The organism is Psychromonas sp. MME1, from assembly GCF_041080865.1.
GTDB lineage: Bacteria > Pseudomonadota > Gammaproteobacteria > Enterobacterales > Psychromonadaceae > Psychromonas.
On record NZ_CP160906.1, the window covers coordinates 749,728 to 865,070 of the forward strand.

89 protein-coding genes, 2 tRNA genes, 3 rRNA genes, 3 pseudogenes and 1 other annotated feature are annotated in these 115,343 nt (G+C 39.7%); of the genes and pseudogenes, 53 read left to right on the forward strand and 44 right to left on the reverse strand.

The features are described from left to right. Positions 1-32 precede the first annotated feature (32 nt). The 3 genes from purB to mnmA form a co-directional block, all read right to left on the reverse strand. Complete coding sequence (gene purB / locus AB2N10_RS03620; RefSeq protein WP_354625197.1) at positions 33-1,406, reverse strand: adenylosuccinate lyase; 1,374 nt, start codon at positions 1,404-1,406, stop codon at positions 33-35. 67 nt (positions 1,407-1,473) lie between these two features. Beyond that, positions 1,474-2,103: a high frequency lysogenization protein HflD gene (hflD, locus tag AB2N10_RS03625; RefSeq protein WP_354625198.1), complete on the reverse strand. Its 630-nt coding sequence runs from the start codon at positions 2,101-2,103 to the stop codon at positions 1,474-1,476. After that, a complete protein-coding gene (gene mnmA, locus AB2N10_RS03630; RefSeq protein ID WP_354625199.1) occupies positions 2,103-3,218 on the reverse strand; it encodes a tRNA 2-thiouridine(34) synthase MnmA in 1,116 nt (371 codons plus the stop codon). The genes hflD and mnmA overlap by 1 nt, the downstream gene beginning before the upstream one ends. Positions 3,219-3,713: 495 nt before the next feature. Between mnmA and AB2N10_RS03635 the strand changes: the two genes are divergently transcribed. Then, on the forward strand, positions 3,714-4,913 hold the full coding sequence (locus tag AB2N10_RS03635) for an acetate kinase (RefSeq protein ID WP_354625200.1): 1,200 nt from the start codon (positions 3,714-3,716) through the stop codon (positions 4,911-4,913). A gap of 47 nt (positions 4,914-4,960) precedes the next feature. On the opposite strand, the gene AB2N10_RS03640 is transcribed toward AB2N10_RS03635, so the two are convergent. Continuing rightward, complete coding sequence (locus tag AB2N10_RS03640) at positions 4,961-5,287, reverse strand: Imm51 family immunity protein (RefSeq protein WP_354625201.1); 327 nt, start codon at positions 5,285-5,287, stop codon at positions 4,961-4,963. A 108-nt stretch (positions 5,288-5,395) separates the two neighbouring features. Next, positions 5,396-5,968: a pseudouridine synthase gene (locus tag AB2N10_RS03645; RefSeq protein ID WP_369434648.1), complete on the reverse strand. Its 573-nt coding sequence runs from the start codon at positions 5,966-5,968 to the stop codon at positions 5,396-5,398. Between the two features lie 351 nt (positions 5,969-6,319). Here AB2N10_RS03645 and AB2N10_RS03650 point away from each other — a divergent pair, with 351 nt between their 5' ends. Further along, positions 6,320-8,548 carry an NADP-dependent isocitrate dehydrogenase gene (locus AB2N10_RS03650; RefSeq protein ID WP_369434332.1) on the forward strand — a complete coding sequence of 743 codons (2,229 nt, stop codon included), beginning with the start codon at positions 6,320-6,322 and terminating at the stop codon, positions 8,546-8,548. A 239-nt stretch (positions 8,549-8,787) separates the two neighbouring features. On the opposite strand, the gene nfsA is transcribed toward AB2N10_RS03650, so the two are convergent. Further along, positions 8,788-9,525 carry an oxygen-insensitive NADPH nitroreductase gene (gene nfsA, locus AB2N10_RS03655; RefSeq protein ID WP_354625203.1) on the reverse strand — a complete coding sequence of 246 codons (738 nt, stop codon included), beginning with the start codon at positions 9,523-9,525 and terminating at the stop codon, positions 8,788-8,790. A 420-nt stretch (positions 9,526-9,945) separates the two neighbouring features. Beyond that, positions 9,946-10,635 (reverse strand): DUF3334 family protein, encoded by a 690-nt coding sequence (locus AB2N10_RS03660; RefSeq protein WP_354625204.1) that lies wholly within the window; start codon positions 10,633-10,635, stop codon positions 9,946-9,948. A gap of 430 nt (positions 10,636-11,065) precedes the next feature. On the opposite strand from AB2N10_RS03660, the gene AB2N10_RS03665 reads away from it, so the two are divergent. From AB2N10_RS03665 to AB2N10_RS03700, 8 genes are all read left to right on the forward strand, one after another. Continuing rightward, a complete protein-coding gene (locus tag AB2N10_RS03665) occupies positions 11,066-11,377 on the forward strand; it encodes a cupin domain-containing protein (RefSeq protein ID WP_354625205.1) in 312 nt (103 codons plus the stop codon). A 554-nt stretch (positions 11,378-11,931) separates the two neighbouring features. Further along, positions 11,932-13,464: a transposase gene (locus tag AB2N10_RS03670; protein WP_369434333.1), complete on the forward strand. Its 1,533-nt coding sequence runs from the start codon at positions 11,932-11,934 to the stop codon at positions 13,462-13,464. 202 nt (positions 13,465-13,666) lie between these two features. Then, positions 13,667-13,945, forward strand: a complete 279-nt coding sequence (locus tag AB2N10_RS03675) for a hypothetical protein (RefSeq protein WP_369434334.1) — start codon at positions 13,667-13,669, stop codon at positions 13,943-13,945. A 1,509-nt stretch (positions 13,946-15,454) separates the two neighbouring features. Next, positions 15,455-16,450 carry a transposase gene (locus tag AB2N10_RS03680; RefSeq protein WP_369434335.1) on the forward strand — a complete coding sequence of 332 codons (996 nt, stop codon included), beginning with the start codon at positions 15,455-15,457 and terminating at the stop codon, positions 16,448-16,450. A gap of 428 nt (positions 16,451-16,878) precedes the next feature. Then, on the forward strand, positions 16,879-18,171 hold the full coding sequence (locus AB2N10_RS03685) for a rhodanese-like domain-containing protein (RefSeq protein ID WP_369434336.1): 1,293 nt from the start codon (positions 16,879-16,881) through the stop codon (positions 18,169-18,171). Positions 18,172-18,561: 390 nt separating this feature from the next. Continuing rightward, positions 18,562-19,785, forward strand: coding sequence for a sodium/glutamate symporter (gltS, locus tag AB2N10_RS03690; RefSeq protein ID WP_354625497.1), 1,224 nt, complete (start codon positions 18,562-18,564; stop codon positions 19,783-19,785). A gap of 62 nt (positions 19,786-19,847) precedes the next feature. After that, positions 19,848-20,117 carry an accessory factor UbiK family protein gene (locus tag AB2N10_RS03695; RefSeq protein ID WP_354625498.1) on the forward strand — a complete coding sequence of 90 codons (270 nt, stop codon included), beginning with the start codon at positions 19,848-19,850 and terminating at the stop codon, positions 20,115-20,117. Between the two features lie 13 nt (positions 20,118-20,130). Next, the gene (locus tag AB2N10_RS03700) at positions 20,131-20,523 is read left to right on the forward strand and encodes a DUF2750 domain-containing protein (protein WP_354625499.1); all 393 of its coding nucleotides are present in this window, start codon (positions 20,131-20,133) and stop codon (positions 20,521-20,523) included. A 56-nt stretch (positions 20,524-20,579) separates the two neighbouring features. On the opposite strand, the gene rraB is transcribed toward AB2N10_RS03700, so the two are convergent. From rraB to hemL, 4 genes are all read right to left on the reverse strand, one after another. Continuing rightward, positions 20,580-20,945 carry a ribonuclease E inhibitor RraB gene (gene rraB, locus AB2N10_RS03705; protein WP_354625500.1) on the reverse strand — a complete coding sequence of 122 codons (366 nt, stop codon included), beginning with the start codon at positions 20,943-20,945 and terminating at the stop codon, positions 20,580-20,582. A gap of 12 nt (positions 20,946-20,957) precedes the next feature. Then, positions 20,958-21,701, reverse strand: a complete 744-nt coding sequence (locus tag AB2N10_RS03710) for a 1-acylglycerol-3-phosphate O-acyltransferase (RefSeq protein WP_354625501.1) — start codon at positions 21,699-21,701, stop codon at positions 20,958-20,960. Between the two features lie 6 nt (positions 21,702-21,707). After that, positions 21,708-23,972: a DNA topoisomerase IV subunit A gene (parC, locus tag AB2N10_RS03715; RefSeq protein ID WP_354625502.1), complete on the reverse strand. Its 2,265-nt coding sequence runs from the start codon at positions 23,970-23,972 to the stop codon at positions 21,708-21,710. 164 nt (positions 23,973-24,136) lie between these two features. Then, positions 24,137-25,414 carry a glutamate-1-semialdehyde 2,1-aminomutase gene (gene hemL, locus AB2N10_RS03720; RefSeq protein WP_354625503.1) on the reverse strand — a complete coding sequence of 426 codons (1,278 nt, stop codon included), beginning with the start codon at positions 25,412-25,414 and terminating at the stop codon, positions 24,137-24,139. 203 nt (positions 25,415-25,617) lie between these two features. Here hemL and clcA point away from each other — a divergent pair, with 203 nt between their 5' ends. From clcA to erpA, 3 genes are all read left to right on the forward strand, one after another. Then, entirely contained in the window at positions 25,618-27,039 is a 1,422-nt protein-coding gene (gene clcA, locus AB2N10_RS03725) for a H(+)/Cl(-) exchange transporter ClcA (RefSeq protein ID WP_369434337.1), read from the forward strand. Between the two features lie 23 nt (positions 27,040-27,062). Next, positions 27,063-27,827 carry a DUF6776 family protein gene (locus tag AB2N10_RS03730; protein ID WP_354625505.1) on the forward strand — a complete coding sequence of 255 codons (765 nt, stop codon included), beginning with the start codon at positions 27,063-27,065 and terminating at the stop codon, positions 27,825-27,827. A gap of 138 nt (positions 27,828-27,965) precedes the next feature. Further along, positions 27,966-28,316, forward strand: a complete 351-nt coding sequence (erpA, locus tag AB2N10_RS03735; RefSeq protein ID WP_354625506.1) for an iron-sulfur cluster insertion protein ErpA — start codon at positions 27,966-27,968, stop codon at positions 28,314-28,316. 89 nt (positions 28,317-28,405) lie between these two features. On the opposite strand, the gene yjjG is transcribed toward erpA, so the two are convergent. The 3 genes from yjjG to AB2N10_RS03750 form a co-directional block, all read right to left on the reverse strand. Next, on the reverse strand, positions 28,406-29,080 hold the full coding sequence (gene yjjG, locus AB2N10_RS03740) for a pyrimidine 5'-nucleotidase (RefSeq protein ID WP_354625507.1): 675 nt from the start codon (positions 29,078-29,080) through the stop codon (positions 28,406-28,408). Positions 29,081-29,213: 133 nt separating this feature from the next. Further along, complete coding sequence (locus AB2N10_RS03745) at positions 29,214-29,540, reverse strand: glycine zipper 2TM domain-containing protein (RefSeq protein ID WP_369434338.1); 327 nt, start codon at positions 29,538-29,540, stop codon at positions 29,214-29,216. A gap of 39 nt (positions 29,541-29,579) precedes the next feature. After that, entirely contained in the window at positions 29,580-30,464 is an 885-nt protein-coding gene (locus AB2N10_RS03750; protein ID WP_354625509.1) for a DUF3014 domain-containing protein, read from the reverse strand. Positions 30,465-30,696: 232 nt separating this feature from the next. Here AB2N10_RS03750 and mrcB point away from each other — a divergent pair, with 232 nt between their 5' ends. Beyond that, entirely contained in the window at positions 30,697-32,982 is a 2,286-nt protein-coding gene (mrcB, locus tag AB2N10_RS03755; protein ID WP_354625510.1) for a penicillin-binding protein 1B, read from the forward strand. 13 nt (positions 32,983-32,995) lie between these two features. Further along, complete coding sequence (locus AB2N10_RS03760) at positions 32,996-33,451, forward strand: hypothetical protein (protein WP_354625511.1); 456 nt, start codon at positions 32,996-32,998, stop codon at positions 33,449-33,451. 169 nt (positions 33,452-33,620) lie between these two features. Here the strand turns inward: AB2N10_RS03760 and AB2N10_RS03765 are convergent, their stop codons facing one another. Further along, positions 33,621-33,860 (reverse strand): YdcH family protein, encoded by a 240-nt coding sequence (locus AB2N10_RS03765; RefSeq protein ID WP_354625512.1) that lies wholly within the window; start codon positions 33,858-33,860, stop codon positions 33,621-33,623. Between the two features lie 258 nt (positions 33,861-34,118). Between AB2N10_RS03765 and AB2N10_RS03770 the strand changes: the two genes are divergently transcribed. The 13 genes and pseudogenes from AB2N10_RS03770 (at position 34,119) to AB2N10_RS03830 (ending at position 54,392) form a co-directional block, all read left to right on the forward strand. Beyond that, a complete protein-coding gene (locus AB2N10_RS03770) occupies positions 34,119-34,376 on the forward strand; it encodes an exodeoxyribonuclease V subunit gamma (protein ID WP_369434339.1) in 258 nt (85 codons plus the stop codon). A gap of 25 nt (positions 34,377-34,401) precedes the next feature. After that, positions 34,402-37,584 carry an exodeoxyribonuclease V subunit gamma gene (recC, locus tag AB2N10_RS03775; protein WP_369434340.1) on the forward strand — a complete coding sequence of 1,061 codons (3,183 nt, stop codon included), beginning with the start codon at positions 34,402-34,404 and terminating at the stop codon, positions 37,582-37,584. After that, positions 37,581-41,192, forward strand: coding sequence for an exodeoxyribonuclease V subunit beta (gene recB / locus AB2N10_RS03780; RefSeq protein ID WP_369434341.1), 3,612 nt, complete (start codon positions 37,581-37,583; stop codon positions 41,190-41,192). Before recC ends, recB begins: the two co-directional genes overlap by 4 nt. Continuing rightward, positions 41,186-43,249 (forward strand): exodeoxyribonuclease V subunit alpha, encoded by a 2,064-nt coding sequence (recD, locus tag AB2N10_RS03785; protein WP_354625516.1) that lies wholly within the window; start codon positions 41,186-41,188, stop codon positions 43,247-43,249. The genes recB and recD overlap by 7 nt, the downstream gene beginning before the upstream one ends. Before the next feature lie 80 nt (positions 43,250-43,329). Continuing rightward, a complete protein-coding gene (locus AB2N10_RS03790) occupies positions 43,330-44,535 on the forward strand; it encodes a GGDEF domain-containing protein (RefSeq protein ID WP_369434342.1) in 1,206 nt (401 codons plus the stop codon). Between the two features lie 32 nt (positions 44,536-44,567). After that, on the forward strand, positions 44,568-45,038 hold the full coding sequence (gene ybaK / locus AB2N10_RS03795) for a Cys-tRNA(Pro) deacylase (RefSeq protein WP_354625519.1): 471 nt from the start codon (positions 44,568-44,570) through the stop codon (positions 45,036-45,038). A gap of 95 nt (positions 45,039-45,133) precedes the next feature. Continuing rightward, on the forward strand, positions 45,134-45,736 hold the full coding sequence (locus AB2N10_RS03800; protein ID WP_369434343.1) for a MarC family protein: 603 nt from the start codon (positions 45,134-45,136) through the stop codon (positions 45,734-45,736). A 391-nt stretch (positions 45,737-46,127) separates the two neighbouring features. After that, positions 46,128-47,435 carry a trigger factor gene (gene tig / locus AB2N10_RS03805; RefSeq protein WP_354625522.1) on the forward strand — a complete coding sequence of 436 codons (1,308 nt, stop codon included), beginning with the start codon at positions 46,128-46,130 and terminating at the stop codon, positions 47,433-47,435. A 109-nt stretch (positions 47,436-47,544) separates the two neighbouring features. Continuing rightward, positions 47,545-48,168: an ATP-dependent Clp endopeptidase proteolytic subunit ClpP gene (clpP, locus tag AB2N10_RS03810; protein WP_369434344.1), complete on the forward strand. Its 624-nt coding sequence runs from the start codon at positions 47,545-47,547 to the stop codon at positions 48,166-48,168. A gap of 15 nt (positions 48,169-48,183) precedes the next feature. Next, positions 48,184-49,477: pseudogene (clpX, locus tag AB2N10_RS03815) on the forward strand (ATP-dependent protease ATP-binding subunit ClpX). Positions 49,478-49,629: 152 nt separating this feature from the next. Beyond that, positions 49,630-51,987, forward strand: a complete 2,358-nt coding sequence (lon, locus tag AB2N10_RS03820; protein WP_369434345.1) for an endopeptidase La — start codon at positions 49,630-49,632, stop codon at positions 51,985-51,987. Between the two features lie 157 nt (positions 51,988-52,144). After that, the gene (locus AB2N10_RS03825; RefSeq protein ID WP_354625524.1) at positions 52,145-52,420 is read left to right on the forward strand and encodes an HU family DNA-binding protein; all 276 of its coding nucleotides are present in this window, start codon (positions 52,145-52,147) and stop codon (positions 52,418-52,420) included. Between the two features lie 79 nt (positions 52,421-52,499). Beyond that, on the forward strand, positions 52,500-54,392 hold the full coding sequence (locus tag AB2N10_RS03830) for a SurA N-terminal domain-containing protein (protein ID WP_354625525.1): 1,893 nt from the start codon (positions 52,500-52,502) through the stop codon (positions 54,390-54,392). A gap of 117 nt (positions 54,393-54,509) precedes the next feature. On the opposite strand, the gene AB2N10_RS03835 is transcribed toward AB2N10_RS03830, so the two are convergent. Next, positions 54,510-55,658, reverse strand: coding sequence for a methyltransferase (locus AB2N10_RS03835; RefSeq protein ID WP_354625526.1), 1,149 nt, complete (start codon positions 55,656-55,658; stop codon positions 54,510-54,512). A 240-nt stretch (positions 55,659-55,898) separates the two neighbouring features. On the opposite strand from AB2N10_RS03835, the gene dinB reads away from it, so the two are divergent. Then, entirely contained in the window at positions 55,899-56,972 is a 1,074-nt protein-coding gene (gene dinB / locus AB2N10_RS03840; RefSeq protein ID WP_354625527.1) for a DNA polymerase IV, read from the forward strand. A 52-nt stretch (positions 56,973-57,024) separates the two neighbouring features. Further along, positions 57,025-57,792: an SDR family oxidoreductase gene (locus AB2N10_RS03845; RefSeq protein ID WP_354625528.1), complete on the forward strand. Its 768-nt coding sequence runs from the start codon at positions 57,025-57,027 to the stop codon at positions 57,790-57,792. A 38-nt stretch (positions 57,793-57,830) separates the two neighbouring features. On the opposite strand, the gene AB2N10_RS03850 is transcribed toward AB2N10_RS03845, so the two are convergent. Then, positions 57,831-58,430, reverse strand: coding sequence for a MarC family protein (locus tag AB2N10_RS03850; RefSeq protein ID WP_354625529.1), 600 nt, complete (start codon positions 58,428-58,430; stop codon positions 57,831-57,833). Positions 58,431-58,455: 25 nt separating this feature from the next. Continuing rightward, positions 58,456-59,754, reverse strand: a complete 1,299-nt coding sequence (locus AB2N10_RS03855) for a YjiH family protein (protein ID WP_369434649.1) — start codon at positions 59,752-59,754, stop codon at positions 58,456-58,458. Positions 59,755-60,117: 363 nt separating this feature from the next. On the opposite strand from AB2N10_RS03855, the gene AB2N10_RS03860 reads away from it, so the two are divergent. Continuing rightward, the gene (locus AB2N10_RS03860; protein WP_354625530.1) at positions 60,118-61,005 is read left to right on the forward strand and encodes a hypothetical protein; all 888 of its coding nucleotides are present in this window, start codon (positions 60,118-60,120) and stop codon (positions 61,003-61,005) included. Between the two features lie 550 nt (positions 61,006-61,555). Further along, on the forward strand, positions 61,556-62,764 hold the full coding sequence (locus tag AB2N10_RS03865) for a DEAD/DEAH box helicase (RefSeq protein WP_354625531.1): 1,209 nt from the start codon (positions 61,556-61,558) through the stop codon (positions 62,762-62,764). 76 nt (positions 62,765-62,840) lie between these two features. On the opposite strand, the gene AB2N10_RS03870 is transcribed toward AB2N10_RS03865, so the two are convergent. From AB2N10_RS03870 to AB2N10_RS03885, 4 genes are all read right to left on the reverse strand, one after another. Then, positions 62,841-63,152: a hypothetical protein gene (locus tag AB2N10_RS03870; protein WP_354625532.1), complete on the reverse strand. Its 312-nt coding sequence runs from the start codon at positions 63,150-63,152 to the stop codon at positions 62,841-62,843. 84 nt (positions 63,153-63,236) lie between these two features. Next, positions 63,237-63,866 carry a bifunctional phosphoribosyl-AMP cyclohydrolase/phosphoribosyl-ATP diphosphatase HisIE gene (gene hisIE / locus AB2N10_RS03875; protein WP_354625827.1) on the reverse strand — a complete coding sequence of 210 codons (630 nt, stop codon included), beginning with the start codon at positions 63,864-63,866 and terminating at the stop codon, positions 63,237-63,239. Next, positions 63,866-64,636, reverse strand: coding sequence for an imidazole glycerol phosphate synthase subunit HisF (gene hisF, locus AB2N10_RS03880; RefSeq protein WP_354625533.1), 771 nt, complete (start codon positions 64,634-64,636; stop codon positions 63,866-63,868). Before hisF ends, hisIE begins: the two co-directional genes overlap by 1 nt. A gap of 330 nt (positions 64,637-64,966) precedes the next feature. Beyond that, the gene (locus tag AB2N10_RS03885; RefSeq protein ID WP_369434346.1) at positions 64,967-66,247 is read right to left on the reverse strand and encodes a hypothetical protein; all 1,281 of its coding nucleotides are present in this window, start codon (positions 66,245-66,247) and stop codon (positions 64,967-64,969) included. A gap of 965 nt (positions 66,248-67,212) precedes the next feature. On the opposite strand from AB2N10_RS03885, the gene AB2N10_RS03890 reads away from it, so the two are divergent. Beyond that, positions 67,213-67,998, forward strand: a complete 786-nt coding sequence (locus tag AB2N10_RS03890) for a transporter substrate-binding domain-containing protein (RefSeq protein ID WP_354625535.1) — start codon at positions 67,213-67,215, stop codon at positions 67,996-67,998. Positions 67,999-68,156: 158 nt separating this feature from the next. Here the strand turns inward: AB2N10_RS03890 and AB2N10_RS03895 are convergent, their stop codons facing one another. From AB2N10_RS03895 to AB2N10_RS03935, 9 genes are all read right to left on the reverse strand, one after another. Next, a complete protein-coding gene (locus AB2N10_RS03895; protein WP_354625536.1) occupies positions 68,157-68,345 on the reverse strand; it encodes a hypothetical protein in 189 nt (62 codons plus the stop codon). Between the two features lie 326 nt (positions 68,346-68,671). Next, positions 68,672-69,424: a 1-(5-phosphoribosyl)-5-[(5-phosphoribosylamino)methylideneamino]imidazole-4-carboxamide isomerase gene (gene hisA / locus AB2N10_RS03900; protein ID WP_354625537.1), complete on the reverse strand. Its 753-nt coding sequence runs from the start codon at positions 69,422-69,424 to the stop codon at positions 68,672-68,674. A 2-nt stretch (positions 69,425-69,426) separates the two neighbouring features. After that, positions 69,427-70,026 (reverse strand): imidazole glycerol phosphate synthase subunit HisH, encoded by a 600-nt coding sequence (hisH, locus tag AB2N10_RS03905; RefSeq protein WP_354625538.1) that lies wholly within the window; start codon positions 70,024-70,026, stop codon positions 69,427-69,429. Further along, entirely contained in the window at positions 70,023-71,093 is a 1,071-nt protein-coding gene (hisB, locus tag AB2N10_RS03910) for a bifunctional histidinol-phosphatase/imidazoleglycerol-phosphate dehydratase HisB (RefSeq protein WP_354625539.1), read from the reverse strand. Before hisB ends, hisH begins: the two co-directional genes overlap by 4 nt. A 12-nt stretch (positions 71,094-71,105) precedes the next feature. Next, positions 71,106-72,176 (reverse strand): histidinol-phosphate transaminase, encoded by a 1,071-nt coding sequence (hisC, locus tag AB2N10_RS03915; RefSeq protein ID WP_369434347.1) that lies wholly within the window; start codon positions 72,174-72,176, stop codon positions 71,106-71,108. A 63-nt stretch (positions 72,177-72,239) separates the two neighbouring features. Then, positions 72,240-73,541: a histidinol dehydrogenase gene (gene hisD, locus AB2N10_RS03920; protein ID WP_354625541.1), complete on the reverse strand. Its 1,302-nt coding sequence runs from the start codon at positions 73,539-73,541 to the stop codon at positions 72,240-72,242. 5 nt (positions 73,542-73,546) lie between these two features. Further along, positions 73,547-74,443 (reverse strand): ATP phosphoribosyltransferase, encoded by an 897-nt coding sequence (gene hisG, locus AB2N10_RS03925; RefSeq protein WP_354625542.1) that lies wholly within the window; start codon positions 74,441-74,443, stop codon positions 73,547-73,549. Positions 74,444-74,465: 22 nt separating this feature from the next. Further along, positions 74,466-74,588: a sequence feature (His leader region), on the reverse strand. Between the two features lie 139 nt (positions 74,589-74,727). Beyond that, positions 74,728-74,895 carry a DUF2986 domain-containing protein gene (locus AB2N10_RS03930; RefSeq protein ID WP_354625543.1) on the reverse strand — a complete coding sequence of 56 codons (168 nt, stop codon included), beginning with the start codon at positions 74,893-74,895 and terminating at the stop codon, positions 74,728-74,730. 95 nt (positions 74,896-74,990) lie between these two features. Next, positions 74,991-75,569: a thymidine kinase gene (locus AB2N10_RS03935; RefSeq protein WP_369434348.1), complete on the reverse strand. Its 579-nt coding sequence runs from the start codon at positions 75,567-75,569 to the stop codon at positions 74,991-74,993. A 223-nt stretch (positions 75,570-75,792) separates the two neighbouring features. Between AB2N10_RS03935 and AB2N10_RS03940 the strand changes: the two genes are divergently transcribed. Both AB2N10_RS03940 and AB2N10_RS03945 read left to right on the forward strand, forming a co-directional pair. Further along, the gene (locus AB2N10_RS03940) at positions 75,793-76,278 is read left to right on the forward strand and encodes a hypothetical protein (RefSeq protein ID WP_369434349.1); all 486 of its coding nucleotides are present in this window, start codon (positions 75,793-75,795) and stop codon (positions 76,276-76,278) included. A gap of 317 nt (positions 76,279-76,595) precedes the next feature. Continuing rightward, positions 76,596-77,321: pseudogene (locus tag AB2N10_RS03945) on the forward strand (GGDEF domain-containing protein). A gap of 71 nt (positions 77,322-77,392) precedes the next feature. On the opposite strand, the gene pyrC reads toward AB2N10_RS03945, so the two are convergent. The 3 genes and pseudogenes from pyrC to pdsR all read right to left on the reverse strand — a co-directional run bounded on the left by pyrC (position 77,393) and on the right by pdsR (position 81,376). After that, positions 77,393-78,421, reverse strand: a complete 1,029-nt coding sequence (pyrC, locus tag AB2N10_RS03950; protein ID WP_354625544.1) for a dihydroorotase — start codon at positions 78,419-78,421, stop codon at positions 77,393-77,395. A gap of 84 nt (positions 78,422-78,505) precedes the next feature. Further along, positions 78,506-80,674 (reverse strand): proteobacterial dedicated sortase system histidine kinase, encoded by a 2,169-nt coding sequence (gene pdsS / locus AB2N10_RS03955; RefSeq protein ID WP_369434350.1) that lies wholly within the window; start codon positions 80,672-80,674, stop codon positions 78,506-78,508. Continuing rightward, positions 80,671-81,376, reverse strand: a pseudogene (gene pdsR / locus AB2N10_RS03960) (proteobacterial dedicated sortase system response regulator). The gene pdsS and the pseudogene pdsR overlap by 4 nt, the downstream one beginning before the upstream one ends. A 216-nt stretch (positions 81,377-81,592) precedes the next feature. Between pdsR and AB2N10_RS03965 the strand changes: the two are divergent. Genes AB2N10_RS03965 through AB2N10_RS03980 form a run of 4 tightly spaced genes read left to right on the forward strand, consistent with a single transcriptional unit; the run spans position 81,593 to position 85,294 of the window. Next, positions 81,593-82,465 (forward strand): OmpA family protein, encoded by an 873-nt coding sequence (locus AB2N10_RS03965; protein WP_369434351.1) that lies wholly within the window; start codon positions 81,593-81,595, stop codon positions 82,463-82,465. 8 nt (positions 82,466-82,473) lie between these two features. Beyond that, entirely contained in the window at positions 82,474-83,550 is a 1,077-nt protein-coding gene (locus AB2N10_RS03970) for a VIT domain-containing protein (protein ID WP_369434352.1), read from the forward strand. Then, positions 83,547-84,653, forward strand: a complete 1,107-nt coding sequence (locus AB2N10_RS03975) for a VWA domain-containing protein (RefSeq protein ID WP_354625548.1) — start codon at positions 83,547-83,549, stop codon at positions 84,651-84,653. The genes AB2N10_RS03970 and AB2N10_RS03975 overlap by 4 nt, the downstream gene beginning before the upstream one ends. Beyond that, on the forward strand, positions 84,650-85,294 hold the full coding sequence (locus AB2N10_RS03980; protein ID WP_354625549.1) for a class GN sortase: 645 nt from the start codon (positions 84,650-84,652) through the stop codon (positions 85,292-85,294). The genes AB2N10_RS03975 and AB2N10_RS03980 overlap by 4 nt, the downstream gene beginning before the upstream one ends. 49 nt (positions 85,295-85,343) lie before the next feature. On the opposite strand, the gene nspC is transcribed toward AB2N10_RS03980, so the two are convergent. From nspC to AB2N10_RS04000, 4 genes are all read right to left on the reverse strand, one after another. Then, positions 85,344-86,471 carry a carboxynorspermidine decarboxylase gene (nspC, locus tag AB2N10_RS03985; protein WP_369434353.1) on the reverse strand — a complete coding sequence of 376 codons (1,128 nt, stop codon included), beginning with the start codon at positions 86,469-86,471 and terminating at the stop codon, positions 85,344-85,346. Positions 86,472-86,546: 75 nt separating this feature from the next. Next, the gene (locus AB2N10_RS03990) at positions 86,547-87,764 is read right to left on the reverse strand and encodes a carboxynorspermidine synthase (protein WP_369434354.1); all 1,218 of its coding nucleotides are present in this window, start codon (positions 87,762-87,764) and stop codon (positions 86,547-86,549) included. Between the two features lie 2 nt (positions 87,765-87,766). Beyond that, positions 87,767-89,257, reverse strand: a complete 1,491-nt coding sequence (locus tag AB2N10_RS03995) for an aspartate aminotransferase family protein (RefSeq protein ID WP_369434355.1) — start codon at positions 89,255-89,257, stop codon at positions 87,767-87,769. A 4-nt stretch (positions 89,258-89,261) separates the two neighbouring features. Further along, complete coding sequence (locus AB2N10_RS04000; RefSeq protein WP_354625554.1) at positions 89,262-90,668, reverse strand: diaminobutyrate--2-oxoglutarate transaminase family protein; 1,407 nt, start codon at positions 90,666-90,668, stop codon at positions 89,262-89,264. Positions 90,669-91,187: 519 nt separating this feature from the next. On the opposite strand from AB2N10_RS04000, the gene AB2N10_RS04005 reads away from it, so the two are divergent. Genes AB2N10_RS04005 through AB2N10_RS04020 form a run of 4 tightly spaced genes read left to right on the forward strand, consistent with a single transcriptional unit; the run spans position 91,188 to position 94,622 of the window. Beyond that, on the forward strand, positions 91,188-91,910 hold the full coding sequence (locus tag AB2N10_RS04005) for a response regulator transcription factor (RefSeq protein ID WP_354625555.1): 723 nt from the start codon (positions 91,188-91,190) through the stop codon (positions 91,908-91,910). Positions 91,911-91,922: 12 nt separating this feature from the next. Further along, complete coding sequence (locus tag AB2N10_RS04010; protein ID WP_354625556.1) at positions 91,923-93,365, forward strand: ATP-binding protein; 1,443 nt, start codon at positions 91,923-91,925, stop codon at positions 93,363-93,365. Between the two features lie 25 nt (positions 93,366-93,390). Next, positions 93,391-93,639 (forward strand): hypothetical protein, encoded by a 249-nt coding sequence (locus AB2N10_RS04015; protein ID WP_369434356.1) that lies wholly within the window; start codon positions 93,391-93,393, stop codon positions 93,637-93,639. Further along, positions 93,597-94,622 (forward strand): ABC transporter substrate-binding protein, encoded by a 1,026-nt coding sequence (locus tag AB2N10_RS04020; RefSeq protein ID WP_369434650.1) that lies wholly within the window; start codon positions 93,597-93,599, stop codon positions 94,620-94,622. The genes AB2N10_RS04015 and AB2N10_RS04020 overlap by 43 nt, the downstream gene beginning before the upstream one ends. Before the next feature lie 298 nt (positions 94,623-94,920). Here AB2N10_RS04020 and ptsG read toward each other — a convergent pair whose 3' ends face one another. The 6 genes from ptsG to AB2N10_RS04050 all read right to left on the reverse strand — a co-directional run bounded on the left by ptsG (position 94,921) and on the right by AB2N10_RS04050 (position 102,808). Next, entirely contained in the window at positions 94,921-96,327 is a 1,407-nt protein-coding gene (ptsG, locus tag AB2N10_RS04025; RefSeq protein ID WP_354625558.1) for a PTS glucose transporter subunit IIBC, read from the reverse strand. 430 nt (positions 96,328-96,757) lie between these two features. Next, on the reverse strand, positions 96,758-98,146 hold the full coding sequence (gene dbpA / locus AB2N10_RS04030) for an ATP-dependent RNA helicase DbpA (protein WP_354625559.1): 1,389 nt from the start codon (positions 98,144-98,146) through the stop codon (positions 96,758-96,760). An 84-nt stretch (positions 98,147-98,230) separates the two neighbouring features. Next, a complete protein-coding gene (locus AB2N10_RS04035) occupies positions 98,231-99,472 on the reverse strand; it encodes a trypsin-like serine protease (protein ID WP_369434357.1) in 1,242 nt (413 codons plus the stop codon). 69 nt (positions 99,473-99,541) lie between these two features. Next, a complete protein-coding gene (gene ylqF, locus AB2N10_RS04040; protein ID WP_369434358.1) occupies positions 99,542-100,480 on the reverse strand; it encodes a ribosome biogenesis GTPase YlqF in 939 nt (312 codons plus the stop codon). A gap of 409 nt (positions 100,481-100,889) precedes the next feature. Beyond that, positions 100,890-102,593 (reverse strand): FAD-dependent oxidoreductase, encoded by a 1,704-nt coding sequence (locus AB2N10_RS04045; RefSeq protein WP_369434359.1) that lies wholly within the window; start codon positions 102,591-102,593, stop codon positions 100,890-100,892. A gap of 29 nt (positions 102,594-102,622) precedes the next feature. Next, entirely contained in the window at positions 102,623-102,808 is a 186-nt protein-coding gene (locus tag AB2N10_RS04050) for a DUF2892 domain-containing protein (protein WP_354625562.1), read from the reverse strand. Between the two features lie 242 nt (positions 102,809-103,050). Between AB2N10_RS04050 and AB2N10_RS04055 the strand changes: the two genes are divergently transcribed. From AB2N10_RS04055 to rrf, 10 genes are all read left to right on the forward strand, one after another. Further along, complete coding sequence (locus AB2N10_RS04055; RefSeq protein ID WP_369434360.1) at positions 103,051-103,266, forward strand: ArsR/SmtB family transcription factor; 216 nt, start codon at positions 103,051-103,053, stop codon at positions 103,264-103,266. Between the two features lie 8 nt (positions 103,267-103,274). Further along, a complete protein-coding gene (locus AB2N10_RS04060) occupies positions 103,275-103,697 on the forward strand; it encodes a YeeE/YedE thiosulfate transporter family protein (RefSeq protein ID WP_354625564.1) in 423 nt (140 codons plus the stop codon). Further along, the gene (locus tag AB2N10_RS04065; RefSeq protein ID WP_354625565.1) at positions 103,697-104,194 is read left to right on the forward strand and encodes a YeeE/YedE family protein; all 498 of its coding nucleotides are present in this window, start codon (positions 103,697-103,699) and stop codon (positions 104,192-104,194) included. Before AB2N10_RS04060 ends, AB2N10_RS04065 begins: the two co-directional genes overlap by 1 nt. 24 nt (positions 104,195-104,218) lie before the next feature. Further along, the gene (locus AB2N10_RS04070; RefSeq protein WP_369434361.1) at positions 104,219-107,539 is read left to right on the forward strand and encodes an efflux RND transporter permease subunit; all 3,321 of its coding nucleotides are present in this window, start codon (positions 104,219-104,221) and stop codon (positions 107,537-107,539) included. Then, entirely contained in the window at positions 107,536-108,600 is a 1,065-nt protein-coding gene (locus AB2N10_RS04075) for an efflux RND transporter periplasmic adaptor subunit (RefSeq protein WP_369434362.1), read from the forward strand. The genes AB2N10_RS04070 and AB2N10_RS04075 overlap by 4 nt, the downstream gene beginning before the upstream one ends. Before the next feature lie 564 nt (positions 108,601-109,164). Then, positions 109,165-110,709: ribosomal RNA gene (locus tag AB2N10_RS04080) — 16S ribosomal RNA — on the forward strand. A gap of 78 nt (positions 110,710-110,787) precedes the next feature. Continuing rightward, positions 110,788-110,862: transfer RNA gene (locus AB2N10_RS04085), tRNA-Ile, on the forward strand. A 54-nt stretch (positions 110,863-110,916) separates the two neighbouring features. After that, positions 110,917-110,985 (forward strand) — tRNA-Ala (locus AB2N10_RS04090). 496 nt (positions 110,986-111,481) lie between these two features. Beyond that, positions 111,482-114,369 (forward strand): 23S ribosomal RNA (locus AB2N10_RS04095). Between the two features lie 111 nt (positions 114,370-114,480). Then, a 5S ribosomal RNA gene (rrf, locus tag AB2N10_RS04100) occupies positions 114,481-114,596 on the forward strand. Together the 16S, 23S and 5S rRNA genes with 2 tRNA genes alongside form the textbook arrangement of a ribosomal RNA operon. Positions 114,597-115,343 lie beyond the last annotated feature (747 nt).

Sequence of the window (115,343 nt, forward strand, 5' to 3'; positions counted from 1 at the left end):
AGGCTGCCTTCAGTTGCACTGGTTTGCTCGGTTTAACCGACTAATTTTTCTACGAGTTCAGTCGCTTGACCAATGTAATTAGCTGGTGTCATCGCCTTAAGCTCCGCTTTCACCGCATCACTTAATTCAAGTGTATCAATGAATGCTGCCATACCAGGGCCATCAACACGTTTTCCGCGTGTTAGCTCTTTTAGTTTTTCGTAGGGTTTTTCAATACCGTAACGACGCATTACCGTCTGAATAGGCTCAGCGAGTACTTCCCAATTGGCATCCAAATCTTTAAGCATATTGGCTTCATTGGCTTCAAGTTTGCTGATCCCTTTTAGGCTTGCTTCATAAGCGATAACAGAATAACCGATAGCAACCCCTAAATTACGTAAAACCGTTGAGTCAGTTAAATCACGTTGCCAACGAGAAACAGGCAATTTTGCTGCGAGGTGATCAAAAATGGCATTCGCTAAACCTAAGTTACCTTCAGAGTTTTCAAAATCAATGGGGTTTACTTTATGTGGCATCGTTGATGAGCCAATTTCACCTGCAATGGTTTTTTGCTTAAAGTGGCCAAGACAGATGTATCCCCAGATATCACGGTCAAAGTCTAATAAAATAGTATTAAAACGGGCAATCGCATCAAACAACTCAGCAATGTAATCATGCGGTTCAATTTGTGTTGTGTAAGGGTTGAATGTTACGCCTAAGCTTGTCACAAATTGCTCAGAGAAAGCTTGCCAGTCAAGTTCAGGATAAGCGCTAAGATGTGCATTATAATTACCCACAGCGCCATTGGCTTTACCGAGCACTTCCGTTGCTTCGATTTGCTTAACTTGACGTTGTAGACGAGCGACCACGTTAGCCATCTCTTTACCTAGAGTGGTCGGTGAAGCGGGTTGACCATGTGTACGAGACATCATTGGCATCGCTTTATATTCAATAGCCTTCTCTTTAATCGCATTAACGATGCGTTGACAGTAAGGAAGAATAACCTCTTTTTTAGCCGTACCTAGCATTAATGCATGAGATAGGTTATTAATGTCTTCAGAAGTACATGCAAAATGGATGAATTCAGAAACGGCTTCTAATTCAGCAACACCGCTTACTTTTTCTTTTAAAAAATACTCAACAGCCTTAACATCGTGATTAGTTGTTGCTTCAATATCTTTAACGCGTTGAGCATCGGCTTCACAGAAACTTTCAACAATTGCATCAAGGTGTGCGTTTGCAGCATCTGAGAAAGCCGGAACTTCTGCGATACCATCTGTTTGTGCTAGTTTTTGTAACCAACGCACTTCAACTTGTACGCGGAATTTAATTAAACCAAATTCACTGAAAATATCGCGTAAAATTGCAGTTTTGCTACCGTAACGGCCATCCACTGGTGATACGGCAGTTAGTCCTGAAAGTTCCATTTGTTGCTCCTAAATTTTAGAGTAGGTTGTTTTAAAACTATGGGTGTTTAATCTTATTGAATATGCATTAAACACGGTGTAAATTTTGTTTGGTTTGATGAATCATGGCTTTACGAGAGAGTATCAGGTGTCTGCGTTTCCCACCAATTTGTCGCCATAATACCGTCGCGCGCACCCCTGCGAGCAAAAGAGCCCGAATTTTATGCTGTGTTACTTGTTGTTGCAAGCAACTTGGGTTGCCATTAACTTGAATTTTCGGGCCAAGGTTACTGATTAAGTCACGATAAATAGAGTCCAAATTGCTTAATACGCTACTGTCATCAATTTCAAAGTGGTTAAGTTGACGCTTAACTTGGTTAATACGTTCACTGAGTAAATTAAGAGTATTGCTGTTCGTTATTAATTTTTTTTCCAGTGCAATCATGCCCACAAGGTATTTAGTAACCTGCATATTGCGGCTGTTACTGGCATTATCTAGCTGTTCCAGCATGCATTTAAAGCCGACTTCTAATGATGAATAACCACCAAAAATATCTAATGGTGATTCCCCCTCGGTACGCATGATGGAGTGTAATGATGCATTAAATGCAACGGCGTCAGGGCATACACCTTTTGTGGCAATTTTATCCACTAAATAAGCCGCTTGGCACATCGCTGCAAAGGCGAGACTGCGAGATTCTAAATTATGAAATGGCATTATTTGACTTCTCTATTTTGTAAATGTTGTTCAATAATTGCGCCACCTAGGCACACATCACCTTGATAAAATACGGCCGATTGACCCGGGGTGACAGCTGCTTGTTGTTCATCAAAAATAACTTCGAGTGTATCGTCATCAATAGGCGTAACGGTACAAGCTATATCCTGTTGGCGATAACGGGTTTTCACCGTACAGGTAAATGGTTCTTTTTTAACGGTGCGATCTACCCAGTCACACTGTTTAGCAATTAGCCCATAGGAAAATAGCGCAGGATGGTGAGCACCTTGAGCCACTAATAGTTGATTTTTTTGCATATCTTTACCGACTACATACCAAGGATCTTCGCTGGAATTTTGTAAACCGCCGATACCAAGGCCTTTTCGTTGCCCAAGGGTATGATACATTAAACCCTGATGTTGGCCGATAACCTCGCCACTTGGGGTGACGATATCTCCCGGCTGTGCGGGTAAATATTCTTGTAAAAATTCAGTAAATTTACGCTCACCAATAAAACAGATACCGGTGCTATCTTTCTTATTGGCGGTGATTAAATCTTGCTCTTCAGCAATTCGGCGTACTTCTGGTTTCTCTAATTCACCAACGGGAAAAAGCGTTTTTGCTATCTGTTTTTCGCCCACGGCGTAAAGGAAATAGCTTTGATCTTTATTATTGTCTAGACCACGTAGTAGCTGTACATGACCATTTTCCTCACGGCGACGTACATAATGCCCAGTTGCAATATAATCGGCCCCTAAGTCTTCTGCGGCAAATTCTAAAAATGCTTTAAATTTAATCTCTTTATTACACATGATATCAGGGTTGGGAGTACGCCCCGCTTTATATTCAGCAAGAAAATGTTCAAAGACGTTATCCCAATATTCAGCAGCAAAGTTGATGGTGTGTAAAGTGATGCCTAATTTATCACAGACCGCTTGTGCATCTTGAAGGTCTTGGGCAGCCGCACAATACTCGTTGGTATCATCCTCTTCCCAGTTTTTCATAAATAGCCCTTCAACTTGGTATCCCTGTTGCTGTAATAAATACGCAGATACGGATGAATCAACACCGCCGGACATTCCGACGATCACTTTTATTTGGCTATTGTCTGTCATAAATTATTCTCCTACTGATTTGCGCTGGATTTTAACAGATATTGAGTAAAAATGCAGGGGGATATTGCAGCTAATATTCTTCGTTATAGGTTTAAGTAAAGCAGACACCTTGGTTGTGTCATTGCTATCTACTATTGATAACGGTTGATGAGTTATTTTCATTCGTTATCAATAATTTACGCCTTGAGCGCCCCTCCTGTGGTGTGATATATCCCATTGTTATTAAAAGAAAAAATGTGTTTGGTGGTGGAATGTAAATATAAAAAAAGTCAATTTGTTAATAAATTTACTAAATAGTTAAAACTATATTTTGTTATCTTCTTCTAATCCATGTATTCTTGCGCGCTTTTTAAGCGTAGTTGTTAACTCTGTTCATAGTAATCGATTAAGGTTGCTATTTGTTTTTAACTCAATTTTAAAATTAATATTTTGTTGGAAAGTGACCGCACTTTCTTAACTTTACCTTCTGTTTTAGTTATATATAGGATACACAAAATGCACAGTAAGCTGATCTTTGTACTTAATTGTGGTAGTTCTTCGTTAAAATTTGCGATTATCGATGCCGCAAGTGGCGATGAAAAATTATCGGGTCTGGCTGAATGCCTGCATTTAGATAATGCTAGCATTAAGTGGAAACTTGATGGCAACAAAGGCACCGCTGAACTTGGTGCGGGTGCTGCTCATGAAGAAGCATTAATTTACATTGTAGAGCACATTTTAACGCAAAAACCTGAGTTAAAAGAAAATCTTTTTGCAATCGGTCATCGCGTAGTACACGGTGGTGAAAAATTCACTAAATCAGCTCTCATTTGTGATCAAGTGATGAAAGGTATTGAAGAGTGTATTACGTTAGCACCATTACATAATCCTGCTCACCTTGTTGGTATTCGTGCAGCGCAACATGCTTTCCCTAGTTTGCCGAATGTGGCTGTATTCGATACGGCTTTCCATCAAACTATGCCGCAAGAGGCTTTCCTTTATGCCTTACCGTACTCTCTATATAAAGAGAATGGTATTCGTCGTTATGGTATGCACGGTACAAGTCATTACTATATCAGCTTGCAAGCAGCGGAAATATTAAATAAACCAGTTGAAGAGTTAAACATTATTAACTGTCATCTAGGTAATGGCGGTTCTGTTTGTGCGATAAAAAATGGTATTTCAGTTGATACCTCAATGGGTATGACGCCATTAGAAGGTTTAGTAATGGGGACGCGTTGTGGAGACCTTGATCCTGCGATTATTTTCCATTTATATGATCAATTAGGTTATAGTATGGCTGAGATTAACACCATGCTAACCAATAAATCAGGTTTATTAGGCATTACAGAAGTGACGAGTGATTGCCGTTATGTTGAAGATAACTACCAAACAGATGAAGCAGCGAAACGCGCAATGGATTTTTACTGTTACCGTTTAGCAAAATATATCGGTAGCTACGCAGCTGCTTTAGATGGTCGCCTAGATGCGGTTGTGTTTACGGGCGGCATTGGTGAAAATTCAGCGCCAATTCGTGATATTACATTATCTCGCTTAGGTCTATTAGGCTTTAAAGTGGATCAAGAGGCTAACCTTAAAAATCGTTTCGGTAATGAGGGTATTATCACCGAAGAAGGTAGTACGGTGGCTATGGTTATTGCAACAAACGAAGAGTGGGTAATTGCTCGCGATACGCTAGAATTAGCTAGCGCTTAATTTGTTCATAAGATAAGGAGGCTTTTGCCTCCTTATTTGTTAATCATTTAATAGATAGCATAACGTTTAATATTCGCCGTTAACTCGGCTTTATTTTCGTAAAATGACGCGACCATTTCTGCTATTTTTCTTAATACTTCTTTATCTTCACTGTGAATACAAAAGCTCAAGGTTTCTTTACCAAAGGTAATTTTACTGAGTAACTCAGGGCTCTTTTCCGTGAGCATATTAGTTAATACTAAGCCCCAATCTTCACCATCCCCTAAAAAATCATTTTCTTCAAATGTTGTCCATTTTAAGTCACTTAATGTAATGGTATGGTCTTTTTTCATGCTTGAAATTAAAAAAGGTTGATAAGCATTTGGCTGTTTCATTCTGTTTCTCTAAGGTGATTGACGTATAGTCATCCTACAGAAACCGTACAATTAAATTGCTGCTTAGTTCATACTTTGTATATAGAAATCAGTGCTACACGTTATATTTTACACGACTTTATATTGTCCATTAGCAATACCATCAATCGTCCAATGACCGATACGGTAGCGAATTAACCGTAACGTTGGAAAACCAATGTTAGCCGTCATGCGTCGAACCTGACGATTACGTCCTTCATTAATGGTAATACTTAGCCAAGTGGTGGGAATATTGGCTCGCTCTCGTATGGGGGGGATTCTATCCCAAATCAAAGGTGCAGCCATCAACGCAACTTGAGCTGGCAGTGTTAAACCATCTTTGAGCTCTACGCCATCGCGTAACTTCTGTAGGTCAGATTCCTCTGGCGCGCCTTCTACTTGTACCCAATAGGTTTTACTGGTTTTAGCATCGGGTTGAGTTATTTTTGCCTGTAGTTTGCCATCATTAGTCAGTAGTAATAAACCTTCACTGTCTCTATCGAGTCTTCCCGCAGCATAAACATCTTTAATATCAATGAAATCGGCTAAGGTTTTGCGGCTATTAGTGGTGCTACCTTGATCGGTAAATTGACTCAACACGTCAAAGGGTTTATTAAATAAGATTATTTTACGTGGTGCCGTGTTGACCTTCGTCGCTACCATATTTTTATTGGTTTTTTGTACCGGACGATTGAGCTTTTTTTTATGTGTAAAAGCCGTTTTTTTATGCGTAACCATCAACGTGATACCTTCGAAATTAAATAAGCGGTCGGAATTGTAGCAGAATTTTATCGCTAGGTTGCCGTTTCATGGTATCGAAAAAAGGTTTTTCACGTGGTTCAACAACAATATTGTGGAAATGCGGTTAATAAATGCCGCTAAGCGAGTTGTTAAATTGGATTATTGCAGAGTTTTAGTTATGATATGAGCTCATTTTTTGAATGGTAACATATTCATAACAATTTGAACGTGAACGTTTAGTTAAAAGTCTTAACTCTTGTTAAAGGAAATAATATGACAGATAAAACTGCAAAAATCATCTATACACAAACGGATGAAGCTCCAGCACTAGCAACTCACTCTTTATTACCCATTGTTAATGCTTTCACTAAAGCAGCTGGAATCGTGGTGGAAACACGTGATATTTCCGTTGCAGCACGTATTATTTCTCATTTTTCTGATTACCTTTCCGCAGAACAACAACTACCAGACAACTTAGCTGAGTTAGGTGATCTAGCGAAAACGCCAGAGGCAAATATTATTAAATTGCCTAATGTAAGTGCCTCTATTCCACAACTACAAGCGGCGATTAAAGAGTTACAAGCGCACGGTTATGCGTTACCTGACTATCCTGAAAATCCACAAACGGATGCTGAAATTGATATTAAAGGGCGTTATGCCAAGGTGTTAGGGAGTGCGGTAAATCCGGTTCTACGTGAGGGTAACTCAGATCGTCGAGTTGCCGATGCCGTTAAACAGTATGCCAAAGATAACCCTCATCGTATGGGCGCATGGTCAAAGGATTCAAAGTCGCACGTTGCTCACATGCAGCAGGGGGATTTTTACGGTAGCGAGCAATCGGTGATCTTAAACCAAGATGACGATGTTAAAATTGAATTCACTAGCGCATCGGGTGCGGTGACCGTATTAAAAGCGTCAACACCCGTATTAAAGGATGAAGTAATCGATTCATCGGTGATGAGTTGTGCAGCACTGCGTGCTTTTTATGAAGCACAAATGCAGGATGCAAAGGCCAATAACGTCATGTTATCACTGCACCTTAAAGCGACCATGATGAAAGTATCTGATCCTATTATGTTTGGTCATGCTGTTACCGTCTACTTTAAAGAAGTATTTGAAAAATATGCGCAATTATTTGCACAACTCGGTGTTGATGCGAGCAACGGACTTGGCGATGTTTACGCAAAAATAAAACAGCTCCCAGCAGCACAACAAGCGCAAATTGAACAGGATATTGCCGCTGTTTATGGTAAACGTCCAGGCTTGGCAATGGTTGACTCCGATAAAGGGATCACTAATTTACATGTACCAAGCGATGTAATTATTGATGCTTCTATGCCAGCGATGGTGCGCGCTTCTGGGCAAATGTGGAATGCACAGGGCAAATTAGAAGATACTAAAGCGCTGATCCCTGATCGCTGTTATGCAGGTATCTACCAAGAAACCATCGCATTTTGTCGTGAACACGGCGCCTTTGACCCAGCAACCATGGGCAACGTTTCTAACGTTGGATTGATGGCACAAAAAGCAGAAGAGTATGGTTCACACGATAAAACCTTCCAAATTAAAGAGTCGGGTGTTGTTAAAGTGAGCGATTCTGCGGGAAATATATTGATGGAGCATAATGTCGCTAGCGGTGATATTTGGCGTATGTGCCAAGCGAAGGATATTCCTATTCGTGACTGGGTACGTCTTGCTGTTAGTCGCTCTCGTGCAACGGGACAACCAGCTATTTTCTGGTTAGATGAAAATCGTGCCCATGACGCGAATTTGATCACTAAAGTTAAAACCTATCTGCAAGACCATGATACCAATGGCCTTGATATTCAAATTATGTCGCCTAATGATGCCATTAAATATACGCTTAAGCGCGTTAAAGCAGGTGACAATACTATCTCTGTAACGGGTAATGTATTACGTGATTATCTCACCGATCTTTTCCCAATATTAGAGTTAGGCACAAGTGCTAAAATGTTGTCTATCGTCCCGTTACTTGCTGGTGGTGGTCTATTTGAAACGGGTGCCGGTGGTAGTGCACCTAAGCATGTGCAACAGTTTGTTGAAGAAGGGCATTTGCGTTGGGACTCGCTAGGTGAATTCTTAGCCTTAGCCGTTTCTATTGAAGATATTGCACAAAAAACAGCAAACAGCAAAGCGGTTGTGCTTGCTAATGCGCTTAATGCGGCCAATGCTAAATTCCTCAAAGAGGATAAATCACCGTCACGCAAAGTGAAAGAACTGGACAACCGTGGTAGCCATTTCTACCTAGCTATGTATTGGGCTGAAGCGCTTGCGACACAAAATAATGATGCTCAGTTACAGGAAAAATTTACTCCACTTGCAAAAGCATTGATTGATAATGAAGCCGCGATTGTACAAGAGTTAAATGATGCACAGGGTTCGCGCATTGATTTGGGTGGGTATTTCCACACTGATCAGGCCAAAGTAGCCGCAGCGATGCGCCCAAGTAAAACATTAAATGCCGCACTAGCTGCCATTTAATAAATTTAATGATAAGAAAAAGGGCGCTTAATGCGCCCTTTTTTTGTTTTGTGCTGCATCCTTCCTCGCAATGGTATTATACCAATTCCATTAATTATGTGATCTAAATTTGGCGTAGGAAAAATGATTAAATTCAAGGCATAAGTTGAGGTAAATGGTTGCTCCCTTTACAAAACTTATAACGCAGAAGTTCGTTATTTTAACCAGCAAAATAGATCAGTTATTTAGTGGAATTGGTATTATTTAATGATAAAACCTTGTTGCTTAAGGAAGGGCAACATGTGTGGACGAGCTTCTTTTTGTAACATCGTTGCGATTTGCGCTGTCCAGTTCGTTGTTTTTTGCCCTGCACTGCGGGTTTGATAATATCTTTGTATCTGTTGATCATAAACAGCGAGTTCTGCCACATCGTTTGGGGCATCATAGCTTTCTTGTTTGAGAACAATCGATAACGGTAAACGAGGTTTTATTTCGTGATTTTGATCAGGATAACCTAAACATAACCCAAATACGGGATAGACCAGCTCAGGTAAGGCCAATAAATTTGTCACCTGCTCTATTTCATTACGTATTCCACCAATGTAGCAACTTCCCAACCCCAATGACTCAGCTGCAATGACCAGATTCTGTGCAAATAAAGCCGTATCAACGGAAGCCGTTAAAAATTGTTCCGTATAACCACTTTGCATCGTTTCACCGTGCATTTCACAGGCGAGTTGATGGCGATGCATATCGGCACAAAATACCAAAAAAACGGGCGCATTCGCAACATAAGGTTGGTTTCCTGCAAGCTCAGCGAGCTTATTGCGTTTCTCACCGGGCGCGATTTGAATAACCGTACAGGCTTGGATAAAGCTCGAAGTGGCGGCTGCTTGCCCCGCCTGAACCAGCGTTTCGACTGTTTTTTGTGGCACATTTTTTTCACTAAAGCGGCGAATTGAGCGGTGTGATTGTAGCAGTGAAATGATATCGTTCATGGTTTCTCCAAGTGATGAGTAAATTTTTCTAGAACATTAAAGGAGCCACTATCTCTCTCCCCAATGATAGCACCTCAATAAAAAGCAGCTATTATACCTTTGCACATAATATTGGTATGAATACCATTAACGCCGTTAAACCACTGTATTTATCACTTGAAGAGAAGGCGCTATGTAGGGGAGGAATAAATTAATATAACCAGAGGTTAAGCATTGTAACTAATGGTTTTTATTTTCAAAAATAAACGTTGATATGTTGTTGATTTAATAAGGAGAGAAACTACGCTTGAGCGATGATCCGCTAAAAATCACTCTACCCAGTGAGATTTTAGCGGCTATATAATTGGCCTATATTAATAAAGGTAAACATAGGCGCTACAACAGCTAGGCTATTTATTACAGTCGTGCAATGTGCAGAAGTTAAATACCTAACTCATCAAACAAATCTTGTTCACTTTTACTGATTTGCGGCTTTTCTTCATTAAATAGGGGGATTTCTTTTTTATTATTTCTCTCTTCTTCTAAAATTGAATCGGCGTCATAGGCTTCTTTCTCCTTAAAGGTGGAGAGTCTGATAAACTCAGTTTTATCCATCGCCAATTCAAGGTAGAAAATATTATTTCGAGCTGTGGTAAAAGTCACTCGTCTGGCCTGTGGACGATCAAGATTAGTATCGATAGAGAGTTGTACCTGTTTGTTAATGGTTAACATTTTCGGTTGATTTTGGGTGATCGATGTGTGCAGTTGATGACCAATAACAGAGGTAAAATCGCCGACGATTTGATTCATTAACTCCCCCATTACATCGCCAACTTCATCGGAAGTATGCGATTGTGCTAATTCATTTTCAGGAATCCCCATATGTCGCATATAGTTTTGGTATATTTCAATTGCAGCGTTGGCGGTAAAATTAATGATAACCAACCCAGAAAAGCCACCGTCAAATAGCACAAAACAGCCCAAATCAGGTTTTAAACAGGTTTTATTAATCTTTTGTACCATTGCGGAATAATTAATAGATTTATCGGTTGCCGTTGTTAGCACCGCTTTTACAGAATCACAAAGAACCAACAAAATATCATCGGTTGTTATTATTTTAGTTTTACTCATGACATTTCCTGTTAAAAATTAAATATCGAAGCAATAAATTGCTAAAGTGAAAGGCAAATTGCATCTTAAATGGAGGCACACTCTCACAAAAAAACGCACTTTAATACATTTTTCAATGAAATATTGAAGAATAATTAAATATTGTTAACTACATAGATATCTTATTAAAAAACAATTACTCATTCGACGTAATAGTGAACCCATAAATGGTTATATTTGCAGCGAATAATAGCACTGCACACAATATGGTAATAGGGGGTAGTCTCATGACAATTTCAGGTAAAATTTTTAAGTAATAGTTAGCGAACCGTTTGATAAAGTGATGATTAATAGATATTGTGATGATTATTTAAAATAAGATAAGTAGCGCGGTATATTGCGCTATCTCATTTATAAAGCGCTTATCTGCTATTCATAATTTGGAAATGTCGTGGAAATAATTAGAAGTAAAGAGTTCAAATCTGAACGCGCTTGGGGCGCAAAAGAGGTCGCAAATATGAATGGTATTACGACGCGTTTACATTGGACTAATCAGCCTTATAAATGGCATGTAAATGATGGTGAAGAAGTATTTGTTGTTTTAGATGGCGTTGTCGAAATGCTGTTTAAAGAAAATGGAATTGAGCGTTCATCAGTGCTAAAAACAGGTGATATATTTTACGCATCTACAGGAACAGAGCATGTTGCACACCCGCATGGAGAAGCCCGCATCTTAGTTGTAGAATCGCAAGGAAGCGTATAATAGAGGTATTACTTTTATAAAGTAAAAAATATGAGATAGGGGGCATCTCATTGCGTTTAAAAATGAGATATGTGGCGCTGGGTTTTACGTCACCGTGCAGGTTATATTTGTTAACATTCTAATTTGCTATATAAATTAGTGGGTTAGGGCATGATTTCAAAAAGGTGATAGGTGGCGTTTAGTTTTACGTCACCGTGCAGGTTATATTTGTTAACATGTTAATTTGCTATATAAATTAGTGGGTTAGGGCATGATTTCAAAAAGGTGATAGGTGGCAGTGTCATTCCTATCTCAAATCAAAGTTTTTACAAATAGTTAGCGAACTGATTGATTACATGATGATTAATAGATATTGTGATGATTATTTAAAATAAGATAAGTGGCGCGGTGCATTACATCATGATGCCACTTATAAAGCTGTTGAGGCTGTAGAATTTCTCCAAAAAGACCGTTTTTACGTTGTTTTTCATTTAATGAAAATTGTATAAAAAATGTACTTGCATGCGCTGATCGGCTGTGATCTAATAGTTATTATTCGCTCAGAGTGAAACGTCATGGCTAATTACAAACCAGACCTATCTTGTCAAAGTAAATTCATCCCGATTGACTTTGCACAGCAAATTCTCCCCGGTACATTTGAGTACGCACTTTCCCATATCGTTGATAAGCACCTTGATTTAAGCACCTTTGATGATTGGTACAATAATGACAATGGCGGTGCAGCTGCTTATCCACCTTCTGTTATGCTAAAAATCATCTTGTTCGGTTACTCTCGTGGCCTTGTTAGTAGTCGCCGTATCGCAGACGCGTGTGAGCGTAATATCACCTTCATGAGTTTATCGGGTGATGTACAGCCACATTACACGTCAATCGCCAACTTTATCTCCAAAATGAAAGATAAAATTGAGCCGCTTTTTACCCAAGTCTTAATGATATGCGATAAAGAAGGGTTGATAGGTCGTCACATGTTTGCGATTGATGGTTGCAAGATAAGCAGCAATACGAGTAAAGAGTGGAGTGGTACATTTGCAGAGCTTGAACGCAAACAACGCAAGTTGCAACGTGCTAGCCAACGCATTATTGCAAGACATCAGGCACAAGACGGTCTTAATGAAGATGAACGCCAACATGACCTAAAACAGAAACAAAAATTAGATGAAAGTGCCAATAAAATTAGTGCGTTCCTTGCGAGTAATAAAGAGAAAATAGGTAGTCGAAATAAACCAGTAAAAAGCAATATCACCGACCCAGATAGCGCCAAGATGACCACCAGTAAAGGGACGATTCAAGGTTATAACGGTATTGCTATCAATGATGATAAACACCAAATCATAGTGCAAGCGCAGGCATGGGGCTCGGTAGGTGAGCAGCAGACATTGAAGCCCGCGGTTAAGCAGTTGCAAGAACAACTTACGAAGCTAGGTACACCTGATACCTTCAAAGATGCCAAGTTCAGTGCTGACAGTGGTTTCCACAGTGAAGTGAACCTTGAGTTCATGGCCACGACAGGGTTAGATACTTATATAGCAGATACCGCATTTAGAAGCCGCAATCCTTTATTCCAAACCAGTCAAACCTATCAAACAGAACAAGAAAAACGGCGATTAAAACGCAGTAAAGGCAGAGCGCGACTATTTACTAGTCACGATTTTTACTTTGATGAAACGGTCTCAAGTTGCCGCTGCCCAGCAGGTAATGAAATGTGGTTAAGTGTTAAAAATGTTGAAACGGCAGGTCGGCAATACGTTCGTTTCTCAGGTTATTTAAAGGATTGCCGGGCCTGCGTACTACAAAAGCAATGCATGCGCAACGCGCCGACTAAACAAGGCAGACAAGTCCAGTTTGAAATCAATAAAAGCACCAAACCTATATCTTATAGCGATAAAATGCGGGTGAAAATAGACAGTAGCCCCGGACGGCGACAATACAGTAAACGGTTAGGTGCAATAGAGCCGGTATTTGGCAATATTACGGTCAATAAAGGGATGAATAAATTCACGCTGCGCGGGCAAGAGAAAGTGAATGCGCAATGGCAGATGTACTGTTTAGTGCATAATATTGAGAAGTTAAAAAACAGCCTGCATTAACCCAAGGGCGATGCCTTAACATCGAATACCCCCGCCTAATTAAGCCAATTCAGCGATATATCACTCAATTTAATCAGTCAGTTATTAAAAACAGAATATTTAATTGAATATCAAGAAATTATGAATTATTGTGTTTTTTATTTAAAATAATCAGGCTGAAAATGAGAAATTCTACAGCCTCGTTATGTAAAAAGGAGGGTGTGTGTCATTTAAACAAAAAGTACACCAATTGTTTGATGAAATGTCAGATGAGGTTCATGAATTTATAAAGTCTTCTGAGTCAGGTTTTAGTGAAGGCTGGGTTCCTGCTACTTTTATTAAAGATCAACTGGATCTAAAGAAGTCAGCATACCCTCAGGGCAATGATATTGATAACAAAACTGGGTGGTTGTTTGCAACAATTGCACGCCACTTACAAGATAAAGATAAGCTATTATATAAAAAGGTTGGAAGCCGGTCTTTTTATAAGACTGGTAGCTAAATTAGTGCATTTAGGCCGATAGGGGTAATAGGTGGAGGGGTTGAAATCCCTATGGCGGTTGTTGGCTCTGTAGTCTTTCTGTTGTTTTTGTTGCGTTACGTAAGTATTAGATTGATTCCTTCGGATCAAGACAGCACTAAGGAGGTGTCTATGGTTAAAACATTAAAAGCTCGTTCTCGTATTTTTTTAAGCTCAGTGGTTGAAAGTTTATGGGCTACAGGAGTCGGGCCCGTTGCAGGACACCTATCGACCTAAGTGCATTAATTACATAACAAAAAGTTGCACGCGGACTCCGGTAAGCTGTCACCTTTTTTGTTCCAAAAAATTCGCCAACTTACCTGCGCCGGTGAACTTGGCGTTAAATTTCGCTCCGCATTGTGAAATGTAGAAATTGTAAATGGGTTGGTTTGGTGTTTTACACGATCCAATCCTGAGCGAGTTTGCTAATTGGGTTTCTGAATCGTAGTTGGAAGTGGGGCAATATTTAGGTTGAGTTTGTGCTAAACGGGTTTGCTTAATTCACCTTGTTTTCCAATTTTATGATTTAAGTTTTGTTGTTGGTAGTTGGGCTACTTCGTTGATTTAAAACTATTTTAAATCAACGTTTTTTGTTTCAAGTTACAACAAAATCAAGCATTAAGTGTCTTGTAGGCGAATAGCAAACAAGTCGCTAAAAATTAACAAGGCAATTAAATCGGACGCATAACGGCTGTCGCGATTTTTGCTAAAAACAAAAGCAGCAAAAATAGCGCCAACCTACGCGCCGTTTATTGCAGCGTTAAATTTCGCTCTGCATTGTGAAATGTAGAAATTATAAATTGATTGGTTTGGTGTTTTACACGATCCAATCCTGAGCGAGTTTGCTAATTGGGTTTCTGAATAGTCGTTGGAAGTGGGGCAATATTTAGGTTGAGTTTGTGCTAAACGGGTTTGCTTAATTCACCTTATTTTCCAATTTTATGATTTACGTTTTGTTGTTGGTAGTTGGGCTACTTCGTTGATTTAAAATTGTTTTAAACCAACGTTTTTTGTTTCAAGTTACAACAAAATCAAGCATTAAGTGTCTTGTAGGCTAAGAGCAAACAAGTCGCTAAAAATTAACAAGGCAATTAAATCGGACGCATAACGGCTGTCGCGATTTTTGCTAAAAACAAAAAGCAGCAAAAACAGCGCCAACCTACGCGCCGTTTATTGCGGCGTTAAATTTCGCTCCGCATTGTGAAATGTAGAAATTGTAAATTGGTTGGTTTGGTGTTTTACACGATCCAATCCTGAGCGAGTTTGCTAATTGGCTTTTTGAATCGTAGTTGGAAGTGGGGCAATATTTAGGTTGAGTTTGTGCTAAACGGGTTTGCTTAATTCACCTTGTTTTCTAATTTTATGATTTAAGTTTTGTTGTTTGCAGTTGGGCTACTTTGGATAGTGTAGGACACCCACACCTTTTTGACTAAATTGAATATTGCACCTACTATATAAACAGTGTTTTTGTTTACAGTTGTGGAGTTTGGTATGACACAATCACGTGCTTCGTTAATTTCTCTTGTGGACACGCCTTATTATCATTGCATTTCTCGATGTGTTCGCCGTGCATTTTTGTGTGGCGAAGATAATTACAGCGGTAAAAACTATTCACATCGCCGGCAATGGATGGTCGATCGCATTCGGCAATTAAGTGATATCTTTGCCATTGATGTTTGCGCTTATTCGATTATGTCTAATCACTATCACCTTGTTTTACATGCTAATGAAGCCGAGATTAGCGCCTGCAGCGATGAAGAAGTTTGCCGACGTTGGTATCAACTTTATTCTGGCTCAGAAATAGTTTCTCGATGGCGTAAAGGGGAGCTGACTTGCGCAGGTCAAATAGAGGTGGCGCTTGAGATAATCAGCAAATGGCGTCATCGCCTGCTTGATATCTCTTGGTTCATGCGTGCGTTAAATGAATTTATTGCCCGCAAAGCGAACGCCGAAGATAACTGTAAAGGACGCTTTTGGGAAGGGCGCTTTAAGTCGCAAGCATTGCTTGATGAAAAAGCACTATTAACTTGTATGGCTTATGTTGATTTAAACCCCGTGCGGGCAAAAATGTCAGAGAGTGTGGAAACATCGGAATTTACGTCCATATTTGAGCGTATCCACAGTAAATGTAGTCACGATGAAGCGTTGCATTGCCATGATAACAGTAAACCCTTATTTGGTTTTGTAGCGGCAGAATGTGATGCGCCCCACGAAGGTATTCCCTATGCCTTGCTCGATTATTTAGAGCTTGTTGATTGGACTGGACGAGCGATTCGAGAGGATAAGCGCGGCGTGATTTCGAGCCAACTGCCAAGCTTATTAAGTACCCTTGGCTTAGAGAGTGATACCTGGTTGTCCTTAGCGGTGAGTTTTGGTAAAGATTACCATGGTGCAGTGGGCTCACTCGAAGAGCTTGCCTTGTTTGCCGAACACACTGGTCGCTGTTGGGTATCTGGGCAAAACAAACTAAGTTGTATGCTGCATTAACTCCCCCATCATTTATTTTTTATTAACTATTAACGCTTCGTTAAGGGTGTTTTATGCGTTGATTTTAATAAAATTTGATTAAACAGATTGAATTGAGTATCAAGTGCTGGAATTTAACTATTTCATTACAGCAAAGTGCGGATTAAGATTATTTTTAAAAAGAATGGCTATTAGATTTTTTATAAATGAAAAGTTATGGATGTCCTCGTTTGTGTCGTCGTTCAAAAGATATGGATGTCCTCGTTTGAGTCGGCTCGTTTGAGTCGTGAGCCAGTGCACACCTCCTAGCAAAACAAGCTAAATCTAATGTAAATATAACTAATGAAGTCTAAGCTAATATAGCAATAGAAATTATTGTTAAAAATCGCTATTGCTTTGCCAGTCGAATAAACAGCTACTTTAAAATATTTACAATCAGGAGTGCCATAATGTTTACAAAAATAATCATACTCATTGCCTTGCTGCCTATGTCATTGTCATTGATGGCAACAGAAGTTGTAGGAAAAATTCAATCTATATCTGTACAGGCAAAAGTTATTCAATTGATCAACCCTAAAAGCAAAGCGGTCACCGTCATTAAATTTAACGACCAAACAAAACTTGAGAGTGCAGAATCTTTTGAGGAGTTGACCGTTAATACAAAAATAAAAGCAACAGTTGATAGCGATATGTACGCTAATTACATTAAACGAATATTGGTTAAACTTCCCGAGCAACAAATTATTGGTACTGAGCAACTGGCTGAGATGATTGAAGCGGGTGAAAAAGTATTTATCGGCGATGCCCGGCCAGTAGAGCAATATAATATTGGACACCTGCCTAATGCTGTTGCAACACCTGCCAATGAATTGGCTGACCATATAACTTGGTTACCCGAGGATAAAAACACCCTATTAGTTTTTTATTGTGGTGGTGTGACTTGTCCGTTAAGTCCCCAAGCGTTAAAAATTGCACAAAAAAATGGCTATTCGAATGTTAAAGCCTATGTAGAAGGGTTTCCGGCTTGGAAAGAAGAAGTTTACCCGGCTTACGTTAATCCCACATGGCTAGCAAAAAATATTGATATTAACCATGTCATTATTGATGTTAGAGCTAAGCCTAGTTCGCATATCAAAGGTGCGGTGCACCTTCCGACCGAGCAGCTAGTTGCAATGCATCAAAAATGGAACAAACAGAAGTTACCCACCAAAAAACGGACTATTTTTGCCTTACGCGATAGGAAAGCCCCCATCACCATAGTGGCTGACAGCGGTCAAAATGAAGAGGCAATCGAAGCATATGAAATATTAACCTTTTGGAATTTCAAGAATGTGGCGATATTAAAGGGAGGAATGAGTGACTGGTATAAACAAAAGCGGCCGATTGCCAATACCCCCATTGGCACAGAACTTCACTATGTTAAGAAACTGGTCAAAGGTGCAATTGATGAAACTGAGTTTGTTGCTGCTGTAAAATTTAATGACGCGACCATTATAGATGTTAGATTTACTGAGGAGTTTGCACGTGAGCACATCAAAAATGCCATTAATATACCGCTTGAAACGCTTGATAAAAATTTAGCCATGATTCCAAAAACTGGCTTAGTTATTGTCCATTGTGGGGCTGGCGCTAGAGCATCCATAGCCTATACCGCATTGATTAGTAAAGGTTATAAGAATATAAAATTCTTAAATGATTCTTTTGAAGAGATAGCCAATGAGAACGGGATTATATTAGTTTAAGAAATGTTGCTCGCTAATGAATAGCGCCGTTAGAGCGCTATTCATTTTATATAAAGCGTCATTATCACCAGTATGATAATGCCATTACTGTTTGTATTTATTCGATTATGTCTAATTATTATCACCTAGTTTCGTATTACTGGAGCAAACCTTTTTGACGAAATAGAATATGTCACGTTCAGAGGGCGTGAAAATCTGTATCAGGGTGATTTATCAAATATCTGGCTATTACGATAGAATGCAACGCTGTTATCTATTATTTCGCCAATTTTGCATTTTGTTGGCTAACGGGTATAGTTACATTGAATTGTATAATGCTATTCACTCTTCTTTTTAAATCAGTTTATCTTTTGCTTACTGATTTCTCGTTTATAAATCAAAGGAGTCAAAATGCAATCTGTCATCGAGGTGGGGGCGTTAGAATCATTTATTATAGCCATTTCAGTACTATTTATTGGTCGGTTTGTTAATGTTTCTATTCCCCAACTTGCCCGTTTTAATCTTCCCGAGCCTATTTTAGGCGGTTTAGTGATTGCGTCAGTGATCACGCTATTACATCAGCAAGGCATCACCGTTAATTTTGAGTTGCCACTGCAATCTGTGCTGATGCTGCTGTTTTTTAGTAGTGTTGGCCTAGCGGCTAACTTTAAATTGCTGCTGCAGGGGGGCGCTAAAGTTGCCTTCTTTTTACTGGTCGCAACGCTCTATATCATTATTCAAAATGGTGTTGGAGTTGCTATGGCCAATGTATTAGGGTTAGATCCTTTACTTGGTTTAATTGCGGGATCAATTACGCTTTCCGGTGGCCATGGTACGGGCGCCGCTTGGGCACAAACCTTCAGTGAAGACTATGGCGTGCAAACACTGGAATTTGCGATGGCAGCCGCCACCTTTGGTTTAGTGATGGGGGGATTAATCGGCGGCCCTGTTGCTCAAAAATTAATTGATGGAAAAAAACTGCAATCAACCTTTGGTAAAGGAACCCACCATCATGACACTCATCCTGAGTTAGTGACTTATAATGATTTAGAAGAAGATCAAGTTAGCTCTAAAAAAATAAAGGAAACATTGTTTATTTTATTATTTTGCGTAGCAGGCGCGAAATATGGGAAAGAGTTTGTTGATAGTTTTGATATTAGTTATTTGAAAATCCCTGATTTTGTTTATGCTCTGTTTATTGGGGTTGTGATTACCAATATTACCGATACGACTAAAATATATAAGATTAATGCAGAGACGGTGGATATTCTTGGTACGGTCTCGCTATCACTATTTTTATCGATGGCGTTGATGAGTTTGCGTCTTTGGGAAATATTTGAACTCGCCTTACCATTGTTATTCATATTGGTGGTGCAAACGGTAGTTATTGTTCTTTTTGCCTATTTTGTGACCTTTAACTTTATGGGCAAAAGTTACGATGCTGCTGTGATGTCTGGCGGGCATTGTGGTTTTGGGATGGGGGCTACACCCACCGCTGTGATGAATATGGGCAGCATTGTTTCACGTAATGGTCCCTCTCCACAGGCCTTTGTCGTTGTGCCCATTATTGGCGCTTTTTTTATTGATATAACGAACTTAATTGTCATTCAAGGTTACTTAACCTTTATCGGCTGATTTTTGTGTTTACTTGGTAACAGGTATACAATAGCGCAAAATAGTTAAGGAGTTTGGTAATCATGTTTAACCCCAAAAAATTAGAAGAGATCGCTAAGCAAGTCAGTGACTCAATGCCTGCTGGCGTAAAAAGCTTTGGTGAAGAGATTGATCGTAAAGTTAAACAGGTACTACAGGCGCAGTTGGGTAAACTCGATATGGTTAGCCGCGATGAGTTTGAAGTGCAAACGCATGTATTATTACGTACCCGTGAAAAATTAGCGGAGCTAGAAAATAAATTAGCAGCATTTGAAGCAAAAATTGCAAATTCTGAAGCCAATAAAGACGAGTGAGAAAGTAAACATAATGAAAGAAGAATATTTAAAAAGAGCGGAAATGTTTGTTGAACAAGTGACGCAACAGGAAGTGTTGTTTGGTTTGTTTGATGAAAATGAAGGGTGGGCAAATTGCCATGCGCATGATAACCGTGATGCATCTGCAGTTTATCTCTTCTGGTCTGAACCTTCTCTCGCTGAAAAATTGCAAAATGAAGAGTGGGCCAATTACAAAATTCAGCCTATTACGCTCACCGTGTTTTTAGAATCTTGGTTGGATGGCATGCAAAAACAGCAAGTATTTGCAGGCGTTAACTGGGATGAAAATCTTTATGGATTGGAAATTGAAGCGATGGTGCTTAAAAATTCAATCATTGAAAAATTAAATGAAGCAGAAATCGCACCAGAAAAGACGCTACATTAATGGTTATCTCGCTGTCATGCCCAATCTTTGATAGATTGGGCATGACAGTAAGCTAATTACTCTTCTGGGTAAGTTCCCCAACCATCATAATCAATATTAAAAGATTGCGCTAAAATAAGTAATTTTTCGACATCCTCCATAATCGCTTCTTCATCGAGATTCATCTCTACAATCACATCAAAACTTAAGATAATAGAGCCATCTTCAAGTTCTAACTCTTCTGGGTCAGTGACTTCATAACCTTTCTTAAAGCAGACAATAGCAGCTTTTTCTAACACGTCGAAATCACTACAGGAGAGATGGTGCTCAATCATATAAACAGCATCAGGATTGCTGCCATCCTCAAGAATAGCTTCAACAATCTCTTCTGTTTCAACTCGAAACTCTTCGAGTAACTCTTTTAAATCTGGCGTGTTATCCATTATTCATTCCTATTAATCACAACAGTTACGGTTGTTATCTGGGCGTTTTACTTCATTATTTAGTTGTTCATATTTCTCTAACATAATGGCGTGGCAGTCGTTCATTAGACGACGAATTTCACGCGTTTTATATTGTGATATATCAATTGGCTCTAGCATCTCAACGATCACTTCGCCATTATCCCAGCGATTTAGGTTAACTTGATTATGGGTATCAGAAATCACGGTTGGTACGATATTAACCCCCGCTTGTAATGCCGTATGAAATGCCCCCATTTTAAAGGGCATTAAACCGCGTCCACGACTGCGAGTCCCTTCTGGGAATATCCATACGGATAAGTTTTTTTCACGCATACGCGCAGCAACTTGGTTAATGGTATTTCGTGATTTATCTTTATTATCACGGTCAATAAGAATGTTACCCGTTAACCAGTAAATAATGCCGAAAAAGGGGACCCATACAAGGCTTTTTTTACCAATGGTCACTGAGTTGGGTAGGACTGCTGCGGTTGTTGTCACCATGTCGTAGTTATTCTGATGATTAGCCAAATAAACCACAGAGCCATTATCTTTAGCATTTTTGGGCATGCGTAGAATTACTTTTAATCCCACTAAACGTGACATTTTGCTAAAAAGTTGAGCGAAGTGATAGGTATTTTTCGGATTGCGAGGGCTGAGCAAGCAATAAAAAATAGCGTATACACTCATCAATAATACGGCGCTAATAATTAATATAAAACGAATAATAAATAACATGGTTGTTTAGTTCTCTTCTTCAAATATAACGTCTATTTTGTCTACCCGTTGTAAACCGCGGGGAAGTTTATTACCACGTCTACCTCGTTCCCCCTGGTAATGTGCTAAGTCGCTTGGCTTTAGGGTTAACTTGCGTTTTCCTGCGTGTAGGGTCACTGAGCTTGATTGTGGAATAATCTTGATCATAGTAACAAACTCTTCGCGTTTAGTCGCTTTTGCATTGCTGATATTAATCATTTTATTGCCTTTACCTTTGCTAAGGGTTGGCAAGCTAGTGACGGGGAATATCAACATGCGTCCTTCATTGCTAATATTTAAGCAAAGATCGGTTTCACTATCACTGAGCTTTTCTGGTGCTAGCAAGAGCGCATTTTCGGTCAAATTGATCATCGCTTTACCATTTTTATTACGGCTATTAATATCGCTAAATTTGACGATAAATCCGTAACCGTGGTCGCTGCTCATGATATAACGATCGTCATCATCACCAAGGATGGTGGCAACAAAGGGGACATTACTATTTTGATTAAAACGGCCCGTTAGTGGTTCACCCTGGGAACGTGCCGATGCTAAGGAGTGCGCATCTAATGAGTAGGCGCGACCACTGGCATCTATAAACACGCAACTTTGATTGCTCTTTCCTTGCGCGCTGGTTAAATATTCATCTCCCGATTTATAACTTAGCGCCTGTGCGTCGATATCATGCCCTTTAGCTGCACGAACCCAACCTTGGCTTGATAATACCACGGTGATCGGCTCACTCGGCATGAGCTCTTTTTCTGTTAAGGCTTTCGCTTCGATACGTTCCACGATAGGTGAACGTCGATCGTCGCCATATTTTTTCGCATCGGCGATAAGCTCTTTTTTAACTAAAGTTTTTAAGCGGCGATCAGAACTGAGTAGCTGTTCTAATTTATTACGCTCTGCTGATAATTCATCCATTTCGCCGCGAATTTGAATCTCTTCAAGTTTGGCAAGTTGGCGCAGTTTTATCTCTAAAATGGCATGCGCCTGTATTTCTGATAGCGCAAAGCGCGACATTAATTCCGCTTTGGCATCATCATAGGTACGGATAATTTCGATCACTTCATCAATGTTGAGGTAGGCGATTAATAAACCTTCGAGAATATGTAGACGCGCTAGAATTTTATCGAGTCGAAACTGTAGGCGACGGCGCACCGTGATAAAGCGGTATTCTAACCACTCTGTTAGTATTGTTAGCAACCCTTTTACTTGTGGGCGCATGTCTAAACCAAGCATATTAAGGTTAACTTTATGGTTAACTTCGAGCTCAGTAGAGGCAAAAAGATGATGCATTAATGCTTCAATATCAATTCGATTAGAGCGAGGAATGATCACTAAACGCGTTGGGTTTTCGTGATCCGATTCATCGCGTAGGTCGGCTACCATCGGCAATTTTTTATCTTGCATCTGTTTGGCAATATCTTTAAGTATTTTGCCACCAGAAACGCGGTGCGGTAAGGCTGTGATAATAATTTCGCCGTTCTCAACTAGATATACTGCGCGACTCTTAAAGCTGCCACGCCCGCTTTCATATATTTTTTTTATTTCATTACGCGGTGTGATTATTTCCGCTTCAGTTGGGTAATCAGGTCCTTGAATAAACCCGATAATCTCGTTGAGATCCGCTTTGGGATTATCGATCAAATGGATACAGGCATCGGCCACTTCTCGCGCATTGTGTGGAGGAATATCGGTCGCCATGCCGACGGCAATACCGGTTATGCCGTTGAGTAAAATATGCGGTAATCTTGCGGGTAGTAATTTGGGCTCCTTCATGGTGCCATCGAAATTGGGTTTCCAATCCGTTGTACCTTGACCTATTTCAGAAAGTAGCACTTCTGAAAAGGGCGATAGACGCGATTCCGTATAACGCATTGCAGCAAAGGATTTGGGGTCGTCTGGTGCCCCCCAGTTACCTTGCCCGTCAATTAACGGGTAGCGGTAGGAGAATGGCTGTGCCATTAACACCATTGCTTCATAACAGGCGCTATCACCGTGAGGGTGGTATTTACCTAATACATCACCGACGGTACGGGCTGACTTTTTATATTTTGCCAATGCCGATAAACCCAACTCGGACATTGCATAAATAATGCGTCGTTGTACGGGTTTTAAACCATCGCTAATATGGGGAAGGGCGCGATCCATGATCACGTACATGGCGTAGTTTAGATAGGCTTCTTCAGTAAATTTAGCTAGTGGCGCTTGTTCAATACCTTCCAAGCTTAAATCTAGTACGTCGCTCATGTTATTTGACCCTGCTATTCTGATTTTACAAAAGAGATGAGTATAACGTAATTAGCTGTTACTAAAAATAATTGCTGATAATTTAGCGCCGATTTGTGAGGAAATATGCAAGAAAAAATGCACAACGATTGAGCTGTGCATTTTTTAACTGAAATGTGCAGAAATTATAACTGAGCAAAGACCTTTTTAGCTGCGATCAGTGTATTTTCAATATCTTGGTCGGTATGTGCTAAAGATAAAAATCCAGCTTCAAATGCCGATGGGGCTAAATAAATCCCTTCAGCTAACATAAGATGGAAAAACTGCTTAAATTTTTCTACATCGCAATGACATGCCTGTGAAAAGTTCGTTATCTCTTTTTCGGCAGTAAAGAAAATACCAAACATACCGCCGACATAGTTAACCGCTAGAGGGACATTTTCTTCAGCAGCAACACGCGCAATACCTAACGCTAATGTTTTTGTTTTTTCTGCTAGTTGTGCATATTCGGAGTTTTCTAACGCGGTTAGTGCCGCAAGCCCTGCATGCATGGCGATTGGGTTACCAGATAACGTCCCTGCTTGATATACGGGCCCAGTTGGGGCGATGTGCTGCATCACTTTTTTACATCCGCCAAATGCGCCAACGGGCATGCCACCACCAATTACTTTACCAAGCGTTGTTAAATCTGGTTTTATCCCATAATAGGCCTGCGCTCCACCTAGTGCGACGCGAAATCCGGTCATCACTTCATCGAAAATAAGTAAACTTTCATGGTCATCACAAATTTGTCGTAACCCTTGTAGGAATCCCTCAATGGGCGGAATACAGTTCATATTACCAGCCACAGGCTCAACAATAATACAGGCAATTTGCCCTTTATATTCATCAAATAAACGTTGTACCGAGTCAAGGTCATTGAAGGTAGCCGTTAGTGTATGTTGTGCGAAGTCGGCTGGTATACCCGGTGAACTTGGTTGACCTAAGGTCAATGCGCCTGAGCCTGCTTTAACTAACAAGGAGTCTGCATGGCCATGGTAACAACCTTCAAACTTTAAAATTTTATCACGTCCAGTATAACCTCGGGCTAGGCGTATCGCGCTCATCGTAGCTTCAGTACCAGAACTAACCATACGTAATTGCTGCATTGAAGGCATGAGGCTTTGCACTTTTTCTGCCATGATGATTTCTATTTCAGTAGGTGCACCAAAGCTAAGACCATTTTCAGCTGCTGTTACTACTGCATTTTTTATAGCAGGGTGGTTATGCCCTAAAATCATCGGTCCCCATGAACCGACATAATCGATATAGGCTTTTTTATCTACATCGTAAATATATGCGGCGTCGGCTTTTTCTATAAATAGTGGACCGCCACCGACACCATTAAATGCACGAACAGGAGAGTTAACACCACCGGGAATGATATTTTGTGCGCGTTGAAAAAGTTGTTCAGAAGCTGTCATGAAAATCCTATGTAATTACTGAAAATAATGAACGTTAATATAGCAGAGTCTGCGCGATGATATAAATTGCTTATTGATAATTATCTATTATATGTAGAGATTACGTTACATTAAGTTATATATTTTATATAATTACGATTTTTTTTATCTGTGATTGATTCGTTTGCTACCTTAAATTCGTTCTCAACTAGTTGTTTTATCCTATGAATATGAAGAGTTTCACAACCGTGCGCTATTATTTAAGCATTTTTATTGAACGTTTTTTCACGCGAAAAAGTAGTGCGTTGTTGATTTGGCTATCCGTGATTATTGGGACGTTAGCAGGTGTGATCACCGCTATGTTTGAGCATGGCATTGTTTGGGTAAGTGAGCAGCGTTTAACGTTGATTCATCATTACAGTGATACAGATATCCCACTATGGGTGATTGCTATTCCTATCTCATCGCTAATGGCTGGCGTTGCTTTTTACCTGACCCATAAATTTGCCCCTGAAGCCGGTGGTAGTGGTATCCCTGAAATAGAAGGGGCGATGGAAGATATGCGCCCCGTTCGCTGGAAACGTGTGCTTCCTGTTAAGTTTTTTGGTGGATTGTTAACCCTAGGCAGTGGCATGGTACTAGGTAGGGAAGGACCCTCTGTACAAATTGGTGCTAATGTCGGACGTATGATTTCAGATCTATTTAAGGTCAATAAAGTTGATGGTCAAGCCTTGCTCGCCGCAGGTGCTGCAGCGGGGTTAGCAGCAGCATTTAATGCCCCTCTTGCGGGTATTATGTTTGTTATTGAAGAGATGCGTTCACAATTTAACTACAGTTTAACATCGACTAAAAGTGTCTTTATGAGCGCAGTAATGGCGACCATCGTAATGCGTTCATTGTCTAGTCAGCATGCTGTCGTTGATATTACCCATTATGGTCACCCTGATTTAATGTCGCTACCTCTGTATTTAGTATTAGGCTTTTGTTTCGGAGCGATAGGCGTACTATTTAATAAAATGGTAATAAATACAATGGACATGTATTTAGCTATCCATAATAATCAACGCTGGCGATTTGTTGCCATTGGTTTATTTCTTGGCGCTGTTTTTGGTGCTCTATCGATTATTGAACCTGAGTTTGCCTCAAGCGGCATGGCGTTGATCCCTGAAATTGAAGGTGGGCATTATTTTGCTGGTGCATTAATGGTTATCTTTGCTGTGCGTATCATTACCACCTTGCTCTGTTTTAGTTCCGGTGCACCCGGTGGCGTTTTTGCGCCAATATTAGCCATCGGAACGCTATTTGGTATGCTATTTGGCCTAGGTTGCCATGAGTTATTTCCGGAGACGGTAACGCACGCAGGTACATTTGCCATTGCCGGTATGGGGGGCTTATTTGCCGCAACCGTTCGCGCCCCTATTACGGGTATTTTATTGGTCATTGAAATGACCAGTAATTACTCGATGATTTTACCCCTAATCGTCACGTGCTTGGGGGCGACTATGGTTGCTCAATCGCTAGGTGGGCGACCAATTTATACACAATTATTGGAACGTACAATGAAGCTTTCTATGCGTAATAAACGACAGGAAACTATCCGTAAAGCGATGTTCCGCACTTTAAATAAAGATAAAGAAAACCTATAAATCGAACAGCACAAGGGTAGTTAATGCAGCGTTTAAGAAAACATGCCATAAAATGGATCACCGTCTCTTTAATTTGTCTATTATTGGGCTTTTTGTTGGGTAAGTTTAAACAGGATATTTTACTCGATTCATTGCAATTGCAGGAAATGGAGTTAGACCAGCTCAAAGATGAAAAAATGGTGTTATCTAAGCAGGCTGCTGCTTATCAGGCACAATTGATGATTGATGAGAAGATCATTGCGCACTTGACGCATGAAAATAAAAAACTGCATGAGAATATGGATGTAGCTGCGAATAAACTGTACTTTTATGAACGAGTGATCGCGCCTGAATTAGAAGAAAAGGGAATCAAAGTATTTTCTTTCACGGTGACAAAAAATGAAGATGCTGATCATGAATGGGAGTATGAACTAGTTTTGATGCAAGCAGAAAAAGATCGTCATTTAATAACGGGAACGTTTGATTTGCTTTTTTCTGTCTTTGATGAAGGCGAAATTACAAATATGGCGTTAAGTGAGCTCAATACGTTTGCCGATAGTGAGCAATTATCATTTAAGTTTAAGTATTTCCAGACTTTAAAAGGTAGCTTTGAATTACCTAAAAATATCACGGTTGATGAAGTGACGTTACAAGTTGATGTCAATAAGAGTCGTCGCTATAAAAGGCAAACACTAGAGCAAAATTATGAGTGGAATAGTTTGACTCATCAGGATGATGGAGACTTGCCGGAGTATGGTCTTGAAGATTTGACTCGTCTTGCTATAACAGGGGAAATGGAGAGTATTTAACCTATTAGTCAATTTATAGAGTTAAGCTGGACCAATATCGCGGTATTACTTGATTTAATTTGTCGGGTATTTGATAATGCGCTAGAAATTCATACTTAGTTAGTTTCTGGTGAATAGTTTATATTTTTAGGGGTTCTAATGACATCCGAAGTCGAAATAGCGTTGCCGATATATTTTAGTGATAATGCGGCAAAAAAAGTAAAAGTGCTTATTGAAGAAGAGCAAAATCCAGCTTTAAAATTACGGGTGTACGTCACTGGTGGTGGCTGTTCAGGATTTCAGTATGGCTTTACCTTTGATGAAAAAGTTAATGAAGGTGATACCTTAATAGAAAATAGTGGCGTTACATTAGTGGTTGATTCCATGAGTTTGCAATACTTAGTTGGTGGCACCGTTGATTTTGTCGATGGTTTAGAAGGATCTCGTTTTTTAGTTAACAACCCTAATGCGACGGCAACCTGTGGCTGTGGCTCCTCATTTTCCGTCTAGGTAAATCGCGCATTTAACTTTCATTACAGTATAAAGAGACTTTTATACTGTAATGAAATCAAAGCGTTATGATGTGTTAGGCATGTTTTCTATTGATGTAGTAACCTTTGCAACTCATTTAACGAGTTAACTTGATAATGAGGCACAATATCAATGGGGGCATGATGCCCTTTAATATTCAACCAACAGGTATCAATACCTGCATTTAATCCACCTAAAATATCGGAGTGGGGATTATCACCTACCATTAAAACATGATGTTTTTCAGGTTCTCCTATTGCGGCAAGTGTGTGTGAAAAAATCCCTACATGCGGTTTGGCAACACCCACTTCTTCAGAGATTGTTAACGTTGAAAAATACTCTGCAAAACCGGTTCGCTGCAGGCGAATTGCTTGCAGATCGGTGAAACCATTGGTAATGATGCCCATTTTTACTTTTCCAAGTAAAGAGTCGAGCAGCTCTTTTGCACCTTCTAAAGGGGTGCAAATATCTGCCATCGCGCGTAAAAACTCTTTGTTTAAGTAGGTGGTGGTAACTGCTAACTTTTCCGCCCAATCTTTAAAACGGGTATGTTTTAGTTGTTCTGCTGTGATTTTACCATCTTGATAATCAACCCATAATGGTTTGTTGGTCTTTTCGTAGCGATCATAATCTTGCTCTGTGAAATCAACGCCATGACGGGAAAACATAAGCTGTAAGCCCTTTAATGCATCAAAATGAAATAATGTCTCATCGGCATCAAATAATATCCATTGATATTTCATTATTCAGGCACTACGCGTGTTTTGTTACCCTGTGAATTAATTTGTACACGTTGACCCACTTGAAAAATCATATTGGGATCGGCTTCTTGCACCACCGCAATGGTATTACCACTATCAAGGGTTATTGTAATATTTACGCCATTGCGTTTTGTGATTGCCTGTGTGGCTTCGTTACCAGCAACTCCACCAGCCACCGCACCGCCAACAGCTGCAATACTCGATCCCGTTCACCGCCGATGGTTGAACCAATAAGTCCACCCACAACAGCTCCCGCTAAGGTGCCCACCGTACTGCCTTCCCCTTCAATATTAACGGGCTCTACTTTTTTAATTACACCATAACTTACATTTTGTACCTTTTGAGCGTCACCAACGGCGTAAGTATCGCCATAGGGATTCGGGGCACAACCAAAGGAAAGTGCGATAAATATCATGCTTAAACTAAGGGGTAAATTTTTCATAATGACCTTCATTTTATTTACGTTAACTAATCTATTAAATTACTTATTTGCTAATGCCGATTGAACTTGTCGTAATTTTTCTTTTAATTTACGACTGTTTTCAGGCCCCATTCGTATCATTAATTTTTGTGCCGCGGGCAAGTTTTCTAATTTTTCATCTGCAAATTTATACATCACAGAAGGATAAATCAAGGCGATCGGTTCTTCAATAATGGGGGCTGCGAGTAAAATATCAATGGCATCGGATAGGGCGTTTTTGAATGTTTGCTGCGGGTGACCAACTTCACCATAAACTTGTTCAAGCAATGGACTTAATAAATGGTATTGTGTGACAACAGCATCAGTATCAAGGTGACTCATCAAGGTGATATAACTATCGTAACGGCGATAACTTTGCGGGTTTAGATATAGCTTTCCGTCGTCTTCAATAACTGTAAATTTATCACTAGGTTTGTTAACCGGGCTGAACTTATGCAGCAATTCACCTTGTGATAAGTTGCTAATAAACACAACGATATTGTTAATAATATCTTGTTTAGCAAAGAGCTTACTTTGTTCTGTCGTTGCTAATAATTGTTCAATAATATTGAGAGTAAAGGGATCTGATTCCTCAATTGTGGGTAATGGAGGTTGCTCTACATCTTCTATATCGGGGGCTATTTGATTAGTTAGATCATCGGATTGTTCATCACTGGGTTTTATCGGCTCCTCGACAGGAGCGACTGTATCGGTTTCAATAACAATGGGCTGAGTGGGCGTTATATTTTCTATAGGCGTAGTCGGGGTACTCGGGCTGTTTTTATCAAAAAAATACATTCCAGCAGCAATAAGGACGAGGACGAGGATAATCGCTTGGATAATGGTTAAAACAATTATAGCTGTGCTTTTTTTGTTTTTATATAAAGAGTCAGAATTTTCTCGCATGATATTTCCTGTATTACTTATTAATTTTAGTTATCAATTAGTTAATCATATACCTGTTAACAACGAAAAGAAATTGCTCAGTGCTCGCTTTGCAAGGGATCCACTGGTAGCCTTAACTGCCATCGAGATGGTTTCAGTGATCTACTTTACTAAACAATATATTTTAACACTAGCCTATTTGTTATAGTGCATCGTTCTATTGACTAATATGTTGCAATGCTTTGGATAAAAAATGAAAAAAGATAAAAATAATCTGTCAGCAAAGTTATCCATGCGCCGTATCCTTGTATTGGCTTTGTTAGCCCTTACTTCTGCCATTATTTGCCACTTTGTTATCGATCTAGATCGCACTATTAGCGCCACTTTTAATGGTAAAAAATGGGCAGTTCCTGCAACGGTATATGCACGTCCATTGGAGTTGTATGAGGGGGCAAAGGTTTCCAAAGCGGATCTGAAATCTGAGTTGGAGATGCTTGGGTATGAATTTGTTAAACAGGTGAAAACAGTTGGGCAGGCCAAAATAGAGCGCCACAAAATCACTATTTATATACCCGAATTTCAGTTTGTTGATGAATTGTCGCCCGCTCGAAAAATAGTCTTAGCATTTAATAATGGACTTATTTCATCTTTACAGAGTAGTGATGATGCCGTCATTGTACGTTTAAATCCACTTTTGATTGGCGGAATTTACCCCTCTCATAATGAAGATCGTCTGTTAGTTAAGTTGGATGAAATGCCATTACCGTTACAAACTATGTTAGTGGCTGTCGAAGATAGTGATTTTTATGATCACATGGGTATTTCATTGCGTGGCATAGCAAGGGCAATGCTGGTCAATATTAAGGAAAGAGGGATATCACAGGGAGCTTCCACTTTAACTCAGCAACTAGTTAAAAATTATTATTTAAGTTCAGAGCGTAGCTTCTCTCGTAAATTGCAGGAAGCTGTGATGGCTTTACTTTTGGAGATGCATTTTGCTAAAGAGGATATTTTAGAAGCTTATATTAATGAAATATATCTTGGCCAAGATGGTCCGCGTGCCATTCATGGTTTTGGCTTAGCAAGTCAATATTATTTTAAGAGATCACTTGCAAACCTCTCTCTTGATCAACAAGCATTATTGGTCGCAATAGTAAAAGGTCCTAGCTTTTACAATCCTTGGCGTCATCCTGAACGCGCACTCGAACGGCGAAATTTGGTATTAGATATTGCCGTTCGAGAAAATAAGTTATCAGCAAGTTTAGCTGAATATGCTAAAAAACAGCCGCTTGGTATGGGCGTCAAGGTTAATGCCGACCATAAACGTTATCCGGCTTATTTAGATTTAGTTCGTCGTCAATTGCAACGAGATTATAAGTTAGAAGAGCTTAACTCAACGGGCTTGACTATTTTTACCCATTTTGATCCTTTAATACAAAACAGTGCGGAAACCAGTTTAAGCGCTGCTATTGCTAAATATAATGGCAATGATAGTAGCGACCAGTTACAAGGTGCGGTAGTTGTGACGCATCCAAACACAGGTGCAGTCGTCGCTATTGTTGGCGGTAAAGATGCCCGTTATGCAGGATTTAATCGTGCCATAGATGCCCGTCGACAGGTGGGATCTTTACTTAAACCTGCTGTATATTTAACTGCCCTTGAACAACCGCAAAACTATAATTTAGCAACATTAATAAGTGATCAAGCATATACGCAGACCTTAGATAATGGGGAGTTATGGTCACCACAAAATTATGATAAAAACAGTCATGGTGACGTCATGTTTTATCGGGCATTATCGCTTTCCTATAATCAAGCCACGGCACGCTTAGGTAATATAGTTGGTATTGATAAAATAGTAGAGACGATAGCGCGACTTGGTAGTGAGCAACGGTTGCCTGCTGTACCATCACTAACCTTAGGATCGGTTGCAATGACCCCGATGGATATGGCTCAAATTTATCAAACCATTGCCAGTGAGGGATTTTATACCTCTTTGATAGCTATTCAAGCAGTGATGGAACCTTCTGGTAAGGTGATCAAAAGCTACCCATTAGAGATACAGAAGCGCTTTAGTGATGTCGCCATTTATCAACTGCGTTATGCTTTACAAGCGGTTACGCAGGAGGGTACGGCTAAAGCATTGCAACATTTATTGCCGCAATTTCCAGTAGCGGGTAAAACGGGAACAAGTAATGACCTGCGAGATAGTTGGTTTGCTGGTTTTTCTGGTGATATGGTTGCTGTTGTTTGGATTGGACGAGATGACAATGCAAATACGGGATTAACGGGGGCAACGGGGGCCTTATCTGTTTGGGCTAATATTTTTGCACAGCGTTCGCAACTTGCTATTCAAAATATTCCTCCGCAAAATATCAGCATGGCTTGGGTGGACAGTCTGACAGGGGAAGCCGTAGAGGATGATTGTCCTAACGCAATGACAATGCCATTTGTCAAAGATTATTTACCAAAAGAAGTGCGTCGTTGTCGTGATAGTGCTGATAAAATACTGGATTGGTTTCGTCAATTAGTCGAGTGATCGGGGGATTATTTTGAAATTTTTTAAGTTTTTTCTGTTTGTTATTAGCGCTCTTTTAGCTGCTTGTTCAAGCAAACCCGTTCTTGAACCGCAAACTTCGGCTCCCATTGAGGTGGTTGAGCCTAGTTTAGAGGGGCAAAGAGAGTCTAATAAAAATAAGCTAGAGCCAAAAGAGCCGCCACCCGTCGTTGATAAAGCAGTCGCTGCACCTGCGGCGGTCATTGCCTTATTAAAGAGAGCCGATAAACAGCTGATGGCAGGTGAACTTGCTGCAACAGAAGCAACTATTCAGCGCGCTATCCGTATTGCCCCCCGATTCCCTGAAAGCTATTATCGTTTGGCATTACTACGTTATCAGCAAAAAAAATACAAGCAAGCGCGTGCTCTGTCCGAAAAGTGTCTTAGTTTGGGAGCACAGGGAGAACTATATAAACAGGCGAACGAATTAATAGAGCGCATTGCTGGATAGTCTATTAACTGACGGATTAGCGGTTGTTAATTCAAATCGAAATTCTGTTACTTTTTTTACTTAAATGAGTGGTAAATATCCAATTTTTTCTTGGGTTGTACTTGTTTGTCGTTAAGAGTGAAGTAGGTGAATTTTTCCTACTCCATTTATGACAGAGTGCTATCAAGCTTTAGCCATTTAGCATTTTTTGATATAAAAAGTCTTTTAAAATAGATCGTTCATGTTTTAACTGCAACATATTATCGTCACTAACAGGAGAGTTTCTGAGTTCAAGTTTTCTTATTTGGCCATCTAAGAGGTGGTATTGTTTTGCTTTTTCTGAAAAGCTTTGATCATTTTCAGTTAATGTTCGAATGGTCTCTTCATACTCTGGAAAATCGCTTAGTAGCGCGTGGTTTTCACCTAACATAGTTACTATCCTTATGTAATCAATTTCAGATTAAAACGTGGTTGTATTATTTAACTTACAAAAAATTTCATTCAATAAAGTATGTTATTAAGGAAATTTGTATAAATTATAAGCAGGTTGCATTAATTGTCATAATTCACCGTACTATTTTTTATAAAAACGCCCATGACACCTCGTTTTTGTTACTGATTTTACTATTTAGATTGCTATCCTCTATGAGTATACTAATACCACACACTAACCATAAGGTAGCTGCTTGTGTTTCAAGTTTATCATTCTAATCGATTGGATTTATTAAAGGATCTGCTCGTTGCGTTGATGCAGCAGGCACCATTGCAAGACCCCTTGGGCAATGAAACAATTTTGGTGCAAAGCCCTGGAATGGCGCAGTGGTTACAGCTGCAAATTGCGCAAAAAATGGGGATTGCCGCTAATTTCGATTTTCCACTGCCAGCAAGTTTTATCTGGCAGCAGTTTAAAGCCGTGTTGCCCGAAGTTCCAGAACAGTCCCTTTAATAAAATGTCTATGACTTGGCAAATTATGCAGCTATTGCCAGATTGTTTAGATGATCCCGATTTTTCGCCTTTACTGCATTACCTTGAAGACGACACACAGCTACGCAAACGCTTTCAACTGAGCCAGAAAATAGCCGACATTTTTGACCAATATTTAGTCTATCGTCCACAGTGGATAGAAGCATGGGAAAACGCATCTGAGCAACAGTTTAGTGGTTGGTCTGTGGAAAGTGATAACGCTGTGCCACGGTGGGTGGGAGAACAACTTTGGCAGGCTAAATTGTGGAAAAAGTTAGCGCAACGTATTGAGCAGGCTTTTATTCATCAAGGTAAGGCTTATCATCGCGCCGGGCTTTATAAAGATTTTTTAACTCAGTTAGAAGAGCAAAAATCATTGCCCCATCTGCCTAAACGGATTTTTGTGTTTGGTATTTCTGCACTGCCTGATTCCTATTTGCAAGCATTACTGGGACTGGCAAAACATTGTGATGTGCATTTTTTATTAACTAATCCCTGTCGTTACTATTGGGCTGATATTGTAGATCCTAAATTATTAGGTAAACGCTTCGCGCAAAGTCGTCCGAAATTAACCGTTGCACAGGGCAATCTAAAAAGCTTGCCTGATTCTAGTTGGCAAAAGGATAGCAGCCACTTGCAGTGGGCGATGAGTGGTGATCCAGAAAATGAAGTGGGTAACCCTTTGCTTGCATCGATGGGCAAAATGGGACGTGATTTTTTATATCAACTCTACTCCCTAGAGCAGCAGGAGATCGATGCTTTTGTCGATATTGAAAGAGATTCTCTACTGCATTGCATTCAAGCTGATATTTTGGCGTTACAGGACAGTAGTCGCGCTTTAGATAGCGATGTGTCACAACGACAAGTTGTCCGCAGTGATGATCAATCTCTGACCATTCATATTGCCCACAGCATGATGCGCGAAGTGGAAATTTTACATGATAATTTATTGGCGATGTTTAGCGCTGACAAGCAGCTAACGGGTAAAGATATTATTGTTATGATGCCAAATATTGACCTCTATGCACCCTATATCCAAGCTGTTTTCGCCAGTGTAGAACACAATCGTTATATCCCTTTTACTATTTCCGATGTCAGTGCGCAGCAAGAAAACCCTATTTTAGTTAGCTTTTTACAGTTATTAAATCTTAATCAAAGTCGTTATACACGTGAGGATATTTTTGCATTATTAGAAGTGCCGACTATTTTACAACGTTTTAAAATAACGCAAGATGAATTTATCTTGTTACAAAAGTGGGTCAATGACAGTGGTATCCGCTGGGGACTGGATGAAAAAAGTGCCAGCCAATGGCAATTGCCAGAGTTACCACAAAATAGTTGGATGTTTGGTTTAAAACGTATGTTGCTTGGCTATGCGATGAGTGATGATATGTTTGCTGAAATATCTCCCTTTGATGAAATTCAGGGGTTACAGGGCGATCTGCTAGGCCGTTTTATCGACTTTATCGATGCATTGATGGCGTTACAAACGGGCTTGTTGCAATCTCACGATGTTGGCCAGTGGCAAACTTTTGTATATCAATTAATTGAGACTTTTTATCTTGAAGATGAAGAGAACAGTGAGCTGTTGTCACTTATCCGTGAGCAGATGGATAATCTATTAATTCACACACAACAGGCCGATTTTTCGCAGCCATTATCATTATTTGTATTAATTGATTACCTGCAGAACAATCTTGCGGCTCAGTCTAATAGCAAGCGCTTTTTAACTGGACAGGTTAACTTTTGCACCTTGATGCCGATGCGTTCTATTCCCTTTAAAGTAGTTTGCTTATTGGGCATGAATGACGGTCAATATCCACGTAATATCGTCCCAATGGGATTTGATTTGATGGCAGGTCATCGTTATAGGGGGGATCGTTCCCGTCGTGAAGAAGATCGCTACCTATTTTTAGAAGCGTTACTGTCTGCGCGAGATAAGCTCTATATCAGTTATATTGGTCGTGATATTAATGATAATAGTGAACAGATGCCATCGGTCTTGCTTTCTGAATTATGCAATTATTGTCAGCAAAGTTATCTGTTAGCCGAAAATGTTAATGATAGTTGTGTCGTTGCAGAGCAAGCATTACGTGCTTTCATCGAGCACCGTTATCCCATGCAGAGTTATAGTGACCGTTATTATCAAGATGGATTAACCACCTATAACCAGAATTGGTGGCAAGCAGCTTCACTGGCACAAACACTTGCAATAGAAACAACCGATAGTGATTTGTCGTCGACCTTATTACCGCTGGATGAACCGCTAATCGATATTCAATTAAGTCAGTTACAGCAGTTTTTTAGACACCCTTGTAAGGCATTTTATAATCAGCGTCTCGATGTCTATTTTGAAATTGACGAGAGCGAACAGGATAATGATGAGCCATTTGAATTAAATCACTTGCAGCAATATCAACTTAAAAAATTACAGTTTAATTGTGCCTTAGAGGGGCGCTCTTTAGAGGAGCTATTTGTTGAAATTAAAGCAACGGGGGAGTTACCTATTGCTGAATTTGCTCCCTTGGTTTTCAACAAAGATTTGCAGAGTATGGTCGACCTTGCTGACCTCATCGCTAGTTATTTTATCGGTGAAATTGAGACCATCAACGTCGACATTCGTTTTGCACAGAAACGTTTGTTGGGTGAACTAAATGACCATTGTGAGAATGGCTTAGTACGGGTTAAAACTGGCAATGTTAAAGGTAAAGATATTTTAGCACTGTGGATTGATCACCTCTGTTACTGTATCGCCCATAGTCAAAATCTTAACTCTAGTCTATTTGGGCAAGAGAGTGGTATCTATTTTGAGGAGGTTACTTCTGATTATGCTTATCAAAAATTAAACGATCTGATCGCGATATATGAAACAGGTTTACAGCAACCATTACCCTTCTTTGTACAAAGTGCCTTTGCTTGGAGTTGTGTCGTACATTCATTACAACCTGATTGTTTTATTCTCGATGATGTTAGCTTTGCAACTAAGGAAGCCGCACAGCAGGCAGCACGGGAAATTTTCGCGAATACTCGTGGTTTTGCCGAGGGTGATGATCCCTATATCCAACGTTGCTTTGATAATTTAGAGGATCATTGGTTGGAGTTTGAAAGAGTAGCGATGCTGCTATTTAAGCCTATTATGGTTAACATCAGCACCATTGAATATGATCAATGGCAGGAGCAAGTACAATGAGTGAATTGACGATTACCCCATTAAATGCGCTTACTTTTCCGCTGTATGGACAACGTTTGATTGAAGCTTCTGCAGGGACTGGGAAAACCTATACCATCGCCAGTTTATTTATCCGCTTATTGCTCGGGCATGGCCAAGAGAACAGTCATCAAAGCCCTTTGACTGTTGATAAAATATTAGTGGTGACCTTTACCGATGCTGCAACGGCTGAGTTACGTTCGCGTATTAGAGAGCGTATTGTCGAGGTGCGTTTAGCGTTTTTACAGGGCAGTAGTGACGATCCATTCATTCAAACATTGATTGCAGAGAGTGAAGAGTTGCAGGTGGCGATCCGTCTCTTACGTTTTGCTGAATTACAGATGGATGAAGCGGCTATTTACACTATTCATGGTTTCTGCCAACGCATGTTGATGCAAAATGCCTTTGAATCGGGATCTCTTTTTGAGCAAAATCTATTAGAAGACGATAGCGCGCTATTGACGCAAGCCTGTAATGACTTTTGGCGTAGCCATTTTTATGATCTATCAACGCCGTTAAGTATGCTTATTTACAGCTATTGGAAAAATCCTTCAGAATTAAAAGCACAATTAATGCCTTTTTTAGCACGTCAAGATGTGCAGTTTATACCGCATATTAGCAATTTTGATTTTAGAAGGAAGTATCTTGAAGGGCTGACTGCAATTGCAATGCTAAAAAATGCTTGGCTAGAAAATGTAGAGGATCTATTTGATATTATTGACCATTCCGATGTCTCCAAGCGTAGCTATACCAAGAAAAATTTACCCGCATGGATAAATGAAGTGAGCGATTGGGCAGAGCAATCGAGTGAAACGTTAACCTTACCTAAAAACTTACATCGATTTTCCCAGAAAACCCTTGATGAAAAAACGCCCAAAGGAGCTGTGCCTAAACACGCCGTCTTTACGCAAATAGAAGCGTTGCTTGAGGTTGACCTCTCCTTACAAAATACCTTACTGATCAAAGCGACATATTGGGTGCGAGACCATCTGCAAAAAAGTAAACGTGCGCAAAGTTTACTTGGCTTTGATGATCTACTAACACGCTTAGATGAGGCGTTACAACGATCCGCTAATGGACATCTGGCAAAACATATTAAGACGACCTATCCGGTAGCCTTGATTGATGAATTCCAAGATACCGACCCCGTACAGTACCGTATTTTCCAAACGATTTATCAACCAGAGAGTGATCAAGAGACGGCCGATAAAAGTGCGGGATTATTTATGATCGGCGATCCTAAGCAGGCGATTTACAGTTTTCGTGGTGCCGATATTTTCACCTACATGCAGGCAAGAAAAAATGTGACTGCGCACTATAGCCTCGATTATAACTATCGCTCCACAGCGGAGATGATTCATGCGGTCAATGCGTTTTTTGAATTTTCACCTTCGCCATTTATTTATAATGATGATATTCCCTTTGTCGCGGTTAAAGCGCCGAACAAAGCACGGACAACATTACATATTAATAATGACGATGATTTTGCGCAAACAGCGATCCAGTTTTTGCATCTTGTTGGTGGCGAAAATACGCAAGGTTTTAAAGACTCTATAACGATTGCCTGTGTTAATGAAATAAAAAAAATCCTGCTGTTAGCACAACGTGGTGAAGCCTACTTAGAGGATGCCAATGGGCAAAAAAGACCATTACGTGCCAATGACATCGCGATTTTAGTGCGTACGGGGAAAGAAGCCGCACAGATCCGCAAAGCCTTGATTGATGAAAATATTAACAGTGTCTATTTGTCGCTCAAAGAGAGTGTTTATGCAACGCCCTTAGCGGCGGATCTATTACGTATTTTACAGGCCTGTTTACAACCCGAAAATGAACGTCTTTTACGCAGTGCTATTGCTTGTAAATTATTCGCGCTTAACCTTGTGCAAATTCATCAATTGCAACGTAATAGTCAATTATGGGAAGAGAAGATCACACAGTTTATCGCCTATCGAGATAGTTGGAACAAAGTCGGGGTATTGGCGATGTTGCACAAACTTTTTCATGAGCAGGGGATCACTGCCCATTTACTTTCTACTGCTGGTGGCGAGAGAGAGTTGACGGATCTTCTACACCTTGCTGAATTATTACAAAAAAACAGTGTTGAATATGATGGTCATTTTGCTTTACTACGCTGGTATGGCCAACAGATTAATCGGGCTAATGGGGCGCAAAGTGAGCAAAAGCAACGCCTTGAAAGTGAAAAGGACCTACTGCAAGTAAGCACCTTGCATAAATCTAAAGGATTGGAATACAACATTGTGTTTATGCCTTATGTGGGGTTACAGCCAAGCAGTGGTGAATGTCTTTACCATGATCCCGAACAGCACGGGCAACTCTTTTATGATCTCAATAGCAGTCATGCGCACATGGTATTAACGGATAAAGAGCAATTAGCAGAGCAGCTGAGGTTATTGTACGTGGGATTAACGCGCAGTGTTTATCGCTGCTATCTCGGCATTGCCAATTATAAAAAGGGCAACGCTAAAAATAGCCCACTGACAAAAAGTGCTTTGGGTTATATCTGTCTGCAGGGGGCGAAGGATCTCTTAGCGGGGGATACCGATAAGTTACAAGCACTACTCGATGATTTAACGCGAACTTCCGATCATATTGCGACTCGTCCAGCGCCGAGTGCAGAAGAGGTGAGTTATCAACAACAACAGCCATCGACTCATTTACAGCAGCCGCCTATTTTTAAAGGTAACATCGAAAGAAATTTTTACATTAGTAGTTATTCGGCATTATCACGCCAACACAGCACGGTTGCGCAGGATGTGCAGAGTGCAACTGGGGAGTCTGTTGCGGTGATGGACCCCATCAAAAGCCCGTTTACCTTTCCGAGGGGGGCAAAACACGGTAGTTTTTTACATTATCTATTTGAGTTAATAAATTTTCAGGAAAGCGATAGTAGCCATTTGCATGCTGTTATTGATGAACAATTACAACTACATCTGTATAATCACGCTGAATTATGGACGCCTATTCTAACCACTTGGTTTGAACAAATTCTGCACCAGGAGTTACTCCCTGTACAGGGGCTGACATTGAGTCAGTTAAGTGCGCCGCAAATCAAAGTTGAGATGCAGTTTTTCATAAACATGCAATTATTGCATGCGCGAGATGTGAATAAAATTATCCAACATTTTGATCCACTTTCAGCTCGTGCCGGTGATTTACAATTTGCTAGCGTGCAAGGCTTTATTAAAGGTTTTATAGATCTAACCTTTGAGTTTCAAGGGAAATATTATCTGCTCGATTATAAATCTAATCACCTTGGTGATACTTTGCAGTGCTATAGCCAAGAGGCTATGGAGCTGGCTATGATAGAGCACCGTTATGATTTCCAGTATCAATTATATACTTTGGCATTACATCGTCTGCTGAGGTCGCGCTTACCAAATTATGATTACGAAACACATATTGGTGGTGTTTTTTATACCTTTATTCGTGGTATGCAGGGCGATAATCACTATGGCGTCTATTTCAATAAACCCAGTTTTGCCTTGATTGATGGGCTAGATAAATTATTTTCGGGGCAGACATTGCCAGCTCTAATAGAGCCAACCTTGTCATCGGAGTCACTATGTTAAGCGTACTAAAACAATGGAAAGAACTAGGGTTGTTACGTGCTATTGATTACCACTTTGGCAAATTCATTCATGATATAGGTGGAGATAACCTCACCACCTTATGTGCCACTTTATGTAGTGACCATTTAGGGCTCGGTCATATCTGTTTGCCACTAGATATGGTTGTGCAACGGGTAAATGAAAAGTGTTTAAGTAGTGATATCAACCTACAACAATTTTGTCAGGATCATAATATTGAATCTCTGCTGCATAACGACCAAGAAATGCACGCATTGTTGATGGAATCCCCCTGTATTGGTGATGCGGCTCCCTTGCAGTTACAATTTAATGCCTTGTATTTAGCCCGTTATGCTCAATTTGAACAGTTAATTGTAGATAAATTTTTGTATCAACCAAAAATTGTTTTACACGGCGATATAAAAACGTATTTAGACGCTTTGTTTAACATTAATTACGCTTATCTTTGGCAAGCATGGTGTGCAGATAAGAGCCAATCAATCGCTCGGTTATGTGAAACTTATTTAGATATATTGCCGGACAATATTTTAGATTGGACAAAGATAGAAGCCGTTTTTACAGAAGCGAAGGGCTGTGATGATTTACAGGCACTGGATAAACTCATTGCTGATACTGATCGCTGTGATTGGCAAAAGGTGAGTGCAGCGTTAGCATTAACCTCCGCCCGTTGCGTTATCTCTGGCGGCCCCGGGACGGGCAAAACGACGACGGTGACGAAGTTATTGGCGTTGTTATTACAAGTACAACCGCAAATGGTCATAAAAATGGTTGCACCAACGGGAAAAGCTTCGGCGCGATTAACTGAGTCGATTTGCCATGCTGTCGATGACCTTGATATTGATGAAAAGATCAAAGCATTGATTCCTCGTGAAGCAACCACTATCCATCGCCTATTAGGTGTGCAAGCTAATAGCAACCATTTTCGCCATAACAGTAGTAAAAAATTGCATCTAGATTTATTGCTGGTGGATGAAGCTTCGATGGTTGATTTACCTCTGATGGCTAAGCTATTAATGGCACTTCCCGACCATGCGCGTTTAATTTTATTAGGCGATAAAGATCAATTAGCTTCGGTTGAAGCGGGGGCTGTTTTAGGTGATATTTGTTCTTTTATCGAGTCAGGCTATAGCAATGAAAAAGCGCAGCAACTTGCGCAGTTAACGGGGTTTAGCACATTACAAACGCAAACTCAAAGCGTTGCTAATATGGCAGATAATCTCTGTTTATTACGTAAAAGTTATCGCTTTGATCAATTTTCTGGCATAGGATATTTAGCCAAAGCGATAAATTCAGGGCGTGTAACTAACAAACAGATATCATCGCTCTGTCATGAATATGCAGATCTTAGCTATTTCCCCAATAATGAATTAAGTTTTGCACAATTAGATGAATTTATTGTGGCGGGTTATCGCCCTTATTTATCCCAATTAGTCGCGATAGGGGAGGCAAATCGAGAGACCGCCAAGACGTTGTTGCACGCTTTTAATCAATTTAAAATTTTGTGTGCCACGCGACAAGGAGAATGGGCTGTTGAAGGTCTTAATAAACGTTGTGAACGGGTATTAATGAAAGCAGGTCTAATAACCTTACCCGTTAATGCAGGTAGCAGTAGTCGAACTGCTTGGTATCATGGACGTCCAATTATGATCACACAAAACAATTATCATTTAGGTCTATTTAATGGTGATATCGGCCTATGTTTAATGGACGATAAACAGCAGTTACGTGTCTATTTTCAGATGAGTGATGGCACGGTTGCTGATTTTCAAACCAGTCGCTTACCGAGTTTAGAAACTGTTTTTGCGATGACGGTACATAAAAGTCAAGGGTCAGAATTTGCACATACACTGTTGGTGTTGCCAGAGACTCATCTTCCTGTTGTTACGCGAGAGCTTATCTATACAGGGGTAACGCGCGCTAAAAAAAGGCTCACACTATTTGCTGATTTAGCATTGCTGGCGAATGCGGTTAAAGATAAAACTCAGCGTTCAAGTCGACTCGTGTCGCGCTTACAAATGTTTGAAAATGATAATTATTAACAATATAAATATGATTTGGGACTACAATATAATAAATAGTAGCTAGCACTGTTATCCTTTTCAGCCCCTATGGAGCGCTAATGAATTTAGATGTTCAAACGCTTTTTATTGCTAACCTTTCTACCTCATTCATTGTCGCTATTTTAATGATAGTGATTTGGAGAACGCAGGAGTATTGTTCTAGCTTAGGTTGGATCTCGTTAAGTTTTATCTGTTTGATTAGTAGTGATTTACTTATTTCATTTGACGACTATTTCCCTTCATTTATTTCAGCCGTTATTGCCAATACTATTTATCTCCTCTGGATAATTTTTTTATGGCAGGGCGTACGTGACTTTCAAGGGTTAGCATTCCCCCTTAAATCAGTTGTACTCTCTCTCGCCGTTTTCATTATTCTATTTAGTTATTATCGCTACATAAAATTTGATGCGAACATGCAAATTGTAGTATTTTCTGGATTTGTTCTTGTCTATTCCATATTGACAATGGCCGTATTATTAAAACCCATTCATAGTAAGTGGCCTGCAACCGAGTATAAATTTACCCTTTGTATTGTGCTGTCGTTTGCAGTAGTGACCCTGTTGCGTATATCGAATGCAGTTATTGATAAAATTAGCCATGAATGGATTAATCGCGATGTGATACAGCAAATATCCATATTAAGTTATGGTCTATATAGTGTCGCCTTTGCGTTAGGTTTTTTGTGGATATTGCAACGACATTTAGCTAAGCAAATAAAAATGCGTGAAGAGGCCTTAAAGGCTGCTTATCTGTTAACCGATAAATTGCGAGAAGAAGCGGAAAGAGCCGCATTACATGATCCCTTAACCTTAGCGGGTAATCGCCGTAAGTTTATTATAAATGCGGATATGGAGCGGGAACGTCATCTTCGTCATCAACATCCATTGTGCCTAGCGTTTATCGATATCGATCGTTTTAAAAAAATAAATGACAAATATGGGCATGATTTAGGTGATAAATTTTTAAAGTCATTGGTTGTCCATTTTAATGATATTCTTCGTAATATGGATATGGTCTATCGTTGGGGGGGGGAAGAATTTATTATTTTATTACCTGAAACCAGCTTGGATAGGGCGCTGGTTGTATGCGAACGTATTCGTGAGGACGTAGAAAAAAATATGGTCGTTGAGCAACATCGCATTACTATTAGTCTTGGCGTCACTCAATTAAGAGCTGCTGAAAGTATTCAAACTATGGTGCAACGTGCTGATGGTTTATTATATAAGGCGAAACAGAGCGGTAGAAATCGCATTATCGGTGAGTAATTATATCCCCTATTTTAATTTTTGAGACCCATATGACTCCTGCAATAGATTATCTTAAAAAGCAACAAATCGACTTTCAAGTACATCAATATGAACACGATAAGAATGGTGAAAGTTATGGATTAGAAGCCGTACAAAAACTACATTTAGATGCGCGGCAAGTCTTCAAAACTTTAGTGGTCTGCTTAGATAATCATCAATTGGTCGTTGCTATCATTCCGGTGGCAAAAAAATTAAGTATGAAATTAATAGCGAAACATTTTATGGTTAAAAAAGCGATGATGGCAGATAAAAACGATGTACTTCGATCGACGGGATATGTATTAGGTGGTGTTAGCCCTTTTGCGCAAAAAAAAAGGATCGTAACGGTGTTAGATGATAGTGCCTTAAATTTTCCTTCAATTTATGTTAGCGCCGGTAAACGAGGCGTTGAAATCGAATTGGCCGCATCGAAACTGCAACAGTTATTAAACGCAAAGTGTGAAGGTATTACCTTGCCATAACAGCAAATCTAAATAAATTGTTTTTATTTTTTCGGTGCCTATTTTTATATGTTAGCATCGCCCCCATCTTGATTGCACTTATTATAGGATTTTTCATGGATCAATTTTTCACTTTATATCTAAAACTCTTTTTTATGATGACTCCCTTCTTTGTGATGTCTGTGTTTTTGACAATGAGTAAAAATCTTAACAAAATTGAAAAGAAAAATGTTGTTTTTAAATCGTCGGTTGCCGTTATCATTACCGGATTAATATTTTTATTATTTGGTAAATATATTTTTAGTATGTTTGGTATTACACTAGAGGCCTTTAAGATTGGTGCCGGTACCGTATTGTTTTTAAGTGCTTTGGATATGATCCGTGGCAATGATGGTGATGATGTGGCGTCTAATAACACCAAAAGAGGCAGCGACTTTGCGATTGTCCCCTTGGCGATACCGAGCACTATCGGCCCCGGGATGATCGGGGTATTGATGGTTATTGGTGCCGAATTACAAGGCATTTACGATATTCTTGTCGTTGTCGTGGCATTGCTTGCCGCTGTCTTTTCTCTTGCGGGGGTTTTGCTCGTATCCAATAGATTACAAGATTTAATGGGTAAGCAAGGTTTAGAAATTTTACCTAAAATAACGGGATTATTTGTTTCCGCGATCGGCGCGCAAATCGTTTTTTCTGGTATAAAAGGTTTTTTGTTTTAACTGAATAACGGCATCATTAAATTAAAAATGCGTTTAACAATGCATAAATTTAGCCTTCTAGCCCATTCCTATATTTGCTTAGTAGTCACCACAAAAGGGTAATAAATAGTGTTTATAAGGGCTAAAATGTCAACTAAATATATAAAATGAAAGGTGGGAACAGTGAAACTGTGCCCAAGAATACACATTTGCCTTGGTGTAAAACTCGACTAACCCGTAAACAGTGTTTATAATAGCGCGTCTTAAAATTCATCAATCAAATAAACTTTAAGTAGTCAAACAGCGAGCCATCTGAAATAATTCATCATTGCTCTTGAAATTTCTTTATTAATCCCAATTAATAAAGTCTTAAGATAACTTAAAAATTAACGTAAAAGATAAAGGAAATAAAATGCAAGTTTCTGTTGAGTCAACACAAGGTCTAGAGCGCACGCTAACTATTACTGTTGCTGCTGACGTATTTGAAAAAGAATATGATGGCCGAATCCGTCATTTATCAAAAACACAACGTGTTGATGGTTTCCGTCCAGGTAAAGTTCCTGCATCTGTTATTGCTAAACGTTTTGGCCCGGCAATTGAGCATGAAGTTGCTGGTGACGTGATGCAACGTAATTTCTTTGAAGCGGTAGTTGCGGAAAAATTAAATCCAGCTGGTGCCCCTAAAGTTGCGCCAAAAGCACGTAAAAAAGGTGAAGAATTTGTATTTACTGCAACTTTTGAGGTTTACCCTGAAGTTGAGTTAAAAGCATTAGAAGAGTTATCTATCGAAAAAGTGACTGCAGAAGTAACTGACGCTGATCTTGATAAAATGATTGAAACTTTACGTAAACAACATGCAACTTGGAGTGTTGTTGAACGTGAAGCCGCTGATAATGATCAAGTAAGTATTGATTTCGAAGGTTCAATTGATGGCGAACTTTTCGAAGGTGGTAAAGCTGAAGGTTTCCAAATTGTACTTGGTAGTAAACGCATGATCCCTGGTTTTGAAGATGGAATCGTTGGTAAAAAAACGGGTGAAGAGTTTATTATCGATGTTAACTTCCCAGAAGAATACCATGCAGAAAACCTTAAAGGTAAAGCAGCACAATTTTCTATTAAATTAAATAAAGTTGAAGAGCAGGTGTTACCTGAAATTACAGCTGAATTTGTGCAAAAATTTGGTGTTGAAAATGGTGAAATTGATAGCCTGAAAAGCGATGTTAAAAAGAACATGGTTCGTGAATTAGAGCAATCTCTTAAAAATGAAGTAAAAAATGCGGTATTAGAAGCGCTTGTTGAAGCGAATGAGATTGAAGTACCTAAAGCATTAGTTGAAGGTGAAGTGAACGTACTACGCAAGCAAGCTATGGAGCGTTACGGTCAGCAAATGGATCCTAAAAACATGCCTGAGTTACCTGCTGAACTGTTTACTGCGCAAGCAGAAAAACGTGTTAAAGTAGGCCTATTACTAGGTGAACTTATCAAGGTTAATGATTTAAAAGTTGATCAAGATAAAGTAACAGTGTTAATTGAATCTGCTGCATCAGCTTACGAAAACCCAGCTGAAGTTGTTGAATACTATAAAAACAATAAAGAGATGATGCAAAATATTGAAAATGTTGCATTGGAAGAGCAAGCTGTTGATTTTGTAGTAGAAAAAGCTAAAGTAACAGAAGTGAACAAATCGTTCGACGAAGTTATGAATAAAACAGTTGCTTAATAGCCTGCTGTCTATTTTATGTAGTGTTTGATTTCAATGGCTCGTGTGATCTCACTCGGGCCATTTTCGTCTTTAGTGTATCAATATTAAAAATTTATTAGGATAGAAAATGTCAAATCCATTTGCTGTAAACACGAATCCAATTAGTAACGCGCTTATTCCAATGGTTGTGGAACAAACGGCAAAAGGCGAGCGTTCTTACGACATTTACTCACGATTATTAAAAGAACGAGTGATTTTTTTAACTGGCCAAGTAGAAGATTACATGGCTAACCTTATCACTGCACAGCTTCTTTTTTTAGAATCAGAAAGCCCTGAAAAAGATATTTATATCTATATTAATTCACCGGGCGGTTCAATCAGTGCTGGGATGGCCATTTATGATACAATGCAATTTATTAAACCTGAAGTAAGTACTGTTTGTATGGGCATGGCAGCTAGCATGGGCGCATTTTTACTAGCAAGTGGTGCACCTGGTAAACGTCACTGTTTACCGAATGCAAAAGTGATGATTCATCAACCATTAGGTGGCTTTCAGGGGCAAGCTTCTGATTTCGAAATACATGCGAAAGAGATCCTTGCAACTAAACAGCGCATGAACGAATTGTTAGCGTTCCACACAGGGAAAGATATTGACATCATAGCGCGAGATACCGATAGAGATAACTTTATGCGTGCCAATGAAGCCGTTGAGTATGGTATTGTTGATTCTGTTTTGTCTAAGCGTGCATAGTAAGGAGAACTAAAAATGTCAGATAAGTACGGCAGTAAGGGCGATAGTAATAGCCTACTTTATTGTTCTTTTTGCGGAAAAAGCCAACATGAAGTAAAAAAATTAATTGCAGGTCCTTCGGTCTATATTTGTAATGAGTGTGTCGATCTGTGTGATGATATTATCAAAGAAGAAATTGCCGACATCAGCAATACAGCTCAAGCTAATATCAGCGATAAAAAATTACCGACGCCACATGAAATTCGCGCCAATTTAGATGATTATGTGATTGGTCAAGATACCGCTAAAAAAGTATTATCTGTGGCGGTTTATAATCACTATAAACGACTTAAACATGGTGATGTGACGAACGGTGTTGAATTAAGTAAAAGTAATATTCTTTTAATTGGTCCAACGGGAAGTGGCAAAACATTACTAGCGGAAACGATGGCGCGTTTGTTAGATGTGCCATTTACGATGGCTGATGCAACCACCCTAACGGAAGCAGGTTATGTTGGGGAAGATGTTGAAAACATTATTCAAAAGCTTTTGCAAAAATGTGATTACGATCCAGTTAAAGCACAACGCGGTATTATTTATATCGATGAAATTGATAAAATAACGCGCAAATCAGAAAACCCTTCAATTACACGTGATGTATCAGGTGAGGGGGTACAGCAAGCTTTATTAAAATTAATTGAAGGTACCGTTGCTTCTATTCCGCCACAGGGGGGACGTAAACATCCTAACCAAGAATTTATTCAGGTTGATACATCAAAAATATTATTTATTTGTGGTGGTGCGTTCAGGCCTAGACAAAATTATTGAACAACGTGTAGATACTGGCGCTGGCATTGGTTTTGGTGCAACAGTAAAAGATAAAAACAGTCAGGCTACATTGAGTGATACTTTCCGAAAAGTTGAACCACAGGATTTAACGAAATATGGTTTAATTCCTGAGTTTATTGGCCGCTTACCTGTTGTTGCTACCTTAACTGAGTTAGATGAGAGTGCGCTTGTTGAAATATTAACCGCGCCTAAAAATGCGATTACTAAACAGTACGCCGCACTATTTGAGCTGGAAAATGTTGAGCTTGAATTTAGAGAGGACGCTTTAATTGCAATGGCTAAAAAAGCGATGAAGCGGAAAACTGGGGCACGTGGATTGCGTTCAATCGTTGAATCGGTACTACTCGACACAATGTATGACTTACCATCCCTTGATAATGTCAGTAAAGTGGTTGTTGATGAAAATGTTATTAAAGGCGAATCTCAGCCGATAATGATCTATAGTGATGATCAAATTCAACGTATTTCGTCTGATAAATAAGCAGTCAAACGCATAATCATCATTAAAGGGAGCAAATTGCTCCCTTTTTTCATTTACTATCTTGAAATTTTTCATACAATCCCCAGTATTAGCTATAACGCTATTTAAACTGACCTGCCATATAAAAAACAAAAGCAGGCATTGGGGATATTATGAAAACAGAATCAGAACTGCAATTAACCCTGCCAGTCCTACCATTACGAGACGTAGTGGTTTATCCACATATGGTCATTCCACTTTTTGTTGGTAGAAAAAAATCGATTAGTTGTTTAGAAGCTGCGATGGAGCAGGGAAAAAAGGTCTTACTCGTTGCACAAACGGAAGCTTCATTAGACGATCCTCAAATAGGAGATCTACATAGTGTTGGTACGGTTGCCAATATACTGCAGTTATTAAAATTACCTGATGGTACTGTAAAGGTATTAGTTGAAGGCGTACAACGTGCTCAATTAACTAAAAATATTGAAAATAATGAATACTTTTTTGCCGAAGTAAGTTTGTTAGAAAGTGAACCTGTGGATGAAAAAGAGGAAGAAGCTTTATTACGAACTGTACTTGGTCAGTTTGAATCCTATATTAAATTAAATAAAAAAATACCACCGGAAGTATTAGCATCGGTTAATGGAATAGATGAAGCTGAGCGCTTAGCTGATACCATTGCAGCTCATATGCCATTAAATCTTGAAGATAAACAGACCGCTTTAGAGATCACCTCTATTACCGAACGTTTTGAATTTTTAATGGCGATGATGGAAAATGAGGAAGACATCCTTAAAGTAGAGCAACGCATCCGTACCCGTGTTAAAAAACAGATGGAGCGTAGTCAGCGAGATTATTACCTAAACGAGCAGATGAAAGCTATCCAAAAGGAGTTAGGTGAATCTGAAGATGGTCAAAATGATTATGATCAACTCGCGGAAAAAATAGAAAAAGCGGGCATGTCTAGCGAAGCCTATGAAAAAGCCGTTTCTGAACTTAAAAAATTGAAGATGATGTCACCGATGTCTTCAGAGGCGAGTGTCATTCGTACCTACATCGAAAGCCTTGTTAATGTGCCGTGGAAAAAACGTACCGCCGTTAAAAAGGATATTGCTAAAGCGCAGGAAATACTTGATGCTGACCATTATGGGTTAGATAAAGTTAAAGAGCGTATTTTAGAGTATTTAGCGGTACAAACACGTATTAATAAATTAAAAGGGCCTATCTTATGTTTAGTTGGTCCTCCTGGTGTTGGTAAAACTTCATTAGGTCAGTCTATTGCTCGTTCTACGGGACGTAAGTATATCAGGATGGCTTTGGGTGGGGTTCGAGATGAAGCGGAAATACGCGGTCATCGTCGTACTTATATTGGCTCTTTACCGGGTAAAATCATTCAAAAAATGAGTAAAGTGGGGGTTAGAAACCCACTATTCTTATTGGATGAAATTGATAAAATGGCTTCCGATATGCGTGGTGATCCTGCCTCGGCACTATTAGAAGTTCTCGATCCGGAGCAAAATAATAGTTTTAATGACCATTATCTTGAAGTGGATTACGATTTATCCGATGTTATGTTCGTTGCCACTTCAAATTCAATGAATATTCCAGGTCCATTATTGGACCGTATGGAAGTCATTCGTTTATCTGGCTATACCGAAGATGAAAAATTGAATATTGCCAAGCAGCATTTAATTAGCAAACAGGTTAAACGCAACGGCTTAAATGAGAAGGAAATAAATATCGATGATAGCGCCATAATTGGCATTGTCCGTTATTATACGCGAGAGGCTGGGGTTCGTGGTTTAGAGCGTGAAATTTCAAAAATTTGCCGTAAAGTTGTTAAACAAATATTGTTAGATAAAAAACTTAAAAAGGTCGATGTGACCATTGATAATTTAAAAGATTTCTTAGGTGTTTATCGCCATGATTTCGGCAAAGCTGAATCAGACAATCAAGTTGGGCAAGTAACCGGCCTTGCTTGGACTGAGGTCGGCGGAGAATTATTATCTATCGAGGCAACGTCTGTTCCTGGGAAAGGTAAATTAACTTATACTGGATCCCTAGGTGATGTCATGAAGGAGTCTATTCAGGCTGCAATGACGGTTGTTCGTGCTAAGGCGGAACAATGGCGCATCAATTCTGATTTTCATGAAAAACGTGATATTCATGTGCATGTACCTGAAGGGGCAACGCCAAAAGATGGTCCAAGTGCAGGCGCTGCGATGTGCACGGTATTAATATCTAGTTTAACGGGGATTCCTGTTCGTGCTGATGTGGCAATGACGGGAGAAATAACATTACGTGGTGAAGTTTTACCTATTGGCGGGTTAAAAGAGAAGTTATTAGCTGCACGTAGAGGGGGCATTAAAACGGTATTAATTCCCTTTGAAAATACCCGTGACCTTGAAGATATTCCTGATAATATTAAAAACCAATTGGAAATTATACCTGTTCGTTGGATTGATGAAGTATTAGAGGTTGCCTTGCAGGATAGTTTAAAAGGTTTTTCCGTGGAAAATATTGAAAAATAGCTCATAAGCTACATAAAATGGGGGCTTCAGTACAAATTTTTATAAATTTACTTGCACCGATTTAAATAGCAACGTAGCCTAACGTCTTGGATGTTTAAGCGTGTTTATCACTCATTTCTGGATAAACAACAAAATTATAATAATGGGGATATAAAAAATGAACAAAGGACAACTAATTGATAATATCGCTGAAAGTGCAGATATATCTAAAGCAGCTGCTGGTCGTGCACTTGACGCCTTTATTGAAAGTGTAACAACTGCATTAGTTGAAGGTGATAATGTTTCACTGATCGGTTTTGGTGCTTTTTCTGTTAAAGAAAGAGCTGCTCGTACTGGCCGTAATCCACAAACTGGTGGCGATATTCAAATTGCAGCAGCTAAAGTACCAGCATTCAAAGCGGGTAAATCATTAAAAGATGCGATCAACGTTTAATTTGTTGTTTGTTGAATAATGAATGAAGCGCGTCATTTGATGCGCTTTTTTGTTTGAAATTTCTCAGAGAAGAATTGTTATGTTAGATAAATTGCGCGAAGGTTCACAGGGGATTGCGGCTAAAGTTATTTTAAGCGTTATCATCTTGTCTTTTGCTTTAGCAGGTATAAGTGGATATTTAGGCGGCAGCAGTGCTACGACTGCCGTTATTGTTAATGATCAAGAAATTAGCCAAGCAAGTGTGGAAAAAGCTTATCAAAATGAACGTCAGCGTTTGCAGCAACAATATGGTGAACAATTCGATATTCTTGCCGCCAATCCTAATTTTGCTCAGCAACTTAAAGCTCAAGCAACTCAAACGTTAATTTCTGAAGCGTTAATAGCGCAGGCTATTAAGGAAATGGGCTTACGTGTCGGTGATGAGCAAATTAAAAATGCCATTCGTGAAATGGCTGAATTTCAAGTTGATGGTAAATTTGATAATGAACAATACTTATCTGTGTTGCGTCGTGTCAATTATACCCCGGCACAATTTAGTGAAAGTATGAAACAAGATTTAACTCGTCGTCAATTATTACAAATGTTGGTTGATAGTGAATTTGTTCTACCTACAGAAGTTTCGTTGGTGCAACAACTACAATCTCAGCAACGTATTGCTAATGTGTTGACCGTTAAGTCTGATGAATTTGTCAAAGATAATATAATCAATGCAGATAAAATAGACGCTTATTACCAAAATAATCGACAACTTTTTCAATATCCAGAACAAGTCAGTGTTGATTACGTGCTGTTAGATGGTGACCAATTAACCTCTCAGGTAAGCGTTAATCAAGCGGATATAGAAAATTACTATGATAATCATCAATCCGATTATAAACGTAGCGAACGTCGTAAAGTGGCACATATTTTAGTGCAAGGCGATAACGATCAAGCAAAACAAAAAGCACAAGCCATATTAATGGATATTAATAATGGCAGTGATTTTGCCTTACTTGCGCGTGAAAAGTCAGAGGATACTTTATCAGCTAAAAATAATGGTGAATTAGACTGGTTCGAAGGTGGGGTGATGGATCCCGCTTTTGACAAAGCGGCTTTTGCATTGACAGTTGATGCGCCTGTATCGGGACTTGTTAAATCTCAATATGGTTACCACATCATTAAATTGTTAGATATTCAACCAGGTAAAACTTTACCCTTGAATGAAGTGCAGGCGCAAGTTAAAAAGGCGCTATTAAAAGATAAAGCGAATGAGCTTTATTTTGAAATGCACCAGCAACTTAGCGAAGTTTCATTTGAATCACCTGATGATTTAACTGATTCAGCTAACGCCATTAATGGTGAAGTCGTTCATACTGAACTATTTAGTGCTGAAGAAGCTCCTCAAGCTCTCGTAAATAAAGCGGTTTTGCAAAAAATATTTGATGCTGATTTCCGTGCTGAAGGGGTGAACTCTGAAGTAATCGAGTTAGGTGATAATAAATCAATAGTTGTACGAATTAACAATTATAAGCCCGCTTCTACAAAACCGTTAACTGAAGTGACTGATGTTATTACGACACAACTTAAAGCTGAGCAAGCAAGTGCAGATGCAATGGCGTTTACTAAGTCGATTGTCGTGAAATTAAATGCCAATGAATCTATTGCAGAGCAATTGAGTGATAAAAATCTTAACTTTGTCAATGATGTTAATTTTACTCGTTATAGTCGTGATTATGATTATCAAGTGATCGAAAAATTATTTAAGATGCCTAAGCCAGTAGATGAAAATGTAATGCGTGATTGGGTTAAAACGACTTCAGGTGATTATATCGTTGTTGAATTACTCTCTGTCATTGAACAGCCCACGGATAATAGCCCAATGGCTGCGCAAATTAATGAAATATTGCAACGTTCGACTTCTGATTCAATTTATCAAGCATTTATTGCTGAATTAATGGAGCAGGCGGAGATTAAATACGCTGTAGCTAATTGATAAGATACCCATTAACGAGGAGAGCTTGTTAATGGGTTTTATAATGGTAATAAAAACGCACATATTAATGTGCGTTTTTTTTTGCTAAATTATTTTAAATGCAGTGCTTCCATGGAATTAAGCCATTTTAACGGCACGTAGAATAACAAACTTCTTATTTTCAGTAACTAACTCACAGTTACCAAAAATACGTTCTAACTTATCTTGATAATCTAAATGGCGATTGCCGACAATAACCAATTCTCCACCTTCTACTAAGCAAAAACGTGCATCGTTAAACATACTCCAAGCAATATGGTCTGTAATTGCCTGTTGTTGATGAAAAGGTGGGTTGCATAGGATAAGGTCGTAACTATTTGCTTTAAAACCTACCAAACCGTTATTTACGACAAAACGCGCTTTCTCAGTTTGTTCTTCAGGTAGATTTTTAAGCATATTGATACGAGCTGAATCGATAGCCATGTAAGATTCATCAATAAAGGTTACCTGTGCATTTGGATAAGCCATTGATGCAGCCATACCAATAATGCCATTACCACAGCCTAAATCAACCACTTTGCTAAAGTCACCGCTAGGGAGGTTATCCATTAAGAAGCGGCCACCTATATCGAGATGATTGCGTGAAAAAACATTGGCATGATTATGTATTTTCCACTGCAGTTTTTCGATTTCCCACGTTATCGCTATCTCTTTTTCTGCTATTTGTTGCGACTCGACCAAGCTAAAAATTAAGCGCGATTTCTTTTTAGCTAAAGAGGTTTTGGTTGTACCTATATACTGGTCAAATAAGGCTAATGTAGAATTATGGATCATATTAACTTTCCCTGCGGCTATCACGAGCGTATCAGGGGTTATCACTTCGCGTAGTTGCTGTAGAAGATATTCAAGGTAAGCTAAGGTTTTGGGAACTTTAATTAAAACAATTTTTACATTATTTGGAATTTTTTGCAGACTATCTTGAATCAAAATATTATTTTCAGGACAGTTATTACGTAACATATTTAGTTTAATTGAACTCAAAGATAAATAGGAATCAGAAATAACGGTGCGTTGAAATTCTTGAAAGTAACAACTCAATGCGCCAAAACCGTCATTAATTAATAATAATTGATCCTCTTCACGGATCTGTTTTGCTAACTCATTTTCATTAAAGTAATTAATGAGGTATTCATCGGCTGAATCCCAAGCTTGTAGTGTTTCTTGTTTATGGCGAGGATGGCGATGTAATACTAGCGTTTGAACCGCAATATTGAGTGTTTCATTCATAGAGTTATGCCTAAGGTGAATGGGTAAGTTATAGCCGACTAGTTTAGCTTGCTTGGGCTATTAAGGTAAGCTATTTCACATTAAAGAGGAAAATAGCGAGCATCGCTATGTTAATTGACGTAACCGTTTTTCATATAAGCGGATAATATCGTTAGCGAATAGGTTAGCAGAAAAGCTTGCATTTTAATAAAAACAGATGAAAATAAGCTGTATGTATAAACAGCTTGATGTGGATGGCATTTGGTAATTAAACAACGCAAAATAATACATATTGATATGGACGCATTTTATGCTTCAGTTGAGATACGTGATAACCCACAATTATCTGATAAACCCGTTGCAGTTGGTGGCAAGTCAGAACGACGTGGCGTTTTATCTACCTGCAATTATATTGCTCGGCAATTTGGTATCCATTCGGCTATGTCGAGCCATCTGGCCTTAAAAAAATGCCCAAACTTAATTATCCTACCGGGTCGTATGGAGGTTTATAAATCGGTTAGTGTTAAGCTGCATGAAATATTTGCACGTTATACCAATATCATCGAACCGTTATCCCTTGATGAAGCTTATTTAGATGTTAGCTATTGTACGCTTTTCAATGGCTCTGCGACGCTTATTGCACAGGATATTCGTTCATGCATTGCTAATGAACTAAATCTAACGGCTTCGGCTGGGGTCGCACCGCTTAAATTCCTTGCTAAAATTGCATCTGATTTATATAAACCAAATGGCCAATACGTTATTCCTCCGAGCAATGTGATTGCTTTTATTGAAGAGATGCCCTTAAGTAAAATCCCCGGGGTAGGCAAAGTGACCTTTGATAAATTAAAAGCTCAGGGATTTGAGCTTGGAAAAGACGTCCGCGCTAGTGATCAATATACCTTGGTCAGTCTGTTTGGCAAGCTGGGCTATTCTCTATGGGATAAATGCCAAGGGATTGATGACCGAGCTGTGCAAACATCACGCATTCGTCGATCTGTTGGTGTAGAAAGAACGTTTGCGCATGACATGACGGATATAGCGAAATTACGTGCTTTTATGCATGAGCATTTGCTACCCGAACTGCAACAACGGGCTGTTAAACATCTTGAAAAACGTGTGATAAGTAAACTTGGCGTGAAAGTTAAATTTAACGATTTTCAGCAAACCACCAAAGAATTGAAATATGACGATTTTAATGCTTCACTCTTTGACACCTTACTTGATCAAGCTATGTTACGTGGGCAAGGGAAGGCGGTACGTTTATTAGGAGTGCATATTGGTTTAGGTGATAATATTGATTGCACAGATCAGTTCCAGTTTACACTTATTTAAATTGTTGTTAATTTTTGATCATTCTTTAATTTAATTCAGGGAATCTTAAAAAATGAAAGATTATGTTTTGATAACTGGTGCGAGTGCGGGCTTAGGTGAGGCGTTTTGTGAACAACTTGCACAGCAAGGTTTTTCGCTGCTATTAGTGGCAAGGCGGGAGCAAAGGTTAATAGAACGACAGCAACAGCTATTACGTAAATACAGCGCGATTGATGTCCATATCTTCCCCTGTGATTTAAGCGATAGTGGTGCTCCTAGTGCCATTTATGACTATTTAGATAGAGAATCACTCAATTTAATTGGTTTAATAAATAATGCCGGTTTTGGGCAACGTGGGCGTTTTTGCCAAACAGAGCTGAGTCTACATTTACAGATAATGCAAGTGAATATGAATGCATTAGTGAGTTTAACCTATTTAGCGATTCCTTTATTAAAACTGCAGCCACAAAGTTTTATTATTAATGTAGCGTCTACGGCTGCCTTTCAGGCAGGTCCAAATGTGGCAATCTATTATGCAAGTAAAGCTTTTGTGTTGTCCTTTACTGAGGCGCTTCACGAGGAGTTGAAAGAAAGTCATATTATGGTCAGTGCATTATGCCCTGGCGCAACAAGAACCGAATTTGCAACAGTCGCTGATTTGTCGGAATCGTTACTGTTCAGATTAAGATCAATGAGTAAAGAGCCCGTAGTTAGCTACTCCCTGGTAAATCGGCACAAAGCAGTGGTCATACCGGGATGGCTAAATAAATTGGGTGCATTATTGGCACAGATACTGCCACGTGGATGGGCGCGAAAAGTTGCTTTTAAATTACAAAAATAATTAACAATATTTGAAATTTAAGGGGGTGTTGCCATTTTTTATTTTAGCGAAAAGTTGATAATACCATCATAGATAAACTGAATAGCGAGCGCGGCTAAAATAACCCCTAGGAAACGTTTTAAAATTTCATCGCCCGTTTTACCTATGATTTTCTTTAAATTTCTTGATAACAACATGAGTACTAAAGTTAATGATAATATAGAAATAATTGCCGCAGTAACGGCAATCACGCCGCTACTTTGAGTACTGTGTGAAAACAGTAAAATAGAAAGGGTTAAGGTTCCTGGTCCTGCAAGCAGTGGAATTGACATTGGAAAAACTGAGATATCCACAGATTTATTAGAGGCACTAAACTCCATCTCCTGAGTTATCATTTTAAATGCGGTATAAAAGAGTAAAAGGCCTCCTGATATCCGTAATGAATTGATGTTAATACCTAATTGCGAGAATAACGTTTCACCATAATTACCAAACAAAACCAATGATGTCGCACTAATTATAACCGCTTTAACCGCCATGACAGTGCGGTGTTTTTTATCACTGTTAGTGGTCAATGAATTAAAAATAAGTGCTGCGCCAATGGGATCTATAATAACGAACAGTGCCGTCAATGCATGTAAATAGATCGTTAAGTCCATAGTTTTTTATTACTCGTTAAAATGTTTAAAATATTAAATGTGCAATACCTGCAATAACAGGTAATGTCACTAGCGTTCTTAAAATAAAGATAATAAATAGTTCAACCATATTCACCGGTATTTTACTGCCTAATAACAAAGCCCCAACTTCACTCATATAGATAAGCTGAGTAACAGACATTGCCGCTATAACAAAACGAGTCATATCAGATTCTATTGTTGAAGCGAGAATTGAGGGGATAAACATATCTGCAAATCCGACAACAATGGTTTGTGATGCGGCGGCTGCTTCTGGAATTTGTAATAATTCGAGTAACGGAATAAATGGATAGCCTAAATATTCAAAAATAGGGGTGTGTTCGGCAATAATAAGTGCAATAGTGCCAATAGCCATCACAACAGGTAAGATACCAAAAAGCATATCGGTGGCATTCTTTAATCCATCTTTAAGTGTTTCCATAAAAGTTGCAGCATTGTCTGCTTTATGTAAAGCGAGCGCAAACCCCCAAGTGAAAACATTGTGACCGTGTGGTGTTAGTTCCTCTTCACCATTGCGTTCACTTTGGTCGATAAACAAATCTTTTTTCCAACAAAGCGGAGGCAATTTAGGGACTATATAGGCGGCAACAACGCCTGCCCCACAAACACAAAGGTAGAAGGGAATGAACAGGTGTTCTAGTTTTACCTGAGCAATAACGACTAAAGAAAAGGTTATTGATACCGCTGAAAAGGTGGTGCCAATAACAGCTGCTTCTCTTTGCGTATAGTAACGAGCTTCATATTGTTTAGCTGTTAATAAAATACCAACGCTACCATCTCCTAACCAAGAGGCGATACAATCGATGGCACTTCGTCCGGGTAGATTAAAAATTGGGCGCATTACCTTGGTTAGTAGCGTTCCGAATAACTCTAATAGGCCAAAATTGAGTAATAATGGTAATAACATACCTGCTAAAATAAACACACAAAATAAGACGGGAAGTAGATCATTTAAGACAAGTGAACCTGTATCATTAGAATATACTATTTCAGGGCCCACCCCATAAAAAGTGAGTATAGTGAAAATAGCACCGATAATGCGGATTATTAACCACATCGGAGAAACAGAAAATAATCCATTTAAAAAGCGATTATTTTTAATGACAGAGAAAGTATAGGCGCGCTGTAATGTAGTTATTGTCGCTGTAATGATGACAATCGCCAAAATGAGTGCGGTCAAATAATCGGAGAGTAAATTTTGTAGTGACTTCGCACCAATTGCGATCGGGATTGTTATTGCCCCTTGGTAATTAATTGGTGTCATGAACAGTAGCAAACCAATCATTGACGGTATTATAAAAGTTAAAAGGGTACGTAATGTGTGTTTTTTATTTATCGCCTGATTAGGTCTTATTTCGTTTTTCACATTTCACCTTAATAAATCAATCATAGTGGTTACTGTATTTAAGAAGCGCGCAAGGGTACTTGCTTTGTTGCATGAAGTAAATCAGATCGTGCTGGAAAATAAATAATTCTAGTCTATATTGTGCAATTAAATGGATATATCAAGGTTAGTTTATTTGACAGTATATAAATGTGATCTAGGATTAAATAGATAATCGATAATAGGATGTCGGTTTTGTTGCTACTTTTTGTTTAAAAAAGAATGGATTCTATTTTATAACAATATTAACTGTAGAGCGTTGTGATGTATCCAAAATCAAAAGCAGATATGAATAACCACTCTCTCGATACTTTATCGAATTTTCCCACCATAATAGGGCTTATTGCCATTACTTTTGCCATTTTTATTAGCTTTGTAATGTGGCAAAAACACCAACTTCTACAAGTGAATAATACATTACAAGAGTATCAAATTAATCTAGTGAATAGGGCCTTTGAAGATTTCCCAACGGCTGCTGGTTATAGTGAAGAGATTGAGCAGATAGGTATAGAAATTGAAGATGACACCAAGTTAATCGATAATAGTAATTCAGCACTTCTACTTACAACAAATAGCGATAGCAATGAAGGTGCTTATCTTGAAAATAATATCGTTGAGATAGGGGCAGCTATCCAATCTGCTTATTCCCATGATGATTCGTTGTTTGATGTTGATAGGTTTGCCAACAAAAATATCGATGTAACAGACGTTACTTATATTTCTTCTCGCGGTGTTATTGGAAATCAAACGGTAACGGGTATTGATATAACGCAATTAGAGTATTTAGGTGAGGTAACGTATCACGATATGGCCTATCTTTTTCTTGATAATGCAGAATTAGTCGCAAGTGGCTTTAGCCGTGTTGATTGGAATGATAATAATGCGGTGTTACTTACCATAAAAAGTCCTGCTGATTTACGCTCCGTATCAATTGCTTCGTTATATTTTAGAGTGAAACCCTTGAGAGATGAAATGGCATCCGTTAATTTAGTGATTAATGGTGAGGATAATATTATTGAATTATCTGGTAATGACGATTGGATTTATATTCGTGCTGATGTTGATTTTCAAGGTGATGTTAAGTTGGAATTGAGACCCGTTGGTATTTCGGATAATAATAAATTAGATTTTGCGGGGATGACATTGTTATAGCTCACTTATTACCCTTCTTTATAATCATTTATAAGATGAAAGGCTAAATGCCTCTTGGTGATATTCACTGTAAAGAGGCATTTAGCAGGTAAGACTATAGACGAACAATGTAGTTGAGTAAGGTGTAGTTATATCTATTCTCGTTTATTAATGATTTACAAACCGTTGGATAAGCATAGCTTAAAAACATCATGTCACTATTCATAATAACCTCCTTAACGATGCCAAGTCAGTTAGCATCAAATAGCATCATGAAATTAACATGCCAATTATGAATCCCTTATAAAACAATCAATTACATTTAATTGTTTTGTGTTGCTAGCTTATTTGCACCAAAAAAATGCTTGATAGCCCTAAATATGTGCAAAAAACGTGATCTTTGTCGTTGTTTTGTGTTAATGTCGGCCTGTTTTATATACAGAAAATTTGTAATTATCTTAATTATGAATAACGTAAGCAGAGTGTAAAGTGTCTTTTAAGCACTTCTCATATTCTTCCTGCTAGAATAGATTCTAACTAATACTTATCCTATCAATAACAGAGATTATTAATGCCATTTAGCCAACTTGGATTAAGCGAACCAATTTTAAAAGCGCTAGCAGAATTACAATATGAGCAGCCTACACCGATTCAATATAAGGCAATTCCTGTTATTTTGTCAGGGAAAAATGTGCTTGCTGCTGCGCAAACGGGAACGGGTAAAACAGCGAGTTTTGTATTACCAATATTAGAAAATATGATAGATGCGCCAGCCGTGCGCCCAAAACGTGTTCGTACTTTGATTTTGACGCCCACGAGAGAACTGGCTATTCAAGTTGAGGCAAATATTGTGCAATACGCTAAATACCTCAATATCACTTCTATGGCGATGTATGGTGGCATTGATGTTGAGCCGCAAAAGGAACGTTTAATTGCAGGTGTGGATATTCTCGTGGCAACACCTGGGCGTTTGCTCGATATGTATACGCGCCGTGCTATTCATTTTGATGAAACGGAAACGCTCGTGATCGATGAAGCCGATAGAATGCTTGATATGGGGTTTATTGCTGATATTAATAAAATCGTAGAACGTTTACCTGAACAAAGACAAAATTTATTATTTTCAGCGACGTTATCTAAACAGGTGCGCTCTCTTGCTCGAACAGCGATTGAAAAAGCGGTTGAAATATCCATTACAGCAAAAAATATTGCTACTGAGCAGGTTGAGCAAAGTTTAATTGCCGTTGATAAAGATGCAAAATCAGCACTGCTAAGTCATTTGATTGTTGACAATAGTTGGCAACAGGCACTGATTTTTATTGAAACCAAACGCGGGGCTGCAAAATTAGTCAGCCAACTTGAAAAGCGTGGAATTGCAGCGGAATCTTTTCATAGTGGGCGTAGTCAGGCTGTTCGTGAGCAGTTATTGGCCGATTTTAAACGCGGGGCGGTTAAGTTTTTAGTAGCGACAGGGATTGCCGCTCGCGGTATTGATATCGAAGATCTTAGCCTTGTTATCAACTATGATTTACCCGATGAAGCGGATGATTATGTACACCGTATTGGTCGAACTGGTCGTGCTGGTGCATTAGGGGAAGCTATCTCTTTTGTTTCTCGTGATGATTTTAGAAACCTCTGTGCTATTGAGAATCGTTTGGGTAAATTTATTGAAAGAAAAGAAGTGGTTGGTTTTGAGCCAAGATTAGAGATACCCGCTTCCGATGTGAGTTACGCACCGAAAAAGGCGCGCCCATCAAGACGTCGCACTGTACAAAAATAGAGGTTGGTTGTAATGTTTAGTAGCGTAATTCTCCTAAACATTACTTTGCAGCTTGAAGCATCATGGAGATATATTTTTAATCAGAAAAGCCATCATGTAAAAAATGGTATTTCTTTTGGTTGAAATCTGTTTCATCACAGTCTAAAAAATCGAGCGCATAACCGTAACTTTCTTCTTTAAAAACAGAAAGTTTCGCTAATTCATATTCATTCATAATGATAGCCATTGCCTCTTGCACGCACTCACTCTCGCCAGGGCCTATTTCAACTTCTGGTGGATCAAAATGGTTGATCATCCACTCTTGAAGCTGTTGTGCACTCATTTTACCGTTCATCGTCTCTTTTAATTGGGTAATTAACTGTGCTTTACTAATTGATAGTTCGCTCATATTCGGGAAACCTGTTATTGCTAATCAATAAAAAAGGTGAACGATTAAGTTCACCTTATGCTTTTAGTCAAATAAATAATGGGATTATTTATTATGGCGTTGCTGCAATTTTGCGGCGATATCAGCTAATGTTAGCCCTTCGTTCTGTAATAAAACCGTTAGGTGGTAGAGTAGATCTGCACTTTCACAGGTTAATTCATCCATATCTTTAGCCATTGCTGCCAATGCAACTTCAACACCTTCTTCGCCGACTTTCTGGGCAATTCGTTTGGTGCCTCGCGCATATAAACTTGCTGTGTAACTACTGTCTGCATCCGCCCCTTTACGTTGTGCAATCACCTGTTCTAGGTCAGCAATAAATGTCAGCGCAGGTTGAGTTTCACCTTTAAAACAACTTTCTGTACCGAGGTGGCAGGTTGGACCAATGGGATCAACCATTGCTAATAGGGTATCGTTATCGCAATCAGTGCTGATTTCCACAACATTTAAAAAGTGGCCAGATTCTTCACCTTTGCACCATAAACGTTGTTTAGTGCGGCTGAAAAAGGTCATTTTGCCACTAGCAAGTGTTGCAGTTAATGCCTCTTGATTAACATAACCAAGCATAAGTACTTTACCGGAAGTGCGATTTTGCACTATGACTGGCATAAGGTTATCTACTTTTGACCAATCAAGTGCGTTTAATTCTGCTTCTTTCATTAATGCTTTGCTCATCATCTAATCTCTACATTTTCTGTTTTAAGGTAAGATTTTAGCTCACCAATATTAATTATCTGTTTATGGAATACACTGGCTGCCAAGGCGCCATCGACATCTGCTTCTTTGAATACTTCTGCAAAATGAACCATTTCGCCTGCGCCCCCTGAAGCGATTAAAGGTACATTGCATATAGCGCGAGCTTGGCTAAGTTGTTTGATATCATAACCACAGCGAACACCGTCTTGATTCATCACGTTGAGTACTATTTCACCTGCCCCGCGTGATTGCACTTCTTTGATCCAATCAAAGGTATTCCATTTTGTGGTTACCGTGGCATCTTCGTTACCTGTAAATTGTTTTACTTGGTGTTGCCCCGTTGTTTCATCGTAATATGAATCAATACCAATGACGATGCATTGCGTGCCAAATTTTTCAGATAAACGATTAATTAAACTGGGGTCTGCGAGAGCTGGGCTGTTGATGGATACTTTATCAGCACCAAACTCTAGAATGCGTCGTGCATCTTCTTCTGTTTTGATTCCACCTGCGACACAGAATGGAATATCAATGACTTCTGCAACACGACTTACCCAACTTTTATCGACCACTCGAACGTCAGAGCTTGCTGTAATATCGTAAAAAACTAACTCATCGGCACCTTCTTCGGCGTAGCGTTTTGCTAATGGTACGATATCACCTACAATTTCATGGTTACGAAATTGGACACCTTTGACGACTTGACCATCTTTAACATCAAGACACGGAATTATGCGTTTTGCTAACATATTGACCTCTTTGGCACTAATCTAATATATATCAAAGTGTTATCCAATATTTTGTTTTTCTGTTTAATGTAAATAGCAATCCTGTTTGCATACAAAATAATTAGTTGTTGGCAATATTATTGCTAAAGTATTTGTTAAGTATCTGCTAAGTATATAATTTTTCATCTTCGCTTTGTAGGTTTTTAAGTTACATTTAATGACTTATTTCTTTTTGCCTATACATGTAACGTTAAGCAGTGAAAAAGGGGGACTGCGTATAGTAGGGGGGAAAGTAAATGATAAAAACAGAGCTTTGCTATGTTTTTATCATTAATTGAATCTCTTATTTGGTTAATTATTCTCTGGTTTATATACCCGAATCCAATCAACCAGCATTGTATTTTTGTCTGGGTCAGCTAAATCAGCGTCTGAAGGACTATTATTTTCAACTAACCAAGTTTGTGACTCTATGTTAATAATAATATCCATTGCCTTAGTAAAACCAAGACCTCCTTGAAAATTAAGGGGGTCAATAGCAGAGATATTATTGGTATCACTTGCCGTTTGTAATGCATTTTGTGAAAATGCGAGATTGCTCCCATGTATTTTTACAGCTTGGTATCCATTATCAAATGCCACACCACCGCTTGCATCTAAATATGGTTGTGTATAGCTCCATGTGCCATCCTTTCCTTTCGTCGCAAAGGCGTTATGGTAGACAACACGAACTAATTCGCCGTCGATGTAATATTCAAAGTGTTTTGGTGAAACCCAGTTTACGCCAACTTGTATAAAGTTACGATTACCATTATTCCACGTGTAGTCACCCCAACTGGTTACGCCATTGCGTCCCCACCAACTGTTATGATCTCGTGGTTGATAATCTTGGAAAGGAGAGCGAACAAATGAATGGTGGCTTAAATGTATGAACTGTTCAAAATAGTTAACACCACCATAAGCCTCAATAATATCAATTTCTTGAGTATCATCTGGGCTTAATAACCAAACATCGGAAGCTAATGAAATATTTGCAAGGCTAATGCTTGTTTCTACAAACACAGGGTACAAAACACGGCTATTAGAAGTAATGCAACCGGCATTAATGCCGGGCACATTCATCTTACTGGTACTTGGATTACGTGATGCTCGAATTTCTAATTCATTGCCGTTAACTGCAACGTGATCATATTGCCAGTATGTAGCACCAGGGCCATTCCAAGCATTATGGTAGAAATTATACCATTTATTACCTGGTCCAAAGTTTGATTTAACATTAGTAGCATCAAATTCATAATTAAAGTCATCAGACTGTGCCGTTTGCTCAACCCATTTTTTACCACTTTGAATACGTGCTGGGACGGGGAGCGTTTCCACCGCATTTGCATCTAAACCTTGCGATGCGTAACCTGATTTGGCGATCTCACTTAATTCTCCGCTTACAGGAGACGTTGAAATGTCACTTTTCCAGATAAAATTGAATGATTCTAAATTCCATTGCCAATCGTTACTCCCTAGTGCATAGATACGAATTTTTTGTGGGCCTGCCTGTAATTTAACCGCCGTTGCGGCATTAACAGTAGAAAATGTGTTCCATCCATTAGCAGAACCGTTGAGGTAGCATAGGAAACCCATGTGCCGTTTTCTAAAACAAGCACTTCTATCCCAGTGTTGTTTGTCATTGCAGTAGCAATATTAAAGCTGACACTGTACATACCAGCTTGATCTACTTCGATATTATAATCAACAAAATCTCCGCTATTTACATAACTGATGGCGGTTTGGTTATTGATTGTATATTTTGTTACTGCCGTAGGTTGTTGGTCGTCAAAAGTTCCTCCTTGTGCTATAAAATTTTCAGCTTCCACTTTTATATTATATGCTGCAGCTGATACTGATACCGACATAGAAAGTGCCAGTGCGACACCCAACGACACTTTATTCTTTAAGTTCATAATATTATCCGTTTATTAATTGATTAGTATTCATTAAAAAATAACAAAATTGCTATCGATAATTGAAGCTTCGAGTTAATTTTAACAAGTATTAATCACTCCTTTTTAAGGCTGTTTCTAATTAAATTAGTCATAGCCACCTTTATTTTCGCAACGCTATCATCACAATGTAATTCAACATAAATACTGATTGGTACTATGAATGCCGAACAATCTGCGTCAATAGTCTTATATATGCTAGACCAATTAGTGGTTTTGGTTTGCTGCCTGTGTGTTTATGTGATGTGGGTGACATCTCTAGTAAGTTAGGTATTATAAGTTTGATTTTTATCACAATTACTGCAGGGGGAATTATTTGCCATAATGGTTTAAGGTGATAACTTAGCTGTTGTTGTATAATTTTTACTATAATCCATTTTAATTGGTTTGCCAGTTTTGGTCGCTAATATTTATTCATCGTAAGCTGTGTCAACATTGAATGAAAATCGTATCTTATTGTTCTGTTTTAATTGTGACTGTTATTAAGGTGGTTATTTGTGGTTGTAAAACATACTGATGAAATTGGGAGCTTATTGCTTTTATTGAAATAGTTGAATTGATAATGATAGTAATTGAAGTTCGATTTTAGAATAGGTGGGCATATAAATGATGAAGATGTTCGTTCTGATATTAATGGTTTTTAGCTTGCCTGTTCCTGCGGTTGAAATGGATAAAAAGAAAATAACCTTGGTTTATGAGGTAATGCCTAATCCACCATTCTATTTAGGTGAAGGGCCTGCAATTGATTGGCAAAAACCTGGTGTCACATTAGAACTATTAAAATTGTTAGAAAATAAATTAAATATACAATTTGAATTTAAGCGTAGGCCTTGGGCTAGAGGCATGAGAGAGGTTAAGGCAAATGTTGTTGATGGAATTTTTCACGCTACTTTTAGCGAAGAACGTTTATTAAGTGGCGTTTATCCAATGAAAAATAGTAAGCTGGACTCTAGTAGAGCAATTGTCCACCAATCCTATTTTCTTTATAAACATAAAGATGCTTCCATACAATGGGATGGTAAAAGTTTCACGAAAATTAATGGCAGTATTGGTGTGGTAAGAGGATATGTCGTTGTTGGTTATCTCAAAGAAATGGGGATTGCCGTAAAAGAAATTAATTCACAGCTAAGCGGATTACGTATGCTAAATGCAGGCCGCATTGTTGGTTTAGCCGATATAGAAACAGTCTCCGATTTTCAGATAAAAACACACCCGAATGAATTCAAAGATATCGTCAAAGTATATCCACCACTCAATCAAATACCCTATTATTTAGTATTTTCTCACAAGTTTGTGCTAGAAAATCCAGACCTAACAGAAGCAATTTGGAATACGATCAAGGAGATAAAAAGTTCACCGCAATATGAGCAAATTGTTGAAAAATATCTTTAATATTATTAATCCATATATGCATGCTAATTCAATATGCAAAGTGAGCAGAAAAGGGGATTTGAGAAAGTATTTTTAGACAATAGTATAAGCAGTACTGCATGCTATTTTCTGTACTGCTTAAATAAAGAGGGGATGACTTTGTAGTAAAGGCAATAACATCATCCCTGTTTGACTTGACGACTGTTTTTACTTGCACTCCCCGGTTTGGTAGTAAATGACGTCGCTATCTGCACATGCGCTGCAATCTGTTGAATACGTTTTCGTTTCACCACTTTTAGTAGTTGCACAAACGGGGAGGTATTCCATTGTGCAGACTTCTGGCCTAGGCGCTTTACACTGGAAAGCATTTGCCGGGACTTCATTCACTGATGAGTGAGATGCGGAGCAAGACCAGAGAAAAAGTAGGGGGGAGAAACACAATATTTTTAAAAAATGATTCATAGGTATTGGCCTTATATTTTTAACTACGAATGCCATACAAAAGCGTAAACATTCTGCTATCTACATTAAAGCACTAAAGTGCAAAGATAGACAAAAAATTAATTATTACCTGCAATGTATTGGTTATCGTGGTGGTTTAATAGGTGATTGATAATAATCAAGCGTTCGTCAGTAATCGCTTGATTATTATTTGTATCGGTATTAATTAGCGGTGAAAGTATTACAGTAAATGTTATTGTTTATTCTGCATAGCTTGTTGCCAACACGCAATTGCTTCAACAACATTGAACTTTCCTTCCAGTAGCGCGCGACCTACAATCATCCCTGTCGCACCCGAGCGGGCTACGGCAGCGATGTCATCTAATGAGCCGATACCACCCGATGCTTGCCATGCTACTTGAGGATAGGCTGCACTTAACTCAGTATATAGGTCAACGTTTGATCCCGTTAATGTACCATCTTTAGAAATGTCGGTGCAGAGTACATGTTTAAGGCCTACGGCTAAATAGGTTTCAAGCAGAGATTCAATGGTTTGACCACTCGCTTCTTGCCAACCAGATACGGCAACAATCTTATTACCATCGCCATCAATGTTGATATCAAGCGCTAATACGATATGCTCGGCACCATATTTTTTCATCCAACCTGCGACCATTTCAGGCTCTTTAACCGCCGTAGAACCGATTACCACACGTTGAGCGCCTGCATCGAGTAGGTCTTTGACATCTTGCTCTGTACGCACACCACCGCCAATTTGAATTTTTGCCGGTGTATTTTTAATTAAACTGGCAATGACCTCTAATTGACGCTTACTGGTATCTTTAGCACCATCTAAATCCACTAAGTGTAACCAGTCGGCGCCTTGCTCATTGTAAATGGTAAATTGACTTTGAGGATCGTCGCTGTAAACGGTTTTTTGTGCGTAATCGCCTTGATATAAACGAACTACTTTACCATCAATTAAATCTAATGCGGGGATAATCATTATTAAAGCTCCAAAAAGTTTTTCAGCAGTTGGGCACCAGCTTTACCTGAACGTTCCGGATGGAATTGTACCCCATAAAAATTGTCTTTATTTACCGCTGCGGTAAATGGCACGCCATATTCGCAGCTAGCAATGGTATCTTCTGTTACGGGAAGCGCATAGCTGTGCACAAAATAGAAATATGTACCCGCTGGAATATCCTTAAATAAGGGATCACCCGCTTTAGGGGTTACTTGATTCCAGCCCATGTGAGGTGAGCGTAGTGGTGCAACCTCCATTTTTGCGACAGTACCTGCGACAATGCCTAAGGTTTTCACTTTGCTCTGTTCGCCAAAGCCCTCTTCAGAAGCTTCTGCTAACATTTGCATACCTAGACAGATACCTAATACGGGTTGTGTCAGGTTTTTAATTTGTTCGACTAAATCACGGTCGATAAGGTTCGCCATTGCTTCTTTGGCAGTGCCAACTCCGGGTAGAAATAGTTTGTCAGCTTGCTGCAAAATTGCGGGCTCTTTGCTGACGGTCACTTCATAACCTAAACGTTCGATGGCAAATTTAACCGAAGATAAATTTGCACAGCCTGTATCAATAATTACGATCATAAAACACCTTTGCTCGAGGGTAAGTCTGTGCCGACGATTTGGATACTTTGACGTAGTGTGCGCCCAAAGGTTTTAAATAAACCTTCGACCATGTGATGAGCGTTACCATTTTCTACTTCAAGGTGCAGTGTTGCACCCATCGCTTGAGCGAGAGAATAGAAAAAGTGCTCAACCATTTCCGTTGACATGGTGCCGACTAATTCACGCGGAAAGTTCGCTTTAAACTTCAGGTACGGGCGGCCTGATAAATCTAATGTACAACTCGCTTTCGTTTCATCCATAGGTAGAACAAAGCCAAAACGGCCAATACCGCGTTTATCACCAAGCGCCTTGTTTAATGCTTCACCGAGTGCCAGTGCGGTATCTTCGACACTGTGGTGATCATCAATATGCAAATCACCTTTGACACTGACATTCATTTGGAAACCACCATGTGTGGCAATTTGATCTAACATATGATCAAAAAATCCCATGCCAGTATCGATCTGGTTCTCACCCGTGTTATCTAAGTCGACAGTAACCGTAATATCGGTTTCTTTGGTTTTGCGGGTTACGGAGGCAACACGGCCACGGCTAGTGAGTTGTTTAACGATTTGTTTCCAACCAAGGGTCTCTTTATTATACAAAATACCCGTTAAGCCCATATTTTCAGCTAAACCGATATCTGTGTGACGATCGCCAATCACATAGGAGTTAGCAAAATCGATACGACCTGATTTTAGGTATTCGCTAACCATGCCTAAATGTGGCTTACGACAGCTACAGTTGTCTTCAGGAAAATGGGGGCAAAGTAGGGTGGATTCAAATTTAACGCCCTGAGATGCAAATATTTCCATCATTTTATTTTGTGGAATATCAAAATCTTGTTGTGGGTAGCTAGCCGTGCCTAAACCATCTTGGTTAGAGACTATCACTAAAATGAAGCCTGCATTTTGTAGCGTTAATAAACTTGGAATAACATCGGCTTCAAATTTTAATTTTTCTAAACTATCCACTTGCTTATCGGTAATGGGCTCATCGATTAAGGTACCGTCACGGTCGATGAATAGAAATTTTTGTTTGCTCATGGTTTGTGTTCCCTACAGCGATTTTAAGGTCGTTAATGTGGCTTCCATCTCAGCTTGGTTGCCGATAGTAATACGTATACAGTTTTCAAGGCGCTTTTTGGTCGCAAAGTCGCGCATGATAATGCCATTATTGGCAAAGGCTGCGAAGACTTTTGCCGAATCTTTAAAGCGTACTAAAACAAAGTTACCCGTGGCAGGGAAAACTTCTGTAACACAATCAAGTTCGTTTAGGGCTTGCTGTAATAGTTGGCGATTGTTGTTGAGGATCGCAACGCGTTCAAGCATCACCGCGAGTCCCTTTTCTGATAGCGCTTGTGTGGCAATTTGTGCAATAGGCTCAGGCATCGGGTAAGGAGCTATAACCTTGGATAACATTGCGATAACAGGGGCTTGGGCAATTGTGAAGCCACAACGAATGGCTGCTAACGCAAAAGCCTTCGATAGTGTCCGTGTTAACACTAAATTTTCATGTTGCGCAATTAAGTCAACTTGGCTTCGCTCTGGGCAAAATTCGATATAAGCTTCATCGGCAACAATCAGCGCTTTACCTGCGGTTGCTTGTAACAGATGAACTAGTTTCTCCCTATCAAGCATATTGCCCGTTGGGTTATTCGGAGCACATAAAAAAACGATTTTAACTTGGCTATCGCTTTTATTGACGGCCTGTTCGACGGCAAAATAATCGACATCGAATTGTGCATCAAGCGCCACTTCTTCAATGGCTACTCCGCAGGTTTCTGCGCTGATAGCATACATGCCATAGGTGGGAGGGCAAATTAAAATACTATCGATACCCGGTTCACAAAAAGTGCGGATCAAAATTTCAATGCTTTCATCGGCACCACGAGTTGTTAGCAATTGCTCGTTATTAACGCCTGCGTAACTCGCGTAGGCATTAATTAATGCGGGAGGTTGAAATTCAGGGTAACGATTTAATTTGCTTGAATCTAATTGATATTCACTGCAGTCAGGTGCTTCATTCGCATTTAACCAGATATGGCCTTTTCCGCCGATACGACGCGCAGAAAGATAAGGGGTTAATGCTTGTACCGTTTTACGGGCGAGGTGTTGTGTGTTGCTCATCTCTTGGATCTTCCCTAGCTATATATAATGGCGAGACGCGAACGCCTCGCTTGCCCATTGCTGCTAATTATTAAGTTTGTCGATACGAATTGTTACTGCTCGAGCGTGTGCCGTTAAGCCTTCCGATTCAGCAAGGCAAGTGACGGCTGGCGCTAAGCGACGTAGTCCATCCATGGTTAATTCTTGCACAGTGTAGCGTTTTACAAAATCTGCTAGCCCTAAGCTTGAATAGGTACGGGTATAGCCATAGGTTGGTAACACATGGTTAGTGCCGCTGGCATAATCGCCTACCGACTCTGGGGTCCATGCACCTAAGAAAATTGAACCAGCATTACGTAATTTAGGTTGTAACAGACGTGGATTTTGCGTCTGTACAATCAAGTGTTCTGGTGCATAACTGTTAGATATTTCTGCTGCTTGCTCAATATCTTCGCAGACAATGCTGACACTGTGGGCAATGGCTTTGGCGGCAATTTCACTTCGAGATAGCAGTGTTAGTTGCTTGTCGATTTCGATACCAGTCAGCTCCGCAATTTTTGCGCAAGGGGTGACTAAAATGGTTTGTGAATCGTGACCGTGTTCAGCTTGTGATAGTAAATCGGCTGCGATAAAAGCAGGATCAGCGTGTTCATCTGCAATCACTAACACTTCCGATGGCCCCGCAGGCATATCAATCGCAGCTCCAGCAAAATCATTGCTGACTTGGCGCTTTGCTTCGGTTACAAAGGAGTTACCTGGGCCAAAAATTTTGTCGACAGCGGCAATGCTTTGTGTGCCATAGGCCAGTGCGGCAACCGCTTGTGCACCACCAATGGTGTAGATTTCATTAACGCCACATAGCGATGCAGCATATAAAATTTCATCTGCAATGGGCGGTGGTGAACACAGCACGATCCGCGAACAACCTGCAATTTGCGCAGGCGCACCCGTCATGATAACCGTTGACGGTAGTGGAGCACTACCACCTGGAATATACAGACCAACGGACTCTATCGCCTGAGTATGCATTTCACAAACAACACCGGGCATTGTCTCAACACGGATAACGTCTTGCAGTTGTGCCTGATGAAATTTAACAACTTGCTGATAAGCGGTGTCAATGGCACTTTTTATATCATCACCTAAACGTCCACAAGCTTGTTCAATATCACTGTTTGTGATGGTGAAGTTATCGCCAGTTAATTTGTCGAAACGTTTTGTATAATCAAGCAGAGCTTGATCGCCATTGGCTCGTACAGATGTGATGATCTCAGTAACGGTATTGGTTAGCGATGAAGAGTCTGCCATTGCTGGACGAGCAAGCAGCTGTTTTTGCTCGTCATTTGATAAACTTGTCCAATTGACTGTTTGCATTGCAGTTTTCATTGCAATTACTCCATCATTTTTTCAATAGGCAAGACTAAGATAGAGCTTGCACCGAGTGCTTTTAATTGCTCCATTGTTTCCCAAAAAAGATTTTCTTTGCTTACCACATGCAGTGCAACATGATCGCTGCTACCCGCTAAATCCATCACGGTAGGTAGGTCCGAACCAGGCAGTAGGTCGGTGATTGCTGCAAGATTAACTTTGGGTGCATTGAGCATGATGTATTTAGATTCTTTTGCTGTTTGCACACCATCAATACGTACTAAAAGGCGGTTTAGTAGTTCTTGTTTAGCGGCTGCTAAAGGCTCTGCGCGTTGGATTAAGACAGCCGTGGAGCGGTAGATCACTTCCACTTCTTTTAAACCGTTCGCTTCTAACGTTGCGCCCGTTGAAACAAGATCACAGATCGCATCAGCAAGCCCGGCGCGTGGTGCAACTTCCACTGAACCTGTTAACATACAAGAGGTATAAGGAACATTGGCTTCATTCATGAAACGTTTTAGTATATGTACATAGCTGGTTGCAATACGTAGATTGGCAAGTGATTGTACACCTTGATAATCAAAATCATGGTCAACGGCAAGCGAGAAACGGCAGCCACCAAAGGAAAGCTCTTTAATGACTTTATGGCCAGTGGGTTCATTAGCAACTGTACGCATCATATACTCTTCTTCGAGTACATTTTGCCCGATAAAACCAAGGTCAACAACACCATCCATAATTAAACCCGGGATATCGTCATCGCGTACACGTAAAATATCAATCGGCATATTTTCACTGTGTGCAATTAAACGTTGGGTGTTTAAATTAACTTTAATACCACATGCTTTTAGTAGTTTTACCGTATCATCACTTAAACGGCCTTTCTTCTGTATTGCGATTCTTAAACGTTGCTCTGACATAGTCATTTTCCTTGCCTTATAAACTAAAAAACCCTCGGGAGGTTGGCCTTCCGGGGGTTTATTTTGTTGGTAACCACTGGAAGCACAAAAACTCTTCCAAGAATAAAAAATCCTGAAAGATTAGGTGATATGATGGTGGTGTTGTACTTTCAGAATGGCTAATTTCATGGTTACATAAATCTCAAATAATTTAATTGCGGGTAGAATATCAATGTCGTTAATAAAAGTGAACTATTTTTTTATTCAAAAAGGGGAAATAATGTTTTTTTATGCAACTTTATTGCTTATTCACTCAAGCCGTTTCCATTTTCCTGTTCTTCATTCTGTAATGCTTCGAGCTTTGCGCGTTCTGCTTTAGAGATATATTTGGGTTTGTTACTTGGATTTTTTTTTGCATTCATTTTTTTGATGCGTTTATCGAGAATTTTGTTTAATTTTTTCTTTCTATTCATTTTTGTTTCCTGACGAAATTCGCCTACTATATTTATTGTTTGCTATTGTAGCTGTCCATAAAATAAACACAAGCTCGTACTATTGTTATATACGTTTAATCCCACAGTACCGCTCGAAAATGTTTTCTACAGACCGATTGGTAACTTTCATTGCCACCAATTTCGACTTGTTGCCCCTCTTTGATTGGGTTGCCATCTTGATCATGGCGCAGCACCATATTTGCTTTGCGGCCACAATGACAGATAGTTTTAAGCTCAACAAGTTTATCCGCCCAAGCAAGCAGATACTGACTACCGCTAAAGAGTTCTCCCTGAAAGTCGGTTTTTATACCGTAGCATAAAACGGGAATATCGAGGTTATCTACAACATGGGTTAATTGTTTGACTTGTTCTTTGCTTAAGAACTGGGCTTCATCAATTAAGATACAGTGTTGTTGCTGCTGTTGATGTACCGCTTCGATCATTGTTGCCAAATTATCATTGCAGGAAAAAATAGCAGCATCTGTTTCGATGCCTATGCGAGATGCAACTTTACCAACACCTGCACGGTTATCAATGGAGGCTGTTAGTACGAATGTATTCATACCACGTTCGCGATAATTATAAGAGGACTGTAGCAGAGAGGTTGATTTGCCAGCATTCATTGATGAATAGTAAAAATAAAGTTGAGCCAACGTGCGATCCTTAATATCTAGTGCAATATTTTGTTTTCATGGTGAGATGGTAATCGGTCGTATTTTAGATTACAAGGAAATAACATTATGCGCTAAAGATGAAAAATGAGGAACGTAATTTGTGATCCCCTAAAAAGCAAGGGTGAGGTAATGTTCTATACTTTTAAAAAACTGCGAATTGGGACAATAGCAGCGGATATAGGAATGTAATAGGGAATTACGGATGCTCAACAAGTTTTTTTATTTACCCATGATAATCACTATTATTTTGACCTTGATAGGTTATCGTACTTTTGTTAATCAAGTAGAGCGCATAAAACAATCTGAATATGAAAATATCATTGTTCGTCATAACTTACTTAATCAATATATTCATTTAATATCAGCAACGAACAGTAAGCTTAGCCAATCAATGGTTAATGCCTATGCGCTTGTTGCTGAAGACCATTATAATATTCATCTTTTCGATGTTCTTTCATACCTTAAATCTTTTAATATGTATGGTATATCAGATCATTCGCCTTCTCAGTTTGCACAACAGCTTTCAGGCACTTTAGTGGTTAGTGCTAAATCAAATATTGAAAATACAGTTTTACATGACGAAGTAACAGCCATTAGTATGATTGATGATGAGCTTACTCTATTAACGGGCGAAAGCGGATTGATGAGCGCGTATATTATACTTCGCTACAGGGGCTTATTTATTTGACACCTAAAGTGTTATTGGAAAATTGGTATTTTTTTCCTGAATTTTATCAGAAAAAATTTTGGCAAGAAGTGATTCCTGCTGCGAATCCATTGGCTGAGCAGGTTTTTACACCCGTTTACGAAGATAGCTATAGCCCTGAAATAATGTTAACTATATCAAGCCCCATTATCATTAATGGACATTTTATAGGGGCTTTGTCTACCGATATTAAACTTGATTATATGGCTTTTTTACTTGAACTTGAGGAGACGGTTGGCGTCTCATTTTTGGTTAATGAAAATAAGCAGCTTATCACGACTAATGAAGCTATCGCTTTTATGGATAGTATTCCAAAGCTAACTAATCAAACAACCTGGTCATCACTGGATGGCGGTGAACTCTATAGCGCCCCTTTAATCGATGAACAGCTTTATATGTTGCACTATATCAATGATCAGGATGTTCAGCTGCAGGCTATCAGTGCGTCACTTGTTATCTGGTTAATGTTATTTGTGGTTTTAATTCTGAGCTTCTTCAGTGTTTTTGCCTTTAATGTTAAATTAAAAAACAGTGCGTTAATGATTATTGACCCGCTAACCAAACTGTACAATCGCCATGGCTTTTTTACGATATTAAAACCCATCTATTCGGGGTTATTACGCAGCCCAGTAGAATTTGCTTTAATTATGGTTGATATTGATGATTTGCAAGGATTTAACGACCAATATGGGCATCTTGCCGGTGATTAAATTATCCTCTCAATTGCCAAGCAAATTATTAAAACTAACCGAAAGTCATCAATCTGCTGTCGTTGGCGAGGTGGCGAATTTTTGATTTTTTGCCAGTGGATAAGTGCTGAAGCCGCTGAAACGTTAGCGCGACGAATCAATAGTGTGGTTGCTAAGAAACGGAAGGGAAATATGTTACATATTACGGTCAGTGTTGGAGTGTATGTTACCCGTGCGACGGATGATTTAGAGGCAATTATTAAGTTGACTGAAAATGCTTTATTTCAAGCAAAAGAGCGAGGAAAAAATCAAGTTTACGTTTCTAATGCACTATGATTTTACCGTGATTGTATTGATAACAAGTGTAAAATGGTAACCCGACAGGATCACCATTTTAGCTCTTTAGGTTAGAGAACTTTCCAAAGTAATTGCTCACCAGCTCGGATTGGTACCACTTGATTATGACCAAATTCTAAGGTTGCAGGCACATCCCAGCTGCTTTTTTCTAAGGTAATGGTGTCGCTATTACGTGGTAGATTATAAAAATCTGGGCCATTAAAACTAGCAAAAGCTTCTAATTTATCAAGCGCATTCGCTTCCTCAAACACTTCTGCATACAATTCTATTGCCGCATGTGCAGTATAAGAGCCTGCACAACCACAACTGGACTCTTTTTTATCAATCGCATGTGGTGCCGAATCTGTACCTAAAAAGAATTTTTTTGAACCACTCGTGGCGGCTTTAATTAATGCTTGCTGGTGCGTGTTTCTTTTTAAAATAGGTAAACAGTAGAAATGCGGACGAATGCCTCCCACTAACATATTGTTACGGTTAAACATTAAATGATGTGCAGTGATTGTGGCAGCAACGTTGTCACTAGCATTGTTGACAAATTCAACGGCATTGGCCGTCGTTATATGTTCAACAACTATTTTTAAATTAGGATAATCGGCAACCAGAGGCGCAAGAACGGTCTTTAAAAAGAGTTCTTCACGGTCAAAAATATCAATATCGTGTGATGTAACTTCACCATGTACTAACAGTGGCATACCCACTTCTTGCATCGCTTCTAGTGCTGCGCCAATATTTTGTGTCGAGGTAACACCTGAATCTGAGTTAGTTGTCGCGCCAGCTGGATATAATTTGGCGGCGTATACGTAGCCTGATGCTTTTGCTTTTTTTATTTCATCAGCGCTCGTGTTGTCTGTTAAATAGAGCGTCATCAAAGGGGTAAAGCTATTTTTTGGTTGGCAAGCTAAAATACGTTGTTGGTATGCAAGTGCCGATGTCGTATCGATAACCGGAGGAACGAGGTTTGGCATAATTATCGCACGGCCCATGTAACGGCTTGTATCACGTAGCGTATCATTTAGCACATCCCCATCACGTAAATGTACATGCCAGTCATCTGGGCGGGTTATTGTTAATCTATTCATTTTTGTTATTCTCCATTGATTTATCACTATTTTACAAACTTCGTAAGGTATTGCATACCTATTTGCATTTAAATAATTGACCCGTTAATTATGTTTGATCAGTGGAAAAGTAACTAAGACTTGTACTCCGGACTTATCGCTACGGTTTTGAATCTGAATTTGCCCTTGATGAAATTCACAGATCATCTTGGCAATAAAGAGCCCTAAACCTAAATGTGTTTGCTGTTGATGACTCTGTTTTCGTATTGAAACCATCGAATTGAGTAATTGATCGCTCATATTCTCCGGTAAGAGGGGGCCTGCATTGCTTATTTCAATGAGTGCATTACTGGTTTGTTGTTTGAGTAATATTTTAATGGGATTTTGTGCTTCGCTAAATTCTAAGGCATTACCGATCAATTTATCGAGTAATTGAACGATCAAGTCTGGATCTGCGCAAACGTATAAGGGTTTATCGGTAATTTCTAATTGAAAATGATAATTAGGGTAGGTCATTTGATAACCTTGCCCGCAATTATCAAGTAATTCATTAATAGAAAATGAAATTTTTTCACACGCTTGAAGGCTCTGTTCAATGCGTGTTGCTTCGCTCATGCTGGTTAATATTTTGTTAAGACGATTAATACCTTTTTCGGCTCTTTCTATGTACTTCTTATTTTCACTATTTTGCGGTAATAACGTTAAATTCTCTAGTGATGATCGGACTACGGCAACGGGTGTTCGGAGTTCATGGGATAAACGCGATGCAAGATTTTCAAGATAGAAATGGTATTGTCGTAAACGATTAACCATATCAAATAGTCCTCGCGATAGGTGACCAATCTCATCTTTTGATTTTGATGCGCTAAATAGGGTTAAAATACGCCCCTGTGAATCAATGGCGTTATCCGCTTGATCGCGTAATTTTCGAATACGAGAAGCAATATTAGAGGCAAATAAAAATTGTGCTAATGTCGCGCTAAAAATAATCAGCAAAATGACGTTAAATATTTTTTCCAACGCTTTATTACGCAGTGTTTTTATGCCATTGGTGGTCTCTTGTGCGATCACCATCCCCATTATTTTATTGCCGACCATGATTGGGCTGGCTGCAGATAAAATCATTGCTTTACCATCACTGCTTAAGGACCAATCGGAGTGTGATTTGCCTAGTAATGCTTGTCTGATAAATTCACTGTTAAGCTGTGTTGATTCCTTTAGGTCATCGTTAAAATCATTTGTCGGTGGTGCGAGAATCAGTGAGTAAATAGGGCTCAGCACTTTCTTCTTAATGACCTCTAAGTAATCATTGCTTTGTTGCTGTAGTGCATCACTTGGCCATGCGCCATCCGCTTGCAAAATATCCCCTGCTTTTGCGATAACACGTTGGTGACGATCCAGCACAAAAATGCGTGATTGTGTATGACTCATCCCCTTGATTATTTGCTCTATTTCAGGTGAGGGGATTAAGACTGTGCCGAGCTGCTCTTTGTTGTGGATGTTGGAGGTGGAGATAATCGTATTAATCTGCTGAGGAGCGCTATTGGTAACCGTATAAAGTGCAAATCCTAACTTATTACCCAGCATTTCAAGTGGTAAGCGAAATTCAATATTGTAACCCAACTCACTCTCTTGCCAATAGCCTTGAATGTGTTTTTCCCGTTGCAATTGATTCATTTCATCCCCTGTATTGGGTTTTAAATAGGCATTGATCCAACCCTTTTTAAGGGCTGAAATAACATAGTGTTGTAGCTCCCCCTGTGGTGAAGTAAGGGCAATGATAAGATGGTCGCTGCTATTGATGGTGCGTGCATTGTTGTTTTGATAAACGGGATAAAGGTTAGTCACTTGCAAATAGCCGTATAAATAACCTTGTCGTTTACCGACCATATGGCGAAAAGAGGTTGGGTTATTGTTATTATCAACGGACTGATAACGGGTATATTGTTCCCCATAGTGCAAACTTTCAGATATATATTCTTGCCAATCGTCGAGTTCGCCATCGAGTTTTATTTTCTTTTTCAGTTCATAGACATAAAGATCTTTACCTGTTTCTATGTGTGGTAAAAAAGTGGCATCTTCGTTAAAGAGATTTGGTCTTTCGTGAAGTGTCATCGCAATTGCACGGCTAGTGCCGATCAGCGTTTGTTCTTGACCTAGCCGTAAAAATTTATCCATTTCTAAGACATATTGATAGGCAAACCAAGGTAATATCAATAAAAAGCTTGATAAGATAATAACTTTACTACGCAGGCCGAAGGTAAATTTTTTCAAGAAGCTCTGTCCTGAGTGATATCCCAACGGTAGCCCATGCCATAAATAGCGGTTATTTCATTAAATGTCGCATCGAGGTGAATAAATTTTTTACGGATGCGTTTAATGTGTGAGGTGATGGTGTTGTCATCTACGACCATATTGGCATCCTGCATTAATTGCTGGCGATTGCGTACTGTACCAGAGCGGTTAGCTAATGCATAAATAATCCAAAATTCGGTTACGGTAAAATCTAAGGGCTAATTATGCCCAGTAAATTTGCATGCGATCGCTATCGATGGTTAATTTTCCCCGTGTTAAAATTGTCTGTTGTTGATTGGGTTTTTGCATCACTTCAATGCGTCTAAACAGGGCACTAATTCGTACCATTAAATGTTCAAGGCCAATATCTTTACTGAGGTAATCATCAGCGCCCAAACGCAAGCCAGAAATACTATCAAAATCATTATCTCGTGCCGTTAAGAAAATAATAGGCAATGTTGTAGATAGTGTTCGTAAAGCTTGGCAGAGTAGAAAACCGCCATCATATTCATCGCCTAAGCCGACATCTATAATAGCCAGATCGGGTAAACGAATCTGAAAAGCTTGCATGGCTTCGAGTCTTCCTTCATAACAGTCAACTTGATAGCCGTGTCTATTCATTAAATCAGCGTAATTGTCTCTGATGTTTTTTTCATCTTCAATAATGGCGATACGTTTCATGCAAATATACTTCTCTGTTTCTGGATAAACAGCCCCTAGTATACGCAAAAATAAAAAGGTAAATAGGGGGAAACTCATATTGCCATTTTTTGAACATAATTGATCAGTGAATTGCCATTTTCTCTCCCTTAAAAAAACATAACCCTTTGCTTAAATAACGGTATCAATTAAGTAACGGCTATATCAGCTGTTCTATACAAATAGTAAGGGTAGAAAATGGATAACAATAAAATAAATCTCTCTTTTAAAAAATCATTCTTGAATCTAGCAATTATCTCAAGTTTGGGAATTGCTGTGTTGGTTATGCAAAAATCCTACTCGGCTCGAGATTTGTTGGCTCTACAAAATGAAGGTCACCCGATGCAACCCTTTGACCAAACAATGAGCCGTGTCGATATAGACTATTTAGCTTGGCAAGCTGAAGCTCAACTCCTATCGCCAGAGGAGATGCAAGATGATGCTGTTGTTATTGAGACAACAGCTCTAACGGCTCCCGTGAGCGAATTTCAAATAGAGACGAGTAGCGATGTTCAGCAATTAAATCCTGAGATTAAAAATGAAGTGCTTTTTGCTTTTGATTCTAGCGATATTAATAGCGCTTATTTTCAATCATTAAATGAGACTGCCTTAGAGATGCAAAGAAGCAAGGGCAATCAACAAACACTTTGGCAGGTGGTCGGTTACGCAGATAAACAGGGCAATACTTTATATAACATCGAGTTGGCCAAACAACGTGCACAAGCTGTTGCCCAGTATTTAGTTGCGAAAGGGGTTGCTGAAGATAAGTTGTCAATCCTCTCTCTGGGGGATTCGAATGCGAAGAATCAGTCGGCAATGACAGAACACCGCCAGCAACGCCGCGTAGAAATACATCCTTATCAAGCTGAAATAACCCTGTTAGCTACACAATTACAGCAACAAAAGCATCAACTTAAAAAGCAGCAAATCGCGAGACGTGTTGCGCAAAAATTACTTAATGAAGTTGTCGCTATTGAAGGTCATGCCGTGCTAGATGAACAGGAAAATGAATTTGCGGATGATTTTGCCTTACCAACGAAAAATGCGATCACCACTGCAATGGATCTATAGGGGGTGATATGAGCCTATTACAACAAGTTTTCGCCATCAAATTGATCCGTAAACATTTTTGGTTGATGGTGATATTTATGCACGCAGTTAGTCATACGCCTTTGTTTGCGGAACAATTGCCTGTCGAGAAGGATCCGGTTGGACTTGTCTATATCAATAACAGTGGCGAAAAAATCAGTGCGCCACTGTTGAGTAGTGCCGTCGATATGGATGTGACCGGGTTAATTAGTCGCGTTACCGTAAAGCAGGTTTTTGTGAATAGTAGTGATGATTGGATTAATGGGACCTATCTTTTTCCATTACCTGAAAATGCAGCGGTCGATCATCTGCGCATGATTATTGGTGAGCGGGTTATCCTTGGGGAGATTAAAGAGAAGGAGGTCGCCCAACGGGAATATCAAAAGGCGCAAGTCGCAGGGAAAAAAGCAAGTTTAGTGACGCAAAAACGCAATGATATGTTTACCACTAACGTTGCTAACATCGCACCCCATGAAAAAATCACCATTGAAATTGAGTATCAACAGAGGATTAGCTATCAATCCGGCGTATTTAGTTTGTATTTTCCGATGACCATTACGCCTCGCTATGCGCCTGCTATGACAGCGTTAACCTCAGAGCAGCGCCAACAATATTTACAGAACTTAGCCAATGGGTCTAACGCTGGAGAAGCTGCTAATGAATGGCAGCAACGTTGGGATGATTTATTAGCGCAGATGGAGAGCCTGCAACTGGCAGAGCAAACCACGGATCATATTAGAAGTAACGAGGATCCAAGGCTGTTGATGACAATTAAAGTCAATTTGCATAGCCCTCTGGCTATTACGTCGATTAAGAGTCTTTCCCATCAGATTAACACGCAAAAAAATGCGCCTAACGAAGCGATAGTCTCATTAGCGAATACCAAGGTGATTGCTAATCAGGATTTTGTACTGACTTGGCAAGTACAACAAACTGAGCAAGCCGAAAGTCACTTATTTATAGAAAACAAATTGGTCAGCAACGAACAGTATGGTTTATTAATGTTAATGCCCCCCGCGAACAGTTCACCGAATCGGCTCGTATTAGCAAAGAGGTTGTCTTTGTGATTGATGTTTCTGGCTCCATGTCGGGTACATCAATTGAACAGGCAAAACTGGCGCTGCGTTACGGTATCGAGCAGCTAGCCGACGGTGATACCTTTAACATCATTAGTTTCAGTGATAACAGTACCTTTTTTGCAGCTAATGCCTTGCCCGTTGATCTGCGCAGTAGAGCGATGGCAAATAGCTTTATTGATCAGTTACAAGCCTCCGGTGGAACCAATATGTATTCCGCATTAAGTCATGCTTTATTAGGTCAACGCACCGTTTTTGCTAATCAACAAATGGGATTACGACAAGTTATCTTTATTACCGATGCCAGTATTAGTAATGAAGAGCAGATATTAACGATGATCGATCAAAATCTCGGTGATAGTCGATTATTTATGGTGGCTATCGGTTCAGCGGCAAATCACTCCTTTATGAAAAATAGTGCTAATTTAGGCAAAGGTAGCTACACCAGTATTAGCGATGTCAATCAGGTTAATCAGCACATTTCGGCATTATTTTCTCAACTTGCTGCGCCAGTATTAACCAATTTAAATATGCAATGGTCAGATGGCAGTGCCGTTGATTATTGGCCTGCACCACTTAGCGATCTTTATCAGGGAGAGCCCTTACAGTTTGTTTTTAAAATTCCAGAAGGTAAAAGTGCATTGCAGATCAGCGCAATAGGTATTGACCAAGGTACAACTAAGGATTGGACGCAGGAGATTGATTTGTCAGCGCAAAAATATCAAAACGCCGCTGGGCTGGATATTCTATGGGCAAAGGAGAAGATTGATAGCATTGCATTAAATCGGCAGTTAACTGCGCAACAGAAACGCCAACAGATAAGCGCATTAGGGATGCAGTTCCATATTGTGACCAAGTACACCAGCTTATTAGCGATTGAACAGAAAATAGCTCGTCCAACCTCGCTGAATGCGATTGATAAGCAGGTAAAAACCGAGATGCCTAAGGGAAACACCATGCGTTTACCGCAAACGGGATTGGCAAGTGGCTATTATCTACAATGGGCGCTGCTGTTATTGGTTATCGTGACGCTATGTTGGTTTGTGGAACATTATTTTGTCACCGTTAAAAAAGAGCGAGGAGTCTGTTTATGAGTCGCATCGAGACACTGTCACGTTTACAAATGTCCTGGTCAACTATCTCATTATTGCGCAAACTGATGTTGATCATTCTCTTTGTCGCATTAGCATTTTTTGCTAAAGGCATTTATATGCCAGCCAAGGCCTTGCTTGCACAACAGTTACTTAATTTCGCTTGGGCGCGCCATTTAGAGGATGGGGAATTACATCGACCATGGCCTTGGGCAGATAGTGAACCCTTAGCGCAACTGCAAATGGCAGGAGAAGATCCGTTAATCATACTGGCAGGTGCCACGGGCAATAATCTTGCCTTTGCGCCAGCATGGATGATCAACTCTTCTCCTTTTAATGGTAATGGTAATAGTGTCCTATTTGGCCATAACGATACCCATTTTAATATACTTAAAAAAGTACAGATTGATGATGAAATATGGCTCACAACCTATGCCGATACCTTGTTAACTTATCAAGTGATAGAGACAAAAATTGTCAATGAAAATGAGATGTCTGTTATTCAAGATAATGGGCAAGAACAGTTAACACTGATCACCTGTTATCCTTTTGATAGCAATATTGTACAGAGTGATTTACGTTTTGTGGTGGTTGCCAAACGGATTAAAAATAATAGTTTTGCGCATCATAACAGTGGTTATTGAGGGGCTTGAAAGGGGCGCTAGCATTGTTGTGACAATGCTAGCGAATTGCTTACTTACCTAAGGTTCTTTTAAAATCGTCATAGCCGAATTCATTGAGTAACTCAATTTGGCCATCTATACGTTTATAGTAGATGCTGGGCATTTTTAGACCATTAAACCAGTTGAGTTTTACCATGGTATAGCCTGCAGAATCCATAATATGTAATTTCTGGCCTATTTGTAGAGGCTGGTCAAATTGGGTTTCACAGAATTGATCCCCTGCTAAGCAAGAACATGAACCGATAATGTAGGGGTATTGCCCCTCTTCAGAGGCTTCGTAAATGGAAGCTGGCTCTTTGTAGATCAAGGTATCTAGACGATGTGCTTCGGTTGCGCTATCAACAATCGCGGTCAATTTCCCATTTTCTACAATATCAATAACCGTAACAACGAGATCGGCGCTGCGAGTAATAATCGCCTCGCCGGGTTCAAGATAAATTTGCACCTTATGTTTTTCAGAAAAGGCTTTTAATGCTAAGGCTAATTTTTCTACCGGATAGTTAGGGTAAGTAAAAAATATACCGCCACCTAAGCTCAACCAGTTAAGTTTGTCTAGATAGGCTGCAAAGGTAACTGAAATATGGTCTAAAATGGCAATAAAAGCATCCACATCTTTATTTTCACAGTTCATGTGGAACATAAAGCCATCCACTTTCTCGGTGATCGATAAATCCAGTAAATCCGGTTTTACACCTAAGCGAGAGTAGGGGCGAGCCGGATTCGCTAAATCCTGTCCAGCATAACTTTTTTCTGGGTTAATGCGTAGACCAAGCGAGGCTTGTTCGGCACATTGCTGATAATAGGCGTCGAGTTGGGAAAGTGAGTTGAAAATTATTTTATCAGAAAGGGGTAAAACCGCATCGATGTCTTGCTGCGAATATCCGACACTATAGGCATGTGTTTCACCGCCAAAGGTTTCATGGCCTAATCTTACTTCGAAGGGACCTGAGCTGGTGGTGCCATCTAAATAGGGTTTTATTGTCTCAAAAGTTCCCCAAGTGGAGAAGCATTTTAGTGCTAATACTAATTTTGCACCTGAAATATCTTTTAATAGCTTGGCGGTTTCAAGGTTATTGATAAGCGTTGACTCATCAATCATAAAGTAGGGGGTAGCTAACTGGCTTTCATTGATGCCCATAACGGATCTCTTGATTGATAAAATTTACAAAAAAAAGCAAAGGCAAGCACCTTTGCTTTGTTAAATAGACCTTGCTTACGCTTCTAATTCTTGTACTTGCCAAGTTAAACCAATGCTTGGCATGAGTTCAAGGAAGTCATCAGGATTCAGTTGCTCAACATTAAATAAACCGACATCACGCCATTTATTTTGGAAATAAAGTAGTGCAGCTGTGATTGCAGGTACACCCGTCGTATAGGAAATAGCTTGATGCTCTACTTCGTTATAGGCTTCTTCATGGTCGCAAATGTTGTAGATAAATATACTTTTTGCCTTGCCATCTTTTTTGCCGCGTAACCAAGTTCCGATACAAGTTTTTCCTGTATACCCTGGAGCCAACGATGTTGGGTCAGGGAGGATGGCTTTTAATACTTTTAGAGGCTCAACGGTAATGCCATCACTGGTGGTAACAGGCTCTTGGCTTAATAAGCCTATTGTACGCATCACATTGAAGTAGTTTAGATAGTTATCTGAGAACCCCATCCAAAATTCGATACGTTTAGCGGGAATATATTCAGCCATTGAACGTACTTCATCGTGTGCCATTGAATAAACTTTTTGTTTACCAACAACTGGGAAATCAAACTCCATCATACGGCTATGGCAAGGAACACTTTTCCATTGCTTATTTTCGTAGTAGAAAGAGTCACCCATAATTTCAAGCATGTTGGTTTCAGGATCAAAATTAGTTGCAAATTTACGCCCATGATCACCCGCGTTAACATCCATAACATCAATGCTATCAATTTCATCGAATAGATGTTTGTGACCATAAGCGGCAAAGACGCTGACAACACCGGGATCAAAACCTGCGCCTAAAATACCTGTAATACCGGCTTCTTTAAAACGATCGGCAAATGCCCATTGTGGATCATAAGCTTCAGGGACTTGTTGACCAGGGCTACAAAGATCGGTGGCAACTGAAGTATCCATATATGAGGTTTGGGTTTGTACACAAGCTTCCATGATGTTGACGTTTACGCCAGGGGGGCCTGCGTTAATGACCAAGTCTGGTTGTACTTGATTTATTAAAGCAATTAAGGCTTCAACACTGTCAGCATCAACACTTAATGCTGCAATTTTTTTACTGGTGTCTTTTAAGTTGTTACGGCCTTTAATGGAATTAATGATTTTTTCGCATTTAGAAAACGTACGAGAAGCTAGAGTGATATCACCAAAAACATCATTATTTTGAGCGCATTTATGGGCAATAACCCATCCAACGCCGCCAGCGCCAATTTGTAAAACAGACATAATTATAAAGCCTTTCCTGTAAGTAAAGCAGCGTGAGATTCAATTTTTAAGAATAAAGAATCAAAATCGCTTAAATTTAAACACGGGTTTAATAAAGTAAATTTCAAGTAGAGTTTACCATCTACCTTAGTTTCAGCAACCACCGCTGCACCAGTGGTTAGAAGTTGTAAGCGAAGCGTTTGATGTAATACATTGAACTCTTGATCGTTCAATGTGCCTTGATAACGGTCACTTAAACGGAATAGCACGGTTGATAATAAAGGGTCACAACACAATTCAAAATTCTCATTTTGTTTAACCTTTTCAGCAACTTGCCCGGTTAATTCGAGTAGTTTATCGTACATCTCACCGAGTGTATCAGCGCCAACTGCTTTTAATGTCATAAACATTTTTAAGGCATCAAAACGTTTTGTGGTAGCGATGCTTTTATCGACTAAATTGGGTAGCTCATCGCCTTCACGATTGAGGTAATCGGCATGGTAAAGCAAACTTTGAAAATTCGCTTTATTTTTGATTAATAACGCACCACAGCTAATTGTTTGATAGAAAAGCTTATGAAAATCAACACTAACTGAGTCTGCTAATTGGATGCCACTGAGCTTCGCTTTATGTTTTTTACTTAACATTAATGCGCCACCATAGGCTCCATCAACATGACTCCATAATTTGTAGCGCTGAGATAAATTTACAATGCTTTCGATATCATCTATTGCGCCATGATCCGTCGTACCTGCCGTTGCAACCACTGCAAAAGGCAATAGACCTTGAGCTAATAGGGTATCTATGGTCACCTGTAGATCATTAATATCCATCTGCCCCTGTTGATTGGTTTTTACGCAAACAACGGCTCGTTCACCCAAGCCCATTAATGAGGCTGATTTTTGCACGGTAAAATGGGTTTTATTAGAACAGATAATACGCATTTTATGGCCATATTCTGGTAAGCCATCCTGTTGGATATTATGTGCAGAATGGTTCTTAGCAAAACAATCTCGGGCGAGTAATAGCCCCATTAGGTTGCTTTGTGTACCACCACTGGTAAAAACACCATCAGCCATATCACCCAATGTATAGGTCTTTACTAACCAATCGATAATAAATTGCTCTAGGAAAGTCGCACTAGGGGATTGATCCCATGAGTCCATCGACTGATTCAGTGATGCAATATAAAACTCTGCCAATACCGAAGCCATTAATGGCGGGGTATGTAGATGCGCAATGCAGTGAGGATGTTGCACCATCAGCGAGTTTTTAGCGATTAATTGGGTGGTCTCATTAATCACCCAATCCATTGATTCGGTTTGATCTAAGTTACTACTATAGATTGCTTTTTTTAATTCATTTGCAGGTAGCCCCGAATAGGGGCTATCGCAATCAGAGAATAAAGAATTGATCTGAGATAATACTAAAGAGGCACTTTTTTCAAAATGCGTATTATTACCAGATCCTATTTGTAAAAAATGTTCAAACCATGGTGATTGTATTGAATTCACTATATTAACCCTGTGTACTTGCTACGGCTTGTTTGATTGTCTCTGCGACAAAGTTAATTTGTGTTTCGCTGATGATTAATGGCGGTAAAAAGCGTAATACAGCACCATTACGTCCACCTTTTTCAATAATTAATCCGCGTTCTAATGCTGCTCGTTGAATTTTGATCGCTCGTGCTGGATCGCTAACAGGGCGACCAAGGGGATCAAATTCACCTGCTTTGACTATTTCAATACCACACATTAAACCTCTGCCACGCACCTCAGCAATACAATCACTGCTAACTTGTATTTCACGCAATAATGAACGTAATTGTTTACCACGTTGCATTGCATTATCGGTTAAATTATCTCGTTCAATAATCTCTAATGTCTTTGCGCCAGTTGCCATCGCTAACTGGTTACCACGGAAGGTGCCTGTATGTTCGCCAGCATTCCAACAATCGAATTTTTTATTGTAAAGAAGGATCGACATTGGCATGCCGCCACCAATCGCTTTGGATAGGATTAAAATATCAGGCTCAATGCCTGATTCCTCAAAGGCAAAGTTATCACCAGTGCGGCCTACACCACATTGAATCTCATCAAAAATTAATAAGATACCATGCTCTGTGGTAATGCGGCGCAGTTCTTTTAACCAAAAAGCAGGAGCGGGAATAACACCACCTTCACCTTGAACTGGTTCGACAATTATCGCAGCGGGTTTAGTAATACCGCTTTCATCATCACTAAGTACTGATTCAATGTAGCGGAGACTCTGTTTTGCACCTTCATCACCCCCTAATCCGAAAGTACAACGTAAGCTATATGGAAAAGGTAAGAAATGAACATCGGACATGAGTCCTGTACGGCGGTTTTTAGCACCAAGGTTACCCGTTAAGGCTAACGATCCGTTTGTCATACCATGATATGCGCCATGAAAAGACATCATGGTGTTGCGTTTGGTATAGAGCTTCGCTAATTTTATTGCCGCTTCGACTGCATCAGCGCCAGACGGTCCACAAAATTGAATGTGTGCATTTTTAGCAAAATTTGTAGGTAAAAATTTCATGACTGATTTAATGAAATGATCTTTTGCTGGAGTCGTAATATCTAACGTTTGATAAGGAACGCCTTGATTAATATGGTTAATCATTACTTGATTAATTTCACTGTGGTTATAACCAAGAGGCAGTGCACCAGCGCCAGCAAGGCAGTCTAAATAAACTTGTCCTTTAGTATCTTCAATAATTACTCCACGTGTATTTTTTATCGCAATAGGCAAACGTCGTGGATAAGAGCGAACTTCCGACTCATAATGTTCCTGACTCAATAAAATATTATCAGGTGTTAAATCGTATAATTCTTTTACGACTGGGATCTCTTGATCATTTGAAAGAGTAGAATTTGTAGCTATATTGAGAACGTTGTTCATGGCGAACCCCTATAAAAAGGTTATGGTATAAAAGTTGAATGTTATTATGCGCAATACCACATTGAAGCTCACTGCTGCAATTTTAGTAAAGGCTTACGGTTGTGCGTGGAGTTCAAGGCTCTGTTGCGTAGTGTGCAAAAATTTTATATGTAGTTAATAACTTAAAATACACCAAGTTTACGGCGAGATTGATGGATAATAATAAAAACATAATATCGCGCTCCTTATTGTATAAAAGTGGGTAATTATTCAAATGAATGATTATTAAAGCGGCGCATTTTATCATCGATTTCTATAGTGGCAAGTGTAATATTTAATTTAAATAACGACTTTTCATTAAGCTGTTGAACTTAAATGGTTTATTTTTACTTTTGTGTGAAAAGTAATCGTTGTTTTTTGTTTGATTAATTTCGCTTTTTGATATGAGCTAAACCCCAATTATATCGACTCTTGCTATCGAATTTGTCGATATTCTGCTAAAGTTGCGGCAATAATCATATTAAATTATAAGGGCTGAGTGTGATCCAAAATAAGCAAATTTTAGTCGTTGATGATGATCAAGCTATTCGTGAATTATTAGCTGAATATCTATCTAAAAATAATTTTTCAGTGATAACAGCCCATGATGGCATAGAGATGGATGGGCATCTCTTAACCTGTCAGCCTGATATTATTATCTTAGATATTATGCTACCTGGTGATGATGGTTTTGCGCTGTGTCAACGTATTCGGCAAACTTCTAGTGTTCCGATTATAATGTTAACGGCTAACTCTGATGAAATGGACCGTGTCCTTGGCTTAGAGATTGGTGCCGATGATTACATTGCTAAACCATTTAGCCCGCGTGAATTACTTGCTCGTATCAAAGCATTATTAAGGCGTACTAATTTTGCTAAAGAGTCCCTGAAAACACCAGAGAATAAGCGCTATGTAGCATTTGCAAATTGGACATTAGATACATTGCAACATAATTTAATCGATAAAAATGACAATGTAACTAGTTTGACTGGCGCGGATTTTCAACTATTAATGTTGTTTTTGACTCATCCTAATACTGCTATTTCGCGAGATCAAATTAGCCAAGCTCTGCATGGACGAGATGCATTTGCTAATGAACGGGGAATTGATGTGCATTTAAGTCGTTTGCGTCAATGTTTAGGCGATGATGCCAAAGCGCCTACGATGATCAAAACAGTACGTGGTGCGGGTTATGTCTTTATTGCTGAATTACATGACAATTAATTACAAGACTAAATGATGAATTATGCCCGCTTTATTTTTCGCTCACTAATTTCTCGGATGTTATTACTGACCATGTTTTCTGTGATTGTTGCACAAATATGTAGCAGTTATTTTTTGGTTCATCAATTTGCCGAAAGTGAAGAAAAAACTGTTTTGCTGAATGCGAATAATTTAGCTGAAAATGCATTAAGCACTATCTCCTTCTTTCAAAATTTGCCATTGCAATACCGACACTTAGTCCTACAACAGTTACGAGATTTAGGTGGAAGTCGCTTTTTTGTCTCTTTAAACAGTGAAAAAATAGAAGTTAATCCCATTGCTGATAGCATATTAAAAACGCGTGTTATTAATACGGTGCACGATGTATTAAGGCGTCGAATCGATGCAAAAAAGAAACTTGAAATCGAATTTTCTCATCCCGATGATCTCCATGTATTAAAAAATGATATTTTACTTAAGGATCTTCCTCCTTCGTGGGGAGCTTATTCGCTCATAATACCCACGGTCAAACCGCCTATTTTAGTACTGCAGATCGAGATTGCTGAACGTGAATGGTTATATTTAGCGGCTATTTTGCCCCCACCTTATCTGTTAATTGATAAATCAATTATTACTGCTGAGCAGCTTATCACACTGATATTTACTACTGCATTTGTACTTATTTTTATCTATTTGCTTTTTTACTGGCAAACCAAACCGCTTAAACAGCTTGCCAAGGCGGTTTCTGAAATGAGCATTGACCTTGAACAGGCGCCTCTTAAAGAAGAAGGTGCATCAGAGATTGTTGTTGCGACTCAAGCTTTTAATCGTATGCAGCAAAAATTACAGCGTTATATTGGTGATAGAGAAGTGTTATTTCGCTCTATTTCCCATGATCTTAAAACACCGATAACACGTTTACGACTACGTGCAGAATTACTTGATAATGAGCAACAAACAGAAGCATTTAATCATGATTTAGATGACTTAGAGATGCTAGTGAAAGGTGCGTTACAGACGGTAAAAGATACTGATATTCATGAAAACACTCAGCCCGTGAATATTGTTAAATTGTTAGAGCAAATCAGTAGTTCACAACCAGAACAAATTAAAATATTGGCACCGGATAATTGTGCTTTATATCGAGGTAAACCTTTGGCTTTAAAACGTTGTTTATCAAATTTGATTGATAATGGTGTTAAGTATGGCAATAGAGTTGAAGTGCTGGTGATCGATAGTAATGCAAATCTACAAATTGTTATTCAAGATAATGGTCCAGGTATACCGGCTGATGAGTTAGAGCGTATTTTTACACCGTACCGTCGCCTACATAATGATCAGGAAGGATATGGGTTGGGATTAGGGATTTCAAGAAATATTATTCATGCTCATAGCGGACAATTGCATTTACTTAATCGCCATAATGGCGGTTTGGAAGTGATTATTACCTTACCTCGGATTTATAAATCAGCATAGCTAAGCTGACTCTATGGAAATCGATATGCTAAAAAATAGTATGCTTATTCTTACTCTTGCTATGTCACAACCTGTTTTTGCAGCCTCTTTAGAAGTGCTCCATTGGTGGACTGCTGAAGGAGAGGTGCAATCACAGCTAATACTCAAAAAAGCATTAGCCGAAAAAGATATAAAATGGCAGAGTTTTGCCATCACCGGTGAGGGGGAGATAGTGCCTTACGCGTGTTACAAATGCGTTCATTATCGGGTACCCCCCCCGATGCAGCACAGATAAAAGGCCCTGATATCGGAGAGTGGGCAAAAGTGGGGATGTTGGAGAATATTGACACGTTAATAAACACTTCAAACTGGCCCAATATTATGCCTAAGGTGGTTAGAAATACCGTGACATTCGATGGAAATTATATGGCTGTTCCCATTAATGTACACCGGGTCAATTGGTTATGGTTAAATAAAAAAATATTCAAAGAGCTTAAACTAGCTATACCACAAACATGGGATGAATTTTTTACCGTAGCCGATAAAATTAAAGCCGCTGGTTATTTACCTTTAGCCCTAGGTGGAACTGCTTGGCAAGATGCGTTGATCTTTGAATCAATGGCTCTCTCTATTTTAGGGCCAGAAAAATACATTAAGGCCTTTGTTGACTTTGATGAATCCGTCTTGAATTCTCCTGAAATGGTTGTTGTATTTGAAAAATTCAAAGGGCTATCCGCTTATACAGATAAATCCATCGTAGATAAAGACTGGTATTATGCTAGTCAATTAATTGCAACGGATCAAGCGGCCATGCAATTTATGGGGGATTGGGCTAAAGGGATGTGGCAAGCTAAGGGGAAAACTGCGATGGTTGATTATCTCTGTGTAGATGTACCGGAAAGTAAGGGGCTCTATAGTTATAATATCGACAGTTTTGTGATGTTTGATAAATACGCTATTTTACCGAAAAATAATGTGCAAATTTTATTTTCAGAAATACTCTTATCTAAAAAATTTCAACTTGAATTCAACCTCAGTAAAGGTTCTATTCCTATTCGCAATGACATTGATATGAGCAATTTTGATCAATGTTCACAAAAATCCTACGCTGACTTTAAAAGTAGCACTTTAGTGCCTTCATTTACGCAAAACTTAGCAACAACAAGTCAAGTACAGCACATAATGATACAGATAATTAGTAATTACTTTAATGATCCCGATGCGCAAGCAGAAGAAACGGTTAGGTTACTTTCATTAGCTATTCATGCGATGCATTAATCCCTGCTCATCAGTATTTAACCTACATTAATGGCTAAAATAATAGATAGCGGTTTGCATTCAATTGTAATAGCTTGCTATTGCATTGCGGCACGCTTTTTAAAGCTATTTCTTTCATTATAAGATCTAGTTAGATTGAGTAATAGATGGGGGAATATAGTGTGATTCAAGTGGATTTGATCAATGGTAAAAAGACGCTAATAACAGAAGAGGGGGAAGTAGAAGTCTATTAGCGATGTTACTGCTGTTTATCCTTCTACTTTGAAAGGGCTAGTAATGACTAGCCCTTAATTATTGATTAACGAGACATGTATTGTTCCATGTCTGTTTTCAAGTTATCAGATTTAGTACCGAAGATAGCTTGAACACCGTTACCAGATACTACCACACCAGCAGCACCTAGTTTTTTAAGTTCAGCTTTATCAACTAGTTCAATATCTTTAACTGTAATACGTAGGCGAGTGATACATGCATCTAGATTTTCAATATTCGCTTTACCACCGAATGCAGCTGTTAGAAGAATAGCCATTTCAGTACTACCGACTTGCACTTCTTCTTCTGCTTCTTCGTCTTCACGACCAGGTGTTTTAAGGTTAAATTGAGCGATTACAACACGGAAAATAGTGTAGTAAATAGCCGCATAACAAAGACCAAGTGCAGGGAACCACCAGAATTTAACTGAATTACTAGATAAAACAACAAAGTCAATTAAACCGTGTGAGAATGACGTACCGTGTACCATTCCAAGCATATTTGTCATAAAGAATGCTGTACCAGCTAGTAAAGCATGGATTGCATATAACAAAGGCGCTACGAATAGGAAAGAGAATTCAATTGGCTCTGTAATACCTGTTAGGAAAGAAGTTAACGCGGCTGATGCCATGATACCCATTACTTTAACGCGGTTTTCTGGTTTAGCCGAATGTGCAATTGCGATAGCCGCAGCAGGTAGACCGTACATTTTAAACATGTAGCCACCAGCAAGTTGACCAAAACCATTACCTGCAGCACGAGTTGCTTCGTCAGCTGATAAGTAACAAGTTAAGATACCGTGTAGTTCTTTACCTGCAACGTTTGTACAACTACCCGCTTCAAAGAAGAAAGGTACATTCCAGATATGGTGTAAACCAAATGGAATTAAAGAACGCTCAACAATACCGTAGATAGTAAATGCAAGTTCAGGATTTTGATCTGCCGCCCAGTGAGAGAATGTTCCGATGACAGACCCAATTGGAGGCCAAACAATCGATAAAATCGCACCCATGATGATAGCACTAAGACCTGTCAAAATTGGAACAGCACGTTTACCCGCAAAGAAACCTAAATAGTCAGGTAGTTTGATTTGGAAGAAGCGATTAAACATATACGCCGCAATACCACCAGCGATGATACCGCCTAAGACACCAGTATCGGCACCCGGTGCAAGTACTTCAACTGTTTTCATCATGATGAAATAACCAACAGCCGCAGCAAGGCCAGCTACACCATCATTTTTAGTGAAACCTAGGGCAACACCAATGGCAAATAAAAGCGCCATATTACCAAATACTGCACCACCAGCCTGTTCCATTAATTGAGAAACAACTTCAGGTAGAAGGCTAAATTTAGCTGCACCAACACCCAGTAAAATACCGGCGATTGGCAGTACTGATACAGGAAGCATTAATGACTTCCCTACTTTTTGTAAACTTCCGAATAAATTCATGAACAACTCTCCATTAGGTTTATTTGTTCGTTGCGAGGTTAGTAACCAGGTTAACTAAATACTTATTTACCTTATTACTACTTAACATGAATAATAGTTAGATTGTTAATGTTAAGTAACATTTGAAGTAAGCAAATATCTAATATTTTTGTCTAAAATTGAATGTTTCTTCAATTCAAGTGAGACAAGTATATACAAGAAAAAATTATTTTTCGTGATGGAATCATCATATTTTTCGGTATGTTAGCCATGCTTACACTTGCTTACATAACTTGCAGTTGTGTTACGTTCTGTTACAAATATGGAGGGGTCTTGTTGCTTTATTTTTTATTATTTTATGATTGTTGTTGCTGGAGTTGATTTAATTTGTAACAAATAAATTGCTAACCATGCATAATTTTAATCATTCGAATGGTTAGCAATGATAATTTTAACCTCGGATAACACTGACTCTAAATTTTTTGCCCTTAAGTTTACCTTCACTTAGTTTTTTAAAAGCAATTTTAACGCACTCTCTTTGTACTGCGACATAAGCCCAGTTGTCTGAAATTTGTATTTTACCTACTTGCTCTCCCATTATTCCATCCTGTCCAGTTAATGCACCAACAATATCACCAGGACGAATCTTCTGTTTTTTCCCTCCTTCAATGCGTAAAGTGATCATGCTTGATTGTAATGGTGCATTATCTAAAATGTCATATTCAGGTAGCTTTTCGCTACAGATATTACGGTCTAGTTCATCTTCTAACAGCGCGATACGATGATTATCCTTGTGATCATAAAATGAAAATGCGAGACCTTTGCTGCCAGCGCGACCTGTACGTCCTACTCGATGTACGTGTACTTCTTGATCATGGGCAATATGATAATTAAATACAGCACTGAGATTGTCAATGTCAAGTCCTCGTGCAGCCACATCTGTTGCTACGAGTATGCAAGCACTTTTGTTAGCAAAGCGAATCAAGGCTTGATCTCTATCTTTTTGCTCTAAATCGCCATGTAATGCGATAGCGCTAAAACCGCGATTGATAAGTTCATTAGTTACTTCTTGGACTTCTCGTTTAGTGTTACAAAAAACAACCGAAGAATCTGGTTGGTATTGTTGTAATAACAGGCGTAGAGCAACCATACGCTGCTCACTGTCCTCTACTTTGTAAAACAATTGTTTAATCGTACTGTTATCATGATGGGATTCCACCTTAATCGTAATCGGATCAAGTAAAATATTTTTAGCAATATTTTTAATTTGCTCAGGAAATGTTGCACTGAATAGTAATGTTTGGCGAACTTTGGGTATCTGCGCAATGATGTTATCAATGGCGTCCTGAAAGCCCATATCTAGCATCCGATCCGCTTCATCTAAGACGAGGATTTCTAAGTCATCTAATTGTAAGGTGCCTTTGCGTAAATGATCTTCAATTCTTCCTGGTGTGCCGACAATAATATGTGCACCATGTTCCAACGAACCAATTTGAGGGCCAAAAGGAACACCTCCGCAGAGTGTTAATACTTTTATATTATGGATAGTACGCGCCAACATACGCATCTCTTTGGCCACTTGGTCAGCTAATTCTCGAGTCGGGCATAAAATTAAGCTTTGAATACGGAAACGTTTTACATTAAGTTTTTGTAATACGCCTAAACCGAAGGCGGCAGTTTTTCCTGAGCCTGTTTTTCCCTGTGCAATAATATCCTTACCCGCTAGTACATCGGGTAAGCTTTGTGCTTGAATCTCTGTCATAGAATGGTAGCCAAGGGATTCTAGGTTTTTTAATAGGTCTGTATTAAGTGCTACAGTTGAAAAAGGTTTTAAGCTCAAAATGGTGTTCCTGTTGTTAAGCGTATAAAAAGTGGACACTATACGCTGTTGTGATATGTATCACAAAGTGGTTTCTGTTGGTGACTAAAAATAAGCAATATAACGGCGCATGAAAGCAATGGGAATGAGCAACAATATCATTATTCCCGTTGATCCCGATGAACTACTGCCCTCTGAACTAACCGCTAAAAATGTACCAGAAAGTTGAGTTGTTAATGTTGTTGAGTCTGGGATATTTGAATTGATAGTAATCGTTGCTTTATGGCTACCTTGCTCCATTGGCGTATAGTTTACGGTGATTTGGCAAGTTGAATTTGCTTCAATGAGATTGCATGAACTTGCATTAATGTTAAAATATTCAGAACCTGTTAACTCATAAGTGAATGTCGCTACACTGTCTGAGTTATTGCTAATTGTTATTTGTTGATTGGCACTGCTATTGGCATTGTAGAGTACAAATTGTAATCCTGTTGTGGCTGAAAATGTTTTTGTCGTTGTTGCTATCCAATTTTTATATAAAGAAATGCGCGTATATACACCAGGATAATTTGTTAATGCACAACCATATCCCCAACTGACAATACCTATTTGTTGCCATCCTAAATTACTATTAACTAATAATGGGCCGCCACTGTCTCCAGTACATGTATCTTGTCCTCCTTCTGGTGTCGATGCGCATAACATTTGTGGTTTATAATTGCTTCCTAATTGTTGTGAGCAGGTGCTATCTCTATAAAGTTCTAATTCCACTTGTTGTAGTATGTTGGGATAGCTAGGAGATGTTGGCTGATTCGGATCATAGCTGACAGTGGAGCCCCAGCCCATTGCAGTCACCGGAAAGTTTAATGAAATGAGGGATGTTGTTGATTCGGTGTCGATGATATCCATGATGGGGGTATCATTGCCAACGGCCGTAGCCAATTTTAGCAGGGCAATGTCATTGACCAAGCTTTCATTATTGAAATCAGGATGAGCGATGATTTGTATGAGCTCAGTAGCGGGGGTCACTGGCGAGGAATTAAGGTCATATTCACCAATCGTTGCAACGATATCATTAACGTTAAAGAGATTATCATTATTATCAAATACACAATGTGCAGCAGTGACCACCCATTGAGGAGCAATCAACGAACCACCACAAAAATGTTGGCCCCTAAAGCGATTTACTTTTATGCTTACCATTGTTGGCCATTCAAATGGATCGCTGTCGGCACCACCCACAATACGCGGATTGATAGATGACGTGATTACTTCTGCTGCTATAGCGTTAGATAAAGTACAGTACTGTAAAATGATCAGGGTAAAATATAAAAGTAATTTATTCATTGAGTATCCTTACCGTTAATGACAAGCGTTTAAAATTTTCTGTTCACTATATTTTGTGGTTATCTGTAATTATCGTCGTTTAAATTTTTGTTTTCTTGATTTTTTCTTTTCAAGTTCATTTTCTGCTTTTTCTAACAATATTTTTTCTACTTCTCTTTTTTCTATAATGGCGATATCCGGTGTTTCAATACTAATCGCCCCTAAAGCACCTGCACGGAGCTCATTTAATAGAATAGTAGATACTTTGTAGATGTCGAAATGCCCACCTGCACGTAAACAGCCGCGGCGTAATGCAATTGCTTCCATTAGCTCATGGTCCGTTTTTGGTAACGTGTCTAATTCGTAACGCGCTTGTAAACGATCTGGATAGTGTTCGAGTAGATACTCAGCCGCATAGTAAGCGATGTCTTCATATTCAACCGCCGTATTTTTTATCGCACCTGTAACCGCTAGGCGATAACCAGAATTCACATTTTCAATATTTGGCCATAAAAACCCAGGTGTATCGGAAAGCATAATGCCACTGGGTAAACGAATACGCTGCTGAACTTTAGTGACTGCGGGTTCATTGCCTGTTTTCGCAATAATTCTGTCTGCTAAAATATTGATAATCGTTGATTTACCGACATTGGGAATGCCCATGATCATTGCCCGAATTTGCTTATCTTGGCCTAATCGATTAGGTAACATTTGTTCACATAATTTTGTTATTTGATGAACTTGTTCCGGTTTATTCGTCGTGATGGCCAATGCCCTAATTCCTTGTTCTTGCTCGAGATAGGTGATCCACTGTGCGGTAATTTCTGGATCGGCTAAATCCGATTTATTAAGTACTTTTATGCATGGCGTTTTTTCACGAATATGGGATATTAGTGGATTTTCACTGCTATAGGGGATGCGAGCATCAACCACCTCAATGATAATATCTACCTGCGGCAAGACCTCTTTTATCTCTTTGTGTGCCTTGTGCATGTGTCCGGGAAACCAGTTTATTTTTGTTCTGCTCATTTATTATTAAGCCTTTATATATCTTAGCTTTCTTATTGAGTACGTTATTAGTACCGTAGTCCGCTAATATCATGATTAAAATAGTACGATAGGTGCTAGTCTAACTGATAGTTTAGAGGTTATATACCCATTTTACCTCCAGATGCTTTGTCAGGCGCTAGCTCGGATATCTGAGCAATATGTAACATGAGGTAATTGTTATTTACTTTTCGTATGCAACACCTAGGGTTGCTTTTGAAGCTAACTTTGAATCTTGAAGTAGTGTGGGTATATGCCCATCACGATTAAATTAGTGAGTATATAAGAGAAATTGAAATTGCAGGCTTTACATTCGTTATGATAAGCCTGCTTTAGGTCAGTCGTTAGTAAAATTATTCCCCTTTTTCAGGTGTCAAAATAGTTAATCGGGCTATTTTTTTGCAAAGCTATAAGTACGATAACCGCCAATCAAGTTACGCGCTCTAAAGCCATTATTAACAAGTTGACGATAAGCTACATTACCGCGTAAACCGACCTGACAATAAATGATTATCTCTTTATCTTTGGGTAACTCATCCATACGTTGACGCAAGCTATCGACAGGAATATTAATCGCACCTTTTAGGTAACCTACATTTTTTAACTCTTCAGGATTACGTACATCAAGGAGAATTTGATCATCGGTTAAGCTATCAATTTGATCAAAATGAATCGGCATAAGGTCGCCTTTCATTACGTTGTTTGCTACAAATGCCGCTTGATTGATGACATCTTTGGCGCTGCCATAGGGGGGGGCATAGGTGAGTTCAATGTGTTGCAGTTGCTCTATCGTCATTCCGGCACGCTGCGCAACCGCTAATATATCAATGCGTTTATCAACACCGTCTTTACCTGCTGCCTGTGCGCCTAAAATTTTTCCATTATTCGGATCAAATAATATTTTTAATGAAACGATTTCTGAGCCCGGATAGTAGCTAGCATGGCTTGCTGTATGTACATAGACTTTTTCATAGGAAACATTCGCACGTTTTAGCTGTTTTTCATTTTTCCCCGTTGCCGCGACCGCTAAATCAAATATTTTGCAAATCGCAGTACCCTGTGTGCCCTGGTAGGATTCATTGCGTCCTAACATGTTATCTGCAGCCATCCGTCCTTGACGGTTAGCTGGGCCAGCAAGTGGAACTATTGTTGGGTTTCCCGTAACAAAGTCTTGTTCTTCAATGGCGTCACCCACAGCGTAGATAAATGGATCGCTTGTTTGCATATTTTCATTTGTGTAAATCCCGCCAAGTTCTCCAATTTTAAGATCTGCATCAACAGCTAATTTTATGTCAGGGCGTACACCAATTGCCATGATTAAAATATCCGTTTTTAATACATCCCCATTGCTCAATGATAGATTTAGATGGCCATTGATATGCTGATGGCTTATATCTTCGCCAGCGCTAATGCTAGCCATATGGGTTTCTGCCACATATTCGACCGCAGATAACGCAACACCGAGACGTAAATCGATCCCATGGCTGCATATTTCAGCATGGGCAAAGCCTGCCATCTCTTTATCAACGGGTGCCATGACTTGATCGGACAGCTCTAGTAGTGTGGTGTTTATCCCTTTTTGATGGAATGCTTCCATCATTTCCAGACCAATGAAACCGCCTCCGACAACGGTGGCATGTTCGACATTATTGGTTGCTATTGTCTGAATAATATTATCCATATCAGGAATATTACGTAAAGAGTGAGTTAATGGATTATTGACCCCGGGGATGGGGGGGACAATCGGGCTAGCACCGGGGCTGAGTAGTAATAAATCGTAACTTTCAGCGTATTCACTATTATCGATTAAATTTCTAATATTGATCGTTTTTTGTTCTCGATTAATACTGAGCACTTCGTTCATGACGCGAACATCGACATTAAAACGCGCCAAGAAACTATCCGGTGTTTGCAGTAGTAGTTTGTTACGATTTTCAATGTCACCACCGATATGGTAAGGCAAACCGCAATTAGCAAAGGAGACAAAAGGGCCTCTTTCAAACATTATAATTTCTGCATTTTCACTTAAACGCCGCGCACGCGCAGCTGCTGATGCGCCACCGGCAACGCCACCAATAATCACAATTTTAGTCATGAAACACTCCAATAATTTTTATAGAATACCTATTTTAAACCTAATTTTTTTAACATCATTACTGCAGGACAAAAGCCAGTAAAAGCACTCTGAATAAGATTAAAGCCAATGAAAACAGTAAACCAAACAAAATTTGGGTGAACGAATGCCGTTAAAATTACCGATAGCAATATCATACAGCCTGCTATTACTCTTACGCCATTATCAATACTCATAATATACTCCTTTAGAGGTGTTTTGTTTTGGTACTATAATAACCTTTATTAGAAAAGTCTAATGTTTTGTTTTTCTAGTTTAGGTTTTTCTAAATTAAATCTTGACTAATGTTTAGCTATTAGTAAAATTTAAACAAATCATAAACTAATTATAGAGGTAATTATGGAACTTCATGATATGAAATCTAAGGCGATGGAAGTCTCTAAATTGCTAAAAACGATGGCTCATCCAGAAAAGGCTGATGGTACTTTGTCAATTGGTTGATGGAGAAGTAGGAGCTGGCCAATTACAAGAGGGGTCAACCCTCAGCCAATCTGCATTTTCACAACATTTGATGGTATTAAAAAAGCATGGTTTAGTTAAGGTTCGCAAAGAATCGCAGTCCGTTTTCTATTCTTTGGCTGATCCTCGAGTGAAGGAGTTGTTTTCGAGTTTTTATACGATTTTTTGTAAATGAGTACAAATATGAATTTCAATATTCCCTGGGAATCCTTTATTGGTGGTGCATTACTTGGTTTATCGGCTGCTGTTTTAATGCTTTTTAGCGGTAAAGTTGCAGGCATAAGCGGCGTGATTGGTGGATTGTTAAAACCGCAACAACATGATTCGAGTTGGCGCATCGCTTTTTTATGTGGCATGGCGATTAGTTTTGTCGTTGTGGCTCCTTTCGGTTTTTCACTTCCTGATATCAGCCACACTAATATTATCGTCATGTGCCTTGGAGGTTTGCTTGTTGGCTTCGGCTCTCGTCTCGGAAATGGTTGTACAAGTGGTCACGGAATCATTGGTTTGGGGCGTTTTTCCAAGCGTTCTATATATGCAACCAGTACCTTTATGGCATCTGCGATGATAGTCGTTTTTTTACGTAAACAATTTGGAGTCTTGTGATGCCAATATCTACACGTTCATCAGTAAAAACAGTGAGAATACTAGCAGCACTGATTGCTGGACTGCTTTTTGGCTGTGGGATGATCGTTTCTGGTATGGTTGATCCCCATAATGTCATTGCATTTTTAAATATCACGGGCAATTGGGATCCGAGTCTTGCTTTCGTGATGGGCGGGGCTCTTGCTGTTTTTACACCATGTTACCACTTCATTATTAAAAAACGTTGTGTAGCTGTGAATGGTGATAAATTTTCTTGGATGAGTAATACAAAGGTTGATGGAACGTTATTGTCTGGAGCAATGTTTTTTGGCATTGGTTGGGGGGTAGCGGGAATTTGCCCCGGACCTGCCATGGCGAGTATCGGGAATTATATTATATTGTATTTTATTTTGAGTATGGTCGTTGGGATGGTACTCGCTAATCTATACTTGTCAGGACGCGTTCCTTTACCTATTGTTGGGTATAGAAATAATGTTTGTGCAGTAAAATCTAATTAACATTTAACCTAAGTAGAGGTTTACATGGAGAAGCCATTAGCTAAAGGATTAGTCGCGAGGGTGATGAATAGTTTTTTGCCTCCTATTCTTATCCTACTGACATTGATTATTGGCGGCTTTTCTCTGTGGTTAACACCGAAGGAAGAAGATCCGCAAATTGTTGTTCCTATGGCCGATGTATTGATCGAAGCTCCTGGGTTAAGCGCAAAACAGATTGAAAAACAGATAACCGAGCCACTTGAAAAACTCGTTAGCGCAATAGATGGTGTTGAATATGTTTATTCATCATCTCAGGAAGGAAATGCACAGATCACCGTGCGCTATTTTGTAGGCGAGGGCCGAGAAAGCGCATTAGTAAAGCTTTACAATAAACTTTATTCTAATCAGGATTTAATCCCGCCATCGGTACAAAATTGGATTGTTAAACCCGTTGAAATTGATGATGTCCCGATTGTTGTTGCTGCATTATATTCAACTAACCCTACGGAAATATCTGCCTATCAATTGCGTCGCATTGCAGAACAAGCAACACAAGGACTTAAGGCGCTCGAATATACAAATAGTGTCAATATTATCGGTGGACAACCCCGGAATATAGAAATTACATTTGATAGCAGTGCCATGGCTAGCCGTAAAACAACGATTGCTGATGTGCAACGAGCCGTTCAATTAACCAATAGTAAACAAAATGCAGGTACGATACATGTAAATGGCCTGCGTTATGAACTTGAATCAGGCCTATTTTTTAGCAAGGCGAGTGAATTAAATAATTTAGTCGTTAATGTTGTTAATGGTAAGGCTGTTTATTTGCAAGATATTGCCACTATCATTGATGCACCAACAGAGCCTCACAGCGACACCTGGATCCGTTATGGTAGCGCTGAACGAAGTGCATCAGATCCATTACCAGCCGTGTTTATTTCAGTTGCGAAGCAAAAAGGCGCCAATGCGGTTGATGTGGCAGAAAGTGTATTACGAGAACTCGATGAATTAAAACAGAGTCAGTTTCCTGATGTTGTCGAAGTCGATATCATCAGAAATTATGGGCAGACAGCCGCTAACAAAGTATCTAATTTAGTTTCAAGTTTAGCTATTTCAATATTAACCGTTGTCGTATTTATTGGGCTGTTTTTAAACTGGCGCAGTGCACTCGTAGTCGGCATTGCCATTCCAATTAGTTATGGTGCAGCATTAGGCTTAGATTTAGCCTTTGGCTATTCCATTAACCGGGTAACACTATTTGCGTTGATTCTATCACTTGGCTTAATTGTTGATGATCCTATCGCCAGCATTGATAATATTGAACGTTACTTAAAGCGTCATGATTTATCGCGCACCAAGGCAATCGTATTAGCAATGGCTGAAATCCGTAGTGCACTGTTAATGTCCACAGTTGCGATTGTCATTGTTTTTACACCTATGTTTTTTATCACCGGGATGATGGGCCCCTATATGGCCCCTTTAGCCTTTAATGTTCCGATCAGTGTCATGTTTAGTACCTTTGTCGCATTTATGATCACGCCTTGGCTAGCTAAAAAAATTCTTAGTAAAGCAGAGCAAGAGGGGGCATATGAGGTTGAATCTACTTTGCTATATAAAGGTTATAAAAGATTATTAATGCCGATGTTAACGAGTAAGGCGCGCAGTTGGGGGTTCTTAGTGCTAGTCGCTTGTATATTTGTTATTGCAGCTTTACTGCCTGTATTACGTTATGTGCCATTAAAATTATTACCTTACGATAATAAGAATGAGTTCCAACTTGTTTTAAATATGGCTGAAAATGCAAGCTTTGTAGACACTTCTAATGTCCTACGCGGTTTTTCCGACTATTTAGTGCGTGTTCCTGAGGTGGTTTCTGTTTCTGCCTTTGCTGGACTAGCATCGCCAATGGATTTCAATGGCATGGTACGCCACTATTTTATGCGTAATCTACCACATCAAGGTGAATTACGAATTGTATTGGCTCAAAAGAATCGTCGTAGTCAGCAATCTCATGAAATAGTTACCCGTTTACGGCGAGATTTAGAGAGTATCGCTACGCAATATAACGCAGATATTCAACTGGTTGAAGTACCACCTGGCCCCCCTGTGATGGCAACGATCAGTGCGGAGGTTTATGGTGAAGAGACAACACCCTATAATAAATTGCAGGAACAAGCGAAAGTAATCGCAGCGCGACTTGCTAGAAATGAATTTGTTAGTGAAGTGGATACATCAATTCAAGGTGATTATCAAGCTTGGCAATTTATTGTTGACAGTGAAAAGGCGGCTCTTTCGGGAATATCAATTAAAGATATCAATGCCACCATCATGGCCGCCAATAAAGGTTTAGTGATTGGCTATTTGCAAGCAGAACGGGAAATAAATCCATTACCAATCACGATTCACTTACCAAGTAATGAACGAGATAAATTAGATAAAATTCTCTCTTTATATGTACGCGGTCAAGCTGGTATCAGCAAACAAGAAATACAAGGAGCGCTGTTTGATGCACCACAGCCCCTAGTGCAAATTTCAGAATTGGGTGCGTTTAGAAAAAGAAGTGTTCAACAGCCTATTTTTCATAAAAATCTTAAACCTGTCGTTTATATTTACGCTGAGCCAATTGGTCTCGTTCCTGGTGAAGTAATTGCCGACGTTATTGCCGATGAAAATGCCCCCTCATCTACTACAGCTGTACCATTTTCTGATAGAAGCTATATTAACAATGGTGCTGGCGATGGGTGGCAAGTGAACAGCGATATTACCGTTATTTGGAGCGGAGAAGGGGAATGGAAAATTACCATTGATGTATTCCGTGATTTAGGGATTGCCTATGGTGCGGCTTTACTGGGGGTCTTCATCATTATGTTAGTGCAAACAGGCTTGCCTGCTGTATCAGGTATCATAATGCTCGCCATTCCATTGACGGTGATCGGTATTATGCCTGGCTTCTGGCTATTAAATAGTTTCTCAGCAGAGATAGAAGGGTACCCGAATCCAGTATTGTTCACCGCAACGGCTATGATAGGTATGATTGCACTTGCTGGGATCGTGGTACGTAATTCTCTAGTTTTGATTGAATTTATCCAACAATCATTACAACAGGGAAAAGATCTACAAAGTGCCTTGATTGAATCTGGTGCGGTACGTATGCGCCCTATTTTGTTAACAGCAGGCACAACGTTATTAGGCAATATTGTTATTACATTAGATCCCATTTTTAATGGATTAGCTTGGGCAATTATTTTTGGGATCACTGCATCAACCGTATTTACACTATTGGTTGTACCTATTGTCTATAATCTTGCCTATAAAGATGTTGAAGGCCATGGCTTGCCACAAATAACGGAGGAAGGCGCATGAAATATTCAAAAACTATATTAGCAGCAGGGCTGTTTTTAATATTGGCACTGTTATTCCTCTACATGGCGGGTTTTTTTACCACTAAATTAGCACAGCAGCAACACGAAGAGGTAAATGATATAGCTAATCTGGTGACGATTAAACTCGCAACGAGAAATATAACTAATGAACGGCAGTTTGTAGCTATTGTAAATGCACAACAAAAAGCGATTCTTTCTTCGAGAATAACCGCAAAAATTGCTGAGGTATTAGTTGATGTGGGCGATAAGGTTGAACAAGGTGATATATTAATACGTTTAGAAGGTGCTGCTCTCAACGCGATAGTACGTCAAACAGAACAGGCTTTGTCATCAGCACAAGCGCAACTAAATGTTGCGCGTAAAGAATTTCTACGTGCGCAGCAGTTATTAAATAAAAAGTTAATTTCACAAGCACAATTTGATCAGGTCGAGTCTCAATTTAAAACGCAAAGTGCAAACTTTAAAAGTGCTAAGGCTTCTTTAGAGGAGGCTGAAACAACCTATGGCTATAGTTTAATTACCGCACCATTCTCTGGGGTAATAGATACGCGATCAATTTATGTTGGCGATACAGCAGTTCCTGGAATGGCTCTGCTTAGTCTATACAATCCACAAACCCTTCAATTACAAGCAAATATATCAGAATCATTAATTAATAAAGCAATGTTAAATAAAGTATTGCGCTATGAAATCCCAACCTTTGCAATAAAAGGGGAAGGGCAAGTCGTGACAGTTTCTCCTGCAACGGATAATAGTTCACATAGTTTTATTGTTAAAATAGCATTGAACCATCTAGATCAAGTTTTTCCTGGGAGTTATGGAAAAGTGTGGGTAGAAACCGACACCGATAATATTATCACTGTACCTGATGAAGCTATTTATAAGATTGGGCAAATTGATTATGTCAAGGTACTAGAAAATGAAAAAATACAAACTAAATTAGTGCAACTTGGAGAAGATAATAGAATACGTAAAGGATTAAAAGATGGCGATTTAGTCATTCTTAATCCGCTTAATCATCAACAACAAGTGTTGAAATAAAAATAGAAAACCATTTTTGAATGGTTTTTAGTCAAAGAACAGTGATTTTGTATGTTAAATATACAAACAGATTCGTGTTTGAATAAACTTGTCCATAAACACTTGCCAATGTGATCGAAATCCCTATAATGCGCATCCACAGACACGGGGCGTAACGCAAGTTAGCCGCCAGGGTTTAGAATAAAAGAAACGCATTTATCGCTTCGTAAGAAATGTAAAATAAGACGTTGACATTGTTCGAAAGGCGCGTAATATACGCACCTCGCCGCAAGGCAGCTCTTTAACAATTTAATCAAACAATCTGTGTGGGCACTTATTGTTGATGTGATTTCAAATAATCAAAAAGTAACGCTTCTGCTTGCAGAAAGTTACACCTAACTTGTTTAGGTAACATCAATAGAAGTGACACACGAATTAATTCATTTACATTGAAAGATTTATCTTTCAATGATTAACAGGCCAAATATTTATATTTGGTGGTTAATTCAGAAAAAAAAAAGAACGTAAGTTCTTTAGTTTTAGTCAGTAATATTGAGTCGTATCGAAAGATACAAATTAAACTTTAAATTGAAGAGTTTGATCATGGCTCAGATTGAACGCTGGCGGCAGGCTTAACACATGCAAGTCGAACGGTAACAGAGAATAGCTTGCTATTTTGCTGACGAGTGGCGGACGGGTGAGTAATGCTTGGGAATTTACCTTGTTGTGGGGGACAACAGTTGGAAACGACTGCTAATACCGCATAATGTCTTTTGACCAAAGGTGGCCTCTATTTATAAGCTATCGCGACAAGATGAGCCCAAGTGGGATTAGCTAGTTGGTAGGGTAAAGGCCTACCAAGGCGACGATCCCTAGCTGGTCTTAGAGGATGACCAGCCACACTGGAACTGAGACACGGTCCAGACTCCTACGGGAGGCAGCAGTGGGGAATATTGCACAATGGGGGAAACCCTGATGCAGCCATGCCGCGTGTGTGAAGAAGGCTTTCGGGTTGTAAAGCACTTTCAGCGAGGAGGAAAGGGTGCAGGCTAATACCCTGTATCTGTGACGTTACTCGCAGAAGAAGCACCGGCTAACTCCGTGCCAGCAGCCGCGGTAATACGGAGGGTGCGAGCGTTAATCGGAATTACTGGGCGTAAAGCGCGCGTAGGTGGTTAATTAAGTCAGATGTGAAAGCCCAGGGCTCAACCTTGGAACTGCATTTGAAACTGGTTAACTAGAGTTTTGTAGAGGGTGGTAGAATTTCAGGTGTAGCGGTGAAATGCGTAGAGATCTGAAGGAATACCAGTGGCGAAGGCGGCCACCTGGACAGAGACTGACACTGAGGCGCGAAGGCGTGGGGAGCAAACGGGATTAGATACCCCGGTAGTCCACGCAGTAAACGATGTCTATTAGAAGTTTGTGGCTATATGCCGTGGGTTTCAAAGCTAACGCATTAAATAGACCGCCTGGGGAGTACGGCCGCAAGGTTAAAACTCAAATGAATTGACGGGGGCCCGCACAAGCGGTGGAGCATGTGGTTTAATTCGATGCAACGCGAAGAACCTTACCATCCCTTGACATCCAGAGAATCACCAAGAGATTGATGAGTGCCTTCGGGAGCTCTGAGACAGGTGCTGCATGGCTGTCGTCAGCTCGTGTTGTGAAATGTTGGGTTAAGTCCCGCAACGAGCGCAACCCCTATCCTTATTTGCCAGCGGGTCATGCCGGGAACTCTAGGGAGACTGCCGGTGATAAACCGGAGGAAGGTGGGGACGACGTCAAGTCATCATGGCCCTTACGGGATGGGCTACACACGTGCTACAATGGCAAATACAAAGGGTTGCTAACCTGCGAGGGTATGCGAATCTCATAAAGTTTGTCGTAGTCCGGATCGGAGTCTGCAACTCGACTCCGTGAAGTTGGAATCGCTAGTAATCGTGGATCAGAATGCCACGGTGAATACGTTCCCGGGCCTTGTACACACCGCCCGTCACACCATGGGAGTGGGCTGCACCAGAAGTCATTAGCTTAACCTTCGGGATGGCGATGACCACGGTGTGGTTCATGACTGGGGTGAAGTCGTAACAAGGTAGCCCTAGGGGAACCTGGGGCTGGATCACCTCCTTACGTAAAGAAATTCACAATAATGAGTGTTCACACAGATTGTTTGATTAGAATGATAAAGACGTATGACAGGCCGTTATTGGGTCTGTAGCTCAGTTGGTTAGAGCGCACCCCTGATAAGGGTGACAGGCAGTTCAAATCTGCCCAGACCCACCAATTTCTTGTAAGTTTACTTGAAATTGTGAACAATCTGTTTATACAAACCATGTTGGGGCTATAGCTCAGCTGGGAGAGCGCCTGCCTTGCACGCAGGAGGTTTTATCCCGCTTAGCTCCACCACTTACATTAGTAAGTGTACCAACATGAACCTCTTTTAGAGGGAGAGGCTTAAGATAAGTTAGATAATTTATCTTAAGCTTTTTTTTACGAAAAGTTTGCTCTTTAACAATTAGGAAAGCTGATAAAGTTCTGTTTGAACGTATCGATATAGATATCAATATGTTTAAACGAAACGAAATTGTTCTCAATGATTAATTTATTAATCATTGTAATCAAGCAAAAATAAAAAGTTCATTTTTCACGTAGTGAAATGTGAACAGTACGTATCTACTCAATCATATGATTGATAGGTGCACGAAAAACGAATGTTGTTTTTTGTATTGTAAAATATGAGAAATCGCAAGCGTCTTGGAAACGACATACAAAACAAAAATCAGTATTAAGTAGTGATGCCAAATGGTGTTGCCCACTCAGACATTGACAAAAAGACGTCAATCTCTTGTTGGGAACAATACCTAAAACGCGTCACTGCGTGACACTTTCTTAGGTGTTGTATGGTTAAGTGAATAAGCGTGCACGGTGGATGCCTAGGCAATTAGAGGCGATGAAGGACGTGGTAATCTGCGATAAGTCCAGGGGAGTTGATAACAAGCGTTATATCCTGGAATTTCCGAATGGGGCAACCCGGCACTTAGTGTCATCGTTAAGTGAATACATAGCTTAACGAAGCGAACGAGGGGAACTGAAACATCTAAGTACCCTTAGGAAAAGAAATCAACCGAGATTCCGAAAGTAGCGGCGAGCGAAATTGGAACAGCCCTTAAGCTGTTTAGAAGTTAGTAGAATGGTCTGGAAAGTCCGACGATACAGGGTGATAGTCCCGTATATGACAACTTCTTTACAGTGAAAACGAGTAAGACGGGACACGAGAAATCCTGTTTGAATATGGGGGGACCATCCTCCAAGGCTAAATACTCCTAATTGACCGATAGTGAACCAGTACCGTGAGGGAAAGGCGAAAAGAACCCCTGTGAGGGAAGTGAAATAGAACCTGAAACCGTGTACGTACAAGCAGTAGGAGCCGACTTAGTTCGGTGACTGCGTACCTTTTGTATAATGGGTCAACGACTTAATTTCAGTAGCAAGGTTAACCGTATAGGGGAGCCGTAGGGAAACCGAGTCTTAACTGGGCGAATAGTTGCTGGGATTAGACCCGAAACTTGGTAATCTAGCCATGAGCAGGTTGAAGGTTGAGTAACATCAACTGGAGGACCGAACCCACTAATGTTGAAAAATTAGGGGATGACTTGTGGCTGGGGGTGAAAGGCCAATCAAACCAAGAGATAGCTGGTTCTCCTCGAAAGCTATTTAGGTAGCGCCTCGTGTATCACTGTTGGGGGTAGAGCACTGTTTGGGCTAGGGGGTCATCCCGACTTACCAACCCCATGCAAACTCCGAATACCAACAAGTGCAATCACGGGAGACACACGGCGGGTGCTAACGTCCGTCGTGGAAAGGGAAACAACCCAGACCGCCAGCTAAGGTCCCAAAGTATATGTTAAGTGGGAAACGATGTGGGAAGGCTTAGACAGCTAGGAAGTTGGCTTAGAAGCAGCCATCTTTTAAAGAAAGCGTAATAGCTCACTAGTCGAGTCGGCCTGCGCGGAAGATTTAACGGGGCTAAACATATCACCGAAGCTGCGGATGCTTATTTATAGGCATGGTAGAGGAGCGTTCTGTAAGCCGTCGAAGGGAAAGCTGTAAGGCATCCTGGAGGTATCAGAAGTGCGAATGTTGACATGAGTAACGATAAGGGGGGTGAAAAACCTCCCCGCCGGAAGACCAAGGGTTCCTGTCCAACGTTAATCGGGGCAGGGTGAGTCGACCCCTAAGGCGAGGCCGAAAGGCGTAGTCGATGGGAAACGGGTTAATATTCCCGTACCCTTATATTTTGCGATGGGAGGACGGAGAAGGCTAGGTGGGCCTGGCGATGGTTGTCCAGGTTCAAGTATGTAGGTGGAAGACTTAGGTAAATCCGGGTTTTCTTAACACTGAGATACGATGTCGAGTCACTAAGGTGATGAAGTCATTGATGCCATGCTTCCAGGAAAAGTCTCTAAGCTTCAGAAATATAAGGATCGTACCCCAAACCGACACAGGTGGTCAGGTAGAGAATACCAAGGCGCTTGAGAGAACTCGGGTGAAGGAACTAGGCAAAATGGTACCGTAACTTCGGGAGAAGGTACGCCGCTGACGGTGAAGTCCCTTGCGGATGGAGCTATTGGCGGCCGAAGATACCAGATGGCTGCAACTGTTTATTAAAAACACAGCACTGTGCTAAATCGCAAGATGACGTATACGGTGTGACGCCTGCCCGGTGCCGGAAGGTTAATTGATGGGGTTAGACTTAGGTCGAAGCTCTTGATCGAAGCCCCGGTAAACGGCGGCCGTAACTATAACGGTCCTAAGGTAGCGAAATTCCTTGTCGGGTAAGTTCCGACCTGCACGAATGGCGTAATGATGGCCATGCTGTCTCCACCCGAGACTCAGTGAAGTTGAAATCGCTGTGAAGATGCAGTGTACCCGCGGCTAGACGGAAAGACCCCGTGAACCTTTACTACAGCTTAGCAGTGAACTTAGAGCCTACATGTGTAGGATAGGTGGGAGGCTATGAAGCGTTGTCGCCAGATGACGTGGAGCCAACCTTGAAATACCACCCTTGTATGTTTTGAGTTCTAACCATGGCCCCTGAATCGGGGTTTGGGACATTGTTTGGTGGGTAGTTTGACTGGGGCGGTCTCCTCCCAAAGAGTAACGGAGGAGTACGAAGGTTGGCTAATCACGGTCGGACATCGTGAGGTTAGTACAATGGTATAAGCCAGCTTAACTGCGAGACAGACACGTCGAGCAGGTACGAAAGTAGGTCATAGTGATCCGGTGGTTCTGAATGGAAGGGCCATCGCTCAACGGATAAAAGGTACTCCGGGGATAACAGGCTGATACCGCCCAAGAGTTCATATCGACGGCGGTGTTTGGCACCTCGATGTCGGCTCATCACATCCTGGGGCTGAAGTCGGTCCCAAGGGTATGGCTGTTCGCCATTTAAAGTGGTACGCGAGCTGGGTTTAGAACGTCGTGAGACAGTTCGGTCCCTATCTCCGTGGGCGTTTGAGAATTGAGAGGAGCTGCTCCTAGTACGAGAGGACCGGAGTGGACGAACCGCTGGTGTTTGGGTTGTCATGCCAATGGCATTGCCCAGTAGCTACGTTCGGAATCGATAACCGCTGAAAGCATCTAAGCGGGAAGCGAGCCTCAAGATGAGTTCTCACTGGGACTTTAAGTCCCCTAAAGGGCCGTTGGAGACTACAACGTTGATAGGCAAGGTGTGTAAGTGCGGTAACGTATTGAGCTAACTTGTACTAATTACCCGTGAGGCTTAACCATACAACACCTAAGACGTGTTGATGTAACCAAGAAAAAGTACGTTTGCGACAATATATTTTACAACTTGCAAGATTAAAGAATAATAGACAGCTTTTCTAATTAACTTTTTAGCTTGGCGAACATAGCGCTGTGGTCCCACCTGATCCCATTCCGAACTCAGAAGTGAAACGCAGCTGCGCCGATGGTAGTGTGGGGTCTCCCCATGTGAGAGTAGGTCATCGCCAAGCGCCTAATAAACGAAAAATCCCTGTTGACGATGTCAGCAGGGATTTTTTCTTTTTAGGGTACTGACGACGATGACCTGCTCGAGAGTAGGGCGAGTATCGCGACAGCAATGTGTCACGAGCGGGTGAGCGCTGCGAGCCCTTTCCATCGCCAAGCGCCCAATTAAACAAACCCAGTAGGTCTTTTCTTACTGGGTTTGTTTAATTCTGATGATTTATGACTACTCTTGAGAGTAGGGCGAGTATCGCGATAGCGATGTGTCACGAGCTTCGGTGCTCTGCGACGACTTTCCATTGCTAGACGCCTATTTAGAAGAAGCCCTGATAGAAATATCAGGGCTTTTTTGCTTTTTAGAGACGATAAAAGTGGCCCATCAACGTCAAGCAAACTAACGGACCTTGCTCTCCTTCCCATTCCTAACTCAGAAGTGAAACGCAGCTGCGCTGATGGTACTTAGTTGCTCCTTGTTTCCTTGAACCTCGTTCAAGGGACTTCAATGCAAAAGGGTCTCCCCATGTGAGAGTAGGGCGGCGAATTTGGCGCTAGCCAAGGTCTATGAGCGGGCTAAGCTCCGCGTGCCCTGGTTGTTTGTCGATAGGCAAGAGCCTCGAGCGGTCAACCTAATTGTCGCCTAATAGACCATAGCCAGATATTTGAATTTGAATTATGTTGATAACTTTTTTGTTGTGTTTTTGTATATTTAAAATAAATTGAGCTATATAATTCATTGAGTTTTTTGATTCAATAAT

Excerpts from the sequence above, each read along its gene's own strand:
- gltS (WP_354625497.1), top strand. The coding sequence starts at position 18,562 with ATGCAATCTGTCATCGAGGTGGGGGCGTTAGAATCATTTATTATAGCC.
- hisA (WP_354625537.1), bottom strand. The coding sequence starts at position 69,424 with ATGATTATCCCCGCATTAGATTTAATTGATGGTAAAGTAGTTCGTTTA.
- AB2N10_RS03830 (WP_354625525.1), top strand. The coding sequence starts at position 52,500 with ATGTTAGATAAATTGCGCGAAGGTTCACAGGGGATTGCGGCTAAAGTT.
- clpP (WP_369434344.1), top strand. The coding sequence starts at position 47,545 with ATGTCAAATCCATTTGCTGTAAACACGAATCCAATTAGTAACGCGCTT.
- AB2N10_RS03845 (WP_354625528.1), top strand. The coding sequence starts at position 57,025 with ATGAAAGATTATGTTTTGATAACTGGTGCGAGTGCGGGCTTAGGTGAG.
- AB2N10_RS03695 (WP_354625498.1), top strand. The coding sequence starts at position 19,848 with ATGTTTAACCCCAAAAAATTAGAAGAGATCGCTAAGCAAGTCAGTGAC.
- recD (WP_354625516.1), top strand. The coding sequence starts at position 41,186 with ATGTTAAGCGTACTAAAACAATGGAAAGAACTAGGGTTGTTACGTGCT.
- nspC (WP_369434353.1), bottom strand. The coding sequence starts at position 86,471 with ATGGGCATCAATGAAAGCCAGTTAGCTACCCCCTACTTTATGATTGAT.
- AB2N10_RS03970 (WP_369434352.1), top strand. The coding sequence starts at position 82,474 with ATGAGCCTATTACAACAAGTTTTCGCCATCAAATTGATCCGTAAACAT.
- hflD (WP_354625198.1), bottom strand. The coding sequence starts at position 2,103 with ATGCCATTTCATAATTTAGAATCTCGCAGTCTCGCCTTTGCAGCGATG.
- AB2N10_RS03850 (WP_354625529.1), bottom strand. The coding sequence starts at position 58,430 with ATGGACTTAACGATCTATTTACATGCATTGACGGCACTGTTCGTTATT.
- AB2N10_RS03680 (WP_369434335.1), top strand. The coding sequence starts at position 15,455 with ATGACACAATCACGTGCTTCGTTAATTTCTCTTGTGGACACGCCTTAT.
- hemL (WP_354625503.1), bottom strand. The coding sequence starts at position 25,414 with ATGACAGCTTCTGAACAACTTTTTCAACGCGCACAAAATATCATTCCC.
- AB2N10_RS03865 (WP_354625531.1), top strand. The coding sequence starts at position 61,556 with ATGCCATTTAGCCAACTTGGATTAAGCGAACCAATTTTAAAAGCGCTA.
- AB2N10_RS03835 (WP_354625526.1), bottom strand. The coding sequence starts at position 55,658 with ATGAATGAAACACTCAATATTGCGGTTCAAACGCTAGTATTACATCGC.
- mnmA (WP_354625199.1), bottom strand. The coding sequence starts at position 3,218 with ATGACAGACAATAGCCAAATAAAAGTGATCGTCGGAATGTCCGGCGGT.
- ptsG (WP_354625558.1), bottom strand. The coding sequence starts at position 96,327 with ATGAATTTATTCGGAAGTTTACAAAAAGTAGGGAAGTCATTAATGCTT.
- mrcB (WP_354625510.1), top strand. The coding sequence starts at position 30,697 with ATGAAAAAAGATAAAAATAATCTGTCAGCAAAGTTATCCATGCGCCGT.
- AB2N10_RS04065 (WP_354625565.1), top strand. The coding sequence starts at position 103,697 with ATGCCAATATCTACACGTTCATCAGTAAAAACAGTGAGAATACTAGCA.
- AB2N10_RS04050 (WP_354625562.1), bottom strand. The coding sequence starts at position 102,808 with ATGAGTATTGATAATGGCGTAAGAGTAATAGCAGGCTGTATGATATTG.
- AB2N10_RS03650 (WP_369434332.1), top strand. The coding sequence starts at position 6,320 with ATGACAGATAAAACTGCAAAAATCATCTATACACAAACGGATGAAGCT.
- AB2N10_RS03670 (WP_369434333.1), top strand. The coding sequence starts at position 11,932 with ATGGCTAATTACAAACCAGACCTATCTTGTCAAAGTAAATTCATCCCG.
- tig (WP_354625522.1), top strand. The coding sequence starts at position 46,128 with ATGCAAGTTTCTGTTGAGTCAACACAAGGTCTAGAGCGCACGCTAACT.
- AB2N10_RS03745 (WP_369434338.1), bottom strand. The coding sequence starts at position 29,540 with ATGAAAAATTTACCCCTTAGTTTAAGCATGATATTTATCGCACTTTCC.
- AB2N10_RS04070 (WP_369434361.1), top strand. The coding sequence starts at position 104,219 with ATGGAGAAGCCATTAGCTAAAGGATTAGTCGCGAGGGTGATGAATAGT.
- AB2N10_RS03965 (WP_369434351.1), top strand. The coding sequence starts at position 81,593 with ATGGATAACAATAAAATAAATCTCTCTTTTAAAAAATCATTCTTGAAT.
- AB2N10_RS03765 (WP_354625512.1), bottom strand. The coding sequence starts at position 33,860 with ATGTTAGGTGAAAACCACGCGCTACTAAGCGATTTTCCAGAGTATGAA.
- AB2N10_RS04060 (WP_354625564.1), top strand. The coding sequence starts at position 103,275 with ATGAATTTCAATATTCCCTGGGAATCCTTTATTGGTGGTGCATTACTT.
- AB2N10_RS03730 (WP_354625505.1), top strand. The coding sequence starts at position 27,063 with ATGCAGCGTTTAAGAAAACATGCCATAAAATGGATCACCGTCTCTTTA.
- AB2N10_RS04020 (WP_369434650.1), top strand. The coding sequence starts at position 93,597 with ATGCGTTCATTATCGGGTACCCCCCCCGATGCAGCACAGATAAAAGGC.
- AB2N10_RS03890 (WP_354625535.1), top strand. The coding sequence starts at position 67,213 with ATGATGAAGATGTTCGTTCTGATATTAATGGTTTTTAGCTTGCCTGTT.
- AB2N10_RS03640 (WP_354625201.1), bottom strand. The coding sequence starts at position 5,287 with ATGAAACAGCCAAATGCTTATCAACCTTTTTTAATTTCAAGCATGAAA.
- AB2N10_RS03895 (WP_354625536.1), bottom strand. The coding sequence starts at position 68,345 with ATGCTTTCCAGTGTAAAGCGCCTAGGCCAGAAGTCTGCACAATGGAAT.
- AB2N10_RS03660 (WP_354625204.1), bottom strand. The coding sequence starts at position 10,635 with ATGAGTAAAACTAAAATAATAACAACCGATGATATTTTGTTGGTTCTT.
- AB2N10_RS03980 (WP_354625549.1), top strand. The coding sequence starts at position 84,650 with ATGAGTCGCATCGAGACACTGTCACGTTTACAAATGTCCTGGTCAACT.
- AB2N10_RS03825 (WP_354625524.1), top strand. The coding sequence starts at position 52,145 with ATGAACAAAGGACAACTAATTGATAATATCGCTGAAAGTGCAGATATA.
- hisD (WP_354625541.1), bottom strand. The coding sequence starts at position 73,541 with ATGAAAACTGCAATGCAAACAGTCAATTGGACAAGTTTATCAAATGAC.
- AB2N10_RS03860 (WP_354625530.1), top strand. The coding sequence starts at position 60,118 with ATGTATCCAAAATCAAAAGCAGATATGAATAACCACTCTCTCGATACT.
- yjjG (WP_354625507.1), bottom strand. The coding sequence starts at position 29,080 with ATGAAATATCAATGGATATTATTTGATGCCGATGAGACATTATTTCAT.
- recC (WP_369434340.1), top strand. The coding sequence starts at position 34,402 with ATGCAGCTATTGCCAGATTGTTTAGATGATCCCGATTTTTCGCCTTTA.
- nfsA (WP_354625203.1), bottom strand. The coding sequence starts at position 9,525 with ATGAACGATATCATTTCACTGCTACAATCACACCGCTCAATTCGCCGC.
- clcA (WP_369434337.1), top strand. The coding sequence starts at position 25,618 with ATGAATATGAAGAGTTTCACAACCGTGCGCTATTATTTAAGCATTTTT.
- AB2N10_RS04035 (WP_369434357.1), bottom strand. The coding sequence starts at position 99,472 with ATGAATAAATTACTTTTATATTTTACCCTGATCATTTTACAGTACTGT.
- rraB (WP_354625500.1), bottom strand. The coding sequence starts at position 20,945 with ATGGATAACACGCCAGATTTAAAAGAGTTACTCGAAGAGTTTCGAGTT.
- ybaK (WP_354625519.1), top strand. The coding sequence starts at position 44,568 with ATGACTCCTGCAATAGATTATCTTAAAAAGCAACAAATCGACTTTCAA.
- AB2N10_RS04015 (WP_369434356.1), top strand. The coding sequence starts at position 93,391 with ATGCTAAAAAATAGTATGCTTATTCTTACTCTTGCTATGTCACAACCT.
- parC (WP_354625502.1), bottom strand. The coding sequence starts at position 23,972 with ATGAGCGACGTACTAGATTTAAGCTTGGAAGGTATTGAACAAGCGCCA.
- hisC (WP_369434347.1), bottom strand. The coding sequence starts at position 72,176 with ATGAGCAACACACAACACCTCGCCCGTAAAACGGTACAAGCATTAACC.
- hisIE (WP_354625827.1), bottom strand. The coding sequence starts at position 63,866 with ATGAGCAAAGCATTAATGAAAGAAGCAGAATTAAACGCACTTGATTGG.
- AB2N10_RS03750 (WP_354625509.1), bottom strand. The coding sequence starts at position 30,464 with ATGCGAGAAAATTCTGACTCTTTATATAAAAACAAAAAAAGCACAGCT.
- AB2N10_RS03635 (WP_354625200.1), top strand. The coding sequence starts at position 3,714 with ATGCACAGTAAGCTGATCTTTGTACTTAATTGTGGTAGTTCTTCGTTA.
- pyrC (WP_354625544.1), bottom strand. The coding sequence starts at position 78,421 with ATGAATAGATTAACAATAACCCGCCCAGATGACTGGCATGTACATTTA.
- AB2N10_RS03940 (WP_369434349.1), top strand. The coding sequence starts at position 75,793 with ATGCTCAACAAGTTTTTTTATTTACCCATGATAATCACTATTATTTTG.
- hisG (WP_354625542.1), bottom strand. The coding sequence starts at position 74,443 with ATGTCAGAGCAACGTTTAAGAATCGCAATACAGAAGAAAGGCCGTTTA.
- AB2N10_RS03930 (WP_354625543.1), bottom strand. The coding sequence starts at position 74,895 with ATGAATAGAAAGAAAAAATTAAACAAAATTCTCGATAAACGCATCAAA.
- hisB (WP_354625539.1), bottom strand. The coding sequence starts at position 71,093 with ATGAGCAAACAAAAATTTCTATTCATCGACCGTGACGGTACCTTAATC.
- AB2N10_RS03990 (WP_369434354.1), bottom strand. The coding sequence starts at position 87,764 with ATGTCTGTTTTACAAATTGGCGCTGGCGGCGTTGGATGGGTTATTGCC.
- AB2N10_RS03800 (WP_369434343.1), top strand. The coding sequence starts at position 45,134 with ATGGATCAATTTTTCACTTTATATCTAAAACTCTTTTTTATGATGACT.
- hisH (WP_354625538.1), bottom strand. The coding sequence starts at position 70,026 with ATGATCGTAATTATTGATACAGGCTGTGCAAATTTATCTTCGGTTAAA.
- AB2N10_RS03685 (WP_369434336.1), top strand. The coding sequence starts at position 16,879 with ATGTTTACAAAAATAATCATACTCATTGCCTTGCTGCCTATGTCATTG.
- erpA (WP_354625506.1), top strand. The coding sequence starts at position 27,966 with ATGACATCCGAAGTCGAAATAGCGTTGCCGATATATTTTAGTGATAAT.
- AB2N10_RS04045 (WP_369434359.1), bottom strand. The coding sequence starts at position 102,593 with ATGACTAAAATTGTGATTATTGGTGGCGTTGCCGGTGGCGCATCAGCA.
- purB (WP_354625197.1), bottom strand. The coding sequence starts at position 1,406 with ATGGAACTTTCAGGACTAACTGCCGTATCACCAGTGGATGGCCGTTAC.
- hisF (WP_354625533.1), bottom strand. The coding sequence starts at position 64,636 with ATGTTAGCAAAACGCATAATTCCGTGTCTTGATGTTAAAGATGGTCAA.
- AB2N10_RS03790 (WP_369434342.1), top strand. The coding sequence starts at position 43,330 with ATGAATTTAGATGTTCAAACGCTTTTTATTGCTAACCTTTCTACCTCA.
- AB2N10_RS04055 (WP_369434360.1), top strand. The coding sequence starts at position 103,051 with ATGGTACTTTGTCAATTGGTTGATGGAGAAGTAGGAGCTGGCCAATTA.
- AB2N10_RS03855 (WP_369434649.1), bottom strand. The coding sequence starts at position 59,754 with ATGATTGGTTTGCTACTGTTCATGACACCAATTAATTACCAAGGGGCA.
- ylqF (WP_369434358.1), bottom strand. The coding sequence starts at position 100,480 with ATGAGCAGAACAAAAATAAACTGGTTTCCCGGACACATGCACAAGGCA.
- AB2N10_RS03885 (WP_369434346.1), bottom strand. The coding sequence starts at position 66,247 with ATGGGTTTCCTATGCTACCTCAACGGTTCTGCTAATGGATGGAACACA.
- recB (WP_369434341.1), top strand. The coding sequence starts at position 37,581 with ATGAGTGAATTGACGATTACCCCATTAAATGCGCTTACTTTTCCGCTG.
- AB2N10_RS04000 (WP_354625554.1), bottom strand. The coding sequence starts at position 90,668 with ATGAACAACGTTCTCAATATAGCTACAAATTCTACTCTTTCAAATGAT.
- lon (WP_369434345.1), top strand. The coding sequence starts at position 49,630 with ATGAAAACAGAATCAGAACTGCAATTAACCCTGCCAGTCCTACCATTA.
- AB2N10_RS04075 (WP_369434362.1), top strand. The coding sequence starts at position 107,536 with ATGAAATATTCAAAAACTATATTAGCAGCAGGGCTGTTTTTAATATTG.
- AB2N10_RS03645 (WP_369434648.1), bottom strand. The coding sequence starts at position 5,968 with ATGGTAGCGACGAAGGTCAACACGGCACCACGTAAAATAATCTTATTT.
- AB2N10_RS03710 (WP_354625501.1), bottom strand. The coding sequence starts at position 21,701 with ATGTTATTTATTATTCGTTTTATATTAATTATTAGCGCCGTATTATTG.
- AB2N10_RS03700 (WP_354625499.1), top strand. The coding sequence starts at position 20,131 with ATGAAAGAAGAATATTTAAAAAGAGCGGAAATGTTTGTTGAACAAGTG.
- AB2N10_RS04010 (WP_354625556.1), top strand. The coding sequence starts at position 91,923 with ATGATGAATTATGCCCGCTTTATTTTTCGCTCACTAATTTCTCGGATG.
- AB2N10_RS03870 (WP_354625532.1), bottom strand. The coding sequence starts at position 63,152 with ATGAGCGAACTATCAATTAGTAAAGCACAGTTAATTACCCAATTAAAA.